Consider the following 115,343-nt stretch of genomic DNA (forward strand, 5'->3'; position numbering starts at 1 on the left):
GCATCCCCCAGCCGCTGGGCGCGGGTCCGCTCGTCCCCGGCGGGGCGGTCGGCCTGCACGTGGGACTCCAGCGCGGCCTGCACCTTCTCCCCGCCGACCGGGTCGAGCTCGCCGCGGATGGTGAGCGTTCCGTCGGCGTGCTTGACGATGGTCAGCCGCCGCCCCTCGGTGGGGTCGGGTTCGGGGCCGTCGGGATCGAGCCGGGCGAGGTAGCCGGCGACCACCTGCGCCAGCTCCTGGTGCGGCTGGTGTTCAGCCACGACCGCCATGGCGGCGTCGACCTCGGCCAGGTCGATGTCCTGCTCGGCGGCACGGGCGACGTTGTCCGGCTCGACGACCCTCGCGATCTCGCCGACCTGACCGGCGGTCACCGCGCCGGCAGCGAAGGCGGCCGCCACTGCGGGCAGCGACTCCAGCGCCCGCCCGATGCGCACCAGCCGCCCGGCCTCGGTCGGGGACAGGTGGCCGTGCCCACGCAGCCACGACGGCATGGACCTCAACCCGTCGTGCTCCGGGGCCTGGGCGAGTTCGCACTGCCGCGTGGTGCGGGCGAGCTCGGCGGTCAGCCGGTTGACCGCGGCCAGGAGGAACCTCTCGCGGTCGAGCAACTGCGGACCGAACGCCGGCGAGAGGTCCTCGGCGGCGAGGGCCTCCAGTGCGGCGAGCAGCTCGTCCACAACACCTCCCACCACTTCGATCACCTGTTCGAAGTCTAGCGAGGTAGAGTCCGCCCCGCGACCTGGATCCGCAGGTCAGCGGCGCGTCCACAGATCCGGAGTGCCTCTCGACAGCAACAGGGGCACGGGTCCGCGGCGACGATGCGACACCCGGCCCGTCGTGCGTCGCCGGTGGCGCGACGTGGGGCAGCCACGGGCTGGTGGATTGACGAACGGGACCGGACTCAACTCCCCGCTCCGCCGTCCGACACCTCCCACCGGTGCCTGTCCGACCCGGGTGCCCGGGGGGAGACGAGGGTGACCCGGTAGGGCGACACCGAGGGACGGCGACGGCCACGCCGGTGGGTGGTCCGCCTCCTGGCGGCCGCCGTCGTCGGCGCGGTCGGGCTGAGCGGCTCGGGGTCGGCGCCCCAGGGTGCCGACCTGCAGCCGGTGAGCTTCGCCGACCCCGTGCCACCCACCGGTGTGTCCGCGGTGGGCTCCGACCGCGCGCTCACCGTGTCCTGGACCGCATCCACCGAGAGCTTCGTGTCCGCCTACGACGTCCTCCTCGACGGCGTCCTCAAGGCCAGCCCCACGGGCACCAGCGCGGTCGTCAGCGGACTGGTCAACGGCCACACCTACCAGGTCACCGTCGGCACGAAGACCTCGTTCCTCGGGTCCTCCGGCGTCGGCACCACCTACAGCACTCCGGTGCCCGGCACCCCGCGCGACTCCGTCGCCCCGGCGGCGCCCACCGGCGTCGCGGTCACCGCCGGCAACCTGCGGGTGACGGTCACGTGGACGCCGAACAGCGCCGATGGCGACGCCGACGGCTACCGCGGGCTCCGCAACGGCACCCCCGTCTCCGGGCTGCTCCCCGGGCGGGTCACCGCCTCCTGGACCGACACCGCGGTGGTCGCCGACCAGACCTACGGCTACGCGGTGCAGACGCACGACACCTCGGGAAACTGGTCGGGGAGCTCCACGCCCGTGGCCTCCGCCCGGCCGGTCGACCAGACCCCACCGGGTGCGCCGACCGGGCTCGCCGCGGTCCGGGGCGACGGGCGCGTCGTCCTCACCTGGACGGCGGACCCCGAGCCGGACCTGGGCGTGTACGCCGTCCTCCGGGACGGGGTCGAGGTGGCGCGCGTGACGGGGACGACGTGGACCGACACGGGGGTCGTGAACGACACGACGTACGCCTACCGCCTCGTGGCGGTCGACACCCACGGCAACGCGTCCCCGGCCTCCGATCCGGCGGTGAGCGCGCGCCCGACGGACCTGACGCCGCCAGCCACCCCGCGGGGCCTGACCGCCACGGCCCGGGACGGCCGGGTGGAGCTGGCCTGGACGGCGAACACCGAGCCCGACCTGGCCGCCTACGTCGTCCACCGCGACGGCGTCGAGGCCGCCCGCGTCACCGGCACGACCTGGACCGACACGGGCGTGGTCAACGACACCACCTACGCCTACCGGCTCCTGGCCGTGGACACCCACGGCAACGCCTCACCTACCGGCGACCCCGTGCCGGCCACCCCGGCCCCCGACCGCCCGCCGGTGGCGCCGACCGCGCCGGCCGTGACCGCCGGGGACGGGCAGGCCGTGCTGCGGTGGACCGCCGTCCCCGAGCCCGACGTCACCGCGTACCGGGTCCTCGCCGAGGACGGCAGCGTGGTCGCCACGGTCACCGCACCGGCCACCCAGACGACGGTGACCGGCCTGGCCAACGGCACCGAGCGGCGCTTCCGCGTGGTCGCCGTCGACGCGGCCGGACAGGTCTCTCCGGCGTCCGCCGAGATCACCGTGACCCCGGTGGCGACGCGGGTGCCCGCCGAGGGCGCCGGGCAGAGCGGCGGGGTGGCCGCCAGCGCGGACGGCCGCTTCGTCGTCATCGGCACCTCCGCCCGGTGGGAGGCGGCCGACACGAACACCGCCTACGAGCTGTACCTGCTCGACCGGTCCGCCGGCACCGCGCGGCGCATCGCCCCGCTGCCGGCGTCGGCCACCGGCAGCAGCGACCCCACCAACGCCGCGGCGCCGGCGGTCAGCGACGACGGCCGCTACGTCGTGCTCGCCACCACGGCCGCGCTGCGCGCCGAGGACACCAACCGCCTCGCCGACGTCTACCGCCTCGACACCCGCGACGGCACCTGGCAGCTCGTCAGCGTGCCGGCAGCCGGCCGGGTGCACGCCTCGGTGCCGGGCACCGTCCTGCAGACCGGGTCGGCGGTGTACGCGACCAGCCCGACGGTCGTCGTCTCCGGCGACGGCGACCTGGTGCTCTTCTACTCGGCCCGCCCCGACCTCGTGCCCGGCGACACCAACGGCGCCGTCGACGTCTTCGCCAAGCGGCTGTCGACCGGCGCGGTCACCCGCGTCTCGACGTCGTCGGCCGGTGGCGAGCTCGGGCGCACGCCCACCGGCCCCGCCCTCGCCGTCACCCCCGACGGCCGCTTCGCGCTCTTCCCGGCCGCGGGCGGCACCGGCCCGGTCGTGCTCTACCGCAAGAGCCTGTCCGGTCCCGGTGCCGGGCAGGCCGTCGTGGTCTCGTCGGTGGTCGCCGCCGGGCGGACGACGGAGTTCGGCGTGTACCGCGACGCCGGGGACGTCGCGATCAGCGACGACGGCCGCCACGTCGCCCTGGTGACCGCCGCGAAGGTGACCACGTCGACGCCGACCGCCGGCGGGCCGACCGGCGTGGCCCACCGTGTCGACACCGCCACCGGCGCCGTCGTCGCGATGGGCAGTGGGCAGACGGCGGTGTGGGAGCACCAGGTCGAGCTCGACCCGACCGGCCGCTACGGCTTCTTCGCCACCGCGGCCGCGGCGCTGCCCGCCGACGGCAACGGCCACACCGACCACTACCGCCGCGACCTCGACGGCGGCGGGCTGACCTGGCCACCGCCGACGCCTCCGGCCGCGTGACGAGCGGCCCGACCGGGACGGTCACGAGCGCGGAGTACGGCCGGCTGGCGGCCGTGGACGGCGGCCGGGTGGTCGTGACGACGCAGGCCCTGGCGCCGACCGACACCAACCGGCTCCGCGACCTCTACGTCAAGGACCTCACCGACGGGACGGTGACGGTGCCCCGCGGCTGACGCCGGCCCGGTCCGCGCCGCCGTCGAGGACGGCGGCGACCTCGGCCACCACCCGGGCGGTGCGGGTGCCCGGCCCGCAGGCCTCGGCCACCGACAGCGCCCCGGGGAAGCGGTCGACGTCGGCGAGCTCGGGCAGGTCGAGCACGGTGACCCCGGCGTCGGTGAGGGCCGCGCGGGCGCGCTCGGCGGCGTCGGGCCCGGACATCGGCACCTCCGGCAGCACCTGGGCCGGGCAGGCCGAGTGCAGGCCCAGCGCCCACCAGCCGCCGTCCGGGGTGGTGCCGAGCACGGCCGTCCCCCGACCCGCCGACAGGAGCCGGACGAGACAGGCGGCCAGCAGCGCGGGTGTCACCTGCGGGGTGTCCGTGCCGATGAGCAGCGTGGGCAGGCCCACCCCGGCCGGCCCCATCGCGTCGGCGAAGGCGGCGGCCGGCCGGGTGCCGAGGTCGCCGTCGGCCTGCGGGAGGACCGTGCAGCCGGACAGGTCCAGGTCGCCGGCAGTGCCGTCGCCCACGGTGCCGTCGCCGGCAGCACCGTCGCCGGCAGCACCGTCGCCGGCAGCACCGTCGAGGGCGACCACCCGGCGCGCGACCGGCGTGGCCCGCACCGCGTCGAGGGTGTCGGCCACCGCGGCCGCGGTGACCGCCGCGGCCTGACCGGGCGCGCACGGCGGGGTCAGGTGGCTCCGGCCGCGCCCGGGTGGGGGCAGGACCAGCAGCTGGGCCGCCAGGGCGCCGCTCACCGGGCCGGCACGGCACGCGCCGCGCGCACGCCGGGCCGCGCGGGGGAGGTGGTCGGACCGGGCACCAGCGGACCCCGGCCCTCGTCGCAGGGAACCGCTCCCGGGTCCCGCGGGGACCATCCGTCCGGATGGCCGGCCGTCGAGCACGGAGGACCGTCGGAGCCCGCGGCTACGGTCGGGCCGTGGACCGCGTGCGCTGTGCGTGGGGCGACAGCGCCCCGGAGTACGTCCGTTACCACGACGAGGAGTGGGGCACCCCGCTGCACGGCGACGACGCCCTGTTCGAGCGGCTCTGCCTCGAGGCGTTCCAGTCGGGCCTGGCGTGGATCACCATCCTGCGCAAGCGGCCGGCCTTCCGCGCCGCGTTCGCCGGGTTCTCCATCGACGCCGTGGCGCGGTTCGGTCCGGACGACGAGGCGCGGCTGCTGGCCGGCGCCGGCATCGTCCGCAACCGCGCCAAGATCGCCGCCGCGGTCCGCAACGCCCGCGCCGCCCAGCAGGTCCCCGAGGGGCTCTCCGCGCTGCTGTGGTCGTTCGCGCCGCCGGGACCGCGCCCGCGGCCGGCCACGCTGGCCGACGTCCCCGCCACCAGCCCCGAGTCGGCGGCGATGGCGAAGGAGCTCAAGCGGCGGGGCTTCGTCTTCGTCGGACCGACCACCGCCTACGCGCTGATGCAGGCCACCGGCATGGTCGACGACCACGTGAGCACGTGCTTCAGGGCGGCCCCCGGAGCCACCCGCCAGGGGGCCCCGGTTGGTGCCCCGACCGGGATACGGGATCATTGGTCCCGGAGCTCACTGCACGAAGGACAGCCACACCGCAGCCGCACAGGGTCGCGGGTGGCCGGCGAAGGAGGCACGCATGGCGGCCATGAAGCCGCGCACGGGTGAAGGTCCCCTCGAGGTCACCAAGGAGGGGCGCGGCCTGGTCATGCGGGTGCCGCTCGAGGGCGGCGGTCGCCTGGTCGTGGAGCTGTCGCCCGACGAGGCCGCGGCGCTCTCCGAGGCCCTGAAGGGCGCGACCAGCTGAGCGCCGGAGCGCAGCTGCCCCCGGGCAGCCCCGCGCACGACGACGCGGCCCCGGCCGCCGGCAGCACGCCGGCGACCGGGGCCGCCCCGTTGCCGCGGGTCGACCTGCTGACCACCCTGCCCGCCCTCGGCGAGGACGACGTCCTGGCCGTCCCGGTCGGCGCCGACGGCGCGCTCCCCGCCTGGCTGAGCTCCCCGGCGCCCGGCACCCCCGCGCCCGTGCCGGCCGAACTGCTCGCCGGCGCCCTGCGCGACACCGGCAACACCGGCCGGGCCGGCACGATCACGAACCTGCCCGTTCCCGGCCGCCGCCCGCGCAGCGTCGTCGCCGTCGGCCTGGGCGACGGCACCCTGCCGCACCTGCGCGGCTACGTCTCCACCGCCGTCCGCCGCGCGCAGACGCTCGCCGAGTCCGGCGCCACCCGGCTGGTCCTGCCCGTCGACGGCGCAGCCGGACCGGCCGGCACCGACGAGGTGCGCGCCGCCGTCGAGGCCGCCCTGCTCGCCGGCTACCGCTTCCGCGAGACCTCCACCCCGCACCCGGCGCGCCTGGCCACGGTCGCCGTCGTCGCCGCCGACGGCGCCGACCCGGCCGTGGTCGCCGCCGCCCGGGCCGGGGAGGTCACCGGCTCCGCCGTGGCCTGGGCGCGCGACCTGGTCAACACCCCCAGCAACACCAAGGACCCGGCGTGGCTGGCCGAGCAGGCCGTCCGGCGGCTGTCCGGCCTGCCGCACGTGACGGTCACCGTGCTCGGACCCGAGGAGCTCGCCGACGGCGGCTTCGGCGGCGTGCTCGCCGTGGGCGGTGGCTCGGCGTCCCCACCGCGCGTCGTCGTGGCCGCCTACGAGCCGCCCGGCGCCGGCCCCGCCCGGCCGGTGCTGGTCGGCAAGGGCATCACCTTCGACACCGGCGGCATCTCGATCAAGCCCACGGCCGGCATGCGGGAGATGAAGACCGACATGGCCGGCGGGGCCGCGGTGCTCGCCGCGCTCGACGCCGCCGCCCGCCTCGGGCTGCCGGTCGCGGTCACCGCCGTCGTCCCGGCCGCGGAGAACGCGGTGTCGGGCTCGTCCTACCGGCCGGCCGACGTCGTCCGGCACGTCGGCGGGCGCACCACCGAGGTGCAGAACACCGACGCCGAGGGCCGCATGGTGCTCGCCGACGGCCTGGCGTGGGGGCGCCTGGAGCTGGGCGCCACGGTGCTGGTCGACGTCGCCACGCTGACCGGCGCGATGAAGGTCGCGCTCGGCACCCGGACGGCCGGCCTCTACGCCACCACCGACGGGCTGGCCACCGCGCTGTCCACCGCGGCGCTGCACGCCGGCGAGCGGGTGTGGCGGATGCCGCTGGCCGAGGAGTACGCCGACCTGCTCGACAGCGCCGTCGCCGACGCCAACAACGCCCCCGGCAACCCCGGCGGCACGACCGCGGCGCTGTTCCTGCGGCCCTTCGCCGGCGACCTGCCCTGGGCGCACCTGGACGTGGCCGGTCCCGCGCGGGCCGGCTCCGACGACGCCGAGGTGGTCAAGGGCGGCACCGGCTTCGGCGCTCGCACCCTGCTGCGCTGGCTGGAGGCCGGCGCCCCGCTCGACCCGCCGCCCACGGTGGCCGACTGATGGACGACGACACCGGCGTCGTCTTCCCCGTCGGCCCCGACGGGCGGCGCAGCACCGCGGCGGTCGGGCGTGCGGTGGTCGCCGACGCGCTGCGCCCGGTCGACGCGGTCGGGGCCCGCGCCGCCGAGCAGGAGACCAACTGGCGGGCCGGCTACCTCGTGCACTTCCGGCGGCTGGTCGAGGCCGGGCTGGCCTCCCCGGAGGCGGCGCTGACCATCGCCGGCGCCGGGCTCGACGCCGTCTCCCGCCGGCTGCGGGTGAGCGGCGAGGACGGCGAGCAGCCGCTGGACGCGCTGCGGACCGCGCCGGCCGGCCGGGTGCTCGCCACGCGCGAGGTGACCGGGCAGGCCGAGCCCGAGCGCGAGCTCACGCTGCCCTTCCACGGCCGGCGGCTGCGCGGCGCGGAGCTGCAGCGGCGGCTGGACACCTGGGTCGAGTACGGCGTGATGGAGCCGACGGCGGCCGAGGCGGTGCGCACCGTGGCCGCCCACCCGGAGTGGCTCGCGCTGCCCGGGCGCACCGTGGCCGTGCTCGGCGCCGGCGCGGAGATGGGGCCGCTGACCGCGCTGCTGCGCTGGGGCGCCACCGTGGCCGGCGTCGACCTGCCCCGGCCGGACCTGTGGCGGCGGGTGCTCGACACCGCCCGCCGCGGCGCCGGGAGGCTGCTGGTCGCCACCGGCGGCGACCTGCCCGCCGGCGCCGGGGCCGACCTGGTGCGTGAGGTGCCCGCCGTCGCCGACTGGCTGGCCGGGCTGCCCGGCGAGCCGGTCCTCGGCGACTACGTCTACGCCGACGGCGCGCTCAACGTGCGGGTCTCGGCGGCCGTCGACGCGCTCACCGTGCGCCTGCAGGACGCCCGGCCGGAGACGGCGCTGGCCTTCCTCGCCACCCCCACCGACGTCTTCGCCGTCCCCGGGGAGGCCGTGGCCCAGTCCGTACGCAACTACGCGGACCGCTCGCGGTTCGGCAAGCTCGTCGGCCGTCCGCTGCGGACCCTGTCCGCGGGCCGGCTGCTGCAGCGGGCCTACGTCCCCGGCGCCGACCCCGGCATCAGCGACGACCTGGTCGCCCAGCAGGGCCCGAACTACGCGCTGGCCAAGCGGCTGCAGCGGTGGCGGGCCACGGTCGCGCGGGCGGCCGGGACGACGGTGTCGATGAACGTCGCGCCGCCCACCCGCACCCGCTCGGTGGTCAAGAACCGTGCGCTGGCCGCGGCCTACGCCGGCGCCCACCGCTTCGGCGTCGAGGTGTTCGAGCCCGCGACGTCCAACGTGCTCATGGCCGCCCTGCTGGTGCACGACCTGCACACCGGCGGCGGCCCGCGGCACGAGCACCCGTGGCAGGACGAGGCGCACGCCGCCGTCCACGGCGGGCTGTGGCGGGCGGCCTACGCCCCGCGCAGCGTGCTGGGCCTGGCCGCCGTGCTGGGCCTGGGGGCGGCGCGCGGCTGAGGACGCCGCCGCGTCCCCGACCGGGCCGCCGCGCCGGGGCAGGATGCGCCCGTGCCGTCGTCCCGTGCCCGCCGTCTGGCTCCGCTGCTCGTGGCCCTCGCCGTGGTCGCCGTCGCCGGCCTGGTGCTGCTGGCCGCGCGCCTGCCGACCGCCTCGGACGCGGCCGGGATCGGCGTGCCTCCGGCGCCGGACCCGACCGCGGCCGCGCCGGTGCCGACGACGCCGTCCCCGGCACCCGCCCCGGTGCCGGCGCCGCCCACGACCGCGGCGCCCACCTGCTCGCCGCTGGGTCTGCTGGTGACCGCGGGCGGGGTCGACGCCGGTCTCGGCCACCGCGCGGTCGTCGTCACGGTCACCAACTGCGGCGACCGGCCGCGGGAGGTCACCGGCTACGCCGACGTCGCCGTCCTCGACGGGGCGGGCCGCCCGCTGCCGTTCACCGTGGCCCACGACTCGACCTACATGGTCCGCGACCCGGGACCGGCGCCGCTGGTGCTGCAGCCGGGGGAGAGCGCGGTCACCGGCGTCTCGTGGTCGGCCACGGTCACCGACGGCGGGCTCACCGAGGGGCAGGCGCTGCGCGTCGTCCCCGTGCCCGGCGACCCCGGCCAGGTGCTGCCGATGTGGGTCGACGCCGGCACCACCGGCGAGATCGGCGTCGCCGCCTGGGCGACCGAGCTCGCGCAGTAGGGCTCACTCGCCGACGACGCCGTCGACGGCCTCGCGCAGCAGGTCGGCGTGCCCGTTGTGCCGGGCGGTCTCCTCGAGCAGGTGCAGCAACACCCAGCGCAGGCTGAACCGATTCCCGGTGCGCAGCGGCACCGCCGACAGCGCGTCCAGGTCGCCGGTGGCCGCCACGACCTCGTCGGTGCGCCGGCACGCCTCCCGGTAGCGCTCGCGCAGCACCTCCGGCTCCAGGTCGACGGCGGCGTGCCACTCCCAGTCCCGGTCGGCCGACCAGTCGACACCGGCCCACGGCTCGGGCGCCGGCCGGCCGGCGAAGTCCTCCACCGACCACGACTCCTCGACGTAGGCCAGGTGGTACAGCAGCCCGGCCAGGGTCATCGACGACGGCGGGAGCGTCCGCGCCAACTGCTCCCGCGTCAGGCCCTCGGTCTTCAGCAGCAGCGTCTCGCGCTGGTAGGCGAGGAAGCCGGTGACCTGGACGGTCTCGGAGGCGTCCTCCGGCGGGTCGGTGCGCACCCGCCGACCCTCGCACGGGCCACCGACGGCGGTCCTCCCGCGCGGGGTCCCGGCCGGCGCTGACACCGGGCCCCGAGCCGTGCCAGCGCCGCGTGCGGGCCGTGCCAGCGCCCTCCTCCACCGTCGACGCCGACGACGAGAGGAGAGCTGCATGACCACCGTCATCGAGGCCGAGGGCCTCACCAAGCGCTTCGGCGACACCCAGGCACTGGCCGGCGTCGACCTGTCCGCCCGCCAGGGCACCGTGCTGGGGGTCCTCGGGCCCAACGGCGCGGGCAAGACCACCGCCGTCCGGTGCCTGGCCACCCTGGTCCGGCCCGATGCCGGCCGCGCGCGGATCGCCGGCCACGACGTCCTCGCCGACCCGGCCGCCGTCCGGTCGGTCGTCGGGCTCACCGGGCAGTACGCCTCGGTCGACGAGGACCTGACCGGCACCCAGAACCTGGTGCTCATCGGCCAGCTGCTCGGCCTGCGCATCCGCGACGCGAAGGCGCGGGCGGCCGAGCTGCTCGAGTGGTTCGACCTGTCCGAGGCCGCCGGCCGCACCGCCAGGACCTACAGCGGCGGCATGCGCCGGCGCCTCGACCTGGCCGCCAGCCTGGTCGGCCGGCCGTCGGTGGTCTTCCTCGACGAGCCGACGACGGGCCTGGACCCGGCCAAGCGGGAGGAGATGTGGGACGTCGTCCGCCGGGTCGTCGCCGACGGCGCCACCGTCCTGCTGACCACGCAGTACCTGGAGGAGGCCGACGCGCTGGCCGACGAGATCACCGTCATCGACCGCGGGCGGGTGATCGCCCACGACACCCCCGACGGGCTCAAGCGCCACGTCGGCGGTCAGCGGCTGCGGGTCCGGCCGGTCGACGCCGGCCGGCTGCCGGAGGTGCGTGCGCTGCTCGGCGAGCTGACCGGGGTCACCCCGGCGGCCACCGCCCGCGGCGGCGAGGTCGCCGAGGTGCAGGGCGAGCAGTCCCGCGGCGGCGTGCCCGACCGCGCCGATGTGCTCGGAGTGCGGCGCCGGCACCGACAGTCCCGCGAGGACGGCGGCGAGCGCCTCGTAGCCCGCGCGGACGCCGTCCAGGTCGCCGGCGGCCATCGCCACCGAGCCCGTGGTCGCGGCCACGAGCACCGAGCGCAGCACCTCGACCGCGCCGAGGGAGCGCGCGGCCCGCATCGTCGCGAGGTGCCGCCGGGCGCCCTCGACGTCCCCGGCGCGCAGCCGCAGGTCGGCCAGGCGCATGGTCACCAGCAGGTGGTCGCTGGTGCCGCCGAGTTCGCGGACCAGCTGCTGGGCCCGTTCGTAGTCCTCGGCCGCGCCGGTGAGGTCGCCGTCGAGCGTGCGCACCTGGCCGCGCCCCGACAGCAGCGCGCCGATGCCCCAGCGGTCGCCGAGCTCCTCCCACTCGGCCAGCCCGGTGGCCGCCTCGGCCCGCAGCGACGCCAGGTCGGCGTCGTTCTGGGCGAACGCCATCCGGATCAGGCGGGCGCTGGCGCGGACCCACGGGTCCTCGGCGGCGAGGGCCCGCTCGAGCAGCGGCGCGGCGTCCTCGGGTGCGCCGGCCATCATGAGCAGCAGCGGCCGCAGCACCGTGAGCGCCGGACGCAGTCCCTCGACCGGTGCCAGCCGGTCGCTGAGCAGGCGCAGCCGCGCTGGTTCCCGGCCGGGACGGCCGTCGGAGTCCGCGTACGACGTCATCATCCCCCGCATGGCGTCGGCGAACGGGGCCAGCGGGGAGTCGGCGGCGCCGGGCAGTGCCAGAACGGCGCCGATCCAGCGCACCGACTCCCGCTCGTTCTCGCGGAGGGTCCAGTACCAGGACAGGTCGACGACGAGCTCGAGCGCGGCTGCCGCGTCGCCGGTGTCGACCAGGTGCCGCAGCGCGAGCAGCACGTCCTCGTGCTCGGTGTCGAGCACCCGCAGCGCCTCCAGCTGGGCGGGGCCGCGCAGCAGCGGGTCGCACCGGGCGGCGAGCGCGGCGTACCAGCGGGCGTGCGCGTCGCGGGCGGCCGCGGCCCGGCCGTCCTCGGCCAGGCGCTCGGCGCCGTACTCGCGCAGCGTCTCGAGCATGCGGAAGCGGGTGCCGCCGGGGGTGTGCAGAGTGGTGAGCAGCGACTTGTCCACCAGCGCGGCCAGGACGTCGGCCAGCTCGTCGCGGGCGGCCCCCGCGCGCCAGGACGGGCAGACGGCGGCGACGGCGTCCTCGGTCGCGCCGGAGGCGAACACCGAGAAGTGCTCGGCCACCTCGCGCTCCCGGGCGCCGAGGAGCTCCCAGCTCCACTCGACCACCGCGCGCAGCGTCCGGTGCCGCGGGGTGGCGGTGCGCCGGCCGCCGGTGAGCAGCCGGAAGCGGTCGGCCAGCCGGCCGGCCAGCTCCGCCGGCGTCAGCACCCGCAGCCGCGCGGCGGCCAGCTCGATGGCCAGGGGCAGCCCGTCGAGCCGGCGGACCACCTCCACCACCGCGTCGTCCACGGTCACGTCGGCCGACACCGCCCGGGCACGGTCGAGCAGCAGCCGGACGGCGGGGCTGGCCGCGGCCTCCGCGGCGGTCGCGCCCTCGGTGGGGACGGCGAGCGGGCCGAGCGGGTGCAGCGTCTCGCCGTCGACGCCGAGCGGCTCCCGGCTGGTGGCCAGCACCCGGACCCCCGGGCAGCGGCCGAGCAGGTCGGCCACGAGGTCCGCGGCGGCGTCGACGACGTGCTCGCAGTTGTCGACGACGAGCAGGCAGCGCGCGTCCCGCAGGTGCGCCACCAGCCGCGCCTGGGCGTCGCCGCGGTGCCGGTCGGTGTGCTGGTCGGGGAGCGCGACCTCGCGGACGCCGAGCGCGTCGAGCACCGCCTGCGGTACCGCTGCCGGGTCGCCCACCGGGGCGAAGCTCGGTCAGCCACACGCCGTCGGGGACGGCCGGCCGGGCGGAGTCGGCCAGCACCTGCACGGCGACCTCACCGGCCAGCCGGGTCTTGCCCGCGCCGCCGGCGCCGACCACGGTCACCAGCCGGCCGGCGCCGAGCCGCTCGCGGACGGCGCGGACGTCGTCGTCGCGGCCGACGAAGCTGGTGACCGCCGCCCGCAGGTTGCTGCCCGGCCGCGGGGGCTCCTCGTCCAGCCGGAGCAGGGCCAGGTGCCGGTCGCGCACCTGCGCGGAGGGGTCGGTGCCGAGGCCGTCGGCCAGCGCGGCGCGCAGCCGCTCGTAGGCGGCCAGCCCGTCGGCGGGACGGCCCGCGGCGGCCAGCGCGTTGAGCAGGACCGCGGCGAGGTCCTCGCGCAGCGGGTGCTCGGCGGTGAGCTGCTCGAGGACCGGCAGCGCCTCGGCGGCCCGGCCCGCGGCGACCAGCCGGGCGGCGCGCTCGCGCCGGGCCCCGAGGTGCAGCTCCTCCAGCGCCGTCCGGGGGCCGGTCGCGTCGGGGGAGTCGTCCTCCTGCAGCGGCCGGCCGCGCCACAGCGCCAGCGCGGCGTCCAGCGCGGCGAGCGCGGCGGCGCCGTCGGGCTCGGTCCCGGCAGCGGTCACGAGGCGGGTGAAGCGGACGGCGTCGACGTCCTCGGGGTCGACTGCGAGCCGGTAGCCGGCCGGGGACTGCTGCACCAGCGCCGGGTCGCCGAGGGTGCGGCGCAGGCGTGAGACCAGCGACTGCAGCGCGTTGGCGGGGTCGGCCGTGCCGCCCTCGGGCCAGACGGCGGCGGTCAGCGCGTCGCCGGAGACCCACGCGCCGGCGTCGACGGCCAGGCGGAGCAGCAGCCGGCGCAGCCGCACGCCGGGCACGGCCACGGGGCGGCCGTCGGAGGTGACCTCCAGCGGCCCGAGGTAGCCGATCCGCACGGCGGGGAGTCTCCCACTCACGCGCCCGCCCCCGGACCGGCGCGGGGAGCGCATCGGGTGCCGTCCTCCCTCACCGCAGCGCGTCCTCCCTCACCGCGCACCGTGCGGGAGGACACGTCATGATCAGGTCACCTGATCATCGCCCCGGCCCCAGCGCCCTGGCCCCCCGGCGTCGGGTTCAGGCGGGGCCCACCAGGCCGGCGACGATCTCCGCCGACAGCGCGACCAGCGGCAGCCCGCCGCCGGGGTGCGACGACCCGCCGACCAGGTAGAGCCCGCGCACCGGCGCCGCGTTGCCCGGCCGCATGAAGGCCGCGCGGGCGCCGTTGCTCGACGTGCCGTAGATCGAGCCGCCGACGCTGCCGGTCTCGCGGGCCAGGTCGGCCGGGGTGCGGGGCACGCACCAGCGCAGCCGGTCGCGGACGTCGAGCCCGCGCGCGGCCATGACGTCCAGCACCCGCGCGGCGTACCGGTCGGCCAGGCCGGGGGCGTCCCAGTCGACGCCGCCGTCGGGGTCGTGCCGCGGGGCGTTGACCAGCACGAACCACGACTCGCTGTCGTCGTCGGGCCGGGTGGCGGGGTCGTCGGGCGCGCTGACGTAGACGGTCGGGTCGGGCACCGGGCAGGGGACGCCACGGTGACGGCCGGTGCCGAAGACGGCGTCGAACTCGGCGTCGTAGTCGTCGGGGAAGAGCACGGTGTGGTGCGCCAGTCCCGGCGTGCGGCCGCGCAGCGCCAGCAGCAGCACGAACCCCGACAGCGACGGCGTCGCCCGGGTCAGACCGCGACGGACGGCGCGGGTGCGCCGGTCGGGGGGCAGCAACCCGGCGTAGAGGGCGGTGGCGTCGGCACCGGAGACGACGACGTCGGCGGTCATCTCCCCGCCGTCGGCGAGCTCGACCCCGGCCACCCGCCCGCCGTTCCGCAGCACCCGCCGCACCGGGGTGCCGGTGCGGATCTGCGCGCCCCGGTCGCGCGCGCGGTCGGCCACCGCCTCGGCCAGCCGGTGCAGCCCACCGCGGACGTACCAGGAGCCGAACGCCTGCTCGACGTAGGGGACGGTGGCCAGCACCGCCGCGGCGCGGCGCGGGTCGGAGCCGGAGTAGGTGGCGTAGCGGTCGAGCAGCACCCGCAGCCGGGGATCGCGGAGGTAGCGGGCGCCCAGGCCGCGCAGCGTCTGCCAGGGCGCCACGGTGCCGACGTCGACCGGGTCGCGCGCCAGCCGGGCGAGGGTGGCCGCCCCGCGCAGCGGCGAGCGCAGGAACGGCTGCTCGGTGATCGCCCACATCGCCTCGGCGCGGTCCAGCAGCGCCCGCCACTGCGCGCCGGCGCCCTCCCCGAGCGCCCCGTCGAGCGCGGCGGGGACCTGCGCGAGGTGGCCCGGCACCGCCAGCCGGGTGCCGTCGGGGAAGAGGTAGGCGACGGCGGGGTCGAGGCGCTGGAGGTCGAGCGCGTCCTCCAGCGGGCCGCCGGTGGCGTCGAAGAGGTCGCGGTGCACCTGCGGCAGGGTGACCAGGCTCGGACCGGTGTCGAACGCGTGCCCGTCGCGGGCGTACCAGCCGAGCTTGCCGCCCACGCCGTCGGACTGCTCGAGGACGGTGACCCGGTGGCCCAGCGTCGCCAGCCGCGCGGCGGCGGCCAGACCGCCGAGCCCCGCGCCGACCACCACGACCCGCGCCACGCCCCCACGGTAGTGCCCCAGGTCAGGGCCACGACCGGGTGACGGCCGACTGGCGGAACCACTCCGTCCGGCTCACGATCACCTCAGCAGCGGGGCTGCGGGCGGGAGGAGGCGGCATGCGCGTCGGAGCGGCACCGGCCGTCCTCGCGGCCGGTGCCCTCCTGCTGCCCACCGGGTGCTCCGACGTCCACCTGCCCGAGGTCGAGGAGGTGGCCGGGGACTTCGCCGCCGGCGACCCCCTCGACCGCTGCGCGCTGCTCACCGAGGCCGCCGTCGAGAGCCTCGAGCACGAGGAGCCGGCCGGCTGCGCCACGGCGCTGCAGGACCTGCGGCTGGGGACCGGCGGGGTCGAGTCCGCCCAGGTGTGGGGCACGGAGGCCCAGGTGCGGCTCACCGACGACACGCTCTTCCTCACCGAGACGACCGACGGCTGGCGGGTCGCCGCAGCCGGCTGCACGCACTCGGACGAGGACCGCTACGACTGCCTGGTGGAGGGGTCGTGAGCTCCGTCCGTGCCGTCTTCCTGGCCTACCTGCTGACCGTGCTCGGCGGCGTCGCCTACTGCGTCGTGCTCGCGCTGCTGGGGCGGTGACACCGGTGCCGCGCCGCCTCCGGGACAACGGGCTGAGCCTCGCCTTCGGTGCGCTGTTCCTCGTCACGCTCGTCGGGCAGGCGGTGTCCGGGGCGGCGGAGGAGAGCGAGCAGCGGCTCGGCCAGGGCCTCGACCCGGTCTCGCTCGTCGACTACGTGACCTCGTCGTCGTTCGCCGTCGACGTCATGGAGAACTGGCAGTCGGAGTACCTGCAGTTCTTCCTCTACGTCTTCGCGACCGTGTGGCTGGTGCAGCGCGGCTCGGCGGAGTCGAAGGAGCTGGACCAGGTGGGCACGGAGTCCGACGAGGAGCAGCGGACGGGCCCCTCCGCCCGGAGCGACTCGCCCCCGTGGGTGCGTGCCGGTGGCTGGCGGGCGACGCTGTTCTCCCGCTCGCTGGGCCTGCTGATGGGTGCGCTGTTCCTGCTCACCTGGGGCGCGACGTCGGTGGCGGGGTGGACGGCGTACAACAGCGAGCAGCTGCAGTCGCACGCCGACCCGGTCAGCTGGGCCGGGTACCTCGGCCGCGCCGACTTCTGGAGCCGCACCCTCCAGAACTGGCAGTCGGAGATGCTCGCCGTCGGCTCGATGGCGGTGTTCGCCGTCTACCTGCGTCAGCGGGGGTCGCCGGAGTCCAAGCCGGTCGGCGCCCCGCACGGGGACACGGGCGAGACGGGGTGAGCGCCGAGCAGCCGGGCCAGCGCCTCGTCGGAGGCGGCCAGCGCGGCGCGGTCGAACGTGCTCCCGGCGGCCACCAGCTCCGTGGCGCCCGTCCGCTCGGCCAGCTCGGCCAGCCGCGCGGCCACCTGGTCGGCCGTGCCGGCCACCGCCGCGGCCGCGGTCCGCTCCAGGTGCCGCCGCTGGACCCCGCTCATCGGGGCGGCCCGGACCGCCGCGACCGGCTCCAGCGGCAGGAAGACGCCGGTGGTGCGCGCCTGCGCCATCGCCCACGCCTCGGGCAGCAGCAGGTCGGCGGCCTCGGCGGCGGTGTCGGCGACGAGCACGTCGAGGCTGATGGCGACCTCCGGCTCGGGCGCCTGCGCCGAGGGGCGGTAGGTGCGGCGGTAGCGGGCCAGCGCCTCCCGGCCCGGGCCGGGGTCGCCGCCCACCCCGAGCAGCGGACCGCCCACGACCACCGGCAGGCCCAGCTCCGCGGCGACCTCCAGGCCGCGGTCGGTGGCCAGGACCACCAGGCGCACGTCCCCGGCGGGGCGCGGGTGCAGGGTGATCTCCGCCGTCCCGGTCACGTAGGCGCGCAGCTCGGCGAGGTCGGCGGCGAAGTCGCGCTCGGTCTCGCGCAGCGCCCGGCGCACCGGCGGGGTGAAGCCGGGGGAGCGGCCCAGGCCGAGGTCGACCCGGCCCGGGGCGAACGCGGTCAGGGTGGCGAACTGCTCGGCGACGACGAGCGGCTGGTGGTGCGGCAGCATGACGCCCGCCGAGCCCAGCCGGATGCCCGTCGTCCGGCCGGCGACGGCGGCCAGCAGGACCGCCGGGGCGGCACCGGCGATGCCGGGCACCCGTGGTGCTCGGCCACCCAGAACCGCTCGTAGCCCAGCCGCTCGGCGGACACCGCCCGCTCGACGGTGCCGGTCAGCGCCGCGGCGTCGGGCTCCCCGGCGCGGGAGCGGGACCGGTCGAGCAGCGAGAGCCGCATCAGAACGCGTACCGGACGCGCAGCCACGGCGCGTGGTGCGCGATCAGCTCCTGCAGCCGCTCGACGCCGGCCCGCTTGACGTCGTTGCGGTAGCGCACGTTCCACTGGCCGTTCTGGCTGCGCTTGGGCTGCTGGATGTCCGGCCGCCACAGCAGGTCCTCGGCCTTGGGGTGCCAGCCGAGGTTGACCTCGTGCAGGTCGCGGTTGTGGGTCAGCAGGATCACTTCGGCGGCCGCCTGGGCCTTGGCCGCGGGGGAGAGGGTGTCGTCGAGCTGCCGCAGCAGCTGCGCCCAGTCGGCCTCCCACCCGTCGCGCAGCACCACCGGCGAGAGGTTGAGGTGCACCTCGTACCCGGCCTCGACGAAGTCGTCGACGGCGGCGACGCGCTCGGCGATGCGGCTGGTGCGGACGTCGATCAGCTTCGAGTCGGCGTCGGGCATGAGCGAGAACCGGATGCGGGTGCGGCCCTGCGGGTCGAGGTCGAGGAGCTGCCGGTTGACGTGCTTGGTGGCGAAGGACGCCTTGGCGGTGGGCAGCTCGCGGAAGGTGGCGACCAGGTCGGCGACGTTGTCGCTGACCAGCGCGTCGACCGAGCAGTCGCTGTTCTCGCCGATGTCGTAGACCCAGCTGACCGGGTCGCACTGGTCGGGCTCGGCCTTGACGCCCTGCCGGGCGACGTGCCGGCGCACGTACCCGGTGATCTGCTCGATGTTGGTGAACACGGTGATCGGGTTGGCGAAGCCCTTGCGGCGCGGGACGTAGCAGTACGCGCACGCCATCGCGCAGCCATTGGCCGTCGAGGGCGCGATCCAGTTCGACGAGCGGCTGTTGGGCCGGGCCGACAGCGACTTCTTGACGCCGAGCACCAGCGTCTCGGTCTTGACGCGCACCCAGCGCTCGACGTTGCCCTCGTTGCCGTTGAGCTCGGGGATCTGCCAGTGCGAGGGGACCTCGACGATCTCGGCCGCCGGGAAGCGGGCGAGCACGTCACGGCCGCGGGCGGAGTCGAGGGCGGCCGGCTCGGCGTACACGGTGCGCACGTCGAGCAGGCGGGTGGGGGAGGGGACGGGAGCAGTCGGGACGGCGGACGGCGAGGGTGCGGCTGCCACGTGGGTGGACAGCGCTCCTGCGGGGGGTCCAATTCCCGCGCTGACCTGCGGGAACCGTCACACGGGTGAGCGTCAGGGGCGCCGGTCGGGGACGACGTCGTCGAGGTCCAGCCGGCCGGCCTCGAGGTCCTCGGCGAGCTCCTCGACGGAGCACCCAGTGGCGTAGGCCGCACCGCGCAGGATCACCAGCGCGGTGGCCGCGTCGGTGTCGAGGGCCAGGCCCGCGCGGCCGGCCGCCCGCAGCACCGCCGCCCGGCGGACCGCCTCCGGCCCGTGCAGCCAGGCCGGGCCGCTCTCGGCCGGCCAGTCCGACCACACCGCCGCCTCGGTCAGGGCAGCGGTGACCATCTCGCCGACCGCCACGGCGGAGAACACGTCGAGCTCGGGGACCGACGTCTCGTCGGTGAAGTAGAGGTCCAGCGCCCCCGCGCCGGCGAGGTCCTCCCGCAGCGGGAGGGCGACCGCCGCGCGGAAGGGCGTCTGGACGACGAGCAGCTCCGCGTAGGGCGGCCACCGGCGGTGCAGGTCGGCGAGGACGGCGAAGACCGGCTGCCGCGTCTGCTGCGCCTCGATGCAGGGGCCGGTGCCCACGGTGAACTGCAGCCGCTCGGCGCAGGCCGCCTCGGGGCTGCTCGCCCCCAGCGGGATCCGTCGCCCGGCCACGTCCACGACCGACAGCCCGGCGGCGTCCACCCCGAGCGTGCGGGTGGCGGCCCGCGACAGTCTCACGGGCAGCAGTTCGGCGGCGGGGGATCCGCTCGCGGTCTCCTCGTCGAGCGCGGAGGCGAACCGCATGGCGATGGTCATGTCAGGTGCATACCCGCGCCCAACCGTCCGGCTGCAGGGAGGGACGGGGTCACGCCGCCTGGTCGGGCCGGTGGGTGTAGGCCGCCTCGCGGACCGCCTCGTCGGACTCCAGCCCGGCCCCCAGCGCGCCACCGACCGTGGCCAGCGAGCTGGTCAGCCAGGCCAGCTCCAGGTAGTCCCCGAGCGAGGCGGCGTGGCCCAGCCCCTCGGCGAACAGCCCCGACGGCACCAGCAGCAGCGCCCCGGCCAGGGCGAGGGCGAACAGCGTCGCGTACAGCGTGAGGACGCCGATCACCACGGTCGCGACCGTCGCGAGGTTGAACAGCGCCACCTGCTTGCGCACCCGCCGGGAGCCGGCCCGCTCCCACAGCTGCGCGCCGACGACCAGGGTGACGCAGATGGCCACCACCGAGCCCAGCCCCACGGCCGACAGCCGCAGCAGGCCGAACCGGTCGGCCAGCCGCCAGATGTCGGCGGTCACCAGCGCGAACACCCCGGCGGCGATCGCCGCGGTCAGGGCCCGCGACAGCCGGATCGTCAGCCGCCAGGGCCGGTTGGCGCGGACCATGCCGACCAGCAGCGTCAGGTTGCCCGACAGCACCCGCGCGGTGAAGCGCACGCCCTCGGCGGTGTCGGCGGGGTCGGTGGCCAGCTCGCGCACCCGCCGGCGCAGCGCCTCGGGGTCGCCGTCGCCCTCGTCGTCGCCGAGGAGGGCGTGCACCAGCCCGAGCGAGGTCTGCAGCGCCCGCCGGCGCCGCCCGACCGCCCCCAGGGCCGGGAGCGACAGCACGGCGACGCCGTGCACCGGACTGGCGTGGGCCACCACCGTGCGGCGGTCGACGGACAGCGGCAGGTCGGTGACGCAGACGGCGAGGTCCCACTCCTCGGCCAGCAGCCGTGCCCGGGCGGCCGCGACGATCTCGGTGTCGTCGGCCGGCGGGCGCACCAGCCCGTCCTCGACGACCCGCACGTCCCACACCACGTCGGGGTGGCGCTCGCGCAGCGCGCCGGCCAGGTCGCCGGCGAGGTCACCGGCCACCTCGGCCGCCGCGCCCGGGGCCGCGACCAGCCCGAGGACGACGTCGGGCGCGGCACCGGCGCCGACCTCCGGGCCCGGTGCGGGTGCCGCGGTCACAGCGTCAGTTCGATCTCGCCACCGGTGCGCCACTCGACCATGACGATGCTCGCGTCGTCCTGCAGCTGCCCGGCCTGGTGGGCCATGACGCTGCCCATGAGCCGGCGCATCGTCTCCGGCGGCGGGTCGCCGGCCAGCTCGGCGCGCACGACCAGGTCGGCCAGCCGCTCCTCGCCGAAGAAGGCGCCGTCGGGGGAGCGCGCCTCGACCACGCCGTCGGTGTAGAGCAGCACCCGGTCGCCGGGGCGCAGCTGCACCTGGCACAGCTCCGCCGCGGCGGCCTGCAGCCCCAGCGGGCGGGCCGGGCGGCAGGCCGGCGGTCGGATCAGGGCGCCCTCGCGCACGACCAGCGGGTCGGGGTGCCCGCAGTTGACCCAGCGCAGCAGCCCGGTGTCGAGGTCGAGGCGGGCGATGGCGGCGGTGGCGAACTGGCTGCCGGTGAACTGCCCGGCGATGACGGCGTCGATCGCGGCCGCCGTGCCGGGGAGGTCGAGGTGGTCGCGGCGGGCGTGCCGGTAGGCACCGACGGCGGCGGTCGACAGCAGCGCGGCGGGCAGGCCGTGGCCGACGGCGTCGAGGACCATGAGGTCGACCAGCGGGCCGTTGACGGCGTAGTCGAAGGTGTCACCGCCGATCCCGTAGGCGGGCTCCAGCGCGCCGGTGACCACCACGCGGTCGCTGGCGTAGGTGAGCGGCGGGAGGAGCTCCCACTGGATCTCCGCGGCCAGCGTCAGAGGCCGGCGCCGGCGCAGCCGGGCGAACACGTCGCTGTAGGCGTCGCGGGTGACGACGAGCTCGGCGACCACCGCGGCGAGGGACCGCACGTCGTCCTCGTGCTCCGGGGTGAGGTCGCCGGCGAGGACGTACTCCAGGACGCCGACCCGCTCGGCACCGTCGAGCAGCGGCACCCACAGCGTGGCGGGGCCGTCGTGACCCACGGCGTGCACCGGCTCCACCCGGCGGAAGGCACGGCCGGCCAGCGAGCCGTCGATGGTCAGCTCGTGGCGGGCGGGCACGTCCTCGCCGGGGACGGGGACGAGGACGTGCTGCGCGTAGTCGGCCACGTAGACGACCGCCTCCCGGGCGCCGAGCCGTTGCGCCTGCGCCGAGACGACCGTGCCGACGCGGTCGGCGGACAGCAGGTGCGACGCACGCAGCAGCGCCCGCAGGGGGTCCTCCGCGGAGGGAGTCGTCGGGGTGGCCACGAGGCAACAGGGTGTCATCCCGGTGCGCCGCGGGGGCTGCGGCTCGGTCAGGTCCGGGCGGCGAGGACCTCGGTGTAGACCTGCACGGTCTGCTGGGCGATCGCCGGCCAGCCGAACTCCGAGAGGACCCGCTCGCGGCCGGCGGCGCCCATGCGGGCGGCGCGGTCGGGGTCCTGGAGCAGCTCGGTGGTGCGCGCGGCCAGGCCCGCCTCGAACGCCGCGACGTCGTCGGGGTCGTAGGGGACCAGCAGCCCCGTCTCGCCGTCGGCGACCACCTCGGGGATGCCGCCGACGGCGCTGGCGACCACGGCGGTGCCGCAGGCGGCGGCCTCGAGGTTCACGATCCCGAGCGGCTCGTACACCGAGGGGACGACGAACACCGTCGCGCCGGTGATCAGCGGCACCAGCTGCTCGCGCGGCAGCATGGCCTCGATCCACACGACGCCCGGCCGGCGGGACTGCAGCTCGGCCACCGCGTCGGCGACCTGCTGCCGCTCGGCCGGGGTGTCCGCGGCGCCGGCGCACAGCACCAGCCCCGCGTCGGGCGGCAGCTGCTCGGCCGCCCGCAGCAGGTGGACGACGCCCTTCTGCCGCGTGATGCGCCCGACGAACAGCGCGTAGGGCCGGTCGGGGTCGACACCGAGCGAGCGGACGACGTCCGGTGCCGGCGTCGGCCGGTAGGCCTCGGCGTCCACCCCGTTGCCGACGACGTGCACCCGGGCCGGGTCGAGGTCGGGGTAGGCGTCGAGGACGTCGGCGCGCATGCCGTTGCTGACCGCGATCACGCCGTCGGCGGCGAGGTAGGCAGTGCGCTCGACCCAGGAGGACAGGCGGTAGCCGCCGCCGAGCTGGTCGGCCTTCCACGGCCGGCGCGGCTCCAGGGAGTGCGCGGTGACCACGTGCGGCACCCCGTGCACCAGCGCGGCGAGCAGCCCCGCGCCGTTGGCGTACCAGGTGTGGCTGTGCACCAGGTCCACGCCGGAGAGCGCGGCGGCGATCTCCACGTCGGTGCCCAGCGCCTGCAGTGCGCCGTTGGCGCCGCTCAGGCCGGCCGGCACCGCCCAGCCGGTGGCGTCGGCGCGCGGGGCGCCGAAGCAGTGGACGTCGATGTCGGGGCCCGCGGGCAGCGAGCGCAGCGCCGCCACCAGGTGCTCGACGTGCACGCCGGCACCGCCGTAGACGTCCGGTGGCCACTCGCGGGTGACGATGCCGATGCGCACGCCGGTCACCCTAGGAGGCCCCCTCGCTCCCCACACCTCGCGCGCTCGGCGCGGGCCCGCGCGAGAGGGCCGGGAGCCGGTCAGGTCACACGGGACGCCGACAGCGGCTACGTTCCCCTCATGCGTGGCGGTCCCCGGGTGCTCGGCATCGTCCTGGCTGGTGGAGAGGGCAAACGACTGGCCCCCCTGACCCAGGACAGGGCCAAACCGGCGGTGCCCTTCGGGGGCAACTACCGGCTCATCGACTTCGTGCTGTCCAACCTGGTGAACGCCGAGATCCGGCAGATCGCCGTCCTGACGCAGTACAAGAGCCACAGCCTCGACCGGCACATCACCACGACGTGGCGGATGTCGAACCTGCTCGGCAACTACGTCACCCCGGTGCCGGCCCAGCAGCGGCTCGGCCCGCGCTGGTACACCGGCAGCGCCGACGCGATCCTGCAGAGCCTCAACCTCATCTACGACGCGCGGCCCGACATCGTCGTCGTCTTCGGCGCCGACCACGTCTACCGGATGGACCCGGGCCAGATGATCGACCAGCACGTGCAGACCGGGGCGGGCGTGACCATCGCCGGCCTGCGCGTGCCGCGCCGCGAGGCGACCGAGTTCGGCGTCATCGACGCCGACGCCGAGGGCAAGGTGCGCGGCTTCCTCGAGAAGCCGGCCGACCCGCCGGGGCTGCCGGACTCCCCGGAGGAGTCCTTCGCCTCCATGGGCAACTACGTCTTCTCCACGGACGCGCTGCTGGAGGCCCTGCGCACCGACGCCGAGGACGCCGACTCCGCGCACGACATGGGCGGCTCGATCATGCCGATGCTGGCCGACGCCGGGGCGGCCTGGGTCTACGACTTCTCCACCAACATCGTCCCGGGCGCCAGCGAGCGCGACCACGGCTACTGGCGCGACGTGGGGACCATCGACTCCTACTTCGACGCCCACATGGACCTGGTGTCGGTCACCCCGGTGTTCAACCTCTACAACGACCGCTGGCCGATCCTCACCCTGCCGCCCCAGCAGCCGCCGGCGAAGTTCGTGCTCGGCGGCCGCGCCGAGGAGTCGATGGTCAGCGCCGGCGCGATCATCGGCGGCGGGTCGGTGCACAACTCGGTGGTCTCACCGGGCGTGCGGGTCGACCGGGGCGCGCGGGTCGAGGACAGCGTGCTCATGGACGGCGTGCTCGTCGGCGAGGGCGCCTACGTGCGCCGGGCGATCCTCGACAAGAACGTGGTCGTCCCGCCGTGGGCGCGCATCGGCGTCGACTCCGGCGCCGACAAGGAGCACTACCACGTCAGCGCCGGGGGAGTGACCGTGCTCGGCAAGGGCGTCCGCGCCCACGTCTGAAGGACCCCCGTGCCCCCCGACCCTCGCTCCGCTCGGGCCGGGCCCCTGCACGAGGGCCGTTCCAGCACGTCACCTCTCGTCGTCACCCTGCTGCTGGCCGGGGAGGCGCAGGCCCGGTTCGACCGGCTGCGCGCCGAGCACTTCCCGGCCGACCGCAACCACCTCTCTGCGCACGTCACCCTCTTCCACGCCCTGCCGGGGGAGCAGCGGCCCGCCGTCGACGCGGCGCTGGCCGCCGCCGCGGCGCGCCCGCCGTTCGACGTCGCCGTCACCGGCGTGCAGCTGCTCGGCCGCGGCGTGGCCTACCGGCTGGCCGCCCCGGAGCTGACCGCCCTGCACGCCGGCCTGGCCGCGGAGTTCGACCCGTGGCTGACCCGGCAGGACCGGCAGCGGCTCTCGGCGCACGTCACCGTGCAGAACAAGGTGGAGCCGGCGCGGGCCCGGGAGCTGCGCGACCGCCTCGAGGCGGGCTTCGTCCCGCACGCGGTGCCCGCCCGCGGGCTCGGGCTGTGGCGCTACCTCGGCGGCCCGTGGGAGCCGCTGGCCGAGCACCCCTTCCGCTGACCGGCCCCCGGGCGGCAGGGAGGTCCCCGCCTAGCTGCGGCGGGTGGCCACCAGCAGGCCGGCGCCGATCGGCAGCACGGCGGAGACGAGGTCCTCGTCCTCGCGGACGGTGCGGGCCAGCTCCCGCCAGGCCACCGTCTCGGGGTCGCGGGCCGCGCGGTCGCCCATCCGGTCGCCGGCCAGCAGCCCGTGGCAGGTGAGCGTCCCGCCGGGGCGGACCAGGCCGACCAGGGCGCCCGCGTGCGGGGCGTACTCGGCCGGCCGCCCGGCGCAGGCCACCAGGTCGTAGGCGCCGGGGGACAGCCGCGGCAGCACCTCGGCGGACGTGCCGAAGATCAGGCGGGTGCGGCCCGGGGGGACCCCGGCGTCGGCGAGGGCCTGCCGGGTGGCGCGCAGCTGTGCCGGGTCGGTGTCGAGGACGGTGAGGACGCCGTCGGGCCGCATGCCGCGCAGCAGCCACAGCCCGGCCACCCCGCCGCCGCTGCCGATCGAGACGACCGCGCGGGCGCGGCTGCCGGCGGCGAGGACGGCGAGGGTGGCCCCGACGGCCGGCTCCACGGGCAGCGGGCCGCCCAGGGCGGTGGCCCGGGCGCGCGCGGCGACCAGGACGGGATCCTCGGCGGCGTAGCGGTCGGCCCACGCGGCGCCGCCGGTGCCGCCGGTCCGCGGTCCCTCGGCGATCGTCACCGGGTGAGGTTACCGACCGTGACCGGACGCAGCCGGGAACCGAGCCTGTGCGGAGCCTGGGAACGGGAACACCGGGGTGCCCGCCGTCCGTTGGACCGCACGTGACACCCCAGCGTGCCGCCGTCCCCCCTGCCACCGGTCCGGGGGAGGTCGGCGGTGTGCGGGTCCGGGATACTGGAGGCGTGCCCGAGGCCACCGCCCCCCTGCCCGCCGACGACCAGCCCGCCGTCGGCGCCGGTGAGGTGTGGGTGGCGCCGACCTGGGAGCAGGTCGTGCGGGACCACTCCGCCCGCGTCTACCGGCTGGCCTACCGCCTCTCCGGCAACGCCCAGGACGCCGAGGACCTCACCCAGGAGACCTTCGTCCGGGTGTTCCGCTCGCTGGCCGACTTCTCGCCGGGCACGTTCGAGGGCTGGCTGCACCGGATCACCACCAACCTGTTCCTCGACATGGTCCGCCGCCGCCAGCGGATCCGCTTCGACGCACTGCCCGAGGACACCGAGCGGCTGCCGGGCACCGCGCCCAGCCCCGAGCAGGTCTACGCCGACACCCACCTCGACCCGCAGGTGCAGGCCGCCCTCGACGCCCTGCCGCCGGAGTTCCGCGTCGCCGTCGTCCTGTGCGACATCGAGGGGCTGACCTACGAGGAGATCGCGACGACCCTCGGCATCAAGCTCGGCACCGTGCGCAGCCGCATCCACCGCGGCCGCGTGCAGCTGCGCGCCGCCCTGGCCCACCTCGCCCCGCGCGGGGTGGCGGCACCGGGAGCGAGCGCATGAGCCTGCCGGAGAGCCACCTGGCGCAGGAGGCGATCGCCGCGCTGGTCGACGGCGAGCTGGCCAGCGGCCCGGCCGCCCGGGCCGCCCGCCACCTGGCCGGCTGCCTGGAGTGCCGCATGGCCGTCCAGGCCCAGCGGGAGGCGAAGGCCGCGCTGCACGCCGCTGCCGACGTCGCCGTCCCCGGTGACCTGCTCTCCCGGCTGTGCGCCATCCCGTTCACCGCCGACGTGCCCGGTGGCGGCGGGCTGGGCTCGATCGCCGTGGGCCCGGGCCAGCTGACCGTCTCCGACACCTCCGGCCGCTGGACCGTCTCGCTCGACGACCCGCCGCAGACCCCGGCCGCTCCGCACCAGGCGCGGTGGCTGCGCCGCGGCGTGGCCGGCACGCTGGCCGGCCTGGGCATCGGCGTCGCCGTCCTGGCGGTCAACCTGCCCGACGCCGACAGCCGGACCCCGGGCGTGCCGCCCGCGTCGGTGGCCGGGCCGTCGGCACCCGACGAGCGCACCGAGGTCGTGCCCCCCGTCGTGCGGACGTCCACCCAGGGCCCCGGCTCCGCCGCCGCCGCGCCGGGCGGGACGCCCTGACCGGCGGGTCGGGTCGTACCCGCCCCGCACGCCGCCCCCGCCCGTCGGGTCCGTGGGGGACGCTGTACCCGTGACGTCCCCCGACCCCCGGGAGCCCGGGGCCGTCGACGGCGGACCCGCCGTCGACGCCGACCGCGCGCAGTTCGCCCGGCCCGCCGGCGCCACCGGCCCGTTCGACCCGCCCGAGCGCACCCGCCCCGCCGTCGTCCCCCCGCCGCCCGCCGACCCGGCGCACCGGGCCGCGTTCGGCCGTCCCGCCACCGTCCCCGGCGGCTTCGCCGGCGACCGGCCGACCCCGCCGCCGCGGCCGGCGCTCCCCCTGCCGCCCGAGGCCGTGCTGCGCGCCTTCCGCGCACCGGCCGGGCAGTCCGGCCTGCAGGAGCCGCCCGGCGGGCGGCTCGGGCGCCGCCGCACCTCGGCCGGTCCGTGGTGGAAGCCCGACGCGCGCAGCGACCCGTGGCGCGACCCGCACGCCCCGGCCGGTCTCACCGGCCCGGCGGTCTACGCGGAGGAGGAGTCCGAGCAGCCCGGCCCGGTCGTCGTCGACCGCCGGGGCCGTCGCAGGCTGCGGCTGCGCGACCTGTCGGTCCGGGTGGCCGCCCTCGTGGTCCTCGCCGTCCTGCTGGCCGGCGTCCTCGGGGGCGGGGTGGGTTACCTGCTCACCCGCGAGGCCGCGGAGACCCCGCTGCTCGCCCCGGGGACGACGCTGTCGCGGACCGACGACGGCGTCACCCGCGAGCCCGGGTCGGTGTCCGACATCGCCGGCGCGGTCGCCCCGGCAGTCGTGTCGATCGAGGTGCGCGTCGGTGAGGTGGGCGCCACCGGGTCCGGCGTGGTCGTCGACGGCGAGAACGGCTACATCGTCACCAACAACCACGTCGTCTCCGGCGCCGACGGGGTCGAGGGCGCGCAGATCCGCGCGGTCTTCAGCGACGGCGCCGGCTCCGAGGCGCGCATCGTCGGCCGCGACCCGGCCAGCGACGTCGCCGTCGTGAAGGTGGACCGGCCCGGGCTGGTCACCGCCTCGCTGGGCAGCGCCGACGACCTCGTGGTCGGCGACCCGGTCGTGGCCATCGGCTCACCGCTGGGGCTGGCCGGCACGGTGACCAGCGGCATCGTCAGCGCGCTGGACCGGCCGGTGCGGCTGGCGGGCGAGGGCAGCGACACCAACGCGGTGATCAGCGCCGTGCAGACCGACGCCCCCATCAACCCCGGCAACTCCGGCGGGGCGCTGGTCGACGCCACCGGCGCGGTCATCGGCATCAACACCGCGATCGCCTCGCTCGGGGGCGGCAGCGTCGGGCTCGGCTTCGCCATCCCGATCGACACCGCCCGCGACGTCGCCGAGCAGCTCATCGCCACCGGCAGCGCGGTGCACGCGTCGCTCGGCGTCAGCACCCGGTCGGTCACCGACGGCACCCGCGACGGCGCGCTGGTCCTCAACGTCGAGCCGGGCAGCGCCGCGGCGGACGCCGGCGTCCAGGAGCAGGACGTCGTCATCGCCGTCGACGACCGGCCCGTGGGCAGCTCCGAGGAGCTCGTCGTCGCCGTCGACGCCCACGAGCCGGGCGACGTGGTCACCCTCGAGCTGATCCGCGACGGGGCGTCCACCACGGTCCAGGCGACGCTCGACCAGGCCTGAGCAAGGACCCCGTCCTCCCCACCCTTCGCAGGCTCAGGATGGGACCCGGGACGGGGCCGCGCCGAACTACTCTGGAAGGGCGGCCGTCGCAGGCGGCAGGAGGGCGGGAGCGGCGGGTGTTCGACTCGATCGGCTGGGGCGAGATCGTCGTCCTCGCGCTCGCCGCGCTGTTCATCTTCGGGCCCGAGCGGCTGCCGCACCTGGCCAAGGACGCCGCAGCCGGGCTCAAGCGGGTCCGCGAGGCGCTCACCGGTGTGCGGGCCCAGGTCGACGAGTCCCTCGGCGAGGAGCTGGCCGGGCTGCGCGACCTCGACCTGCGCCGGTACCACCCGAAGACGTTCATCCGCGAGCAGCTGCTCGCCGACGAGGACGCCCCGCCGGTGCGCCGCGGCAGCGCCACCGGCACGGCGGGCCTGGCCGCCGGGGGTGCCGCGAGCGGTGCCACCGCCGCCGGCCTGGTCACACCGGGCCGCGACGTCGCCCGTCCCCGCGACCGCGCCACCCCGCCGCCGTTCGACGTCGACGCGACGTGATCTGCCGGCCCACCGCCGACCCCACGGCCACGTCCCCCTGCCGCTGAGCCTGCCCGACAGCCGAGAGGCCCGGCCCCCGTGCGGGGGGCCGGGCCTCTCGGCTGTCGGTGACTCAGCGGCGGACGGGGGTGAGCCCCAGCGACATCCCGGACAGCCCGCGCTGGCGGACGGCGAGGGAGTCGGCGATCGCGGCCAGCGCCTTCGCCGAGGCCGACTCGGGGTCGGCGAGCACGATCGGCGCACCGGCGTCGCCGGCCTCGCGCAGCCGGGTGTCGAGCGGGATCTGGCCCAGCAGCGGCACCCGCGCACCCAGCGTGCGGGTCAGCGCGTCGGACACCGTCTGGCCGCCACCGGAGCCGAAGACCTCCATGCGGCTGCCGTCGGGCAGCTCCATCCACGACATGTTCTCGATGACGCCGACCACCTGCTGGTGGGTCTGCGTGGCGATCGCGCCGGCGCGCTCGGCCACCTCGGCGGCGGCGAGCTGCGGCGTGGTCACCACGAGGATCTCGGCGTTGGGCAGCAGCTGGGCGATGGAGATCGCCACGTCGCCGGTGCCGGGCGGGAGGTCCAGCAGCAGGACGTCGAGGTCGCCCCACCACACGTCGGCGAGGAACTGCTGCAGCGCGCGGTGCAGCATCGGGCCGCGCCACACGACCGGGGTGTTGCCCGGGGTGAACATGCCGATCGAGATGACCTTCACGCCCATCGACTGCGGCGGCATGATCATGTTGTCGACCTGGGTCGGCTTGTCCTCGACGCCGAGCATGCGCGGCACCGAGTGGCCGTAGATGTCGGCGTCCACGACGCCGACCGACAGGCCCTTCTTCGCCAGCGCGGCGGCCAGGTTGACCGTGACGCTGGACTTGCCGACGCCACCCTTGCCGGAGGCGACCGCGTAGACGCGGGTGAGCGAGCCGGGCTGGGCGAACGGGATGACCGGCTCGGCCGCGTCGGTGCCACGGACGGTCCTGCGCAGCTCGGCGCGCTGCTCGTCGCTCATGACGTCCAGGCCGACCTGCACGGAGGTCACGCCGGGGACGGCAGAGACGGCCTGGGTGACGCGGTTGGTGATCGTCTCGCGCATCGGGCAGCCGGCCACCGTGAGGTAGACCTCGACGCGCACGGCGCCCGGGTCGCCCTCGACGCCGATCTGCACGTCCTTGACCATGCCGAGGTCGGTCAGCGGACGGTTGATCTCCGGGTCCTGGACGGTGGCCAGAGCGGCATTGACGGCGTCGAGCGCCGGGGAGCCGGTCAGCGTGTCGGACATGGGTGCGTGTGTCTCCTTCGACGGGGGGACCCGGCCTGCGACCCGCCGCGCGCGGCGGCGGCCTGCGACCCGGGCCACCTGCCACTGTACGGCGATCGGCACCGGGTGCCGCCCGGCGCGGGGGTGATGTGCTGCGCACTGCACCGGGCGCTGCGGTGCTGGTCGGCGCGGGGGTGCCCGGGTGGCCTCCCGGGGCCGACGGCGCCTCCCGGAGCGGTCGGTAGCGTCGGGTGCCGTGTCCTCCGCCCGCACCGCCGTCCTGCGCGACGCGATCGGGCTGGGGGTGGCCGTGGGCCTCTACGGCGTCGCCTTCGGCGCGGCCGCCGACGCCGCGGGCCTGGACGCCTGGCAGGCGCTGGCGACGTCGCTGCTGATGTTCACCGGCGCCTCCCAGTTCGCGCTGGTCGGCGTCCTCGGGGCCGGCGGCAGCGGGGCGGCCGCCGTCGGCAGCGCGCTGCTGCTGGGCACCCGCAACACCGTCTACGGCGTCCGGCTCGCGCCGCTGCTGGCCCCGCGCGGGCGGCTGCGCCGGCTGGGGACGGCGCAGTGGGTCATCGACGAGACGACGGCGCTGGCCGTCGCCGCCCCCGACCGCGGGCTGGCCCGGCTCGGCTTCCTCGCCGGCGGGGCCACGATCTACGTGCTGTGGAACGCCACCACGCTGGTCGGTGCGCTCGGCGCCGCGGCGCTGGGGGAGACCGCGCAGGCCGCCCTGGACGCCGTCGTCCCCGCCGCCTTCCTCGCGCTGCTGTGGCCGCGGCTGCGGGCCGGGGCCGAGGAGCCCGGCGTCGCCCGCCGGGTGGCGCTCGGCGGCGCGGCGGTGGCGCTGGCGCTCACGCCGTTCGTGCCGCCGGGGGTGCAGGTGGTGGCCGCCGTCGTCGCGGTGGCGCTGGCCGGCCGGCCCCGCCCCGGCCGGCCGGAGGTGGCGTCGTGAGCACCGGGACGCTGTGGGCGGTCGTGCTCGTCGGCTCGCTGGGCTGCTACCTGCTCAAGCTCGCCGGGCTGTCCGTGCCGGCGGCGTGGGTCGAGCGGCCGTGGGTGACCCGCGTGGTCACGTTCGTCCCCGCCGCGCTGCTGGCGGCGCTGGTCGCCGTCCAGGCGCTGACCTCGGGGCAGGACCTCGTGGTCGACGGCCGGTTGGCCGGGCTCGCGGTGGCGGCGGTGGCGCTGGCGCTGCGCGCGCCGTTCATCGTGGTCCTCGTCCTGGCCGGTGCCACCGGGGCGCTGGTGCACGTCCTGGGCGGGTGACCGTGCCGGAGTCCGAGACCCCGGCCGACGCGCGGGCCGCGATCGCCCGGCTCGACGGCGAGGTCGCCGCGCTGCTGGCCCGCCGCGAGCAGCTGGTGCGGGCGGCCGGCCGGCTCGGGACCGACGGCGTCGTCGTCCGCCCGGCGGCTCAGCCGACCGACTCGCGCCGTTCGCGCTCCGCGCGCTCGGCCTGCTTACGCGCCTTGCGCTCCCGCTTCTCCGCCTCCTCGCTGGTGTCCGAGACCAGCCGGGTGAGCTCGCCGCGGATGAAGTCGCGGGTGGCCAGCTCGCCGATCGCCACGCGCAGCGAGGCCAGCTCCCGGGCCAGGTACTCGGTGTCGGCGCGGGTGGAGGCGGCCCGGGCGCGGTCCTCCTCGGCCTGCACCCGGTCGCGGTCGGCCTGCCGGTTCTGCGCCAGCAGGATCAGCGGCGCGGCGTAGGCGGCCTGGGTGGAGAAGGCCAGGTTGAGCAGGATGAAGGGATAGGGGTCCCAGCGCAGCCGGACGGCGAAGACGTTGAGCGCGATCCAGACCACCACGATGAGCGTCTGGACGGCGAGGAAGCGCCCCGTCCCGAGGAAGCGCGCGATGCCCTCGGCGAACCGGCCGACCGCGTCGGGGTCCAGCCGCAGGTAGCTGCCCAGGCCGCGGGGCGAGCCGCGGGGGACGTCGAGGCGGCGGCCGTCAGCCACGGCGCGCCCGCTCCCGCCAGTCCTCGGGCAGCAGGTGGTCCAGGACGTCGTCGACGCTCACCGCGCCCACCAACCGGCCCTGCTCGTCGACGACGGGCGCGGCCACCAGGTTGTACGTGGCGAAGTAGCGGGTGACCTCGGTCAGCGGCGCCTCCGGCCGCAGCGGCTCGAGGTCGTCGAGCACCCCGCTGACCAGGGTGGACGGCGGCTCGCGCAGCAGCCGCTGGATGTGCGCCAGCCCCAGGTAGCGCCCGGTGGGCGTGGCCGAGGGCGGCCGGCACACGTACACCTGGCTGGCCAGCGCCGGGGTGATCTCCGGCTGGCGCACCCGGGCGAGCGCCTCGGCGATGGTCGCGTCGGGCGCCAGGATCACCGGCTCGCTGGTCATGATCCCGCCGGCGGTGTCCTCCGAGTACTGCAGCAGCTGGCGCACCGGCTCGGCCTCGTCGGGCTCCATGAGCTCCAGCAGCCGGTTGCGGTCGACGTTGGAGAGCTCGGCGAGCAGGTCGGCGGCGTCGTCGGGGTCCATCTCCTCGAGGACGTCGGCGGCCCGCGCCTCCTCGAGGGTGCCGAGGATGGTGATCTGCTCGGCCTCCGGCAGCTCGCCGAGGACGTCGGCCAGCCGCTGGTCGTCCAGGGCCTCGGCCACCTCGTGCCGCCGCTTGATCGGCAGGTCCTGCAGCGCGTGCGCGAGGTCGGCGGCGTTGAGCTCGCGGTAGGTGGCGATCAGTGTCTCGGCGCCCTGCCCGTGCTCGGACAGCGCCAGCCCGGAGACCTCGTCCCACGCCAGCTGGTGCAGCTGGCCGCGCCGGCCGATCCGGCCGGGCTCCTGGACGGCGAGGCGGGTGATCAGCCACTCGCCGGTGCGGGTCTGCTCCATGCCGGCGTCGACGACGGTGCCCCGCCGCCCGGACTCGCGGATGGTGACCGTGCGGTCCAGCAGCTCGCCGAGGACGAGGGTCTCGCCGCGCCGCTGCTCGAAGCGCTTGAGGTTGAGCGTCCCCGAGCCGAGCACCACCGCGCCGGGGTCGACGGCGGTGACCCGGCCCATCGGCACGAAGATGCGCCGGCGGGCCACGACCTCGACGACCAGGCCGAGCACGCGGGGGGAGGCCGTGCCCACCCGCAGCGCCACGACGGCGTCGCGCACCCGGCCCACGCGGTCGCCGTTGGGGTCGAAGACGGGCAGTCCGGCGAGCCGGGAGACGTACGCCCTGGTCACCGTGGTCACGGTGGCTGAGGCTACCGTCGGTGCGTGGCCACCCCTGCCTCCGTGGCGTACGAGGTCGTCGACGTCTTCGCGCCGCGGGCCTTCGCGGGCAACCCGCTGGCCGTGGTGCTCGACGCCGACGACCTGAGCACCGAGCAGTGCCAGGCGCTGGCCAACGAGTTCGCGCTGTCGGAGACGTCGTTCCTCAGCGCGCCCACCGAGCCGGGCGCGAGCTACCGGGTCCGCATCTTCACGCCCTACGCCGAGCTGCCCTTCGCCGGTCACCCGAGCGTCGGGGCGGCGCACACGCTGGTCCGCACCGGGCGGCTGCCCGCGGGCACGCTGCGGCAGGAGTGCGGCGCCGGCGTGCTGCCGATCGAGGTCACCGGCGAGGGCGCCACGCTCACCGGCGGCCGGCCGACCCTCGAGGACGGCCCCGACCCGGCGGTCCTGGCCGCGGCCGTGGGCCTCGCCCCGGCCGACGTCGTGGGGGTGCCGGCGCACGTCGCCGGCTGCGGCCTGCCGTTCGCCTTCCTCGCGGTGCACCCCGGCGTCGTCGACCGCGCCGTTCCCGACCCCGCCGCGCTCGCCCCGCTCGGCGTGGGGGAGGGCATCTCGGTGCTGGCCTGGGACGCCGCGACGTCGACCGCCCGCGCCCGCGTCTTCGCCCGCGACCTGCGGTGGGGCGAGGACCCGGCCACCGGCTCGGCCGCGCTGGGCACGGGGGTCTGGCTGGTCGCCGCCGGGCTGGTCGCGCCGGACGGCACGTCGGCCTACACGGTCGGCCAGGGCGAGGCCATGGGCCGGCCCTCGGTGCTGTCCTGCACGGTCTCCGCCGAGGCCGGCCGGACGACGGCGGCCACGGTGTCCGGCGCGGTGGTGCCCGTCGCCACCGGCCGCATCCGGGTGCCGGGGTGAGCCTCGGGGAGGCCACCACCGCTCCCTCACCGTGGGCGGTGCACCGCCCGGGCACCCGCGACGTCGTCCTCATGGGGATCGCCGTCGTCGGCGTCTCGTTCTCCGGGCCGCTCACCGCGCTGGTGACGACGTCGGTCCTGGCCATCGCCTTCTGGCGCAACGCCGCCGGCGCCGCGCTGCTCGTGCCGGTGCTGCTCGGCCGCGAGCGGGCCACCCTGGCCGGCCTGCGGCCGCGGCACCTGGGCACGTCGGTGCTGGCCGGGCTGTTCCTGGCCGCCCACTTCGCCGCGTGGCTGCCGAGCCTGTCGATGACGACGGTCGCCGCCTCCACGGCGCTGGTCACCACGACCCCGATCTGGACGGCGCTGGCCGCCCGCGTCTCCGGCGTCCGGTTGCCCGGGCCGGTGTGGTGGGGGCTGGCGCTCGCCGTGGTCGGGGCCGCGCTGATCGCCGGGGTCGACGTCGCGGTGAGCCTCGAGGCGCTCGCCGGCGACGGGCTGGCGCTGCTGGGGGCGCTGTGCGCCGGCGGCTACATGCTGGCCGGCGCGCGGGCGCGCACCCGGCTGGCGACGTCGGCCTACTCGGTCGTCTGCTACTCCACCTGTGCCGCCGCGCTGGCCGTCGCCGCGCTCGTCGCCGGGGTGCCGCTGGCCGGGTTCAGCGCCCGCGACTGGTGGCTGATCGCCGCGATCACCGTCTGCGCGCAGCTGCTCGGGCACACGCTGCTCAACCTGGTGCTCTCCAGCGTCGGGCCGACCGTCGTCGGGCTGGCGATCCTGCTCGAGGTGCCCGGTGCGCTGCTGGTCGCGCTGGTCCTGCTGGGGCAGACGCCGCCGCTGCTGGCGCTGCCCGGGATGGTCGCCGTGGTCGCCGGGGTGGCCCTCGTGGTGCGCGCCGGCCGGCCGGCGACGCCGGTCGAGCCGGTCACCTGAGGCAGGACCCGGTCGCACCCCGCCAACCGCGGGTTCCCGGCGGGGCCCTGCGACGGGGCCGGTGCGCGTCGTTACCCTCCGGTGGCCGATCCCCCCTACCAGCGGAGGCACCGTGGCCGAGCTCCGATCCCGCCGTTCCAACCTCGCCGTCCCGGGCAGCAACCCCCGGTTCCTGGAGAAGGCGAAGGGGCTGGGCGCCGACCAGGTGTTCCTGGACCTCGAGGACGCCTGCGCGCCGCTGGCCAAGCCCGGCGCCCGGAAGAACATCGTCGCGGCGCTGAACGAGGGCGGCTGGGGCGAGAAGATCCGTACCGTCCGGGTCAACGACTGGACGACGGAGTGGACCTTCACCGACGTCATCGAGGTCGTCGGCGGGGCGGGCGCGAACCTCGACTGCATCATGCTGCCGAAGGTCGCCGACGCCGGTCAGGTGCAGGCGCTGGACATGCTGCTGACCCAGGTCGAGAAGGCCAACGGCCTGGAGGTCGGCCGGATCGGCATCGAGGCGCAGATCGAGACCGCGCAGGGCCTGATCAACGTCAACTCCATCGCGTTCGCCAGCCCGCGGATCGAGACGATCATCTTCGGCCCGGCCGACTTCATGGCCAGCATCAACATGAAGTCGCTCGTGGTCGGTGCCCTGCACCCGGACTACGCCGGTGACCCGTTCCACTACATCCTCATGCAGATCCTCATGGCCGCCCGCGCCCGCGGCGTGCAGGCCATCGACGGGCCCTTCCTGCAGGTGCGCGACGTCGAGGCGTTCCGCGAGGTGGCCAAGCGCTCGGCGGTGCTGGGCTTCGACGGCAAGTGGGTGCTGCACCCCGGCCAGGTCGACGCGGCCAACGAGATCTACTCGCCGTCCCAGGCCGACTACGACCACGCCGAGCTGATCCTCGACGCCTACGACTGGGCGACCTCGGAGGCCGGCGGCAAGAAGGGCTCGGCGATGCTCGGCGACGAGATGATCGACGAGGCCAGCCGCAAGATGGCGCTGGTCATCGCCGGCAAGGGCCGCGCCGCGGGCATGAGCCGCACGTCGTCGTTCACCCCGCCGGAGTCCTGAGCTTCCCCGCAGGCGGAGGAGGCGATCCCCACGTCCGCGGCCCCGCCGACGTGGGGATCGCCTCTGCCTCGTCCTCGGGTGCCTCGTCCTCAGGTGCCTCGTCCTCAGGGGGCGAAGGAGGACCCGACCGTGGCGACGGCGATGATCGCGATGACGATGCCGAGGACGGCGAGGCCGGTGGCGATGCCCCCGACGACGATCCCGGCCAGCGCCAGACCGTCGCCCTCCTCGCCGGTCTCCCGGATCTGGCGGCGCGCGAGGATGCCGAGCACGAGGCCGACCGGGGCCGCGACGAACGCGAACACCAGCGCGAGGATCGCCAGGGTGTTGGTGGGCCGCCGGTAGGGCGGCCAGCCCGGCGGCGGGCCGTACCCGGGAGGCCCGTAGGCCGGCGGCGGACCGTACTGCGGCGGGCCGTACGCCGGGGGCGGCTGGCCGGGCGGGGTGCTCCGGGGATCGGGGCTGCTGCTCATCGCGTCCTCCTCGCTGGCACCGCGGACCGTAGACGCCACGGGCCCGGCGCGGGGGGACCGTGACCGGGCCGGGTGACCGGGCCGGGTGACCGGGCCGGGTGACCGGGCCGGGTGACCGGGCCGCGTGACCGGGCCGCGTGACCGGGGACACGACGACCGCCCCGGGGCGGTGGGCCATACTCGCCGGTAACACGGACACCGGAGTCCCGGAGGAGCAGACGTGGCCCGACTGGCGCAGACCGCCGACCTGACCGACGTCCAGAAGGAGATCCTGACGACGGTCAGGAGCTTCGTGGACAAGGAGATCATCCCGCACGCGCAGGAGCTCGAGCACGCCGACGCCTACCCGACCGAGATCGTCGAGGGGCTCAAGGAGCTGGGCATCTTCGGGCTGATGATCCCCGAGGAGTACGGCGGCCTGGGGGAGTCGCTGCTGACCTACGCGCTGGTGGTCGAGGAGATCGCCCGCGGCTGGATGAGCGTCAGCGGTGTCATCAACACCCACTTCATCGTCGCCTACATGATCCGCCAGCACGGCACCCAGGCGCAGAAGGAGCACCTCCTGCCGCGCATGGCCACCGGTGAGGTGCGCGGCGCGTTCTCGATGTCCGAGCCGGGCCTGGGCTCCGACGTCGCCGGCATCCGCACCAAGGCCGTGCAGCAGGCCGACGGCGACTACGTCATCGACGGCCAGAAGATGTGGCTGACCAACGGCGGCTCCTCCACGCTGGTCGCCGCGCTGGTCCGCACCGACCTCGGTGCGGACAAGGCCCACCAGAACCTGACGACGTTCCTGGTGGAGAAGCCCGCCGGCTTCGGCACCGTGGCCCCCGGGCTGACCATCCCGGGCAAGATCGACAAGATGGGCTACAAGGGCGTGGACACCACCGAGCTGGTGTTCGACGGCTACCGCACCGGCGCGGACACGATCCTCGGCGGGGAGCCCGGGCGCGGCTTCGCGCAGATGATGGACGGCGTCGAGGTCGGCCGGGTGAACGTCGCCGCCCGCGCCTGCGGCATCTCCATCCGCGCCTTCGAGCTGGCGGTCGAGTACGCCCAGCAGCGGGAGACCTTCGGCAAGCCGATCGTGCAGCACCAGGCAATCGCCTTCCAGCTCGCCGAGATGGCCACCAAGGTCGAGGCCGCGCACCTGATGATGGTCAACGCCGCGCGGCTCAAGGACGCCGGCAAGCGCAACGACGTCGAGGCCGGCATGGCCAAGCTGCTGGCCAGCGAGTACTGCGCGGAGGTGACCACGCAGGCCTTCCGCATCCACGGCGGGTACGGCTACTCGAAGGAGTACGAGATCGAGCGGCTCATGCGCGAGGCGCCGTTCCTGCTCATCGGCGAGGGCACCAGCGAGATCCAGAAGACGATCATCAGCCGCGGCCTGCTCAAGGAGTACGGCCTCCGGCGCTGAGCGACCGCACACCGACCCCGTCCCGCACCGCGGGACGGGGCCGGTGTGCACCCGCAGCCCGCTCGTGCTCTGCCTGCACCTGTGGGCAGAGCACGAGTGGGCGGGACTCACCCCGCCGGCCGGCTCAGGTCGTAGACCGTGACGCCGTCGACGATGGAGGCGGTGTAGTGCTCGGCCACCCAGTCGGCGATCTGGGCCGACGCGGAGCTGCCGCCGTCGCTGTCCATCCCCATCCCGCCGCCGGCGATGAACCAGTGCACCTCGCCGTCGGCGACGTACTGCTGGAACTGCGCGAGCGTGGGGGAGGGGTCGCTGCCGTTGAACCCGCCGATCGCCATCACCGGCAGCCCGGTGGCGAGCTGGTAGCCCGCCGCGGTGTTGGAGCCGACCGCCGCGGCCGCCCAGGTGTAGGCCGAGGCGTCCTCGCTGAGCGCGGCGGCCATCTCCTGGCTGACCTGGCCGGCGTCGAGCAGCCCACCCGTCACGCCGCCGGGGCCGGTGGTGACGGTGCCGCCGGGAGCCGTGCCTCCTGGCGCCGCAGCTGCGCCGGCCCCGCCGCCGGGCACCCCACCGCCCGGCGCACCACCGCCCGGCACACCACCGGCCGGCGGGCCGCCGGCGAAGGTGCGTCCGGCCCCGCCGCCGGGTCCGGACGAGGCGCCGGCCACGGTCGGCCCCGCGCTCGGGATGGAGCCGGTGTGCGCGGTGACCGCCGTCTGCACGGCGTAGGCCCCTGGCCCGCCCAGGCCGGCGAGCACGCCGGCGGCCAGCACCGCGGCGACCACGGCCCGGCCGAGCCGGTGGACGGCGAGCAGCGCGGCCGCCGTCGCCAGACCGGCGACGAGCACCACCCAGCGCAGCCACGGCAGGAAGTCCGCCGAGCGGCCCAGCAGCACCCAGGCCCACACCACCGTGCCGGCCAGCGCGACGGCCAGCACCACCCGCGCCCAGGCCCGGACCCGCCGCCGCCACAGCAGCGCGCCGCCGATCGCGACCAGCGCGGCGATCGCCGGGGCCAGGGCCACGGTGTAGTAGGCGTGGAAGATGCCGGCCATCAGGCTGAAGGTCAGCCCGGTGACGGCCAGCCAGGTGCCCCAGGTGAGCAGCGCGGCCCGCCGCGGGTCGGTGCGCGGGGCCCGGCCCACGGCGACCAGCCCGGCGGCCAGCAGGACCAGCGCGGCCGGCAGCAGCCAGGCGACCTGGCCACCGATCTCGGCGGTGAACAGCCGGCCGAGCCCGGTCTCGCCCCAGCCGCCGCCCGGCGCGCCGCCGACGCTGCCGGTCTCCTCGCCGGTCAGCCGGCCCAGGCCGTTGTAGCCCCAGATCAGCTCCCACACCGAGTTGGTCTGCGAGCCGCCGACGTAGGGCCGCATCGAGGCGGGCACCAGCTCGACGACGGCGACCCACCAGCCACCGGCGACCACCATCGCCGCCCCGGCGCCGAGCAGCTGCAGGACCCGGCGGCGCAGCGTCGTGGGCGTGCAGACCAGCCAGACCAGCGCGAACCCGGGGACGACCAGCACCGCCTGCAGCGTCTTGGTGAGGAAGGCGAACCCGATCAGGACGCCGACGCCGACCAGGCCGCGGGTGGAGGCCCGCTCCAGCGACCGGGTGAGCACGTACGCGGCCGCGGTCAGCAGCAGCACCAGCAGCGCGTCGGGGTTGTCGAAGCGGAACATCAGCGCCGCCACCGGGGTCAGCGCGAGCGCCGCGCCGGCCAGCAGCCCGGGGCCGGGGCCGGCCACCCGGCGCACGGCCAGGTACAGCAGCCCGACGGTGGCCACGCCCATCAGCGCCTGCGGCACCAGCAGCGACCACGAGCCGAGCCCGAACAGCCGCACCGACAGCGCCATCACCCACAGCGAGGCCGGCGGCTTGTCCACGGTGATCGAGTTGGCCGCGTCGGAGGCGCCGTAGAAGAACGCCTCCCAGCTCTGCGACCCGGCCTGCGCGGCCGCCGCGTAGAAGGCGTTGGCCCAGCCCGACGCCGCCAGGTCCCACAGGTAGAGGACGCCGGCGGCGCCCAGCAGGGCGAGCAGGGCCGACCGGACCCAGCGCGGATCGGCGGCCGGCCCGCGCAGCAGTCGGCCGGTGCGTCCGGGACGGGACGGGGCGGCCGACGGAACCGGGCGAGCGGCGGGGGCCGCGGGTGGCGGCACGGTGGCGGTCATCGGGCGGTCTCCATCTCGGGAGCGGGCACGACGGCGTCCGGGCCGGTCGCCGGGCCGGGGGCGCGGGAGCTGCGGGATGTGCTGGAGGTGCGGAACACCCAGCCGCGCAGCAGGACGAAGCGCAGCAGCGTGGCGGCGGCGTTGGCGCCGACGAGCACGGTGAGCTCGACGGCGCGCGACGGGACGGCGACCAGCGCGTGCAACATCCCGAGCGAGCCGCTGGTGAGCGCGAGCGCCAGGGCGAGGACGACCAGGCCCTGCGACTGGTGGCGGCCGGCGCCGACGCCGCCGCGGATGCCGAAGGTGACCCGGCGGTTGGCCGCGGTGTTGGCCACCGCCGTCACCAGCAGCGCGACCAGGTTGGCCGCCTGGGCCGGGACGACGCCGCGCAGCAGGACGAACAGCGCCAGGTAGGCCGCGGTCGAGAGGACGCCGACGGCGGCGAAGCGCACCAGCTGGGCGGCCAGCGAGCCGGGGACGCCGGGCAGCGGGTCGGGCAGCGGCCCGCGGCCGATGGTGGCCCGCAGCCGGTCCAGCGGCAGCCGCCCGGTGGACAGCGCGCGCAGCATCCGCACGATCCCGGCGACGTCGGCGCGCGCCGTCCGCACGATGTCGACCCGGCTGTCGGGGTCGTCGACCCAGTCGACGGGCACCTCGTGGACGCGCAGCCCCGCCCGCTCGGCGAGCACGAGCAGCTCGGTGTCGAAGAACCAGCCGGTGTCCTCGACCAGCGGCAGCAGCTCGGCGGCGACGTCGGCGCGGATGGCCTTGAAGCCGCACTGCGCGTCCGACAGCGACGTGGCCAGCGTGCGCCGCAGCAGCAGGTTGTAGCCACGGGAGACGACCTCCCGCTTGAGCCCGCGCACGACCCGCGAGGAGCGCGACAGCCGGGTGCCGACGGCCAGGTCGGAGTGCCCGCTGACCAGCGGCGCGACCAGGGGCAGCAGGGCGGCGAGGTCGGTGGACAGGTCGACGTCTGTGTAGACGAGCACCGGCGCGTCCGAGCGCAGCCAGGCGGTGCGCAGCGCGCGCCCGCGTCCGGCCTCGGGCAGGGCGAGCACCTCGACGCCGGGCAGCTCCGCGGCCACCCGGTGGGCGACCTGCAGGGTGGCGTCGGTGCTGGCGTTCTCCGCCACGGTGATCCGGAACGGGTAGGGCAGGGACTCGGTCAGGTGGGCGTGCAGGCGGCGCAGGCACGGCTCGAGGTCGGTCTCCTCGTCGTGCACCGGGACGACGACGTCGAGGACCGGACGCCCGCGGCCGTGGTCAGCGGCGCGGTCGTGCGCGCCCAGCAGGAGCGGTGGCATGGGCGCCACGGTCGGCCCCGCGGCTGGGGTGCCCTGGTGGGAGCGCTGCGCGTCGGCTGTGAGTGGCAGCTCATTACTGTCGGGCGGGTGCGTGCCGTGGGAGTGACCGAGTTCGGTGGGCCCGAGGCCCTGTCCGTCGTCGACGTGCCCGACGAGCCGCTGGACCCGGGCCGGGTGCGGGTCCGAGTGCGGGCCGCGGCGGTCAACCCGACCGACACCCACCTGCGCCAGGGCGACTACGCCGACCGCGACCCCGTGAAGACCCCGCCCTGGGTGCCGGGGATGGACGCCGCCGGCGAGGTGGTGGAGGTCGGCGAGGGCGTGGACCGGGTGGCCGTGGGCGACGCGGTCATGGGCGTCGTCGTCCCCACCGGGGCGCACGGCGGCTACCGCGAGGACCTCGTGCTGCCGGCCGCCTCGGTGTCGCTGGTGCCGGCCGGGGCCGACGCCGTCGCCGCGTCGACCCTGCCGATGAACGGCCTCACCGCGCGGCTGGCGCTCGACCTGATGGCGCTGCCGCCCGGTTCGGTGCTCGCGGTGACCGGCGCGGCGGGAGCCTTCGGCGGCTACGTCGTCCAGGTGGCGAAGACCGACGGGCTGACCGTGGTCGCCGACGCGTCGGAGGCCGACGAGCAGCTGGTGCGCGACCTCGGCGCCGACGTCGTCGTCCGGCGCGGCGACGACGTGGCCGAGCGGATCCGCGCGGAGTTCCCCGACGGCGTCGACGGGCTGGCCGACGGCTCCGTGCAGGACGCGCTCGTGCTGCCCGCGGTCCGCGACGGCGGGAAGGTGACGACCGTGCGCGGCTACCGCGGCGACGGCTCCGGCCGGGTCGAGGTGCTGCCCACCCTGGTGCGCCGGTACGCCGAGAACGCGGCGGCGCTGGACCGGTTGCGCGAACAGGTCGAGTCCGGCGCCCTGACGCTGCGCGTGGCGCGGACCTTCGCGCCGGAGGAGGCGCCGGAGGCCCACCGGGTGCTGGCCGCCGGCGGCGTGCGCGGCCGGCTGGTGATCACCTTCTGAGGTCGCGGGGGCGGCGGCGCCCCTGACAGGGTGGGGGAGGTCCCGGGCAGCGGTGCCCGGGCACGAGCGCGGAGGTGCGGCGGAATGGTGCACAGGCTGGTGGTCAGCTACGGGCAGCCGGAGGACCCGGCGGCGTTCGACGCCCACTACCGCGACACGCACACCCCGCTCGCGGTGCGGATGCCCGGCCTGGTCCGGCTGACCACCGGGCGGCCGCAGTCGATGGACCCCTCCCACCCCGCGCCCTACCTCGTCGCCGAGCTCGACTTCGACTCCGAGCAGGCGATGGGCGCGGCGTTCGCCTCCGACGAGGGCAAGGAGACCGCGCGGGACGTGCCGAGGTTCGCCAGCGGCGGCGCGGTGATGACCCACTACGAGGTGAACGAGGTGCACGTCTCCCGGTGAACGGCGCCCAGGCCCTCATCCGCACGCTCGTCGACGCCGGGGTCGACGTCTGCTTCGCCAACCCCGGCACGTCGGAGATGCACTTCGTCGCCGCGCTCGACGACGTCCCGGAGATGCGCGGCGTGCTCACCCTCTTCGAGGGCGTCGCCACCGGCGCCGCCGACGGCTGGGCCCGCATGACCGGCCGCCCCGCCGCGACCCTGCTGCACCTCGGGCCGGGGATGGGCAACGGGCTGGCCAACCTGCACAACGCCCGCCGCGGGCGCACACCGATGGTCAACGTGGTCGGCGACCACACCCGCTCGCACAAGCGGCTCGACGCGCCGCTGGAGAGCGACATCGACGCGGTGGCCGGCACGGTGTCGGGCTGGGTGCGCCGGTCCCTGACGCCGGCCGACGTCGCCGCCGACGCCGCGGACGCCGTCGCCGCGGCCGCGCGCGGCCAGATCGCCACGCTGGTGCTGCCGGCCGACGTCTCGTGGTCCGACGGCGCGGCGGTCGCCGGACCCCCGCCGCTGCGCCCCCGCCCGCTCGTGCCCTCCGCGGTGGTGTCCGCGGTGGCCTCGGCGGTCGGGTCGGGCGAGCCGACGGTGCTGCTGCTCGGCGGCGACGTGGTCGCGTCGGAGGCCGGGCTGCTCGCCGCCGGACGGGTGGCCGCCGGCACCGGCGCGCGGCTGGTGGCCGAGACGTTCCCGGCGCGGATGGTGCGCGGCGCGGGGCTGCCCGACGTCGGCAAGCTGCCCTACCCCCCGGAGGTGGCGATCAAGGCGCTGGCCGGCACCCGGCACCTGGTGCTGGCCGGGGCGGTCTCCCCGGTGCACTTCTTCGGCTACCCGGACCTGCCGGGGACGCCGGTGCCCGAGGACTGCGAGGTGCACGTGCTGTCCCGGCCGGGCGAGGACGGCGTCGCGGCGCTCGAGGAGCTGGCCGGGCAGGTGGCCGTCGGTGCCGAGCCCGAGCTGCTGGAGGCCGCCCGCCCGGAGCTGCCGACCGGGCGCCTGACGCCGCGCGCGGTGTCGGCCGTGGTCGGCGCGCTGCTGCCGGAGCGGGCGGTCGTGGTGGACGAGGCGATCACCTCCGGGGTCGGGATCACCGAGCTGACCGCGGGTGCGCCACGGCACGACTGGCTGGCCCTCACCGGCGGGGCGATCGGCGACGGCCTGCCCATGGCGGTCGGCGCGGCGGTGGCCTGTCCCGACCGGCCCGTGCTCGTCCTGCAGGCCGACGGGAGCGCGATGTACACCGTCCAGGCGCTGTGGACGATGGCGCGCGAGCAGCTCGACGTGACCGTCGTCCTCTACGACAACGCGTCCTACGCGATCCTGCAGGGGGAGCTCTCCCGCGTCGGCGCCGCCGGCGGCGGGGAGCGGGCCGGGCAGCTGCTCGACCTCGGCGGACCGCAGCTGGACTTCGTCGCGCTGGCCACCGGGATGGGCGTGGCCGCCACCCGCGCCGAGACCGCCGAGCAGCTCGCCGACCAGCTCCGCACGGCGCTGGCCGAGCCCGGCCCGCACCTGGTGCAGGCGGTGCTGCGCCCCGCCGGCTGAGCTGCCGCCGGGCCGCGGGCCGGGCGCCTCACCCGGCGGGGGGACCGCCGACCGGTTGGGATCCAGACCCGGACGTCCGGTGCCGATGTCGTCTGCGTGCTCCCGACGACGACAGCAGACGGTCCCCGCGCGCCCGTGGGGGAGTCGTTCGCCGGCGGCCGCCGCGCGGCGGTCCTGACCCTGCTCGTGCTCGGCGCGGTCGTGGCGCAGGCCGCCTTCCAGGGCACGGTCACCGGCAGGGCGCTGTACTTCGGCATCGGCGCGGCCTCGCTGCTCGCCGCCTGGGCTGGTGCGCTGCGCGCGTGGTCGGGCCGGGCGCCGGTCCTGCTCGCCCTCGGCGCGACCCTGGCCGGGCTGGGCGACCTCCTCCGCCAGGTCCTCGAGCACCTGACCGGGGAGTCCGGGCACGTGCTCGCCGTCGACGCCGTCTACCTCGCCGGGTACGCCGCCCTGGGCGCCGGCGTGTGGCTCCTGGCCGCCGGTCGGGTGCGCTCGCGCCGGCAGCGGCTGGCCGGCTGGATCGACGCCCTCTGCGTGTTCGTCGCGGCGCTGCTGGTCGTGTGGCAGGTCTCGGTCACGGCGGCCGTCGGGGACTCCTCGCTGCCGGCGTCGGCCCGGGTGGTCCTGGTCCTGTACCCGGCCCTCGACGCCGCGCTCATCGGGCTGGCCTGGCGCCTGGTGACCACCTGCCGGCGCGGCGAGTGGACCGGCACGGCCGTGGTCGCCGCGTGCGCCTGCTGGCTCGTCGCCGACGTGGGCCACCTGCTCGACGTCGACGTCGACGGCTTCACCTCGTGGCTGGCCTCCGGCTGGCTGCTCGGCAACCTCCTGCTGGCCGCGGCCACCTGGCAGCGGCTCACCGCACCGCTCGGCGCGGGGCACACGGGGGAGGCCGCCTCCGGGCTGGGCCGCCTCGTGGTCTGCCTGGCCGCCCTCATGGTGCCGCCGACCGTGGAGCTGGTCATCGACGCCACCAGCCACCAGGACGCGATCGGGGCGGTCTTCGTCAGCATGCTGGTCCTCACGGCGCTGGTGTCGTGGCGGGCGTCGCTGCTGCTGCGCGGCGAGGCCGCGGCGCGGGCGCTGGTGCGCTCGCGCGAGCGGCGCGCGACCAAGCTGGCCTCCTGGTCCGCCGACGCCGTGGTGGTGGTCGACCGGGAACACCGCCTGCTCAGCGACCCGGCGCCGCTGGCGGCGCTGCTCGGCACCAGGCCGGAGGAGCTGACCAGCACCCAGGACGCCGTCCGCGCGGCCGGGGTCGCCCCCGACGTCGCGGTGCAGGTCTTCGAGCAGGGGCTGGCCGCCGGTGGGCAGGTCGTCGACGTCGAGGTGCCCGCCCGGCGTCAGGGCGAGGACCGCTGGCTCGGCATCCGGCTGGTCGACCTCACCGAGGACCCCGACGTCGGGGGCGTCGTCGTCGTCCTCACCGACGTGACCGGCCGGCGCAGCGCCGACCGGGCGCTGGCCCACACCGCCCTGCACGACGGGCTGACCGGCCTGGCCAACCGCACGCTGTTCACCGACCGCGTCGGCCAGGCGCTGCTGCGCACGGTGCGTGGCGGCGGCTCGGCCGCGGTGGTCTCGGTGGACCTCGACGGCTTCAAGGCGGTCAATGACACCCTCGGCCACGACGCCGGCGACGCGCTGCTGTTCGAGGTCGCCGGCCGGCTGCGGGCCGCCGTCCGCGCCGACGACACCGTGGCCCGGCTGGGCGGTGACGAGTTCGCCGTGCTGGTCGAGCAGATCGGCGGGGACGACGACCAGGCCGTGGTGACCGCCACCCGCCTGCTCGAGGTGCTGGCCCAACCGGTCGAGCTCGACGAGGGGACGGTGACCGTGACCGCCGCCGTCGGCGTCGCCGTCGGCCGCGGCGACGTGACCAGCGGGTCGCTGATCGCCGACGCCGACCTGGCGCTGCAGGCGGCCCGGACGGGCGGCCGCAACCGGGTGGAGCTGTTCGACCCCGGCATGCGTGCGGCGGCCCAGGCCGCCCGCGAGCTGGAGCAGGAGCTGCGCGGCGCGCTGGCCGCCGGCGAGTTCCGGCTGGTCTACCAGCCGGTGATCGACCTGGCCGACCGGCGGGTGACCGGCTTCGAGGCGCTGCTGCGCTGGAACTCGCCGCGGCTGGGCGCGGTGGGCCCCGACCGGTTCGTGCCGGCGGCGGAGTCCGCGGGCCTCATCGACGAGATCGGCGCGTGGGTGCTGCGCGAGGCCTGCGCGACGGCGGCCGCCTGGCGGTCCGCGCACCCCGGCGCGGGCGCGATGACGATGGCGGTCAACGTGTCGGCCGGGCAGCTGACCTCACCGGACCTGGTCGGCTCCATCGCCGCCGCGCTCGCCGAGAGCGGCCTGCCCGCCGGCGCGCTGGTGGTCGAGGTGACCGAGACCGCGCTCGTCGGCGACCCGGAGCACGCGGCGGCCTGCCTGGCCGCGCTGCGGGCGCTGGGCGTGCGGCTGGCGCTCGACGACTTCGGCACCGGCTACTCCTCGCTGGCGCACCTGCGGCAGTTCACCGTGGACGTGCTCAAGATCGACCGATCGTTCGTGAGCACGATGGCCGAGGGCGAGCCGATGCCGGCGATCGTGCGCGGCACCATCGACCTGGGCCGCACCCTCGGCCTGGAGGTGCTGGCCGAGGGCGTGGAGCACGAGCACCAGGCGCGGCTGCTGGTCGAGGGCAACTGCGACTCGGCGCAGGGCTACCTGTTCGCCAGGCCGCTGGAGCGCACCGACGCCGAGGCGCTGCTGCTCGAGCAGGCCGCCTCCGGCCGGGCCGCCGGCGTGCAGGTGCCCCTGCCGTAGGTCCCGACCGGCCCGAGCGTCTGCGCCGGCGCCGCACCCTCCTGGCCGGGGCGCGGCGCCGGCGCACGTCGTCGTGCGCCGGCACGGACACGCCCCGCGCCGGGCGCGGGCCGCGACCGGGGTGGCATCGTGGTCGGGGCGTCGAGACGGGGCGCACCGCGACCCGGGGACCACCATGCCGCCGACGCCTCCCGACGCTCCCGGGCCGGGTGGGCGAGCGCCGTCGCCGGCAGCCGCCCCGAGCCCGGTCCCGCCGCCCGACGGGCACCGCCCGGGAGCCGGGTTCCGGGCCGACGTCGAGGGGGTGCGCGCGGTCGCCGTCCTGGCCGTCGTGCTCTTCCACGCCGGCGTGCCGGGCCTGGGCGGCGGCTACGTGGGCGTCGACGTGTTCCTCGTCGTGTCCGGCTTCCTCATCACCGGCGTGCTGTGGCGGGAGCTCGCCGCCACCGGCACGGTGCGCCTCGCCCGCTTCACCGGCGCCCGTGCCCGCCGCCTGCTGCCGGCCGGCGTCACCGTGCTGCTGACCACCGCCGCCGCGGCGGCGTGGCTGCTCCCGCCGCTGCAGGCCCGCATCGCCCTCGGCGACACCATCGCCGCCGCGGTGTACGGGCTCAACAACCGGCTGGCGGTCCGGGGGACCGACTACCTCGCGGCCGACACACCGCCCTCGCCGTTCCAGCACTACTGGTCACTGGGCGTCGAGGAGCAGTTCTACCTGCTCTGGCCGGCCCTGCTGGTCGGTACCGGCCGGCTGGCCTGGCGCGGGACCCGGGGCCGGCCGGCCGGCACGCGGACGGCGACGCCGCTGGTCGTCGTGCTGGGCCTGCTCACCGTGGCGTCCTCCGCCGTCTCCCTGCTGTGGACGCGGTCCGCGCCGCCGTGGGCCTACTTCTCCCTGCCGTCGCGGGCGTGGGAGCTCGGCCTGGGCGGGCTGGTCGCCCTGACCCTGCCGGTGTGGCGGCGGGCGCCGGTCGCGCTCGCCGTGCCGGCGGGGTGGGCCGGCCTGGCCCTGGTCGTCGGCAGTGCCGTGACGCTGGACGAGAGCACGCCGTTCCCCGGGACGGCGGCGCTGCTGCCCGTCGCCGGGACGGCGCTGGTGCTCGGCGCCGGCGTCCGGGCGCCGCGGTGGGGCGTCGGGGGACTGCTGTCGGCCGGGCTGCTGCGGGGCCTGGGCCGCTGGTCCTACTCGTGGTACCTGTGGCACTGGCCGGTGCTCGTCCTGGCGCCGTACCTGGTGGGGGACCTGGGCCTCGGCGGCCGGCTGGCCGCGGCGGGGGTGGCCCTGCTGCTCGCGGGCCTGACGCTGCACCTGGTGGAGGACCGCGTCCGCTTCGCCCGGCCGCTGCGGGACTCGCCCGGCCGCAGCCTGCTGCTCGGCGGCGGGCTGACGGCGGCGGGGGTGGCGGGCGCGCTGGCGCTCACCGCCGTCGTCCCGGCGCCGGTGGGGCGCGGTGCCGCGGTGGCGGCGGCGACGCTCGACGTGCCGGGGGAGTCCGCCGCCCCGGCTCCCGACCCGGCCGCCGCGACGCCGGTGGTGGACCCGCAGGAGGCGCGCGTCGCCGACCTGACCGCTCAGGTGCAGGCCGCCGTCGCCGCGTCCGCCGGGCTGCACGCCGTGCCGTCCAACCTGACCCCGCCGCTGGCCGAGGCCCGGGCCGACGTCCCGGAGGTGTTCACCGACGGGTGCGTCCTCAGCTGGCGGACCGCCGAGCAGCACACCTGCGAGTTCGGCGACGCGGCCTCGCCGGTGTTGGTGGCGCTGGTGGGGGACTCGCACGCCGCCCAGTGGGTGCCGGCGCTGCAACCCGTGGCCGAGCAGCGGGGCTGGCGGCTGCAGGTGGCCAGCAAGGTGACCTGCCCCCTGCTGGACCTGCCGATCACCAGCCCCTACCTGGGCCGCCCCTACACCGAGTGCGTGCAGTGGCGCGAGCAGGTGGTCGCCGGGCTGCGAGCCGCGCCCCCGTCCCTGGTGGTGCTCGCCGCGACCCGTCGCTACGGCGCGGACTTCGGGTTCACCGCCTACGACGAGGCGTGGCTGGACGCGCTGGGCCGGATGGTGGCCGAGCTGCGCTCGACCGGCGCGCGGGTGCTCGTGCTGGGCCCGGTCCCCGACCCGCACACGGTGGTGCCGACCTGCCTGTCGGCGCACCTGGACGACGCCGCCGCCTGCACGCCCGACCGGGCGACGGCGAACGACGCGGCGGGGATCGCGGCGGAGACGCAGGTGGTGCAGGCCGCCGGCGGGCGGTATGCCGACCTCACCGACCTGTTCTGCACGGCGGCCGAGTGCCCGCTGGTGGTGGGCGACCAGCTCGTCTTCCGCGACGACAACCACCTGACCACCGGCTACGCCGCCTTCCTCGGCCCGGTCGTGGGCGCGCTGTGCGACCGGGAGCTGCCCACGTGAGGACCGGGTCCCGCGCGACGACTCAGCGCGTCACCCCGGTGTGGCCCAGCGAGTAGCGCCCCGGCTGCGGCCACACGCAGAGCCCGTGCGGGCTGTCGGCGACCGGGATGCGGGCCAGCAGGTGCCCGTCGGCGGTGGACAGGACGTACACCTCCGCGTCGTACCGCCCGGAGAGCCACAGCTGGCTGCCGTCGGCGGTCACCCCGCCCATGTCGGGGCTGGACGGGCCGGGGATCGTCCACTTGGTGACGGGGGCGCCGGTGTTCGCGTCGAGCACCGAGACGCTGTCGTCCTGCCGGTTGGTCACGTAGAGCCGGGTGGCGTCCCGGCTCGGGTAGAGGCCGTGCGCCCCGGGCCCGGTCGGGATCTCGTCGATGACCCGGGTGGCCGCGCCGTCGAGCACCCACAGCCCGCCCTGGTCGGAGTCGGCGACGTAGAACCGGCTGCCGTCGGGGGAGAGCTTCACGTCCTGCGGGCCCATGTGGTGGTTCATCGTCGGCATGTCGACGAGCCGGAGGACGGTGCGGGAGGGGACGTCGACGACGGCGACGCGGCCGGCGAACTCGCAGCTGAACACCGCCGTCCGCCCGTCGGGGGTGAAGTCGGCGTGGTCGATCCCGGCGCAGTCGGGGATCTCCAGCCGGCCCTGCTCCACCCAGGTGTGCGGGTCGTAGAACACCAGCAACCGGCGCGCCTCGGCCACGGAGATCGCCGCGGCGCCGTCGGGCGTGAAGTACATGTTGTACGGGTCGTCGACCGGGATGCGGGGACCGTTCTGACCGGTGACCGGGTCGATCGGGGTGATCGTGTTCCCGACGTCGTCGGTGGCGTACAGCGTCTGCATGTCCCACGACGGGACGACGTGCTGCACCTCCAGGCCCGCCGGGAACGTCCTGACGACCTCGAGGGTGGCCGGGTCGATCTCCCACACCTCCCCGCTGTTGTGCGGCACGTAGACCATCGGCCGGGCGGCCTGCGCGGCCGGGGCGAGCATCCCGGCGGCGGTCTCGGAGTAGACGTTCGCGGCGTCCACGACCGGGGGCATGCCCGGCAGCTGGTCGGCCACCACCGGCGTCGGCTCGGCGGTCGTCGGGGGAGCCGACGCGGAGGACGACGCCGAGGACGACGCGGAGGACGACGCGGAGGACGACCCGGCCGCGGTGTGGCCTGCGGGATGGCCCGCGGTGTCGTCCGCGGTCCCCGACGAGCAGCCGCTGACGAGCAGCAGCAGTGCGACGCCCAGCGTCGCTCCGGCGTTCCGCACGGTCACGAGTCCTCCTGCTCCCCCTGGCGACCGGACCGGCCGCCCCTCCCCGCCCGGCGACGGTAGCCTCGCCCGTCGTGGCTGTCCCACGGACCCTCGGGCGATCCCGGTGAGCGGAGGCCTCGACCGCCGGCGGCTGCTGGGTGCCGGGGGCGCGCTGACCCTCGCCGCGCTGCTGGACGCGTGCACCGGCTCCGGCGCCGCGGCCCCGGGTGCCACGTCGAGCGGCTCGCCGTCGTCCGCGCCGCCCGCGACGACACCACCCGCGACGACACCGCCCCCGCCCCCGGCGCCGTCGGCCGTCGACCTGCTCAGCGACGAGGCGGCCTGCGTCCTGACGCCCGACACCATCGCCGGGCCCACGTGGTTCGACGCGCACGCCGTCCGCAGCGACGTCCGCGACGGCCGGCCGGGGGTGCCGCTGGACCTGGCGTTCCGGGTGGTCCGGCTGCCCGGGTGCGCGCCGGTGCCCGGGGCGGTCGTCGACCTGTGGCAGTGCGACGCGCTCGGCGTGTACTCCGGCTTCGCCGGCGCCGAGCCGGGGCAGGGCGGGTCCCCCGGCGGCACGGACGAGTACGGCGACGCGCAGGCGGCCGCCACGGAGGGCACCGCGTTCCTCCGCGGCACCCAGGTCACCGGCCCGGACGGCGTCGTCACCCTCGCCACCGTCTACCCCGGCTGGTACCCGACCCGCACCGTGCACCTGCACCTCAAGGTCCACCTCGACCGGAGCACGGTGCTCACCACCCAGCTGTTCTTCGACGACGCGGTCACCGACGCCGTGCACGGCAGCGCCGACCCCTACCGCCGGCACCCCGGCCGGGACACGCGGAACGACACCGACGCCTTCTACGCCGACGCGGCCCTGCTGCGGACGGCGCCGGACGGGGACCGGTGGCTGGCCGCGCTCACCCTCGGCGTCGTCTGACCGCCTCCGAGGACCCCTCCACCACCGGCCTCCGACCCTGGTGGCCGCTGCCCGGCCGCGCCACGGTGACCCGGGGAGGCGGTCGCGCGGGCCAGGGCTGCCGACCGCGGTGTATCAACCCGGCCCCGCCCGCCTCCTCGAGGAGTGGCCCGGTCGCGGGTCACGGCTCGCCGAACCCGGGGGGAGACGCTGGTGGGACACCAGGAGTACGAGCGCTACGACGGCGGCAGCGAGCAGGCCGAGCTCCTCGTCTTCGAGGGGCTCGCCCGGGAGCTCATGCTGGTGCAGGAGAGGAACCGCAGGGCCAGAGGCGCGGCCACCGTGGACCGCGCCTTCCACGCCAAGACCCTGCTGGCCGTGGAGAACGCCTGCCTGCGGGTCCGGCAGGACCTGCCGCAGGACCTGCGGCAGGGCTGCTTCCGGCCCGGCGCCGAGCTCCCCGTCACCGTCCGGTTCTCCAACGCGAACGGGGCGCCGCAGCCCGACACGGCCGAGGACATGCGCGGTGTCGCCCTGCGGGTGCACGCCGGCGGGGACACGGTGCACGACCTGCTGATGACCAACTGGCCGGTGTCCCCGGCCGCCGACGCCCGAGAGTTCGTCGCGATGGCCGCGGCCGTGGCGGGACGGACGTCGAAGGCGTCGAAGCTGCTGTCCCTGGTGCTGCGGCTGCCCCGCCGGGTCGGCCTCCGGGCGACCGTCCGGATCATCCGGAACCTCGCCGCCTCCGCGCGCCCGGCCGACAGCCTGGTCCACGAGGACTACCACAGCCGCGGCGCGATCCTCTGGGGGGACGCCGGCCCGGTCCGCTACCGCCTGCACCCGGCGGGCGCCCCGGCCGTCCCGGCGAGCACCGGTCCCGACCGGCTGCGCACCGACGTCGTGCGCCGGCTCGCGGCCGGCGACGTGCAGTTCGACCTGCAGGTGCAGCGCTACGTCTCCGAGGAGCGGACGCCGGTCGAGGACACGTCCCGGGAGTGGACCGGGGAGTTCGTGTCCGTGGCCCGCCTGGTCCTGCCCCGCCAGGACCTCGACACCGCACGGGCCCGCCTCGTCGAGCACCGGGTCGACCGGCTGGCCTTCAACCCTTGGAACACCACCGAGGAGTTCCGGCTGCTCGGCAACCTCAACCGGGCGCGGCGGGCGGCCTACGAGGCCAGCAGCGCCCACCGCCTGCACCGCCGGTTCGTGACCGAGGAACCGCGCCGGGCGGTGCTGCTCAACGGGCTGGCCGGCCGGCTGTTCGCCCTCGTCGACCGGGTGCGCCCCTGGCACCGGCTGCCGTCGCCGCTGGCCCTGCTGGACCTGGCGGTTATGCGCCGCCGGCTGCGCCGCGACAACCTCATCGACACGGAGCTGCCGGCCCGGGTCGAGGTGCGCTCCCCAGGAGCGGAGCCCCCCGCCGACGCGGTCGCGCACCGCACCGCCGACGGCAGCTGGAACGACCTGTCCTCCCCCCGCATGGGTGCCACCGGCGCCTGGTTCGGCCGCAACATGCCGGTCGACGTCCGCCAGGCCGACCTCCCCGACCCCGTCCGGGTCGCCGACGAGCTCCTGGCCCGCGAGCGGTTCATCCCCGCCCGGTCGCTGAACGTGCTCGCCGCGGCGTGGATCCAGTTCCAGGTGCACGACTGGGTCCAGCACCGCCGCGTCCCGGTGGGGGAGCGCAGCATCGACCTCCCCCTCCCCGACGGGCGCGAGTGGCGCAACACCCCGGGCGGCCCCGTCGAGCGGGTCATGCGGATCGCCGACGACGACGGCCCCGGCAACCGCGTCTCGCACTGGTGGGACGGCTCCGAGGTCTACGGCAGCGACGACGCGACGGCGCGCCGCCTCCGGGAGGACGGCGGGAGGGGCGCGCGGCTGCGCCTGGTGGAGGGCCATCTGCCCACCGACGACGGCGGGACGGCGGCGGCCGGGTTCGCGGAGAGCTGGTGGCTGGGCCTGAGCGCGCTGCAGACCCTCTTCGCCCGCGAGCACAACGCGGTGTGCGACGCCCTCCAGCGGGAGTACCCGGACCTCGACGACGAGCGGACGTACCAGACCGCGCGGCTGGTCGTCTCCGCGCTGATCGCGAAGATCCACACCGTCGAGTGGACGCCGGCGATCCTCGGCACGCAGACCCTGGACACGGCGATGTCGATCAACTGGCGGGGCGCGCCGGACCAGTGGCTCACCCGGCTCGGCATCCGGTTGCTGGACCCGCACGCCGTCGACGGCATCCCGCGTACCCGGCCCGACCACTCCGGCGTCCCGTTCTCCCTCACCGAGGAGTTCGTGACGGTGTACCGGATGCACCCGCTCATCCCCGACGACTACGTCTTCGTCGACCCCGTCACCGGGGAGGCCGAGGAGGCCCGCTTCACCGACATCTCGGGGGAGCGGACGGAGGAGCGGTTCCGCGCCATCGGTCTGGCGAAGGCCCTCTACTCGCTGGGCACCGCCCACCCGGGCGCGGTCACGCTGCACAACTTCCCGGAGGCGCTGCGGCACGTCGAGCGGGACGGCGAGGTCGTCGACCTCGCGGTCGTCGACGTCGTGCGCACCCGTCGGCGCGGGGTGCCGCGCTACAACGACTTCCGGGCCGGGCTGCACGTGCCGCGGGTCCGCCGCTTCGAGGACCTCACGACCGACCCGGGGACCCTCGCCGCGCTGCGGCGGCTGTACCGGTCGGTCGACGAGGTCGACACCGTGGTCGGCCTCCTCGCCGAGGAGCCGCCGGCGGGGTTCGGGTTCAGCGACACGGCGTTCCGCGTGTTCCTGCTCATGGCCTCGCGCCGGCTGCAGAGCGACCGGTTCCTCACCGTGGACTTCCGGCCGGAGGTGTACACCCCGCTCGGGATGGACTGGGTCGAGCGCGGGAGCCTGGCCGACGTGGTGCGGCGCCACTGCCCGGAGCTGGCGGGGCTCGTCGGGACCGGCAAGGCGGCCTTCGCCCCGTGGGGCTGACCCGCCGGCCCCGGGACCCTCACGCCGCGCACGGCCGGCGGACGCCGCGCCGCCGGCCCGACCCCAGGTAGCGGCGCAGCGACGGCGTCGCCTCCAGGCGGGCCAGGGTGCGGGCCCGGGTCGGGCCGATGCTGCCGACCGGCATCCCCAGCCGGGCGCTGATCTCCCGGTAGCTGAGGGGAGGGTCGGCGGCGAGGAGCAGCAGCAGGTCCCGCTGCGCCGCCGGCAGGTCGGCCAGACCCTCCCGCACCGCCTCGACCTGCTCGGCCTGCAGCAGGTCGGCGTCGACGTCGGGGTCCTGCCCGGGGAAGGCCTGCGCCGCGTCGTCCAGCGGGTCGACCGGCAGCGTCCGCTCGCGGCCGCGGGCCAGGCGGAGGCTCTCGTGGCGTGCCGTCGTCGCGATCCAGCCGGGCAGCGCGAGCGGCTCGCGCAGCTCGTGGAGGTGCTCCACCAGGCGCAGCCAGATCACCTGGGCGACGTCCTCGGCGTCGTGCTCGCCGAGCCGGTACCTGCTGGTGATCGCGCGCACGAGCGGGCCGAACCGCTGCACGAGCCCCTGCCAGGCGCTGGGCTCGCCGCGCCGGGCGGCCTCGACGAGCGTCGACAGGTCGGGCTGCCCGTACCCGTCCGGGCAGAGCGTGTCGGGGCGGTCGTGGAGTGCGGACATGTCGGTCCTCCGTGGCGGCCGTTCGCTGGTGGGACGACTGTCGAGCGGGCCGGCACGGCAGGTCCAAGCCCATCAGGGGCGGCGGGCGCACACGGGGACACCGGGCCGGGCGCGCACTCCCCGGGGCGCGACCGCGACACCTCCAGCGCTGGAGGTCCTAGGCTGGAGGTCCAGCTCCTGTGGCACCCGGGGGAAGCCGATGCCCGAGGACGACCTGTCGGCGGTGTTGACGAACGTGGCGGCCGATGCCCGCCCGGTCACGCGCGCGAAGATCGCGAACAGCCCGGAGACGCGCGCCTTCCTCGACGTCGGGCTGCTGCTGCTCTGCGACGACCTGCTCGACCACCGGGGCCCCGACCTGATGGACGACCACGACGCCGGCACCCGCCTGTTCGCCGGGTTGTCCCAGGCCCGGCTGATCGAGCGCGCGGAGCACGAGGACGCCCACCGGGAGCACCCCAGGATGCTGACCGTCGGGATGTTCCGGGACCGCTGGCGGTACAAGAGCCGCTACACCGAGGACCTCATCGCCTACCTGATGCGCCCGGCCCTGGTCGAGCACTCCATCCACGACCTGTCCCTGGCCGCGCAGGGACTCCCCGCGGACCTGCCCTTCGCCGAGCTCGTCCGCCGGCTGGTCGAGCGGGTGATGGTCGTGACCCTGGGCGACCAGCTCTGGAGCCTCCGGACGGTCGTCTGGGTGGCCCTCCCCAACCACCCGCTGGTGCAGACCTTCCTCAAGGCCCAGCACGAGCAGTGGATCGCCTACTGGGCGGCCACCTACGAGCGGCTCGCCTGCCGCTTCGGTCTGCAGCTGCGCCCGGAGTACACCTGGCACGACGTCGCGGAGGTCTTCCACGCCGCCGCGGAGGGCGCCCGGCTGCGCGCCCGGGTGACGGGGTCGGCCGCGGCGCTGTCCTCGGGGGACAACGTGCTCGTCGGGGCCATCCACATGCTGCTGCCCGGTCTGTTCCTCAACCCCGAGGCCACGACCCGCCGGCCCTGACCGGCGGGCCTGCCGTCAGCGCCGGCGCCCGTCGAGCCGAGCCGTTCGTGCCCTCGGGCCGACCGCGGGCGTGCTCTCCGAGGGACGGGGCGTACCGCCCCCGAGCAGTCCGCGCGGACGGCGCCCGACAGGTCCTGCACGGCCGGTCGTGCTCTGCCCACACCTGTGGGCAGAGCACGACGGCGCACCGACCCCGACCCGCCGGCCCCCCGTCCGGGGCCGGCCGGCATCAGTCCTCGAGCAGCTCCCGGAGCACGGCGTCGATGAACTGCTGGTCCTCCGGGTTGAACGGGGCCAGGTGTCCCCAGATCGTCGGGATCGGGCGGGACTCCGCCCCGGGGATGTGGCGTGCCTCGTACTCGCTGTCCACCGGAGGGAAGTACGAGTCGGTCTCGGCGTTGAGGATGATCGTCCGCGCGCGGATGGCACCCAGCGCGGCCTCGAAGTCGCCGCCGGAGGTCGGGTGGTCCCCGAGGTCGTTGTGCCACCACGTCCACATCTGCGCGAGGAGGTCGTTGGCGTCGCACGTGACGAAGAAGGCGTCCCAGAAGTAGTCGATGAACTCCTCCACCGTGCCGGCGCCGAACGAGCGGAACACCTCCTGGCGGTAGAACGCCTCGGAGAAGCCCCACCCGGCGTGGAGAGCGGCCATGGCCTTGACGCCCCGGATGGGCAGCTTGTCGCCGTAGAAGCCGTCGTTCCAGTCCGGGTCCGACGTGATCGCGCGGATGTTGCCGGCGAGGAAGACCTTGTTGAAGTTGGCCGTCCGCGCCGACCCGGAGATGGGGGCGATGGCGGTGACCATCGCCGGGTGCAGGGCGCCCCAGGCGTAGGTCTGGCAGGCCCCCATGGACCAGCTGCTCACCAGGCGGACGCGCTCCACCCCGAACCGCTCGGTCAGCAGGCGGTGCTGGGCCACGATGTTGTCGTACGTGGTGACGTGCGGGAACCGCCCCCTGTCGAAGGGCGGCGGGGTGTTGCTGGGTGAGGACGACACCGCGGCGCCGAAGTGGTTGGGCACGACGATGAAGTACCGCTCCGGGTCCAGCGCCCGGTCCGGTCCGGTCAGCCAGCGGCCGTGTCGGAGGGCGTGGCGGTGAACCACGTCGGGCAGACGACGACGTTGTCGCGGGCCTCGTTCAGCCGGCCCAGCGTCGTGTAGCCCAGCTTCGCGTCGGGAAGGACAGAACCCTTCTGCAGGGCGAACTCGCCCAGGTCGAACACCTCGTGCTCCACGGCCGTTCTCCTTCGCTCGCTCAGGGGGTGGGCGGCCGACGGTCGCGTCGGCCGTCGCTCATCCCAGTGCGGCCCGCAGGTCCTCCACCCGCCGACGGCGGTCGGCGCGCGCCTCCAGCGCCTCGGCGAGCGACACCGGACGGAACCGGGTCCGCGTCCCGGGAGAGGACTGGGCCACCGTGTCGAGGTCGGCGCTGACCACCGTGCCGACCATCGCGTAACCGCCGCCCGAGACGGCGTCGCGGTGCAGGATGATCGGCTCCACGCCGCCCGGTACCTGGATGGACCCCAGCGGGTACCCGGCGTCCACGATGTTCGACGGGTCCGACCCGGCCCCGAAGGGCTGCTCCCGCGGTCGCCACTCCAGCTCGCCGCCGCTGTAGCGGAAGCCGATGCGGTCGGCCACCGGCGTCAGCGTCCAGGTGGTCTCCAGGAGCGTGGCCAGGCCGCGGTCGGTCAGCCGGTGGTCGTAGAGGCCCAGCACCGTGCGCAGCTCCTGGTCCCGGGCCAGCGTGGGGCGCAGGTGCTCGGGCACCCGCCGACCGGCGCGGCCGGACCCCGCCCCCACCTCCAGCACGTCCCCCGCCTGCACCGCGCGTCCGGCGAAGCCGCCGAAGCCGCCGAGCGCGTAGGTCGACCGGCTGCCGAGGACCACGGGCACGTCGACGCCACCGGCCACGGCGATGTAGACCCGCGCCCCCTGCTGCAGGATCCCGAATTCCAGGAGGTCACCGGCCGCGACGTCGACGGACTCCCACTGGGGCACCGGCTGCCCGCCGACCGTGACCGGCATGGTGGCGCCGGTGACGGCGACGACGGCCGGGGCCGTGAAGCGCAGCTGCGGTCCCATGTACGCCGCCTCGAGGACGCCGGCCCCCTCGTCGTTGCCCACCAGGAGGTTGGCGGCGAGCGCGGAGAACAGGTCGAGGGCCCCGGACGGCGGGATCCCGACGTCGTAGTGGCCGAGTCGGCCCTGGTCCTGCACGGTGCAGCCCAGGCCGGGCGCGACGACCTCAACCGCCATCGAGGACCTCCAGGACCGTGCGGTTGTACGCGTCGGGGTCGGCGTGGAACTCGTCGAGGCTGAAGCGGAAGGGCTGCTGCCGGAACCGGAAGCGGCCGGCCGACACCTCCTCGCGGATCCGGTGGTACTCGTCCTCGTCGACCGGCCGGAACTTCACGATGTCGCCGGGACGGAAGAACACCATGAAGTCGGCGAAGTCCGGCAGCGTCTGGGCGGGGTCGAAGATGGGCGCCGGCGTGACACCGAACATCTGGTAGCCCCCGGCGCCGCGGACGGAGTAGATGCAGGCGAAGCACCCGCCGTGCCCCACGGTGAGCGGTGGGGTGTCGGTTCGGGGCCGCAGGTACTTGGGCACCTGCAGCTGCCGGTCCCGCGACACCATCTGGAACAGGAACGGCAGGCCGGCGACGAACCCGACCATCGAGGTGATCCACGGGGCGCCCGAGTGCCGGTCGATGAACTCCTGCACCGAGGACAGCCCGTTCTCCGCCGCGGCGAACTCCAGGTCGGTGCCCTCGGGCCGCTGGTGCCGGTCGCGGAACCGCCCACCGGTCTCGGTGGTCCAGGGGTCGGCGTACCAGACCGGCACCTCCACGACCCGCGTCTCCAGCGTCAGGGACGGGGCGTGCGCCACCTCCGCCTCCGCCCCGCGGACCGCGGCCTCGAGGTCGGCCGGAGCCAGGACGTCGGGGTCGAACCGGATGAGGAAGGAGGCGTTCGCCGGGCAGACGTCGACGACCCCGTCGAGCCGGCGCTGCCGCAGGAGGTCGGTCACCGCCACCACGGTGGAGTTGGCCTCGAGGCTCATCTCCTCCGACACCTGCACGACGAGGTGCTCGTCGCCGCCCCACGAATAGCGGCTGCCCGTCGGGGCGCCGGGCGCGTCGGTCGAGGTGCTCATGCCGTCTCCCGGGTCGGGGCGCCGTCGGCCATCCAGGCCTCCAGGAAGGTGGAGTGGTAGCGGCCCTCGACCACCTCCGGGAGGTCGAGGACCCGGCGCAGGAACGGTGCGGTCGTCTGCACCCCGACGACGTGCACCTCGTCGAGCGCCCGGCGGGCGCGCGCGAGCGCCCGCGGACGGTCCTCGTCCCAGACGACGACCTTGGCCAGCAGCGAGTCGTAGTAGGGGCTGACCGCGGTGCCCTGTTCGTAGCCGGAGTCGACGCGCACGAAGGGGCCCGCCGGCATCCGCATCACCTCGAGCGCTCCCGGACTCGGCAGGAACTGCAGCGCGGGGTCCTCGGCGTTCAGGCGCATCTCGATGGAGTGCCCGCGGAACTCCACGTCCTCCTGGGTGAACGACAGCGGGTCCCCGGCCGCGACGCTCAGCTGCTCGCGCACCAGGTCGCGGCCGGTGACCATCTCGGTGATGGGGTGCTCGACCTGGATCCGGGTGTTCATCTCGATGAAGAAGAAGTCGGAGTGGTCGGGGTCGTAGAGGAACTCGACGGTGCCGGCGCCGCGGTAGGAGACCTCGGCGGCGAGCCGGACCGCCGCGGCGGTCATCGCCTCCCGCACCGCCTCGGAGATGCTCGGGGAGGGGGCCTCCTCGAGCATCTTCTGCCTGCGGCGCTGCAGCGAGCACTCGCGCTCACCCAGGTGCAGGAACCGGGAGCCGTCGCCGAAGACCTGCACCTCCACGTGGTGCGCGTGCTCGACGAACCGCTCGAGGTAGACCTCGCCGTGCCCGAAGGCCGCGGTGGCCTCGGCCTGGGCCGCCGGGACCGCCGTCCGGAGCTCCTCCGGCGTCCCCACGATCCGGATCCCCCGGCCGCCGCCACCGGCGGCGGCCTTGACCGCGACCGGGTAGCCGATCCCGGCCGCGACGTCGAGGGCCTCCGCCACGTCCGCGACCGCGCCGTCGGAGCCGGGCACGGTCGGGACCCCGGCGGAGGCGGCCGTGGAGCGGGCCAGCGCCTTGTCCCCCATGAGGCGGATCGCCTCGGTCGACGGCCCGACGAAGGTGATCCCGGCCTGCTCGAGGCGCTCGGCGAACTCGGCCCGCTCGGAGAGGAAGCCGTAGCCCGGGTGGACGGCGTCCGCGCCCACCTCCGCCGCGGCGCCCAGGACGGCGTCGACGTCCAGGTAGCTGCGCGCCGCCGCGGCCGGTCCGATCACCACCCGCTCGTCGGCGGCGCGGGCGTGCAGCGCCTCCACGTCGGGCTCGCTGCAGACCGCGACGGTGGGGATGCCCAGCTCCCGCGCGGCCCGGATGACCCGGATGGCGATCTCGCCGCGGTTGGCGACGAGGAGCTTGCGCACCGGTCAGCCCGCGTCGATGGTCGCGATCGGGTCCCCGGGGCCGACCGTCGCCTGGTTCTCCACGGTGAAGCCGGTGAGGCTCCCGTCCACCCCGGCCTTGACCTCGGCGAACTGCTTCATGATCTCGACCAGTCCGATCGTCTGGTCGGCGGTGACCGCGGACCCGATCTCCACGAACGGCGGCTCGGCGGGTGACGGGCTGCGGTAGAAGACCCCTGGCAGGGGGGACAGGACCGTGTGCTCGGCCATCATCGGGTCCTCTCGCTGGGGGTGGGGCCGGTGGTCGTGCCGGTGGTGGTGTCGTCGAGGACCTGGCGCACGGCGGTGGCCACGTCCACGGCGTTCGGGGTGTCGGAGTGCACGCAGATGCTCTGCACGCGGACGGGGACGCGCTCGCCGGTGTCGGCCTCGGCGACCCCCTCCGACAGGGCCAGGCGGGCCCGCGCGGCGGCGACCTCCGGCGGGGTCGCCGACGGCCGGCGCGCGATGATCAGGGACCCGTCGGCGCGGTACCCCAGGTCCACGTAGAACTCGGAGACGAAGTCCACGCCGCGGCGCTCGGCGACCGTCTCGTGGGCGGTCCCGGCCATGCCGTAGACCGGGACGCCGTACTGGACCGCGACGTCGCACACGGCGTCCATGAGCTGCTCGTCGCGGGCCACCATGCCGTAGAGCGAGCCGTGCGGCTTGACGTGGTCCAGGACGAGCCCCTCGGCGGCGAGGAAGCCCGACAGCGCCCCCACCTGGTACAGGACGATGTCCCGGACCTCCTCCGGGAGCAGCTTCATCTCCCGGCGGCCGAACCCGACCGGGTCGGGCAGCCCGGGGTGCGCCCCCACGGAGACCCCGGCCGCTCCCGCTCGCGCGACGACCTCGTGGATGCCGACCGGGTCGCCGGCGTGGAAGCCGCAGGCCACGTTGGCGGTGTCGATCAGCGGCAGCAGTCGCTCGTCGTTCCCGAAGGAGTGGATCCCGAACGACTCGCCGATGTCGGAGTTGATGCTGGGGATCATCGTCTCCTCATCTCGGGGAGGGCCCGACGGGGAGGAACGGGCCGTCGTCGCGAGGCCGGCAACCCGTAACGAGGTAGTGGCCGCGTCGTCGCCCCGTTACGGGGTTGTCATGAAAGCAGGCTCCCGTTCCAGCCACCACTCGGCGGGACGTCCCGGTCGCCCGCGACCTGCGGCTCGTCCCGGACCGGGCCCCGTCGGGAGCCGGTCGGCTCCGTGGTCGCCGGCCGCGGCGGCCACCGGGCGGTGACCACGCCCGCCATTCCTCCCCGTTCCAGGACTGTGACGCAGGGTCATTTCTCCTTTCCGTGTTGCGCACGAAAGTGCGACCGCCCAACCTGCACGTGCACACCTTCTGCAAATGCATTGTGCGGCATTCGTCCGCCGAAGGGTCTTTCCCCACAGGGGGCGGACCGCTCGACGGGGAGGAGGCGGACGTGGCGCACGTCCAACTGCTCGGCACGGGCGGGACCATCGCGTCGCGCGGCAGTGGGGACGCCGGGTCCGTGGCCACCGACGCGGCGGCCGACCTGGCCTCCGGCGCGTACGGGCAGCTGCGGGTCTCGGCCCGGGACGTCCTCCGGACGAACAGCTACCGGCTCGGCCTCGGCGACCTGCGGCTGATCGCCGAGGCGGCGCAGGAGGCGCTGCAGGACCCGGACGTCGACGGCGTGGTGGTCACCCACGGCACCGACACCCTGGAGGAGACGGCGTTCCTGTTGGACCTGGTGCACAGCTCGCCGAAGACCGTGGTGTTCACCGGGGCCCAGCAGCCGGCCGACAGCCCGGCGCCCGACGGTCCCCGCAACGTCGAGGAGGCGGTGCTGGCCGCGGCGTCGCCGGACCTGCGCGACAGCGGCGTGCTGATCTCCTTCAACGGGACGGTGCGCTCCGCCCGCGGCGCCCGCAAGGCGCACACCACCGCCGCCAACCCGTTCCAGGGAGGTGCGGAGGTCGCCCACGTGGTGGGCAGCCGGCTCGTCGTCACCGCGACCCCCCGGCGCCACCCGCCGCTGCCCCCGCCGATGGCCGCGTTCGACACCACCCGGGTGGAGGTCGTCACCGTGTACCCGGGCGCCACACCGGACCTCCTGCAGTTCGCTGTGCGGTCCGGCGCCCAGGCGGTCGTGCTGGCCGGCACCGGTGTGGGCAACGCCGGCCCCGGCTTCGCCGAGGCCGTCGCGCAGGCCGTCGGGAGCGGGTGCGCGGTGGTCCTCGGCACCCGGACGCCCTGGGGGCCCGTCGTCCCGCGCTACGGCAACGGCGGCGGCACCGACCTGGTCGCGGCCGGGGCCGTCCCGTCCGGGGACCTCAACCCCTTCCAGGCGCGCATCCTCGCCGCCCTCCTGCTCTCCCACGGCACCCCGGCCGCCGAGCTGCCCGCGGCGTTCCTGGCCCACGCCGACGGCGTCCGTCCCACCCACCCATGAAGGAGGCACCGTGCCCAAGAGGATCTACGTGTCCGTCGGGATCGACGTCGACGCCGTCGGCGGCTGGCTGGGCTCCTACGGCGGGGAGGACTCGCCGGGGGACATCTCCCGCGGCCTGTTCGCCGGCGAGATCGGTGTGCCCCGCCTGCTCCAGCTCGCCCAGCGGCGGGACATGCCGGTCACCTGGTTCTGGCCCGGCCACTCGGTGGAGACGTTCCCGCAGCAGTTCGACGAGGTCGTCGCCGCCGGCCACGAGATCGGGGTGCACGGCTACAGCCACGAGAACCCGATCGCGATGACCCGCCAGCAGGAGACCGAGATCCTCGACTACTGCACCGACCTCATCGAGCGGCGCTCGGGCAAGCGACCGGTCGGCTACGTGGCGCCGTGGTGGGAGTTCTCGGCGGTCACGAACGAGATCCTCCTGGAGCGCGGGTTCCTCTACGACCACTCGCTGATGCACGACGACCACACGCCCTACTACGTGCGGGTCGGCGACACCTGGACGAAGATCGACTACGAGGCGGCGTCCGCCCGGGACTGGATGAAACCGCTCGTGCGCGGCGAGGAGACCGACCTCATCGAGATCCCGGCGTCGTGGTACCTCGACGACCTGCCGCCGATGATGTTCATCAAGTCCAGCCCCAACAGCCACGGCTTCGTCAGCCCGCGGGACATCGAGCAGCTGTGGAAGGACCAGTTCGACTGGGTCCACCGGGAGATGGACTACGCAGTCTTCCCCATCACCATCCACCCCGACGTCTCCGGGCACCCGCAGAACCTGCTCATGCTCGAGCGCCTCCTCGACCACATCCAGGGCCACGACGGTGTCGAGTTCGCCTCCATGGAGGACGTCGCCCGCGACTTCGCCGCCCGCAGTCCGCGCAAGGCCGGTTGACCTGCCGCTGCAGAGGAGCACAGCCATGTCCGCTTCGCGCCCCACCGCGACGTCCCCCCGGGTCGAGCCCTGGAACGTCCAGATCACCGCCCGGACGATCCGGCAGGTGTCGGTCGTCTGCTTCATCGCCTGGGTGGCGTCGGTCTACGACTTCACCCTCTTCGGCACCCTCCTGCCCGTGATCGCCGAGGAGTTCGGCTGGTCGGTCGCCGAGTCCGCCGCGATCAACACCTACGCCACGATCGGCGTCTTCATCATCGCCCTCGCCGTGGGCACGATCATCGACAAGATGGGCCGCAAGCGGGCCCTGATCGTGCTCATGCTCGGCGGTGCGGTGGCGTCCGGGTTCACCGGTGCCGCGGTCGGGGCCGTGAGCCTGGTCATCATCCGGTCCTTCTCCGGCTTCTCCATGTCGGAGGAGGTCGTCAACGCCGTCTACCTCAACGAGATCTACAAGGAAGCCAAGAGCAAGGGCCTCATGTACTCGCTCGTCCAGGGCGGCTGGCCGGTCGGCGCGCTGGTCTCCGCCGGCCTGTCGGCGCTGACCCTGCCGCTCATCGGCTGGCGCTGGTCCTTCGTCGTCGCCGCGGTCCTGTCGATCGTCGTCGTGCTCCTCGCGACCCGCCTGCCCGAGTCGCCGACCTTCGCCGCCATGCAGGAGGTCCGGCGGCGCCGCGCCACCGGTGACACCGCCGGCGCCCACGCCCTCGCTGCCGAGCACGACCTGGAGGAGGCCGCCCACCACGCCACCGGCGTCAAGGACGTCTTCACACCGGAGCTGCGCCGGCACACGACCTGCCTGTCCCTGGCGTGGTTCTTCAACTGGTTCTCGATCCAGGTCTTCTCGGTCCTGGGCACCACGATCCTGGTCGAGGCCAAGGACGTGTCCTTCGACAACGCCCTCATCATCCTGGTGCTCTCCAACGCGGTGGGCTTCGTGGGGTACGTCTTCCACGGGTGGCTGGGCGACAGGATGGGCCGCAAGTGGACCGTGGTCCTCGGCTGGATCGCCGGGGGCCTGGTCAGCCTGGTGATGCTGCTGGGTCCCGGCAACGCGGCGTTCATCATCCCGCTGTACGCGATGACGCTGTTCTTCCTCACCGGCCCCTACGCGGCGCTGCTGTTCTACATGGGCGAGTCCTTCCCGCCCCAGGTGCGCGGCATGGGCGCGAACGTGGCCCACGTGATGGCACCGCTGGGCGGCATCGCCGGCTCGGGCCTGCTCACCATCCTGCTCACCGCGGGCGTGGACACCGGCGTGGCCGCCATCATCACCGGCACCGGCGGCCTGCTCGTCTCGGCGCTGTGCATGGCAGGGACGCGCACGATCCACGACGCCCACCAGAAGTCGACGGTGTTCGCGTGAACCGCGACGACGGGCTCGAGGGGAAGGTCGCCGTCGTCTCCGGCGGCGGCAGCGGGATCGGCCGGGCCCTGGCGGTCGCCTACGCCCGGGCCGGTGCGCACAGCGTGATCGGCTACCTGCCGGCGGACCCCCACGACGCGACCGACACCGTCCGCGCCGTGGAGGCCGTCGGCGGGCGCTGCACGGCCGTGCCCATGGACGTGCGCAGCTTCGCCGACACCGAGGCGCTCGCGCAGACCGCGCTCGACGAGCACGGCCGGCTCGACATCGCGGTGGCCGCGGCCGGCATCCTGCGCCGGGCGCCCCTGGCGGACATGACCGACGAGGCGTGGGACGACATGATGGCCGTCGACCTCTCGGGGGTCCTGCGCGTCTTCCGCTCCTGCAGCACGCGGATGACCCAGGGCGGGGCGATGGTCGCGACCTCCTCGATCGCCGGCGGCGTCTACGGCTGGGAGGAGCACTCCCACTACGCGGCGGCGAAGGCCGGCCTGCTCGGCCTGTGCCGGTCGCTGGCCGTGGAGCTCGCACCCCGGAGGATCCGGGTCAACACCGTCATCCCGGGACTGATCGAGAGCCCGCAGTCCCTGGACGCGGTCAACTCGCTGGGCCGGGAGGGCCTCGACGCCGCCGGCTCCCTCATCCCGTGGGGCCGCGTGGGCGACGTCGACGAGGCCGCCCGCGCCATCCGGTTCCTGACCAGCGACGACTCGGCCTACGTCACGGGGCAGCAGCTCATCGTCGACGGCGGCCTGACCGTCCGCTGGCCCAGCTGAGCGCGGCAGCGACCCGGGGAGAGGACGACATGGACGGGCAACTCACGGGCAAGGCCGCCGTCGTCATCGGCGGCGGCGGCGGGATCGGCGCGGCCATCGCCGTCCTCTTCGCCGAGGAGGGCGCCGACGTGGCCGTGCTGGACCGGGACGAACCGAAGGCGACGGCCGTCGCCGAGCAGTGCCGGAGCTCCGGTCGCCGGGCCACGGCGCTGGCCGTGGACGTCACCGACGGCGCGGCCGTCCGGGCGGCGATGGACCGGATCGTGGACGAGCTCGGCGGGATCGACGTCCTCGTCAACTCCGCCGGCATCCTCGACGAGACACCGCTGCTGGAGATGACCGAGGAGACGTTCGACCGGGTCCTCGCGGTCGACCTCAAGGCCGTGTTCCTGGCCGTCCGCTGGGCGGCGCCGCACATGGTGCAGCGCGGCGGCGGGCGGATCATCAACATCGCCTCGCAGCTCGGCATCAAGGGCGGCACCGGCCTGACGCACTACGTCGCAGCCAAGGCCGGGGTGATCGGCATGACCAAGGCCCTGGCCCTGGAGCTGGCCGAGCACGGCATCCTCGTCAACGCCATTGCCCCGGGCCCCATCGTCACGCCCCTGATCGAGGGACTGTCCGAGGAGTGGAAGGCCGCCAAGCAGGCCGAGCTGCCCATCGGCCGCTTCGGCCAGGCCTCCGAGGTCGCGCCCACGGCGCTGCTGCTGGCCTCCTCACCCGGCGGCGACCTCTACACCGGGCAGACGCTGGGCCCCAACAGCGGCGACGTGATGCCGTAGGCCCGCCCGGGGGGAGGAGCGCCCGTGTGCGCCGGCTGTCCCGGTGGCCGCGCGGTCTCGCCGACCACCGCGCACCTCAACCTGCACGGGGGGAGGTCCGCCGTCCTGAAGGAACTCCGGCACCGCGCCGGGCCCCGGGCTGGACTCTCCGTGTTCGGGGACCGGTGGGTGCTGGCCTCCCGCACCGGCCGGCGGGAGGTGTTCGACGACGTCGAGACGCTGGTCGCCGCCCTGGTGGCACGGGAGCTCGTCGACGACCGGGCAGAGCCCGCCGGTGCGCCGCTCGAGCAGCTGCTCGGGCCACCGGGCGACCCCGCTGCCCCCCGCCCGGGTGCGGACGAGCTGGTGGCGGCGCTGATCGCCCACGTGCACCGCTGACCTCTGGCCCTACCGGCCGGCACGGCCGGGTGGTCGACGCACCGTCGCGCGGCGTCTGCGGCTCGGCGGACGGGTGCGCCCGGTCGCGGGACGGGCGGCAGGTCGTGAGCATGGAGGTCCCGAGAGGACCAGGAGGCCGGGATGGACGCCGCTCAGCTGCGCGAGCTGCAGGCCCCGCTCAAGCAGCGCTACCGCGACGAGCCGGCATCGGCCCGTGCGCAGATGTCCGCGGAGGCGGACTTCTCCGACCCGGGCATCACCGCCACCGTGCAGACGTGGTCCGGGCCGGTTCGTGCGGGGCTGCACCCCTCCACCGACGCCGACGACGCCACCCTGGCCCGGCTGGGGGAGCTCACCGAGCGGTACTGCGTGGTGGCGCAGACGCTGGCCCGGTCACCGCACCTCACCGTCCGCCGCGCCGGGTGACCTGGCGCGGCGGTGGGCCCGTCGCGGGGACGGAGGGCGGTCTCCCCTCCGCGCAGTCGTGCTCTGCCCACACCTGTGGGCAGAGCACGACCGAGCCCGGACCCCACCCCGTCGGGGCGGCCGGTCGTCGTCGGCGGAGTGCGCTCCGACCGTCCACGGCTCGGCGCCCGGAGGACGACCCGGTCGCCGAGCACGGTCCCTGTCGCGGGAGGTCGGCGACGCCGACACCACCGGGCGGTCGCCGGGACGGATCCGATCGCCGGCCGGCGTCGTCGCCCGCGCTGCCACGGTCACCTGCCCGCGAGGGCCTCCTCGGTGCTGAGGACCTCGCAGCGTGGACCGTCGGCGCGACGCAGCCGCTCGTCCGCGGTGACCAGGGGGACACCGAGCGACTCGGCCAGCGCGACGTAGCACGCGTCGTACACGGTCACGTTCTCGCGCAGCTCCCACACGCGCGCGAGGAACGGCTCGAACGGATGGCGCCGCGCGCGCAGCCGTGATGCGCGCACCGCGGCCACGCGGGCGTCACCGGCGCTCAGCGCGCCGCGGAGCGCCATGCTCCGCAGCGCCGAGGTGATCTCCGCACCGGCCACCGCCGGCAGGTGCAGCCACGGCTCCTCGGCGACGAGCTGCCGCGCGCGATCGCCGGCGGGCCCGGCGACGGCCATGGCATCGATGACCACGGAGGCGTCGAGGACCCTCACCGACTGTCGCGGTCGGCGCGGACGACGTCGGCCGAGGACGAGGTGCTGAACCCCCCACCGGCGCTGCGCTCCAGCTGTGCCCGGACCTCCGCGACCACCTCGGCCGGGGTCTGCGCCCGGGCGCCCTCGACGAGCTCGGTCAGGAGGAACTCCTGCAGGCTCTTGCCTGCCTCGGCGGCGCGCCGGCGGTAGGTCCGGTGGACGTCGTCCGGGACGTCCCGGATCTGGATCGTCGCCATGCATGCAGACTAGCGCTGACAGCGCCAGGGTGGATGCACCACACGGTCTTCGCTCCGGGCGTCTCCTCCGCCGTCCGCGGACGAGTACGCAGGTCGGTGCGGTGGCTGCGATGCCCGCCCCGGTGGTCACCCGCTCGGGTGGAGACGGCGTGGGGTCGGGCACGCGCTGTCCACAGATCGGCTGACGGTGGTCCCGAGGGACGGCGCCGTCCTCCTACAGTCCCGTCGTCCCGAACGGGGTCGGGCGGTGAGACGGGGGTGCGGTGCCGACTGGAACGAGCGCTCTCGACGTCGTCGACGGCGAGGTGCGCGAGCTCATCCGGCGCCGCGGGCTCGATCCGTTCACCGACCCCGCGCCGGTGCGGGTGCTGGTCCGCGACGTGGTCGCCGACTACTCCGAGCGGTCGCTGACCTCGGCGCTGCCGCCGATCGGCGACCCCGACGCCGTCGTGCGCGACGTGCTCGACCGGGTGGCTGGCTTCGGCCCGCTGCAGCGCCACCTCGACGACCCCGAGGTCGAGGAGGTCTGGGTCAACGAGCCCGGCCGGGTGTTCGTGGCCCGCCGCGGCCGCAGCGAGCTGACCACGACCATCCTCAGCGCCGGGCAGCTGGCCGACCTGGTGGAGCGGATGCTGCGCACCTCCGGACGGCGGATCGACATGTCCACGCCGTTCGTCGACGCGATGCTGCCCGACGGGTCGCGGCTGCACGTGGTCATCCCCGACATGATTGGCGGGTGCGCCGCTGACCTGCGCGGACGACCCGAGTCAGCGCTCTGACCTGCGTTTATGGGTGCGGAAGGCGGTTGGCTCCCGATGATGGGATACGGGCATCTTGCGGACTTTCTGCGGACTGTAAGGCCGGCGCTCGGTGCCCGGCCGCCTGGGTCGTTGCCTGGGGACTGGTGGGCTTGCCGACTCCGCTAAGGGCCGCACATCTCCGCCGCCCCCGCCCTCTAACAACGCCGCCTGGCCAGGAGGCGCAGAGCAGCGGCACCGCCATCCCTCGCGCGAGCCCGGCGGTGGTGTCCCCCAGCGGCAGGGATGTTGGATGGCGACGTTCTCCCGCCCGGCCTGACTCCAATAGCGGCTGGCGCGAACCTGTTGCCTTGAGTGGGATCCGTCGGCCGGGCGGGGAACGCCTTGGCCCGGCCGCTGGTGGAAGTGACCTAGTAGGAGCCTGCTGCAACAGGCCCGTCCCTGTCCTGTCCGACCGTCAGCTCGCGCCGTGCCCGCCCCACTCGATGCGAGCGAGAAGGACGGACCTTGACCACTCTGACAGCGAACGACGTCATCGTCACCGGCGGCGTTGACACCCACCAGGACCTGCACGTCGCGGCCGCGCTGGATCAGCTGGGTCGGGTGTTGGGCACGCACGCGTTTCCCACGACTGTGGCCGGCTACCGGCAGCTGCTCGCGTGGTTACGTCAGCACGGCCGCCTCGACAAGGTCGGCGTCGAGGGCACCGGCAGTTACGGGGCCGCACTCGCCCGGCACCTGACCGGCGCTGGGGTCGAGGTGATGGAGGTGGCGCGGCCGAACCGGCAGGTCCGCCGCCGCTACGGCAAGACCGACGTCGTCGACGCGATCGCCGCGGCCCGCGCCGTCCTGTCCGGTGAGGTCACCGGCACGCCCAAAAGTCACGACGGGCCGGTCGAGGCGCTGCGGACCCTGACGGCCGTGCAGCGCAGCGGGAACAAGGCCCGCACGCAGGCGCTCAACCAGATCCACCAGCTGCTGGTCACCGCACCGGAGGAGCTGCGCGCCCGGCTGCGGCCGCTCACGCGTAAGGACCTGCTAGCGACCTGCGCAGGCTTCCGGATCGCCGCTGACGACGACAGCCTCAAGGCCATGACCAGACTCGCTCTGCGCGAGTTGGCCCAGCGCGTCCTGCATCTGGACGAGCAGCTCGCTGTCGTCACGAAGCGACTGCACCGCATCACCGCCGACGTCGCACCGAAGCTGGTCGCCACCACCGGCGTCGGTCCGGCCGTCGCCTCGGCATTGCTGATGACCGCCGGCGACAACCCGCACCGGATGGCCTCCGAGGCGGCGTTCGCGGCACTGTGCGGCAGCAATCCGATCCCGGCCAGCAGCGGCAAGACCAACCGGCACCGCCTCAACCGGGGCGGAGATCGCAACGCCAACGCCGCCCTCTGGCGCATCGTGATCGTCCGCCTCGCCTGCGACGAACGCACCAGGCAGTACCTCGCCCGACGTCAAGCCGAGGGCAAGACCAAGACCGAAGCGATCCGCTGTCTCAAGCGCTACGTGGCACGCGAAATCTTCAACGCGATGCCTTCGCCAGTCGCGATTTGACAGTAGGAGCATCCCACTAAGAGACACGCGTAGGCAATGGGTCGATCTGCCTCTTCGGACAGCGCAGGCTTGCGACAAGCCCAGCCGGGGTGATCGAGCCTGGTCAAGGAGAGTCACGAACGCACGCCAGAGTCGCTCGGATGGGTATGGCTCCTTTACTGTTGCCGTCGCATACCGTATGACTCGGTAGTGCGTGTCCTCAAGACTGTTCTTCTAATCATCACTGCCGCCCTTTCGGTGGCAGGGTGCTCGTCAGCAGAATCAGAGCTGATCGACAGTGCTCACGAGCATGATATCTGGCTCTCTGACTCGGATATCGTGAAGATGGCCGACATAGTGTGCGGCATGTTGGCCAGCGGCAGGTCTCAGATGGACGCGGTCCGTTCCATGCAGGACTCGGGTTTGCCCTTCGACACGGCCTATGATTTTGTCGGCCATGCCGTGCTGGCGCGTTGCCCCAGCCATGAGTGACCTTGAGCGCAGGAAGTCCGACGCGTCGAGGGTTGGCAAGATCATGATCTCGCTATCAATTGCGGTGCTCGGTGGCTGCGCCTCGACTAACACCTTCTCAGATCGGGACCGAATCTTCCTAGATGCCTTGAGGGGGGAGAGTTTGATTGAGCCCGATGCCACCTCTCAGCGTCAAGATGCGGCGATCTCCGCCGCCAAGGACGTGTGCAGAATGATGGAGGACGGCCAAGACCCCGTTGACGCGATTCTTTACATCGCGGACCTTGGCGTGCAGCAAGATCGGGCGACAAGTTTTGTTGCCGTATCAGCCTTGGCCTACTGCCCCGAGTACGCCTGAGGCCGACCGAAATCCACACGCCGACCGCTCCGGTCAAGTACGCGCCTGGACGCCTCCGTGTCCCTGAGGCCGCCTTTAGGGCGAACCTCCGTCTCGATCAGAGCCGGGACGTCCGCGGCTCGAGGACCCAGAACTGACCCGGGGTGTTCGGCTGCATGCGATGATCGATGAAAGATGCGCTTAAGCTGCGGATATGCCGTTGAGCCTCATGGGCTGGCGACGGTCAATGTCGGGTGAGTTGCGGACTTTTTGTGGACTCTGCGGACTGGGACAGCGCGATCCCTGGCCCATGTGAACCGTCCTCGGGTGGCGGCGAGCCGCTCCACAGCCGGCCGAGGGTGCCGGCTACAGCGGGTCGCCGGAAGGTTGCTGCGCGTCCCTGCGGGATGGGCCTGCGGCCCACCCTTCCCCGGTCCGCTGCAGCCGGGTAAAAGCCGGTTATGGGGAGCGGCCAGGAGTGCGCGGGCGTCGGGGCATCGACGGCAATTCAGCCGTCAGCCGCTTGACCAGCTTCCCCGGTCACTACCGCTAGGGCTGCACCCGCCTGAGACTCCCGCATCCCCGTCTCCTGGTCGGCAGGGCGGGCTGTCCGCGGCGCTGCCTGCCCGCTCAAGGAGTGCCGACTCCTACAGGCCTTCTAAGCGGCGGGGACGTGACGGCCGATCCGCTCTGTCAGATTTCACGTGACGCCGGCAGCGAGACGACACGCCCGAGTGCAGGGCATGCTCGACTTTCTTATGTCCCCAGGGTCCGTCGGGAAACCCGCAGGTGACAACGCAGGCTGTGGACTTGACGGGCCTCAATGTCCCCCTATTCCGCACAGGGCGGCACAGGTTTTCCACCAACTTGTCCACAGGTTGTGCAGAACGCACCCCACAGCGGTGTTGGACCACCTGACATGGGCCGCCATACGCTCCCAGCGGCGGTGAGATACACCGCTGTAAGAACAGGCGTTCGACGGGTCATGGGTCCCGCTGCAGACAGCAGAACGGGTCCCCGGCTGCCACCGGAGACCCGTCCTTCGTCTCGACTACCGGGTGGGTAAGGAGACGTCGCTCATGAAACACCGACGCCCAAGCTTGGGCAACGACCGCTGCGCCAGAAATGACTCAGCTGACTCACAAACGCCCAGGTGGGACCGGCCGTTCAGGTTCAGCGTGGGGGCCGCCGTCGTCGTGTCGGTCACGCTTACGACCGGCTCGGTCGCGGACGGGATCCTGGCGGTCACCGCGGTCGCGGCCGCTGCACACGGACTCCCTCAGCTGAGCACCTTGGTGTGACCCTCCCCTGGTCAGGGCGCTAATGGCGCTCTGACCAGGGGTTTCCTGCTACAGCACCAGTGAGGTTCTCTCATCAGCTTTGACGGCTTGATTGATGTTGTCGCTGGTCGCGGCCGGGGTCGCAGAACAGGGCGCGGGCTCTCGAGGTGAAGATCGTCTCGCCAAAGGCCGATCGCCACTTCCCGGGAGCCCGCTGTATCTCATCGTGCCAGCCTCGACGTGTCCGCGACGGCGTTGAAGGCGGTGACCGGCTGGATCGCCCGCCGCCGGCGTCGACCGGGGTCGCGTCCGGCGCAGCGCGCCGGGACGGTGCACACCCAGGTCGTGCTGGTTCTGCGCTCGCTACGCCACCGCCTCGACGTGCGCACCATGGCCGGCAAGGCGGGGCTGAGCATCGCCACCGCCTACCGCTATCTGCACGAGGCACTCGACGTGATCGCCGGGCACGCGCCCGACCTGGCCGACGTGCTGACCCGCGCCCGCCGCAGCGAGCTGCCCTTCTTGTGCCTGGACGGCACACTCGTCCCGACCGACCGGGTCGCCGCCCGCGCCGAGCGCGGCCATCACCTGTGGTACTCCGGCAAGCACCACGCCTTCGGCGGCAGCGTGCAGGTGCTGTGCGACCCCGGCGGCTTCCCGCTGTGGGTCTCCGACGTCCGCCCCGGCTCGACACATGACCTCACCGCGGCTCGCGAACTCGTCCTGCCTGCGCTCTATCCCCACGCTGCCCGGGGGTTGCCGGTGCTGGCCGACAAGGGCTACACCGGCGCGGGCCTCGGCGTGCACACCCCGGTCCGCCACCACCCCGACGGGCCGCTGCACATCGACAACCGCTGCTACAACTCCCCGATCACCGCACTGCGCGCACCCGCCGAACGCGGTCACGCCCTGCTCGGCCGCTGGCGGGCCCTCGACCGGGTTACCGTCAGCCCGCAGCGCATCGGCGCAATTGCCGCCGCCGCATTGGTGCTGACCTCACTCGACCGCGGAAACAGGTGAGAAGACCTCACTCTAACTGTAGCAATTTAGCGGGGAAAACCCAAACGAAGCCGCAGCGACTCGCCGTCTAGTAGACTGCCCGCCACGGTTACGCCAGGGGGAGATGCATGGCCAGCAATAGCGATCCAAATGGGCGGGTGCAGAGGAAATACCAAATAGCGGCACTAGTGGCGGCCGCCGGATCGGCGACTGTCCTCACTTTAGCATGGCCGCTTTACGCGCCGGATGACATTTCGCCAACTGAAAGGGAAGTGTGCTTAAGGCACAACGCCGAACTGTACACCGAACCGGGCGAGAGCGTGATCCTGGATGCATCGCTCAACTTGGGTGCGTGTGACACGAAGGCGGCAAGCGCTGAGATGGAGCGCCTGCAGAAAGAGGGAACTGAGTTGCTGTCGGCCCTTGCGCGGGCGCAAGAAAGCGGGGATGGCCAAGAGTTCGCCCGGCTGTCCACCGAGTACAGCGCCTGGCTGGAGGAGATGCGTCAGCGGCCGGGGCAGGCGACCCTGGAAGCTGTAGTGGGGGGCGAGGCGCAGCTCCGACTGGCAGCGCGGCTCTTCCCTGGCGAGGTCGCCCCCATATCCGATGTAAACCAGGTCATTGAGGAAAAGGATAGCGCCAGCTGGGCGTGGGAGCTCCGCCCCAACAAGCCTGGCGACTACAAGATCTCCCTCGTCCTGAGCATCCTCGATGCCTCCAACGAGGAACTGCTAGAGCAGAACGAGCGCGTGGAAGTCACCGTCCACGTCGAAGGCACCTTCAGCTACTGGGCTGGAAGGGCATGGGCGAACACGTTGGCGTTTCTGACGTCGCTGCAGGGTGCAGCCACCAGTCTCGTAGCAATCCTGGGCGCCTTCGGCGTCACAGCTTTCTTCCAGAAGCGGAAGAAGGACAGGCGAGGGGCGGAGCCGGCTGGAACCGAACCAAGCACTGCCGATCAGGAGGCCAGCGAATCGCAGGCATCACAGGCTGCGGAGCCATAAAAAGACCGGGAGATGTCTCCCGGTCTCTAGGTGGGTGTCCCTGACTACTAGGCCGGGTTGATCTTCACGATTGGCATTAACATGTGCCTATAGAATAGCAGGAGGCGCCGGTTTCGGTGTAACGTCGGCGTCGTCCTGTAGCATGCGCTTATGGCGCCGACGAATGGCAGACCGGCAAGTCGCCCGTCGTCCCAACGACCGGTAGCGGGACAGGCGCGGCCGCGACGGCCCTCCCCACCTGACCCAGAAAAGGCGCAGGACCGCAGCGTCACATGGCGGTCGAGCATGCTCAATGCCCTTGCAGGACTTATGGCGGGTATAATTGGTGCTGCGTCGGTACTCTTCGTGACTCTGCTAACGACCAGCAGTGACGACAAGCGCTCGCGTGATGAGTTCACTCGGACGTCCCGTGGGACCGCCTATGCGGAGTACCTAGACACCGCACAGTCGGCCTTTAATGCCTTAAGGCCTTACGTCCCAGGGTCCTACTACCTCAACGGGCAAGAGCTTCCATCGGACGACCCGGTGTACTTGGATCCCAAGCCGCTTCCGCCTGCACCGGTACTGTCGGAGTCAGAGATCACCGCGCTATCGACGCACATAACAGAAGTAGCTACTACGCACCGCAAGGTCGGGCTGCTCGCGAGTGCCGATGTGGTGGTGGCAGCACAGAACATCACCAACTCGTTGAGCTTGGCATTCGAGTATTTGCGGCATGCCTACTGCACCGCAAGCACTACAGAGCGTGCGGCAGTATGCCTGAATCCTCCCCAGTCAAACAGTTATGTCGTAGAGTCTCGGGACGACGAGACGATAGTCCTCCAGCGGGAGAGTCTTAGGTTCAACGACACTGATTATGTGGCGGGCGAACTGCGCGATTTCGACGACCGGATGGCAAGCTTCATGCAGGAGGCTCGCACCGAGCTTGATGCGGATTGAAGGTTGCGCAGGTGGGCGGTTACGGTATGTGCCCCCTTCCCTAATCGATGGAACCGTGAGAGTTCTCCGCTAAGGTGTTATTAAGGTTTTATCACCTCATTCCGCGGTCGAGTGAGGTCAGGACGAGCGCGGCGGCAGCTGTTGCACTGATGCGCTGAGGGCACAGGGTGACGCGGTCGAGGGCTCGCCAGCGGCCGAGCAGGGCGTTGCTGCGTTCGGTGGGTGCCCGCAGCGCGGTGATCAACTGGTTGTAGCAGCGGTTGTCGACGTGCAGCGGCCCCTCGGGCTGATGGTGGACCGGGACGTGCACGCCGAGGCCCGCGCCGGTGTAGCCCTTGTCGGCCAGCACGGGCAGTCCGCGGGCGGCATGCGGATAGAGCGCGGGGAGCGCCAGCTCCCGGGCGGCGGTCAGGTCGTGGACCGAGCCGGGCCGCACCGCCGAGACCCACAGCGGGAAGCCGCCGGGGTCGGCGAGCACCTGGACCGTGCCGCCGTGGCGGGGGTGCTTGCCGGAGTACCACAGGTCGTGGCCGGCCTCGGCGCGCGCAGCGACGCGGTCGGTGGGCACCAGCGTGTCGTCCAGGCAGAGGAAGGGCACGCCGGTCCCGTGTGCCTTTTCAATGACCTCATGCAGGTCGGGGGCGTGGGCGGCGATCTCCTCGAGACTTTCATGCAGATAGCGGTAGGCGGTGGCGTCGCTGATGCCGGCCTCGCGGGCGAGGGTGTGCAGGTCCACGCGGTGACGCAGCCAGCGCAGCACGAGCACCACCTGGGCGTGCACCGAAGCGGCCCGCTGCCACGGCCGAGCACCGGGACGGCGACGAATCCGCGCAATCCATCCGGTCACCGCCTTCCAGACCGGTACGGGCACGTCCAAGCGGGCACGATGAGACACGGCGAGCTCCCGGGGAAGAGGAGTGGGGTCTTTGGCGAGACCACCCTGACCCCGGGAGTTCGCTTCCTCCACCCGCAGTTCGCTGGCCAGCACCGACATCTGCTACCAGCAATTACGCCGTCAAACCCGGTGAGAAAACCTCAGTGAACCTTGGAGGGAACACGCAGAACATCCACGCGGTGGCCCCTCGCACGCCAGCTCTTCGCCGACGAGCTCAGGACCTCCGACCAGCTACACCACTTCTGGGGACGTCACCCGGGACAGGGCACATGCCCCCCGGCTGCCGTCCCATAAGACCCACCCGCTGAACCTTCCCGCAGGGGGAGGGCAAGCGGGACACCCGCCTTGCCGACAAGACTGCGTCGTCCGCCAGCCGCTCGACACCCACTCCAGCGTGTCGCAGGGTGCTGCTGCATGACGCGAACCGGTGCATCGCGGAGCTGGTCGTCAGCAGCAGTCACCAGGCAGAAGCCATCCTGCATGCAATCAACAATCGCCATAAACGACCAACGGCATAACTGCTAAGACGACTTCGTGACCACAAATCTTAGCCCTTCGCCGCATGCCCAAGTCTTCACTAGAGAACGGCACGCATGCTACCAATAGCGGTAGTCCGGGCCCCGCTTCGCGGGGCCCATCGCCGTTTCTGGGGGTGGCGTGTTGGTCATTGTTGGGTGGCGTTGATAAATGCGCGGCGGAATGAAGATCTACGCCGGTGCGCCAGCAGCGGCCCGCCGTTACGTGGAGGCCGGCCGGGGTCGAGCCGATGACTACTACCTGATCGAAGGCACCGGGCTCGCCCGTCGCTACACCGCCGGCGACGGCCGGGTGGCCGAGCTGGCGTCGCTGGCCGGGGACGGCTACCAGGCGTGGGTCGCCGGCACCGACCCCGACACCGGAACCGCGCGCGGTCGGCTGCGCACCGACGACCGCGCGGTGCGGTTCATCGAGGTGATCGTCAACGGGCCGAAGTCCTGGTCGCTGGCCGCCGCCCTGCACCCGGACATCGCCGCCGCCTACGACGCCGCCCAGGACCGTGCCGCCGCCCAGATCATCGGCTGGCTCTCGCAGCACGCCACCACCCGCGTCGGCCCGCGCGGCGGGCAGGTGCAAGTGCCGGTCGAGCGCCTGGAGGCGGTGACGGTGCGGCACTACACCTCCCGGGCCGGCGATCCGCACCGGCATCTGCACCTGCAGATCAACGCCCGGGTGTTCGCCGCCGGCCGGTGGCGGGGGCTGCACACCGTCGGGGTGCGCGATTTCCTCTCTGCGATCAACGGCATCGGGCACGCAGCGGTGGCCACCGATCCGCAGTTTCGGGCCGCGCTGGCAAGCCACGGCTACACCGTGGACGCGACTGGAGATGTACCGGAGCTGGCCGCCTACGCTGCGGCGTTCAGCGCCCGCGCAGCGCAGATCGGCCGCAACGCCGACCGCTACGAGCGGGAGTGGACGGCCGCGCATCCCAGCGAGGTCCCAGGGCCGGGGCTGCGGCGGACCTGGGACGCCCGGGCGTGGGCCGAGGGCCGCCCGGACAAGGTCACCCCACGACCGGGCACCGATCTGACCGCCCGGTGGATGGGCGAGTTGGCGGCTCTGGGCTACCGCGACCCAGGGCGACCGGTCGCCCTGGCCCCGACGCCCGTGGGCGGGGTGGACCGCGACGGTGCGGCCGAGCGGGTGCTGGCCCGGCTGGCGGCCGCCCGGTCGGCGTGGAATGCCGCCGACGTCCGCGGGCAGGTGGAGGAGCTGATCGCCGCCGCCGGGGTCGTCGTCGATGCCGGCGTGCGTATCGAGCTGGCCGAGGACCTCACCGCCCGGGCCATGGGCCGGTGCGTGCCACTGCTGGACCGGGACGGAGCCGGCGTCCCGGAGCACATCCGGGCCTGGACCTCCCAGCCGGTGCTCGACGTCGAGGCCGACCTGACCGCCCGGTTGGCCGCCCGCAGCACCCCGGCCCACGCCGACAAGCGGCGAGACCCTGAGCCGGAGCTGCCGGACGCGGTGCGCGGACGGCTGGATGCCGGGCAGGCGGCGGCGGTCGCAGCACTGGCCGGGGACCGGCCGCTGGTGGTGCTCGAGGGTGCGGCCGGGGCGGGCAAGACCACCACCCTGGCCGCCACCCGCGCCCTACTTGAGGTGCGGGGACGCCGGCTGGTGGTCGTCACCCCCACCCTCAAGGCGGCCAAGGTCGCCTTCCTCGAGGTCGGCACCCTCACAGGGTCTGCCGCGGGGCTGGCCTATCAGCACGGCTGGCGCTGGAGCGACCACGGCGCCTGGACCCGACTGTCCCTCGGCGAGGTCGATCCGGTCACCGGCGTGCCCTACGCCGGCCCGCGGGAGGCGGCGCGCCTGGGCGCAGGTGACCTGCTGGTGGTGGACGAGGCCGGGATGCTCGACCAGGACACCGCCCGCGCGCTGCTGACCGTCGCCGACGAGGCCGGCGCCCGGCTGGCGCTGCTCGGCGACCGGCACCAGCTGGCCGCGGTCGGCCGCGGAGGCGTGCTGGACCTGGCCGTGCGCCAGGTCGACCCGGCCAGCCACCTGACCCTGGATGCGGTGCACCGGTTCACTCGCACCGACGCCGGCCGCACGACCCCGGACACCGAGTACGCCGACCTGACCCTGACCATGCGCACCGGCGAGGAGCCGAGCGCGGTGTTCGACGCCTTGGCCGCCCGCGGCCAGATCCGCGTGCACGCCGACCCGGCGGCGCTGCAGGCGGCACTGGCCACAGCCGCCGCCGCCCATCACCGCGACGGTGAGCGAGTGGCCGTGGTGGTCGACACCCGCGAGCAGGCCACCGAACTGGGCGACGCCATCCGCGAGCGGCTGGTCGCCGACGGCCGCGTCGACGACACCCGGGTCGCGGTCACCGGGGCAGGGCAGCGGATCGGGGTCGGGGACCGGATCGCCACCCGCCGCAACGACCGCGACCTCGGCGTGGCCAACCGCGACACCTGGACCGTCGTCGCCGTCGGCTGCGACGGGGATCTGGCCGTCGTCCCGACCGAGGTCACCCCAAGAGGCGCTGTCGCTGCCCGTGTCACCCCGACCGGCACCGCTCCTGGCCATGTCACCCCACCGGAGGCAGGGCAGCGGGTGCTGCCCGCCGGCTACGTCACCTCACACGTCGAGCTGGCCTACGCCTCCACCGCACATGGCACGCAGGGTGACACCGTGTCGACCGGACACCTAATGGTCGGCGAGCACACCGGCGCGGCGGCCGCCTATGTCGGGATGACCCGCGGCCGCACCGCCAACACCGCCCACCTGGTCGCCCCCGACCTGACCGAGGCGCGGGACCAGTGGATCGCCGTGTTCGCCCGGGACCGCGCCGACCTCGGACCCGCCCACGCCGCCGACCTGGCTGCCGCCGAGGCCGCCCGATACGCCACTCCCCGCCCACTGGAACAGGTGCTGGCCGACCTGCAGCAGGTCTGGACGGTCGAGCAGCGCAGCCTGGACCGGCTGGCCGTCCTGCAGCCCTGGTGCGAGGACCTGCGCCAGGCCGTGGCGCTACAGGCCACGCAGGGTGGCGAGCTGGCACGACTGGAGGCTGAGCACCGGCAGGCGGCTATGGCCGCCCAGCAAGCGATCCAGGATGCCGAGGCCGCCGATGCCGTCCTCGCCGAGCAGGCCAGCCAGGTTCGCGACGGCCTGCTCGCTGCCTGGGACGTTGAGCGCGGCGCCGCCCGCGCCGCCGCCCGGGTGGTGCTCGATGGGCCCGGCTGGCTGGGGCTCAAGCGCGCACCCGTTGCCCGGGCCGGGGAGCAGTTGGCCGGCTGGGCCGACCGGTGGCGCCTCCACCTGCCCGACCTGCCCACGGATCCCGAGCAGCTGGCGCGGGTGGCCGACCGGTTCGACGACCGGCCGGCGCTGTGGCGGGCATTCGACGCCACCGCCCACCGCGCCGCCGAACGAGACCACCCCGACCGCGCCGGGCTGCGCGCCACCGCCCAGGCCGCCGTCCTGGCCGGCGAACAGGCCCAGGCCGCCCTGACCGACGCCCACCGTCGGTACACCGAGCGGCTGGCCCCGCTCGGGCCGCTGGCCTTCACATCCGACCCGGCCGGGTCGCTGGCCCGCTTCGAGGGCTTTGCCGCCACCGCCCGGGGCGAGCTGGCCGATGCACAGGCGCGCATCGCCGACCTGCGGGTCAAGCTGGCTCTCCTCGGTCAGTCGCTCGACCGGCTCGCCGCAGCCCGCGACGCCTGGCGCGCCCGCTACGCCGCCGAGCAGCAGCAGCGCCCGGCTGTCACGCCTGGGCCGGCTGGCTACCCGGCGGGTGTCCCGCGGCCCGAGGTCGAGCGCTACGGGCCACGGAGCGCGCGGGATGTCACCCCATGCGTGGGGCGGTGAGCCGGGCTGGTCGCCACCGGACCGCGACCGGCCGGGTGAGCGGGCACTGCAGGAGAACTGAAGGACCACTGCAGGACCCGCCGACCACGGGCGGGCCACCGCCGAAGCCAGCCACCCGGACGCCATGACCCGGCGCCGGTCCCGGCGCCGGGTGATGGCTTCGAGCGCTTCCACTTCCGGCCCCGGCGGCACCCTGGGGGCGCAACAGGAGGAGAACAGGAGCTCAACTGAAGAAGTTGGCTGTGGGCTGTCAGCAACGGCCACGAAACGGCGCCTTCTAGGGCTGGGCAGCCGCCCAGGCCCGTCGAGCCTCCGGAGACAAGTCATGACCGACCACACCCCCGACTCCGATCACCCCGCCGAGCTGCTCACCATCGCCGAAGCCGCCCAGCTGCTGCGCGCCCCGATCGCCACCCTGCGGTACTGGCGGCACCTGGGCACCGGCCCGCACAGCTTCCGGCTCGGCCGCCGCGTCGTCTACCGCCGCGAGGACCTGCACGCCTGGATCGACCGCCAGCACGCGGACGGCGGCTGACCACCGGTGACCGAGGGGTGAAGCCGGCTGACAGTCGACCGGAGGTCTGGCCGGCTCCACCGGAGATGGCGCGGAAGCCGGACACCACTGTGGGCGCGCGAGGTGACAGCGTTCAGGTCAGTACCAGAGCCCACACTGCGACGGCCGGGGATCCGGCTCACGGGAGGCGGAGGAGGACAGCGGTGGCGTCGATCGCGAAGAGGCCAGACGGCACCTACCGGCCCCGGTACCGCGACGAGAACGGCAAAGAGCACGCCCGGCACTTCAAGCGAAAGGTCGACGCCCAGCGGTGGCTCGATGAGCAGACCGCGGCGCTGGTGCGCGGTGACTGGGTCGACCCAAAGAGAGGCCGGAGCACCTTCCGTTCCTATGTCGAGGCGTGGCTCCCGGCGCAGCCGCTGCGGGACTCCTCACGCCGGGCCTACGACTCCTACCTCCGCAATCACCTGCTGCCCGCCTTCGGCGACAAGCGACTGTCGGCGGTCACCCGAACCCAGGTGCTCGCCTTCCGGCGCGGGATCGAGGCGAAGCTGTCGCCGACGACCAGTCGCCAGATGATGGCGCTGCTGGCTGGAATCTTCGCCGACGCGGTCGAGGACGGGTTCCTCGCCAAGTCCCCGTGCCGTGACACCGTGCCTGCACGACCGCACCGGGAGAAGGTCGTGCCGCTGACGGTCGAACAGGTCGAGGCACTCGTTGGGGCGGCACCGGACCGGTATCGAGCCCTTGTCGTCCTGGGAGCCGGCTGTGGGTTGCGGCTCGGGGAGGCGTTGGGGCTCAAGGTCAACCGGGTGCGGTTCCTTGAGCGGGAGTTGGACGTTGTCGAGCAGCTCACCCTCGTTCCCGGTGCACCGCCAAAGCTTGCACCGCCTAAGACGCGGGGGAGTCTCCGGACGATTCCGCTGGCCGACATTGTTGCCGCAGCTCTCGCCGAGCACCTAGCAGCGTTCCCAGCCGCTTCAGACGACCTGATCTTTCGCTCACGCACCGGCGGACCGGTGTGGCCGAACACCTTTAATAACTCCGTCTGGCAGCCGCTGCGCAAACGGGCCGGCCTGCCAGCAGCCCGATTCCACGACCTTCGGCACTTCACTGCGTCGGCGCTCATCCGGTACGGGGAGTCGGTCAAGACGGTGGCGCAGGTGCTGGGTCACGCCGACGTGACCGAGACGCTGCGGACCTACAGTCACCTGTGGCCGGACGCGGACACTCGAACCCGCGCGGCGGTCGACACGGCATTCAACGCCTCTTCGGCGAGCGCCTCCGGGTCCAAATCAACCCGCTTGCCGTCTGCGAATCGACCTTGACAGAGTGAAAGCGGTGACTGACGGCCGACTACGCCCCCTCCACTTAGAAGACGTTGCAGAAATAGGTAGTCCGGCTCTGTTCCGTTCGGACGGCTCGGCGCAGCTTGTCGAGCATGTCTTCGCCGGCGTCTTCCCCGCCGCCCCGGCTGATCAGCGATGAGCTGTGGGAGCTGTTCGAGCCGTTGATCCCGCCGCAGAGGCCAGCGGTGCACGGGCGCACCGGCCGCCCGCGGGTCTCCGACCGGAACGTGCTCAAGGCATCGCCTTCGTCCTGGCCACCGGCATCGGCTGGACCAAGCTGCCCACCGAGCTGGGCTACGGGTCGGGCTGGACCTGCTGGCGCCGGCTGCACGAGTGGGCCGAGGCCGGCGTCTTCGACCGCGTCCACCAGACCGTGCTCGACCGCCTCGGGGAGCAGGGCAAGCTGGACTGGTCGAGGGCCAGCCTGGACTCGGTCAGCGTCCGGGCGAAAAAGGGGGTGCGCTGACCGGCCCGAACCCGACCGACCGCGGCAAGGCCGGCAGCAAGTACCACCTGCTCGTCGACGCCACCGGGCTGCCGCTCAACGTGTTGGTCTCGGCGGCCAACCGGCACGACAGCCTGTTCGTCGCACCGATCCTGGACTCGATGCCGGCCATCCGGATCGGTGGCCGCGGCCATCCCCGTCGGCGACCGGTCAAGCTGCACGGGGACAAGGGCTATGACATCCCGCGGGTCCGCCGTTACCTGCGCCGCCGCGGGATCACCGCCCGGATTGCCCGGATCGGAAGGGACTCCAGCCAGCGCCTGGGCCGGCATCGCTGGGTGGTCGAGCGCACCTTGGGCTGGCTGTTGTCCTACAAACGCCTGGCGCTGCGCTACGACCGCACCACCGTCACCATCACCGCGCTGGCCCGGCTGGCCGTCATTCTCATCTGCGCTCGCCGGCTCCCGAGCGACTAATGCAATGACTTCTTAGCCCACCGAGCGGGCGGACTCACGGCATCGGCTGGGGCGGTCATGGCCCAGACCTCGGAGCGGTGCCCCACGGTCCGCAGCAGACCCCGGGTATCGGCAGATAGCTGCATCCCTGCAGTGCCCACCCCAGCGAGACGACGGCGTGCCAGCGGTTCGACGGCGCCGCGGCGGACCGGAGGTGGGCGTCACGAGATCACTCGACGGAGCGACCGTGGCCCGCCTACTGGCGGATGTTCAAGCCGTGTCTGTACAGTTGCATCTGTACCGCTGATACGGTTGTACAGATGCAGGGCCCGGGATGGACCAGGCGCCAACCAACGCCACCCCGGGGCCTCCACACGAGAGGAACTATCCCATGAGCGACACGAACGTGGCGGCCGCGATGCCGTCGCCCGCCGTTCAGATCACGGTGGACGTCACGGAGTGGCCCGAGCACTTCCGTCAGCGGCTGCTGGTCATGGCCCGCGAACTGCAAGCCGAGGTGGCCCAGCCGCTGCCGGCGGAGGTGGAGTCCACCGGCTGGACGAAGGAGCTCGTCGACGAGGCACTCACCGCGTTGAGCGCGAGCGGTGCTGGCGTCCAGGTCAGGGCCATCCGGCGCGCCGCTGAGAACGGTGGCTTCGTTAGCCGCAGCGAGGTCTACGAGCTCGGCAGCTACCCCGCCGGACGGAGCCTGCGGGGCTTCAGCCGGCCAAGCAACAGGGTCGTGCAGTCCATGCGGGACAGCGGCAAGCTGCCCGAGGATGCCGCCGAGCTGCTCGAGACGCAGTACGACCCCAACGGCAAGGGGTACCGGCCTACCACGGGCTTCTCCGTACCGCCGGAGATTGTGAAGCGCCTGCTCGGCTGACGGCCGCGGTCCTACAGAGGAGCGCCCCGGGTGCGGTCTTGCCGCGCCCGGGGGCGCTCCCTCTGGCACCAGGTCCCTCTCGCATGGGGTGGGCACGCCCGGTGCAGGGACATCCGATTGCCGGCCTCACCTTGACCCGCACCTCCTCCGCCGTCCAGCAACCGACGGCCCAAGGCGCCGACCATGGACACCCCCTCCACCGACCCTCTCGCTCTCGCGACGGAGACCGCGGCACGTCACCGACTGCGGCTGTCGGTCGCGGCTGACGCAGGGCGCCCCAGGGCGGGCCTGCCGACAGGATTGCGTTGGTCACCTGCCGGTGACCCCGCCACCGTCCGCCACGGACATCGGTTGCCGACAGCAGCGCCTCGATTCGCTCCCACGCCGCGTGGTCATCTCACCGCGACAGCAGCACCCTCGCCGACCAGCCAGGTGATCCGCAGGACACGCCATAGCGAGGCGATCGGTCGGAGCCGTATCGCGCAAGTGTCCGGCCGACACGAGACTTGGTGCGGATCGCACAGCATCACCAACCATGAGCAACACCCACGCGGCAACCACTGGCCTGTCGTTTGACCTTAGGAGGACGATGGGCCATCGTGCGGTCAACGCGCGCTCAGTGGGGGGACGGCAGGACATGACCTTCAACCAGCAGGGCTGGCAGGTGCGCGGGGACGTCTACAACGTCGCTGGAAACCTCATTCTTTCCAAGGATGGCTCCAAGGGCGATTTCTTGCGTGCCCTAGAAGAAGTTAAGCGGGAACTTGCCGACCTGCCCGACGTGGATGAAACAACCCGCCAGGGGCTCACAAAGGAACTTCAGCAAGCCGCAGAGGAGGCCAATAGTCCCGCGCCCAGCCGGGAGAACGTAGTGACCCGACTTGAAAGGGTTCGAGCAAGGCTCGAGTCTCTCGGAGGGGCTGCTGCCGCTGCCATGGGACTGGCCAGCACCATCGGTTCGATAGCCGCTTGGGCCGGCGGATTCTTTTAAGGGGTTCACACCACTCGGATACTAGACCCACGCTCCCTGCTCACTGCATTGGGCGAATGCCCCACTGATCGCGAGCGGTCAATCGGATCGCGGATCAAACGCTGAGGGCTTCGGCGTCTGAATCAACGTTTCACAGCGGCATGGAACAAGCCAGATTGGAGTCCGCAGGTCGTTACCAGCGCGAAGCGGTTTCTTAGCCCTACCAAGCCTAGTCAGAAACCGTACGCCCTTGCGGGAAGCCCTCAGCGTAGGGCGCAAACGTGCCCACTCGGCGGCCCCCCACTGCTAACCTTGGATAGCGACACGCCACCGACCTACCTCGTCGGATGCGAGAACCAGGTGACGATTAGGGCAGACGACCATACTAGGTGCCAGGGTCGGCAACTATAGGGAACGCAAGGCCGAGCGATGGGGCAGGAATCAAGAAAAATGGTCTTCGCCCTCCGGCAATGGCGCACCACGACAGTCGCATCACACATCGTAAGCCGAGCGCCGAACCGGACTGAGGGCGCAGTCGTTACGCTGTGACTGCGTCTGCTAGCCGATTGTCCTCAAGTATCGCCATTTACGGGACGGCCTTCGCTCTCAAGCCTCTTCAAAAGATCGGCAATTTGTGGCCCTCGGGACGGGTCGGAAGTGACGCCCAGACGGCGGGAGTCGCTCGCCTCTTGGGTAAGGGACTGGCGTAGATCGCGTCGCGCCGAAGCATCGAGCAGAGGCAGGACGCGGTCTGCTGCTAAGAGAGCCTGATACTGCTCGAAGGCGCTGCGCGAGCTCGAGATTCCCTCGACCAAGAGTCCGACTGCGGAGGGGTCCGGTTGGATTTGCAGCAAGGCTAGGGCCATTACCCTCATCCCGTCAGACCCGTCTAGCAATTCATGTATGGAGAGGTCGAAACTCGAAAGGTGGCTCGCGATGGCGCTGAATTCGCGCACTACGGCCGCCATCTCGGCCGTACGAGCCCTACTTGGGCCGGTCTGTCGTCGTACCGTCTCGTAGGCGTCGGCGAACGCTTTCGCCAGAGTCACGACGAGATGTCGGCCTAGGTCGCGGACGGCCCAATCCACCTCACTGTCGGGGCCGGTCCCTGCCAGAACCGGATGGCTTGCAAGGTCTGCACCGCCGACCTGGATAAGCCTCTTCAGCTCGTCGCGTACTGCAGGAGAGCGCAGACCTTGTGCGAGCAAACGTAGGCCGTGGTTGAAGTCGGCAACCACGCTATTGAGTCCTAGCCGCTCAACCCGCGATACGAGGTACGTCGAGTCCGTAAGCATCCCGACAAGGATGTCCACGACATGGTCCGGGTCGTCGAGGTGATCCTGATCGTCCAACGCAAGGAGCGCGTGCGTTACAGCCTCGGATAGCGCGTAGTCCTCGGCCGTGCCCCACCGACCCTGGTTTTCCCGAGCGAAGTACTCCGCGAGCATAGCGTGCGCCATCGCAACGGGAATTCGCAACGAGGGCGTGCTGAGGACGACAGTCCTTAAGAAAGAGTGGAAGAATCTATACGTGCCGCCGGGGTCCTCTTTCTGCAACAACGCCGACCAGCGGTTGAGAATGCGATCCACCTGCGGAGATTTCCAATGCGTTATCGCCCGGAGCTGACGGCGGGTCATGGGCGTACCGCTGACGGCCAAGAGTCCTAAGAGTAGTCGGTCCTGATCACGCTCTTCCTTGGATGTGTCGCGCAATCTTTCCGTAAGCAGTTCGATGCCGACGTCTCGGAACGAAGTCTGGATTGCATCGTTGAGGGGAGTGGAAGAGACCTCGTACTGATCGAGCGCTAGCCGCGCGAATAGGAAGTTCCCTTCGCTAGCTTCCGACAGGGCGGAGGCCTGTTCCGCCACCTCGTTCGTTGGCAGACTTCTACTGAGGAGGCGCTCCCGCGCGTATGCGTAGACGTCCGCACGGCTTTCCACCCGCTCTGTGATGTCCAGCCTCGCGCCGGGCAACTCCCTCACGGCTAGCGTGGGTCTTGATGTAACTAGCCATCTCAGCGGTGTAGGCGAGCCCGGCGACGTCACATGCGCCACGAAGTTGGTCAGTGTCCCTGGCCCTTTGCTCGGGTCGTCGACGTCTAGGCCGTCGATCACGACGACGCCCAATTGGCCCGAGGAGCGTAGGTTCAGCAGCGGGCGGCGGACGACCTCGTCGTACGCCACGCGCGCGTCGATTTCAGGGGGAATGACGAGCTCAAGTTCCCCGGTGGTCAAGTTCGGCGCGGTGGCGCTGATCGCTTGACGCAGTCTTACGCTTACGCTGTGAATCCGACTCCCAAGGACTGAGGACGCATAGCCGGGTACTGATTGCACCAAGGCCGCCGCGAGATGCTCGACAAGACGAGCTGGGTCGAGGGTAGTGGGGTCGTGCAGATGGCACTCGTGCAAGTAAAGGATTCGTCCTCGGACGTCCCCGTCGCCCGTCCGGCCCACCGCCACCGCGGTCACCCCACTGGTGTGACCGGTCAGTTGCGCGCCGACCCCTTGGCCGGTAATGGCATCCCAGATTTGCACCGTGTTGTCCGAGTTGCCGGAGACGATGACGTCCCGCTCGGCGACCCGGCCAATCGCCACTACGTTCACCTTACGGTTGTGGTCGCTCAGCGGCTGGCCGGCCAGTTGACCGGTAGCGGCGTCCCAGACCCGAACGGTCCCGTCCCAGCTGCCGGAGACGATGACGCCCCGGCCGGCGACCTGGCCGATCGCCACGGCAGTCACCCCGTCGGCGTGGCCGGTCAGCGGCGAGCCCAGCGGCAGCCCCGTCGCGGCATCCCACATCCGCACGGTCTGGTCCGAGCTGCCGGAGACGATGACGTCCCGGTCGGCGACCCGGCCGATCGCCACGGCAGTCACCCCGCCGGCGTGGCCGGTCAGCGGCGAGCCCAGCGGCAGCCCCGTCGCGGCATCCCACATCCGCACGGTCTGGTCCGAGCTGCCGGAGACGATGACGTCTCGGTCGGCGACCCGGCCGATCGCCACGGCAGTCACCCCGCCGGCGTGCCCACTCACCGGCTCGCCGACCGGCTGACGGGTGACTGGGTCCCAGACCCGAACGGTCCCGTCCCAGCTGCCGGAGACGATGACGCCCCGGCCGGCGACCCGGCCGATCGCCACGGCAGTCACCCCGCCGGCGTGCCCACTCACCGGCTCGCCGACCGGCTGACGGGTGACTGGGTCCCAGACCCGAACGGTCCCGTCCCAGCTGCCGGAGACGATGACGCCCCGGCCGGCGACCTGGCCGATCGCCACGGCAGTCACCGGGCCGGCGTGGCCGGTCAGCGGCGAGCCCAGCGGCAGCCCCGTCGCGGCATCCCACATCCGCACGGTCTGGTCCTCGCCCGCGCTGACGATCAGATCTCGGCCGTCGGCCGTCCCGTCGTCCGACAACGAAGGTGTTCTCGTCAACCACCGAACAAACGCCGTCTTGCCGCAGCCTGGTTCTCCCGTCAGAAGCAGCGCAGAGCTCCGCTCGCTCGCAAACCAACGATTAACCTCATCAAGCAGCCAGGGCCTAGGTGAAAACAATTCCCCGGCCACTGCCTGGGCGGGGGGTTCCGGCCGCGCGCCATGGTAGGTGAGGTACAGGACCTCTTGCGGTGCGGCCAGGTCGACCAGTGCGGCCGTGAGCCGACCGTAGGCGGCGATGAGATCAGCAGCCACTGGTTGGTCCGGCTCAAGAACGGCCAGGGACTCGGTGAACGAGTACCTTGGAACGTAGGGCAGCTTGAGGTCAATAAACAACGAGTTCTCGAACGACAGCTCGCTTGGCGCGTATCGGGCCAGGTTACGCTCGAAGTCGTGGGCGAAGGACTCGACGGATGGGCTCTCCGTCTGATCGATCCTGCTAGGAACAGGCAGCACGCGTAGGTGCCTTCCGGCGCGGGCCAGACGTACTAGATCGGGTGACTCCAGGCTCTGCGCGACGAGATTGCAGCCCTCGAGATTCTGGCGATTGGGTGCCACAAGCATGACGACAACGTCGGCGAGCTGAAACGTGCAGACGCCGCTCATCTCCGTCAAGCCGGTCCGGGAGTCGACGAGGACGACGTCGGCGAGCGTCTGGCACTCGTCCCGGAACCAGTCGAAGAACGCCTGGCCGCTCCAGTGCAAATAAAAGTCCTGCCAATCGAAAGCCCGGACGTGCTTGGCGTACTCCTCGTAGTCGTCCCCGGCGCGCCGTCCGGCAGGGATTAAATCGATCCGGCCGGAGCTTTCGGCGTCAATCGCGAGCGGAACGAGGAAGTTGGAAACGGGCTCCGTCGGGTAGGGAAACCCCTTGTCGTCGTCTGTCTCGGATACCGACCCAAGCCGGCTGCTCAGCGTGCGCAGCCGGCGATAGGAAAGCAAGAGGTCGATCACTCCGCGCCGGCTCTTGACCTCCTCAACCAGCGTGACTGAATCCGGCCGGTCGAAGAAGCGCTCAAGCCCCGGTGCTTCCAAGTCGAAGTCCACCATCAGGACGTGCAACCCGCGGTGGGCGAGAATCTGTGCGACGTTCGCGAGAGCCATCGATCGGCCCACGCCGCCTTTGAACGAGTAAAAGGTGTAAATCACGGGCTGCCGCCGGAGGAACCGAACAGCGCTCTGTTCAAAGGCGACGACTGCTGGCTGGTTCTGTCGGCTAGCGCCACCACCCGCTGGGCGATCCACTTCTCTAAGGGCAGCAAATCCGTTGTCTCCGTAAACCACTCATCGAAAATGTCTCTGAGCCGTTGCCCAAACTCTAGGTCGGACAGTGGGAGCTCAAGCATGACGTTGACCGCTTTGGCAGGTTCCAGCGCCTGGTGTGCTGGAGCTATGGCGACGACGGCGCTCCGGGGGTAGGCGTCCAACATGGCCAGCTGAAAGCCACGCTGCACCGCCGGGTGGCACATTGAGAGGAGGTCCACCACGACAAGGCATCCCCGCTCTCGTACGTCCTGCAGTTGCTGGCGGTCCGCTACGAGCCGACGGACGTCGAAGAAGCTAGGGCTTAATGGGGGCGTGTAGCCCCATCGCTGGTTCGCCGCCCCGATGGTTCTACTTACGAGCTGTGCCACAGAGTCCGTCCCGAGACCGAACGGCCGCCAGTCCTCGGCCGCCTGGCCGTAACGCTCGGTCCAGTCCGAGACCTCTAGGTCCTCGAGCAGGCCCCGTAGGCGCTCGTAGTCGCTTCGTAGCGTAGCAAGACGGTCGTCGAAGACGGACCCTTGAATTAGGGCCTCGACGTCTGTTGCGGTCATCACGGCTAGAACGATTGGCATGCGAAGGGCCTGGACCTCGGGCTCCTTTCTTGCCTCCCCGAGAGCCACGTTGAGAATGGTCTTGGCATTCTGGACAGTGTTCGCGGACCAGCCCTGTTGATAATACTGGGGACTTCCTGTCTCGACGTCCTCCTTGATGTCGCCGAGTGAAACCCCCCGCTCAATCTGTGTCGATATGGAGCGGAGTGCCGCTTCGAGGAGGTCAAAGGCTTCCAGGGGGGTGACCTTAGGCTCCGCCCCAGCCGCCGCAAGAACCACGTCGACGGACGATCGCAGACTGGGATGGACCGCTTTACGCAAGGCAGTGAGCCTCGTGCTCAAATGGGACCACGCTGCAGCCGAGGGTGCCGGTGTTGGTGTCGACGGATTCGTCATCGAGGAACGGGGAGCTTGTGCGTCATAGGTGATTGCCGGTCTATGTAATAAGCTGCGACACGGTCCTCGCCCAGGCCGACTATGGCACCCGTCGTCCCTCCCGGCGAAGTCAGCCGGGCTTGGACACGGTCGAGCCATCGGACCACCTCGTCCTGCGGGGCGTTCGGCTTCTGCGCCTCCAAGGCTGCCCTTTTGAAGTCCTCCGAGACTTCGACCCGGGTGGTGTCATCCAGCACGACCTGGCCAAGTAGGTCCTCGCGCAAGGTACGCCGGGCATGGGCAGATTCTTTCCGGCTGCCGTTCTTCGTCAACAGCAGGTTTCTGGCAACGTCGTAGGCGTCGCGTCGAAGCCGCCGATTCTGCCGGTGAAACGTCACTTTGCTTCCCCCATGCAGTCGTGCAGGAACAGTAGAACGACGGCCCGAGGTATCCCGAGGCTTGATGTCTTCATCCCGGATGCCACCCTCTCGTGCGCCCTCAAGGTCGCGCCGAAGTTGCAACCGGCAGGCGGCGCTAGTCGTACTGCAACGTCGGTTTGGGGGTCACTGCCCTCCGCGCCGACGATGGGCAGTTCGCTGTCAAACGCGGACGATGTCTACCCCCTAACGGCGGGCGGATCCCACGGCTTGTCGCAACATCCAGGGTAGGCGAGAGGCGGGCGAGTTGGACGGCGGACATCTCCGGGGATGCGGTGGACACCTCTCGGGCGCTGATGCGCCTGCAGACGGCAGTCACCTCCGACCGCGTCGACGTCACCGCCGGGCACCGGGGGATGCCGGCCGCTACTCACTTGTTCGGCGGCCCTCAAGCCCGGGCCTAGACGAGTAAGTCCGAAGTGGATCAGTGGTCGTAGGCGATCAGGGATCGGGTGATCGGCTGGCCGGTGGCCCGGTTGTGCCAGATGGCCGCGGTGAGCGCCAGGAGCCGTTGGGCGATGCGGGTGGTGACCCCGGCCAGGGTGCGCCCGCCGTGCAGTTCCAGGTCCAACTGGCCTTTGAGGGTGTCATGGACCGACTCGATCAGCTGCCGGATCGGGGCCAGCAGCGCCTGACCGGGGCGGGGCGTGCGGTTGCGGTAGGAGGGGCGCAGCAGCTCGGCGCCGCGGGCGTGCAGATACTCGTCCAGCTCGGCGGAGACGTAGCCCTTGTCGGCGATCAGCAGCAGGCCCAGGCGCTCGGCGAGCAGGTCGGCGTCGGCTTCGAGCACGTACATGAGCACCTGACGTTCGTCGAGCTTGGGATCGGCCAGCGCCCAGGTGATCGGCAGCCCGGCCGGCGTGCAGACCGGGTGCAGCCCGCAGCCCCCACAACCAGCGCGAGTGCGACGGGCAGTAGCTGTAGCCGGCGTTGCCGGCCAGGTCCGAGCGGCGCACGGTGGGCCGGGAGCGGGCGCACTCCACGGGGGTGGAGTCGACCAGCCAGACCGGATCGGCCCACAGGTCGGTGTCGGCGGCCAGCACCCGGATCAGCCGCTTGAGCAGCGGCGCCGCCGCGCGCAGCCGCTTGTTGTAGCCGGACTGGCCGGGCAGGTAGGGAAAGGCGCCGGGCAGTGCCTGGGGTACCAGGCGCAGCCAGCGCGCCTCGGACCGCACGCCGAGCAGGACCTGGGCCACGGCCAGGGTGAGCAGCTCGGCGTCGGTCAGCCGTGGTGGGCGTCCGGCGCGCACGCGGCGGGCCAGATAGTCGTCGATGCGGACGTAGAGTGCGGTCAGGAGGGTGTTGAGGTCGGTCGTCACAACCCGAGCCTGAACACCCTCCGCCCGCGTCTACAGCGCGCCCTTCGACCCTCCCCGCCGTTAGGACTTACTCGTCTAGGTCGCGGAACTGCGGACTCCGTGCGGACTGACGGTGGGGACCGGCCATCTGAGCTGCTGAAACAGAGCCTGGCGTGGTCATCCCCGACATCACCCGCCGGCACATGGCGGTCAACATCCGCAAGTTCGTGCTGCAGGCGCACAGCCTCGACGAGCTGGTGACCACCGGGACGCTGACCGTGCAGGCCGCGCGGTTCCTCGAGGCCGCCGTCGCCTCCGGCCTCAACGTGCTCGTCTCCGGCGGCACCCAGGCCGGGAAGACGACGCTCGTGGTCTGTTCGCTGTGACATACTATCTCAGTGTCGAGCCGAGCGGCCATTTACTGCCGGATCTCTAGCGACCCTCGGGACACCGGCCTGGGAGTTGACCGTCAGCGACAGGAGTGCCGCGACCTAGCGGCGGCTCGCGGTTGGGACATCGTCCGTGTCCACGTCGACAACGACGTGTCTGCCTTCTCAGGAAAGCGCCGGCCCGGATATGAGCAGTTGCTAGCGGACGTGAGCGCTGGGGCCGTGGACGTCGTCCTGGCCTGGCACCCTGACCGACTGCACCGGTCCCCGTTGGAGCTGGAGGAGTTCATCGTCGCGGTAGAGAAGGGCGGGGTCGGGGTCCAGACCGTCACGGCTGGCCAGTGGGATCTGAGCACCGCGACCGGGCGGTTCTTCGCCCGCCAGTTGGGCGGCGTCGCCCGATACGAGAGCGAGCACCGAGGCGAGAGGCTGCGTGCGAAGTTGGAGCAGAACGCGACCCGTGGTGTGACCCACGGCCGAGCGACGTACGGCTGGCGCGCTGAGTACGCCCCTGACAAGACCCGCTGCGACGTCGTTCACAAGGAGGAGGCTGACGTTGTCCGGGGCATCGCCGGCCAACTCCTCGCGGGGGAGTCTCTTCGGTCCATCACCGCGAACCTCAATGCCCGCGGCGTGCCGTCCCCGCGTGGCGGCCCCTGGCACAAGGGCATGGTCCGACACCTGGTCCTACGCGAGCGGAACGCGGGCCTCCGCGTCCACCGCGGCCAGGTCGTCGGGCAAGGCACTTGGGAGCCGATTCTCGACCCGGGGACCTACGAGCAGGTGCGCGCCGTCCTGGGGGACCCGGCTCGCAAGACGAGCACCGGGACCGCGGCCCAGCATCTCCTCTCGGGGATTGCTCGATGCGGCGTCTGCGGTACCCCCGTCCGGGTCGCATGGAATCGCACCGTCCACTCCTACCGCTGCGCAGGCCGAAGCTGCGTCAGCCGACGGAAGGCCGACGTGGACGAGCTGGTGAGCCGGGTGGTCGTCGCTCGGCTGGCCCGACCGGACGCCGTCGATCTCTTTGCCCCCGACACCTCAGACGTTCGTCGAGCGGCGGCCGATGAGGTGCAGGTGCTCCGTGCCCGCCTGGACAACGCCGCGGATAACTACGCGGACGGGAAGATCGACGCTCGACAGCTAGAGCGCATCACCGCTCGGCTTCGTCCTGCGGTGGCGACCGCGGAGGCGCGCGCCCGAGCGGTTGACGACGCGCCTCTACTGTCCGACCTTCTCGGCGTGGCCGACGTAGAGGCGGCGTGGCGCTCCCTGAGCCTGAGCCGACGGCGAGCCGTCGTTGAGGTGCTCATGGTCGTGACCATCCTGCCGACACGCCAGGGGGTGCGGACCTTCGATCCCTCCACGGTGCGGATCGAATGGAAGGCGTGACTTGCGACGACAGGAGCAGACGGCTTCCCTGTGCCCCGACCGAGGGCAGGCTGCCAATAACCCCCGGTCTACATCGACGGCGATGCCGGTGGGGGCGTGAGCTGATCAAACGCGGGTCCGCGGAGCAGCAGAGCTAGCTCGTCGCGCTGTTCGCTGGTCAGAGGCGGCGCCGCGTCGACAACTCGGCGGATGTGGCCCTCAAGATGCTCCGCCAGGCGAACTTCGGCCAGGGAGCGGCAGGCAGCTTGGAGTCCGAGTGAGCCGCTGGTCACCACGCCCGGAGCTGACTGCGCCTCGCCCACGTCGTCTCCCTCTACGGCCACCGCTTGGGCAGGTCGAGGTTGGAGCTGGACGCGCGGCCCCTGCGCGCTCCGTCCCGACTGTCGGCGATGACGATGGGGGAGTTAGCTCCTGTTTTCCTGCTGTTCCGTCGCAGAAGGCTGCTGACGCCGTTCTGGCTTCTCCGGCTGACGCTCCCCGGAACATCAAGGGTTGACCTACTGGAGGTTGGCAGGAGGAAAACAGGAGGACAACCGAAGCTTGTCGCCCGCAGCCCGCTCCCAGAGCTGGCCGTAGCGGCCGCCCTTCGCCCAGAGCCGACCCGGCTTCGGTGAGGTCACCGCAGGTTCAGAGCGTGTTCTCCGCGACTCCTGTCCCGGACGTACCGGCGTCTGTCGTAGGCGTCGAGAACGCTGCGCAGCGCCGGGGCGAGGGCAGGTAGGTCGCGGTCGTAGACGCGACCATCATCCAGTTGGCGGGCGAGCTCGCCGAGCAGGGTGGCCCAGGCCCTGCGGGTCGGCGTTGCGGGGACACGGACCTCCACCTGACGCTCGATGACGTGTACGGCCGAGCGGCCGGACGCCGCGGCGCGCGCCTGTTCCCAGGCTCGCTGCCGGCACGATGCTGAGCACCACTTGGGGATTCGCCCGCGGGCCTTTATGTAGACCGGTCCTTCACACCAGGCGCAGGTGGTCGCGGACGCACGGCGGTCAGCGGCCTCAGGCAACCCCGAGGTCGGTGAGACAGCGCCATCGCTGGCTTCACTCGGCTGGGTTGCCGCAGATGGCTGCGGCTCCTGAGCGCGCTTTCGGGCCCGCTGACGATTAGTCGGCTGTCTCGCCACGCCTTGACAGTATTCATCACGACGGAATGTCGCACCCTGAGTGCATGAGGTGTGTCGGCTCGTGATCTTGTCCTCTCCGGTATGTGGGGGCGCGCCTCGACTTGTGGCCCGGCGGCCGCGGACATGGCCCTGCGTGCAGCCAACGACAAGCAGGTCAGCTCGCTGAAGACGACGCTGAGGCTGGGCGGCTCGGTCTGGGACGTGGCGGACGATGGAAAGTCGCTCGTCCCGTCGAGTGAGCGACGAAGAACAGGCGGCATACGAGCAGGGCGTGGCGCCGGCCGACGAGGTCGCCGACGAGCTGCGGACGGCTTGGGCAGCCACCTACGGACGCCACCCGAACCCCTCGGATGCGTAAGATCACGCCGTCAAGGCAGTCGAAGCGGCGCTGTGGCCGATCGTCACGCCGAACAACCACAAGGCGAACCTCGGAACCATCGCCAGCCACCTAGGCAAGCAGGCAGAGCAGTTCACCCTTCGACTGGTCACGTACAGCGACAGAGCTTCGAACGTCGAGACGCTGGCGCAGATGCTGCGCCTGATGTGGCCGAACCCGGATCGCCATGCCACTGGGAGCCGGCGCACGCCCACTCAGGAGGAAGCACAGAACGTCGTCCACCTGGCCGTGCTGATCGTGAACTGGGTCAGGTCCGACGCCCTGGTGACGGCCTCGCGAGCCACCGCTGGTCAATCGTGACCGCTGGCTAGGGTGCGGTGGTGAGCACGGGGGAGTGGGTGCAGGCTGCCGAGCCGCCCGCGGTGCCCGACCCCGGCGACGTGGTGCTGCCGTGGTGGCTCGTCGTCCTCTTTGCTGTCCTGGCGGCCGTGGAGCCGTTCATCGGCGCGTACCTGGGCCACCGGGCTGCGATGAAGCAGGTGGAGGCGACCAACAAGGCCACCGAGGCCACTGCCGAGGCAGCTGCTCGCACGGCAGCCATCGAGCAGAAGAAGTCCGACCGCGAGCTGATCCTGCGCGCGATGGAGCTGGCCCGTAGTAGCGACATGACTACGAAGCGCCAGGGCTACGCGATGCTGCAGGGACTCAGCAAGATGCCTGGCTTGTCACTCGATGACGCGATCTTGCTCCAGGGGCTGTCGCGCATGCTTAACGAGCGCACACTGTCTATGGGTAGACAAGCTGAGGAGCTGGAAGGCGAAGAGGTCGAGTACTACGTCGAGTTCTTCGGCGACGAGGGAGAGGAGGACGACGATGACGAAGCGGATCAGGGTCACCGATGAGCAGGTCCTAGCCGCGCGTATCGAAGTCCAGGCCCTTGAGTCAGCGGGCCTCCGCCCCGACCCCATGGTGCGCAAGCTCGCGAACGCGGAGAGCATCTTCCATGACGACCCGGACGAGGACGACGTGCCGGGCAAGCAGGCGGCACTCCGGCGCGCAGTCCGCCGTCATCACACTCGCAACGACGCCGTCGTGCAGACGGTCGAGGAATACAACCGCGAGCAGGTGACCAAGCACCGCGCAAGGCAACAAGAGTCCGGCGCGACGCCCCCTCCACCGCCGTCGCCCGCGGTGGTAAGGGACACGGCCCCCGAGGTTCTTTACACGCGGAAGGTCCTGCGGGAGCAGGCTGAGGAGAACGACGCGCGGGCTGAGTACCTGCGGGAGCAGGCTGAGATCGAAGAGTCCCAGCGCCCTCGTTGACTGACACGACCCTGCGAAGAGTGAGTGGCGCAGCAGCAAGCACAAGAGCGGGCGAGGTGGATGCGCTGAGGCGGCATCACTGCTGATCGCCGTCGCGGCCCGGCATCGACCGCCGCAGAAGGCCAAGCACCTTGAGCCCGCTCTGCCTTCGGTATGACTTCTTGCTGAGTGTGGCCACCAAGGCCACGAAAGTCACGGTTCCCCGATGCAGTACGACTGCGGCCAGGACCCAGGGGCCGGCAGTGTCGACCAGGGGGAGCAGTTCATCCACCGAAGCGGTTCCCGTCAGTCTCGCGTCTCCGCGCTGACGGGGCGGCTTACCGCAGAGTGAAGCAGCGGGCTCGAGAATCATCTTCGACCCGCTACCCGCACCGGGGGCCGAAGCCTGGTGCCCTCCCTCTGCGTGCCCCATTGCGGTCGCGAACCGCTGCCGAGCTGAACTCGGAGTAGGGCTGATGTCACTGTACGCCATGAGGCTACGGTGCCGATGTGCGGGGGGAGTGGGCGGTCTGGGCTGGCGAAGCTGCACCGGCCGTCGGTATCCCCGTCTGGCTGTCGATCGTCCTGGCCGTCGGCGGTGCCGCCAACCTTGCCGTGCTCGGCTGGCTCGGCTGGCTGGTGTCACACAGGAGCCACAAGCTTGCCGTCCGGAAGAACCACCAAGACCAGATCTTGAAGGCCGCGGAACTGATCAACAACCCCGGGCCCAACACCCATGAGCAGGGCATGGTCATGCTCGAAGGCATCGCGCGGATGAAGGACCTGTCGCCCGAGGATGTTCGCCTGGTCAAGCTGCTGACACGCCAGGGTCTGGAGCGCAGACTGGAGGACGCACGGCAGGAGCAGCAGCGGGGCCGCCAGCCGCGGTTCTGGCGACGGGCTTGACTGAGGGGAGGCAGCAGCGATGACGTGGATTGAAGTGACGCGCGACGAGCAGCGGCTAGCCCGCATCGAGGCCCTGGCCTGCCGCTCCGCCGGTCTACCGATTGACCCCCTCGTTCTGGCCATCGCGAAGGCCGAGGTCTATGACGACCCTTGGAGGGCTGCACCGCAGGACGAGGAAGAGCCGACCACCGACATCAGCACGGCAATGAACCGCGGGCTGATCGGGGTGCTTGAGGACCGGCCGGAACCAGGGGCCGAGTGGCGGAGAGAACTACAGCCAGCCGGCAGGCGCAGCTGGCTGTCGAAGCTGTTCGGTCGCTGACAACTTCGCGCTTGGGAAGTTGCTACGACCGGCCGAGGTAGTAGCCCTTGATCTCCGCGGCCATGCGCTGCGCGTAGTAGTTGTGACCCGCCGGTGAAGGGTGGGCGCAGTCGTTGTGGACGTAAAGGTTTGCGTTGCCCTGCCCTGTCGTCGCTCCGACCTTACCTTCCCCCTTGATCCAGGGGTTGGTCGAGTCCGTCATGTTGATGTACTTCTTCACATTGGGCGCAGCAGTGGCCGCAGCAGCGATCGCGGCCGAACGGTTCAGGGGTTCTGTGAAGGGCGTTGTCGACGCCTGAGACGAGGTCACGAACAGATCGACCTTGGGCAGTGCGGTTGCAATAGCACTGAAGAGTGCTGCTGCTGTACCAACTGCGGCAGGCGTGTACGAGGCGTTGGAAAAGGTGTTGTCATTGAACCCGCCCATGATGACCAGGACATCGGAGTTGTGCGGGGTGATCGAGGAGAGTCGATCGATGAACTTCGTGCGTCCACCTGAGGCGGGGTTCAAGTCCAGTGCCGCCTTCGCCGTTAACCCAGCCATCATCCCAGCCCAACAGAGCCGCACACTGAGGCGCCCAGCCTTCGCTGGTGTGGTCCGCGCCGGCCCCGACGGTATACGAATCGCCAACGAACATCGCTCGCGTCGTGGGGGCCGGCGAAGGGAAGGTGGTGTCCAGTGGCTCTGTGATGAGGCCACCGAAAGCCAGCTGGTCCAGCACTAAGGTGTAGCGACGGATCGTCCGTGTCGAGTTCTGGACTCTCACCAGATAGCGAGCACCGTCGCCAGGGCTGCTCTGGTAGGAGTTGGCCCACATGCCATCGACCATCAATCGCCATCCCGCAGCGCCGCCGTTGATCATGCGGATAAGGATCTCGAAGCCGGTTGAGTCGGTCATCCACTCGATGCGCCATGGAGGTAGAACGCTCGACGCTTGGAGGAGCATGCCGTTACGGACGTAGAGGGAATCATCGTTGTAAGCGGGTCGGTCTCAAGCCGACCTCATGGCTCAACTTTTGACCCTCCCTCCCTCTTCTCGATCTCGACATAGACGACCTCGAGGGCGGCCGAAAGGAATGAGGCTACCGAGGACAGAGCTTCATGGAAGCCGAGCAGATCAACAGGCCCTTCGCCTTGTAGGGCAGGGCTTCCATTCGTACGCTTGAAATAGCGGAAGTTCTGGCCATCTGGATCCAAGGAGTAGAGCTGGCCGATCACTCTGTCGGCGTCCCGCAGTGCGGCCCCTTCCTCAATACCCTTGACGGTCTCCAGTCTGCGCCTGGTTTCCTCCCACAACTTCTTGAGGTCGTGCCCTCGTACCGGCGTCGCGGGCTTGCCGTTGCACCGTTGCAGGACATCCAACAGCAGCTTGAGGCTTAGCTCAAAGTGGTGGCGCCAGCTATTGGCGAAGGGGTAGATGAGGAAATCGCGGTCCCCTCGCTGCCGAATCATGTGACGCACGAGGACTTCGGCTGCCAGGCGGTAGCCCTCAACACGTCCGACCTCGCTACCCCACGCGGCGTCAAAGTGGGCCGCGGGCCGCGGAAAAGTCGGCGCTTGGCGAAGATCACTCCCCGCGGACGGCCAGATACTCCGCTCGGTCAAGTCTTCTAGACCCAAGCCATGGCGTAGCCGCCCCTCGGCCCCATAGTCAATGTCCTTGCCCGCTGCGCTGTCCTGGCCCTCGGTGCCCATGGGACACATGGTGCTCCACTGGCGCGCGAGGCGCTCCGAGCGTCAGTCCCTGCGTACAGTGCTTCGACGCCACACGGGGGGAGCGGTAGGGCCATGGCTGACCTTGCCTGGATCGGCTGGGTGCTTGCCTTCCTCGGCTTGGTAGCGGGGTACATCTACTACCGGCTGAACCGGAAGGTGAAGCGCATCGAGTGGACGATCCTCTCTGATCAGTCGCTGCTGGCCCTGCCCGCAAACGAGATGCCGGATCGAGTCACCGTCAACGTCGGCGACGACACCCTGGAAAGACCGAGGGCCGTGCTCATTCGGCTGAAGAACACAGGCAACGTCGGCCTAAGCACCAAGACGATGTACAGACCCTTTGAGTTGGTTGTGTCGGCCGACAACCAGCTGCGCACTCTCTCAGTCGTTCGCATGCGAGCGGGGGAGGACGACTCCGAACGGCTCCCTGCCAGCGTCCCGCCAGAGGGTTCTGTCATTCCCTTACCCGAAACGCTGCTTAATCCGGGGGATGAAGTGAGCTGTCTTCTGCTGGTCGACGGTTCCCACGGCAGCGTATCCGTGAGAGGCGAGGCCGAGGATTTCACGATCACCGGGCGCCGCTGGGCGTCACAAGAAACGATGAAACAGAAGTTAAGGTTCTTGACTCTATCTGCTCTGCTGGCGGCGCTCCTAGCAGTTTTGACCTTGGCGCTCGGCTTTGTGCTCCTCAATTTCGAAGGATGAAACTGATGAAGTAGGCCTGGTCAGACGCCTACGGTCGCACCTCACTCCTCCTTGTCACGGAGAATAGGTGGCTCGATCCGCGACCTTCATTCGCTCATCGCAGTTGTCGCACTCGAATGCAATGCCCTCATAGCCATGGTGACCCAGCAGGATGGCGTTCATGTGAGTACCGCAGTATGCCGTCCAGCTGTAGCCACAGCGGCAGCGGAACAGGGCATCGACTAGCGCTTGGTTGTCGCAGGCGTCGCAGCCCCGTGGTGGGTCGGGCCGTCTGAAGAAGTAGCGATCGTCGTCCAGCAGTTCGAAGGTGGGGTCCTCAGCAGCACCCTCGGTCGGGGTCCTTGCTCCCTCTGCAATAGCGACAGCCTGCACAGGGTGAGGTTCCTGGCACTCACCACAGAAGCGGGCTGTGTCGGTGAGGACGCCGCCTGTGTCATCGAGGTACTGGTTCCAGCGCGGCTCGCACTGTCCGTACCAGAGCAGCCGGCCCTTGCATTCACGGCCAGGGTTGCTACCGGGTAGCCCCCGCAGCCGTACTCGCAGGAGGCGTACTCGGGGGCTACGAAGTCCATGGCGCTGCAGTGTGGCCTGGCGACACGAACGCGCTCAAGGCGGTGGAGGCGGTAATGACGCTGGTAGAGAACACCGAGCAGCAAGGGGATTTGGGGAACCCGGCACTCCTTGGGGCCGAAGCGTTCGACCGGATACGCGCATACGCGCACGAGCTCGAGCACTTAGAGCGGTTGACCCGCGAGCTGGTCGTGCAGGACCCGCAGGAGGTCCGGCGACGGTGGTGGCAGCGGGTCCGCCTGCCACTGCCGGGCAGGCACAGCGGGCCGGAGGCTTGAACAGGCGAAGTGACAGAGGTGCCCTGGCTACTGGACGGCTCTCTCGACCGTGGCCGAGTCAAGGACGCGCGCCAGGATGCTGAGGGCAGCCAGCGCCTCCAGCGCCCGCTGCTCCCCCCACTCCTCCATCACATTGTGGGTCGCCGGATTCCGCAGCAGCGAGAAGACGCCACGGGCGTAGGCCACCACGCCCGGCTGTAGCGCCTCCTCAAACCGCCGCCCTGCTGTGGCCGGGACACGGAGACGCGGCTTGCCGGGCAGCGGTGGCTTCTCGCTCAGCGCCTCCGTCATCAAGGCGTCGGCCGCCACGTCCCAGCGATCTAGCTTGCTTTGAACCTTGAGGCTGAGGTGGCCCGCTGCGGCCGCCACCGCCTGTCTACGGTGCCCACTCGCCCACAACGGAGCAGCGATCTCCCACACCCAGGGGTGCAGGTCACGCGCGGCCAGTGCGGGCACTTCGGTCCGCAGCGCTCGGGATAGCGCCTCCAGATCCCGAACCTTGCCCAGCGCGCGCAGGACGGCCGGACGATGCTCATCACGGGTGGCCTCATCAGCCCCATGGCGCGTCACGGGCTCACCGCAGGCAGCCAGAAGAGTCATGGCCGTGGGCTGCTCCCGAATCACTAGGTCGTCCACCCCTGGCATGTTGACCTTGGTGCTCAGCGCTATCGAGAGCGGGTTGCGGTACAGGTTCAGCAGCTTCAGATAAGCGAGCAAGCGCTCGTGAGCGAACGCAACGTCCATCCTGCGAGCCTACGAAGGCTGCATGCATCTCACAGCGGTTCTCATGTGGCTTGTCGGATGGGGTAGTCGGCGTGGGCGAACCAGCCGGCGGCATCGGTGGCGGTGACCGCGGCCAGCGCGACGGCGATGGCGGCGTCCAGCGCCGCCCGGGTGCGCGCGGCGGCCGCCCGGATGAGGGTCTTGAGCTTGCTGAACGCCTCCTCGACCGGGGACAGGTCGGGTGAGTAGGCGGGCAGGAACACCAGCCGGCAGCCGGCCGCCTCGACCAGCGCGCGGATCCGGTCGGGCTTGTGCGCGCCGACGTTGTCCACCACCACGATCCGGCCCGGGCGCAGCGACGGCAGCAGAAAGTGTTCGAGATAGGTGGCGAACACCGCGGTGTCGGTGCCGCCCTCCACGGTCATCGCCGGGGCCATGCCGGTCAGGCTCAGCCCGGCGAGCAGGGTGGTCACCGGACCGCGGTTGCGCGGCACCGCCCCCCGGGCCCGCTGCCCGCGGGGAGCGCGGGCGCGACGGCGGGTCATCGAGGTGTGCGTGCCGCACTCATCGACGAACACCAGCTCGGCCGGGTCGGTGGCGGCCAGCTCGGTGCGCCACCGGGCGCGCGCGGTCTCGTCGCGCTCGGTGGCGCTCAGACTTTTGACTTCAGCGGCCGGCCCGGCCGCCGCCGACGCCCCGCCGGGGTCAACGCCTCGGCGGGGTCATCGGCCGGCAGCGTGGTGATCGCTCGGGACATCGTCGCCAGCGACACCACCAGGCCCTCTTCGGCGGTGAAGGCCGCGGCGTGCTCGGCCAAGGTGGCGTCCGCCGCCTCGGCCAGCCGGGCCGGCAGCCAGGCCTGCAGCCGGGTCTTCTTCGCCGGCGCCGGTCCGTGCCGCTGCCCGGTCGGCGCCAGGCTGCCGGTGGCCCGTCGGCGTTGCAGATACCGCTCCACGGTCCGCACCGACATCCTGAACACCGTCGCAGCCTGTTCAGACGTCATGCCGCCATCGACGGCGGCCACCACGCGCTCGCGCAGATCCGTCGAGTACGCCCGCATACCGATTGGGCTACTCCGTTGCCCGCGCACCGTCAAGCAACCAGCACACCGCTGTCAGACACGCGGCGTAGCACACGCTGCCTGGCACAAATCACCCTCCTAGTGCTCCGTCGCGGTGGTCCTTGATGTGATCTCACGGCCAGGGTGACCATTTCTTATGGCCGCGCACGTGCGGGTGGTACAGGTACCGGAGGGCGATCGGCGGGAGCTCACGCGGCGGGTTCGGGACAAGGGCGCACCGGCGCGGGAGGTCGAACGCGCCCGGATCGTGCTGCTGGCCGCGGATGAGGTGCCGGGCAAGGAGATTGCCGCGATGGTCGGCTGCGCCGAGGGAACGGTGGTGACCTGGCGCGGGCGCTATGCCGAACACGGCCTGGCCGGGCTGGAGGATCTGCCGCGCCCCGGTAAGCCCTCCCCGCTGCCGGAGGCGCTCCGGGACCGGGTGCTGGAGCTGACCCTCACCGCACCGCCGATCCAGTACGGCGCCACCCACTGGTCCTCGCGGCTGCTGGCCGCGGCGCTGGCCGGCGAGGGCACGCCGATCTCGCACGCCACGGTGGCGAGGATCTGGCACCGCTTCGGCGTGCAGCCCTGGCGGGCGCAGACCTTCAAGTTCTCCACCGACCCGCAGCTGGAGGGCAAGATCCGTGACGTCGTCGGGCTCTACCTGCATCCGCCGGAGCAGGCGGTGGTGCTCTGCGTGGACGAAAAGCCGCAGCTGCAGGCGCTGGAGCGGACCGCGCCGGTGCTGCCGGTTCGGCCCGGGCACCCGGAGGCGGTCAGCTTCGACTACCTCCGGCACGGCACCACCACGCTGTTCGCCGCACTGGAGGTGGCCACCGGGCGGGTCACCGAGGCCTGCACCGAGCGGCACCGGCACCAGGAGTTCCTAGCATTTCTCAAGCAGGTCGCCGCCGCCTATCCGCGCCGCGAGTTGCACGTGGTGGTCGACAACTACGCCACCCACAAGCACCCCGCCGTTCGGGCCTGGCTCGCCCGGCACCCGCGGGTGCAGCTGCACTTCACCCCGACCTCGGGCTCCTGGCTCAACCTGGTCGAGGCGTTCTTCTCGATCATCAGCCGCCAGGCCCTGCGCCGCGGCAGCTTCCTCACCGTGGCCGACCTCATCGCTGCCATCGAGCGTTTCATCGACGCCTGGAACGACCGCTGCGCACCCTTCACCTGGACCAAGGACCCCGACACGGTCATCGCCAAGGCCACCGACCCGCGCCACCGCAAGACACCAACGACGTCAGTTACGGAGCACTAGCTGACTTTTGTGGTACGGCGAGGGCTGCTTCGCGACCGCATTGGCCTCGCTCGGCGAGTCGTCCCTCGGTGCCTCATCCCACGAGGGCCGGTTCGCACGGGCTCGTGGCGTGAAACCGGCTACGCCAATCCTGTAGCCGCCGGTTGGCGCGGTTGGCCCGCGAGGGACGGCACGGAGATGCCGGATCACGCATGTCGGTTCGTCCAAACGACGCTCTCGACCTGCCTCGGCGGCACAGGGTCCGACATGTGCATTAGGTATCCGCAGGCGTGGGGTCTGACCTGCGAGAATGGGTGCTGTGGTCGCGGTGTGGCCGCAGCGTCCGGGATCCCAAGGGCTCGGACGATGGGCGCTGCTCGAACGGTCCGGTGTGATACATGAGGCTTAGTCGCGCGGGCGGTACCGATACTCGAAGAACTCGTCGGCGCCCTCGTCCACCTCGACCACAGTTCCATTGGTTGAGCTCACAATCAGACCGACTACCGAGTCGTTGGGCTGGCGGCCGACGGGGACTCTTGCGGTATCAGCTACACGCGCCCATGCAACAAGTGGAACCTCGACTTCGTCGAAGCCGTCCGCTCGACCGGGGACGGTGCTGGGCTTGCGGATCACGGCGTACCAGTCACTGGCGAGGATGATCTGCTCGAACTTGGTCACTCCACTCACCCTGCCGCACGCGGTGTCGGACGGTCGGCTGTGGCATGCGCCCGGTGACGAGTAGGTCAGCACGTGTGGCTGTGAGCCGACCAGCAGCACTAAGACCTGTGGCTGGGGATGCTCACGCTGACGCGCGTCCGGCTCGTCCAGATCGACCGTGGGACTCCTCGGCTCCCGAGGGTGTGATGCGCTGCCTGCGGGCCACCCGAGCGTGTGCATGTGCAGATGCTCTGGCAACCGTAGGCACTTGGCCCGTTACGGACTGGCGTCGAAGTGCCCTGTTCGGCTCAACGCCTCAGGTCAGCAGCCGAAAGCGTCCGCACGGTGCCGTAGCTTGGGAAGCTACAGAGCCGAGAGAGGGGGCGCGCTCATGTTGGTCGTCGAGACCGCTGTTGGGCAGGCTGTCCTCGCGAGTGCGCGGCGGCTTGGTGTGCCCCTTGAGTCGCTGGCCGAGGAGCTCGCCGTTTCTGCCGAGGTGCTCGACGACCTCCTTCGCGGCCGCGCCGCGCTGAACGCCCAACTTGCCGCCAGGCTCGCCACAGTCCTCGGCGGGACGCCCGCCGAGTGGTATGCGCTTGAGAGCGACGAGGACGACGAGAGTCAACTGGTCGCGGCGTGGGCTGCGGCCATGGAGGACTTCCACGCGGACACGCTAAGGGCGCTGCGGACGCGCGGTGTGGTGACTGCGACGCGTGCTCAGCCCGAGCGTCTTGCTGCCGAGCTGGCCGCCTTCTTCGGCTGCCGCCCCGAGCAGGTCGCGGGGCTCGTCAACGCCTCGTTCCGTCAGTCATCGGCCCATGAGGTGCACCGGGACGCGGTCAGCACCTGGTTGCAGCTCGCTGACCGCCAGGCCACCCGCTTGGCGGAGCAGCAGGACACGCCGCCGCTCAGTGCCGAAGGCCTGCGGCAGCTGCTGCCGAGCCTCGCCCAAGTCGGGTCGCGTGAGCCGATGGACTACCTGCCGGAGGTCCAGCAGCAGCTCGCCGAAGTCGGCGTCGTCTTGGTCTTCCAGGCCGACGTCAAGGGCTCCCGGCTCTCCGGAGCGTCCTGGCCCTCACCGTCTGGGTACGGCGTCGTCGCGCTCACCCTGCGGTATGCACTCGACGACTACTTCTGGTGGACGGTCTTCCACGAGTGCGCGCACTTGGTCCTCGGTCACGGCCGTGTCCTTGACAGCATGGACGCCGATGCCAGTGAGACTGAGGCCGCAGCTGATCGACTCGCTCAGGAGCTCTTGCTGCCTCGATCCTGGCAGTCGTCCCTGGCGAAGCCGAGCAAGCAGAAGGTTTGGACGCTGAGCCTGCAGCTCGGCGTCCCGGAGGGCCTGCTGGTCGGTCAGCTGCAGCATGCCGGCCGCGTCGCGCGTAAGGACATGAACGCGCTGAAGAAGCGCATGCCGAACCCCGAGGACCTTGAGGTAAGGGGACGTCGCCGTCCCTCAGGCACCGAATGGGACCGCTCGATGCAGACCCTCATGGAAGCGGCCACTCGAGCATCTTGATCGACGGCATCCGCGTCGAGGTCGGCAACAAGCGTCACCGCGCCGTCCTCGAGGGCTTTACCTGCTGTGCTCCACACGTACCGGTCGCTGGGCTGCGGGGTCTGCGCTGTCAGGAGCCCTGGGCGCATGGCCTGCAGACCGACATCCGTCGCGACCTCCTTCCCCGGGCAGGTGCACACCGACTCAGCCACGACTACAGGCTCTTGCTGCTCTTCGATGGGGACGCCCTCGTGGCCGTCGCCGGCCACGAGCAGCTCAGTCCGGCGCAGATGACAACGCGCTACATCGATCTCGTCGCCGTCCACACTGACCTCCGCGGCCAGCGGCTCTCCAACGGCAAGCGCTGCTCTGAGACGGCCCTGCAGATGGTGCTCGACGACATCATTGCGCGGACGCCACTGGTGAAGGTGATCCAGTCCGATGTCGACCACCGCAACATCGCATCTATCCGGTACTTGACCCGCACGGGCGCCTTGATCGGCACCGAAGTCGTGAACGGGCTGCGTCCGGTAGTCCGGTTGCCCTGGTAGCCCGCCCCACTGCAGCGGTGGTGGTTGTCGGTCGTCCTCCCCGCACAGACCGCACGCGTAGTCCGCACGGCCCACTGCTGAGCCATGCGGACCAGGGCGCATTGACGAGGAAGCAGCCCGATCCAGACGTCCGGCTGTTCAACCGCCTCAACGTGGTCCCGCGGGCTCCCGACAGGCTGCTGTCCGCAGCTGGCCGCACCTGCCCTTCGACGACCCAGAGTTTCGCGGCTGCCCTCCAGGCCACAGGTTCGGGAGTTCGAGAGTCGCCCACGCGCACAAGCCGGTCGCCCGCCCCCAGCACCACGCCACGACCGGAGCAGACCGAGCAAGCGAATACGAGATCGACACGCCTCTTCGCTCAACGACGTCGCCCCGGGCGGTCTGCGACGCGCAGCGGACCGATGAGTTCCTCCATAGCCGAGCGTCCGTCTGCTCTATCTGGAGCCAACTGACGCCTACTGCGCCGGGTCAAACCAGGTCTCTGAGCAGAGGAACCGGCGCATCTCGTGCAGCACCGTGTCGCTCATCAATAGCCGGAGCGGGACTTCAACGCCGTCGGCCGTCAGCTCGGTGAGCAGGACGGTGATGGCGTCCGTGCCGTCGGGAGCGAGCACGAATGCGTGCTCTTCGGTGCCGCGGATGCCGACCACGGTATGAGCTGCCGCGTCGAGGTCAGCGCCCATCAGCAGCGACCCGGTCGCCGCGCCAGCCGGATTGGGCTCCCAGCGGTGGCGGACGCCGGCCTGCATCTGCCGGTGGTGCTCGCCACAGATGGCGACTTGGGCCACCATCCCGTCGGGCTCGCCTAGCTCGACCAATTGCTCTGCCGTCCGCTGACAGCGGAGCACTTCGCAGATCGCCATGATGTCGCCCGTCCTACAGCGGGTCGGGTAGCGGGCCGCCGAGGGACCGCCAGTGCTCAACAAGATCCTGCTGCACGGGCGCGGCCAGCAGCTCGGCCTCTTCCTCCCATGCTTTGGCGATCGCCCGTTCGGTGGCCTCGTCGACTCGGGCGTTGACTTGCCGTCCGTGCCTCAGTGTATCCGCGGTGAACACCCGCTCGGCGGCCTGGCAGTCCAGTCTTGCGAGGTCCGCGCAGGGATCTCACGGGCAGGGTCGAGGTGGCACTGACTCAGCAGTTCCTCCCACAGGAGTCGGCCGGTGGGGCGTGGCCTGGCAGCAGGTCTGCGTCGGCAAGCAGCACGCCGGCGGCACTGACGCTGCTTCATCGAGCCACCGGGCCGTGCGGCCTTCCCGGTGACGCGGCCCGGTGGGAGCATCGGGCACCGCGTTACCACACGCTCTCGCGGAGGTCGCCGCCATGGTGGATCCACTGTCCGCGACTGCCATCGGAGCAGTCGTCCTGGCCGAAGGCATCAAGTTTCTCTACAACCAGGCCGGCGAGCTGCTCAAGCGCTACCGGGAGCGCAAGGACAGCGCCGGTAAGGAAGCGCCGGACGGCCCCGAGCCGCTGCTCCAGGTGCCGTCCGACATCGTGGCGGGCACGACGCAGGCGGTGCCGCCCGACTACGCCGTCGTTGAGAAGCTCGCACCGTCCCTCTTGGACATGCGACGGCCCCTCGCCGACTACGCCCAGGGGCTAGCCACCCCACGGCCCGAGGACCCGCTGCTCATGGAGCAGGTCAACGCCCTGCGGGAGCTCCTCGAGATGGTCTACGGCCAGCGGATCACGTTCAAGGGAGAGGCGCGGGAGCCGTCCGGACCGCTCGTGCGGGCCCGCGGGGACGTCGACCGGGTCCAGGGCTACGCCGCGGTGGTGCACGCCAAGTCGATGACCGGCGGGCAGGTCGACGCGACGGGGACGGCGAAGACGGTCGAGCGCGGCGGCACCTTCGCCGTCGTGGACATCGACCGCATTGGCTGAGGGAGCCGTCGTGGCGCCCACGGCTGGGGTGGACGTCGACCGCGGCGCTCCGCTGATCGGCAGGGACGCCGAGCTGGCCACAATCGAAGAGGCCCTGAGCAGGCACCAGGCCGGATTTCTGCTGATAACCGGCGCACCCCGCATGGGCAAGGCCCGGATGCTGGCGGAGGTCCGGCGGCGCGCCGCCGAGCGGGGTTATCCCGTATTCCCCGAGCGCGCGGACCTGAGCGAGGGGCTGGAGGGGGCGCTGGTCGACAGCCGGACCACAGTGGAGCAGTTCATTCAGAGCATCTCCGGGTCACGGGACCGGCAGTCGGCCGAGGAGCCGGCCGGGACGCTCGGGCTCGGCGTCGTCCTCGTGCAGGGCTACCACCCCACCGAGTGGGTGGACCGCTGGTTCACCGACGAGTTCCTGGCCTTCCTCACCACGACCCCCATGCCACGGCTGGTCGTGCTCGCCGGTTATGCCGGCGACACCACCCACCTCGAGCGGTTCGCGGACTACCGGATCAATCTCGGACCGCTGCCCCCCGACGCCGTCACTGCGTGGCTTGCCTCCGTGAACGCCGGACTCCTGGAGCCGCTCGCCGACCGTGAGCTCGAGGTCTACGCCGAAGCGATCTGCCGAGACCCGGGCATCCTGCTTGGCCTGCATCACCTGCTTTCCCTGGAGACGGCTCCCCGCGCCGAGGCCACGGCAGTGGCCGCTCCGCGCCAGGAGCCCCGATGACCGACGACCGGCACGACGGATTCGGCACCTGCCCCTGCGGATCGTCCTACGACCGGCGCTACGTCGAGGTCACGATGCGCTCCCGCGGCGACCCCCTCGTGCTCACCGACATCCCGCAGGGGGTCTGCCCGTCTTGTGGCTCCCGCGTGTACAAGGCGGAGGTCCTGAAGGCGATCGAGTCGGCGTACAGCGACGGACGGTAGTGGTCAGTCGGCCGAGAGGCGGGCAACCGGCTGGACGTTCATCCGTGGCGGGAGGTCGTCGTAGTCCAGGACCCGCACCCGCGGGAATTGCGGCCGGATCGCGGCTCGGACGAAGGGTCGAACCGACCGCCGCGTGAGGATCGCGGGGGGCAGGAGTCCGGCGGGTACCGCGGTCAGCTCACGGCGCAGGGCGTCGGAGAGCCGTCGCCCCCCGCCGTTGTCGACGCCTGCGGCCACGGCGTCCTCGAGCTCGGGGTCCAGGAGGTACACGACCACCGTGGACGTACCCCGAGCCGCGCGGTGGGCGATCTCCTCGCGGAGCGCGGTGCGCACCAGGTCGACTGCCGGCTCACCGCCGGGCGGAAGTCGGCCGTCGAGCTCGGCGTCGGTGAGCACCTCCAGGATGCGCCGCAGGTTGCGGATGGACAGGCCGTCCCGGAGGAGGTCGCGCAGCACCACGGCGAGGCGACTCAGCGGCACGCACGCGCGGGCCACCCGCTCGGCCTCCGGGAACACCAGGGAGAACGTGTCCAGCAACGCATCCGCGGCCGTTGGGTCCATCCATCGGTAGCCGCTCTCGCGGACGACGCCGGCCACGCTGAGCACGAGGAAGCCAAGCGCGTCCCACGTCGTCAGCCCGGCCGCCTCCAGCATCGCGGTCGCGTCCTGCGCGACGATGCTCCCGGGCTGGGACAACCCGGGGATCAGGCAGCTCGTCCCGTCGACCCCCATGAGCCGCAGGCGCTCCGGAGTGTCGTTGACCAGCACCGTGCCGTGTGTCAGGCCGATCCGGGGCAACCCCGGCAGGTCGTCGAGGTCGACGGCGAAACCGCCAGCGGCCAGCGCGGGATCGGCGACGAGATGCAGGGCGGGCAGCCGGAGCCCGAGCTCGTCGAAGAGGCTCTCGCGGAGGAAGGAGAAGGACGGGGCGCCGTCGGCCCGGTGGTCGCAGGTCAGCTGACGCAGGGACGCGGGGTCCATGCGGATGTCGAGACGCGGGCTGCGGAGCGCCCCGGCGAGGGTCTCGGTCACCTCGTCTGTGTCGGCGGCCCCCGTCGCCCGCAGGACATTCCGGACGGTGTCGCCGTCGGCGATCGAGCGCCCGAGGCCGACGACCTGCTGGAGGACGGCGTGGACCCGGTGCTGTGCGTCTGGATCCTCGGCGTCGATGTCGTGCGCCAGGCAGTAAACTTCGACCTGGTCCCTCGTCAGCAGGAGATGCGCCGACTGCGCGGCCGCCTCGCGGCACACCAGCGCCATCCAGTCGGCGACGGCCTCCGCCGGCACCTCGTCGGGCAGGGACGCCGGCACGTCGGCGGTACCGACCGCGTACGCGAACGCCTGCACCACGACGTCCTCCGAGAACCGGCAGGGGCGACCGCCGATCCCCAGCCGTAGCGGAACCGGTTTACCGGTGCTGTCGGACGCCGGGACGACGCCCAGCTCGACCCGGACGGCTCCCGGGATGCCTAGCCGGCGGACCAGCGCGGTGACCTCCGCGGTGACGCGATCCGTCACCGCCTGCGGCGGCGCCTCGGCGACGACACCCGGACCGACCCCGACGGCCACCGTCAGGGTGGCCTCCGCTGCGTGCGTGGCGGTCACGGGACCCCGCCCGGAACAAAATCCACCTGCTGGGCCTCTGCCGGATCCACCAGCTCCTCGGCCGCGAGGACCGGGACCAGAAACTCCGCCGACCGGGTCAGGTGCTCGGCGGCCCGCCGCGCCTCCTCGGTGCCGGTCACGACCGCGAGCCGCCCAGGGGTCTGCGCCCGCATATCGGCCAGCCAGTCCTTGTACCTGCGGGCGGCCGTGGCGGTCCCCGCCTCGAGGGGCCGGCTCATCGCCGCGACCAGCGGGCCCTCGACGTCCTTGGGCACCCCTATGCGCACCGTGCCGGCCTCGTTCCCGGGGAGCAGGTCGTAGCACCGGCGGCGGACGGCGCGCACGAGGTCGGTCACGGCGGCGCCCGTGCCCCCCGCCTCCTGTACTGACTCGAGGACGCGCCGCCAGTCCGTGAGGGGCACTGAGTCCTCGACCAGGGCACGCAGCAGCCGCAGGAGCCGGAACCGCGCGGCGTCGTCGGGAGCGACGGAGGCGAGGAGCTCACCGGCGCCGTCGGACTCCCACGCGGCGAGCAGCGACGCCCCCTCCTCGTAACCGAAGAACGTCCAGAGCGCCGAACGCACCGCCGCCTCGATGCGGTACGCCAGGAACAGGGGCGCCGGTACCGGGCCGTCCTCGGCGGACCGCCCGGAGTCCGCCGGCGGGGTCGGTGACCAGGTCCCCGGCCCGCCGGTGAGCGGGTGTACGTCGACGCGTGGGGCCGGGGGTCCCTCGGGCGGCTGTGGGACGACGGCGAAGAACCCGCCCGGATCCAGGGAGCCGCTGAGCACCGGCACCTCGAAGATCTGGATGACGTACCCGTCGGGGGCCAGCGCCGGATTCCCCCGCATGCGGACCCCGGGGACCGTCACACCGGTATCGGCCAGGATGCGGGCGCGCAGGTCGGGAATCAGCTCGTACAGGAAGTGTCCGTGGTCCCGACGGGAGTCGACGATCGGGACAAGCGCGTCGCCGACCTCGCCGGCGATAGGTGTCACGACGGGGTACACGTCGTCGACCCCGGCGGGGGAGCTGCCGAGGCCGAACGTCTCCTCGAGGTGGGCCCACATCGCCGCCCGCGCCTCGGCGAGCGCCACCCGCCAGGCAGGTGGCGCACCCGCGCGCTCCTCGAGGCGGTCGATCAGGTCGATGACCGCCCAGCAGTCCGCGCTGTCCCGAACCAGTGAGCGGAGTGTCTCGATCGCGGTTGGGGTCCACGCGGGCCAGTCCGGGATCCCGGCCACGAGCGGCTCGGCCCGCGGATCGTGGACCGCCTCCCCGGCGTCCCACCCGCCGGCGCCCGCCCGGATCGCGGACTCGGCGAGCCAGAGGACGAGGACGTCACCGCCAGCCAGGTGGCCGGCGACCTGCTCCATGACATCGTGCAGCAGCCCCTCGGCAGCCTCGCTCTCGTGCCGATGGTGCAGCAGCTGGGCCTGCCGCAGCGCATAGGTCTGCAGGCGGTCAAACAGCACCGCCGTGCGCATCGGTTCCGGGGCGGCGGCGAGGGCCTGGCCCAGGGCATCCAGGGCACCCCGCCAGTCCTCCTGCTCAGCGAGCACGTACGAGAGGTTGAGTTGCGGCCAGACGTTGCCCGGTGACTTCAGCGCGGCCGAGCGCAGCAGCTCCCGAGCCTGGTCGAGCAGGGCGTCGCGGTTGACCGTCGTGACGCAGCAGCGCATCGCCTCGGCGTTGAGGTCGAGGGCTTCCCGATCCGTGGCCGACAGCGAGAAAGCGTCGATCGCGGCCAGGCGGCCGCTCTCCCGCGTGGCCCGTTCGGCGAAGGCCGTGACGGCGGACCAGTCCGCCGCGCCGCCCGCCGCTCTCATCAACCCCAGGAGCAACCTCGTCGCCGCGGTCAGGGCGCGCAGCCGGTCGTGGATGTGGAGCGACTCCTCATAGCGGTCCCGCGCCTCCTGCCAGAGCCCACGCTGCTCGTACAGTTCGGCGCGGGATCGCTGGAGGTCCGCGCGGGCGAAGTGCGGGCCCGGTGGCAGTTCGGCGTCGACCTGGTCCAGTGCTTCGGCGGCCGCGTTCAAGTGCCCCTGTCCGCGCAGGGAGTCGGCGAGCTCGATGCGGACCGACGCGGTGACCGCGTCGAGGCCGAATCGGGTCCACTCCTCGATGGCGTACTGCAGGTCCACATCGGCGGCGTCGTACCGACCCAGGATGCGCAGGGCGATGCCGCGGTTCGACCGCGCCG

At 72.8% G+C, this 115,343-nt stretch carries 105 protein-coding genes and 2 pseudogenes (2 of these 107 cut by a window edge); 64 read left to right on the forward strand and 43 right to left on the reverse strand.

The genetic code is table 11. The annotated features are described in order from the left end of the window. A protein-coding gene (locus ACWIZO_RS12180) for a DUF222 domain-containing protein (RefSeq protein WP_448642698.1) crosses the window boundary here: on the reverse strand, positions 1-701 show its 5' portion. 538 nt of this gene lie to the left of the window's left edge; 701 of the gene's 1,239 nt are visible here — the first part of the coding sequence; it begins with the start codon at positions 699-701; its stop codon lies beyond the left edge, outside the window. A gap of 321 nt (positions 702-1,022) precedes the next feature. On the opposite strand from ACWIZO_RS12180, the gene ACWIZO_RS12185 reads away from it, so the two are divergent. Together ACWIZO_RS12185 and ACWIZO_RS12190 are read left to right on the forward strand one after the other, a co-directional pair. After that, positions 1,023-3,584: a fibronectin type III domain-containing protein gene (locus ACWIZO_RS12185; protein WP_448642699.1), complete on the forward strand. Its 2,562-nt coding sequence runs from the start codon at positions 1,023-1,025 to the stop codon at positions 3,582-3,584. Beyond that, positions 3,581-3,757, forward strand: a complete 177-nt coding sequence (locus ACWIZO_RS12190; RefSeq protein ID WP_448642700.1) for a hypothetical protein — start codon at positions 3,581-3,583, stop codon at positions 3,755-3,757. The genes ACWIZO_RS12185 and ACWIZO_RS12190 overlap by 4 nt, the downstream gene beginning before the upstream one ends. On the opposite strand, the gene ACWIZO_RS12195 is transcribed toward ACWIZO_RS12190, so the two are convergent. Then, a complete protein-coding gene (locus ACWIZO_RS12195; protein WP_448642701.1) occupies positions 3,723-4,499 on the reverse strand; it encodes a TIGR04282 family arsenosugar biosynthesis glycosyltransferase in 777 nt (258 codons plus the stop codon). The genes ACWIZO_RS12190 and ACWIZO_RS12195 overlap by 35 nt on opposite strands. 182 nt (positions 4,500-4,681) lie before the next feature. On the opposite strand from ACWIZO_RS12195, the gene ACWIZO_RS12200 reads away from it, so the two are divergent. The 5 genes from ACWIZO_RS12200 to ACWIZO_RS12220 all read left to right on the forward strand — a co-directional run bounded on the left by ACWIZO_RS12200 (position 4,682) and on the right by ACWIZO_RS12220 (position 9,285). Continuing rightward, positions 4,682-5,389 (forward strand): DNA-3-methyladenine glycosylase I, encoded by a 708-nt coding sequence (locus ACWIZO_RS12200; protein ID WP_448642702.1) that lies wholly within the window; start codon positions 4,682-4,684, stop codon positions 5,387-5,389. Continuing rightward, positions 5,361-5,528, forward strand: a complete 168-nt coding sequence (locus tag ACWIZO_RS12205) for a DUF3117 domain-containing protein (protein WP_012947303.1) — start codon at positions 5,361-5,363, stop codon at positions 5,526-5,528. The genes ACWIZO_RS12200 and ACWIZO_RS12205 overlap by 29 nt, the downstream gene beginning before the upstream one ends. Before the next feature lie 89 nt (positions 5,529-5,617). Then, positions 5,618-7,144 (forward strand): leucyl aminopeptidase family protein, encoded by a 1,527-nt coding sequence (locus ACWIZO_RS12210; RefSeq protein ID WP_448642703.1) that lies wholly within the window; start codon positions 5,618-5,620, stop codon positions 7,142-7,144. Next, on the forward strand, positions 7,144-8,595 hold the full coding sequence (locus tag ACWIZO_RS12215) for a hypothetical protein (RefSeq protein WP_448642704.1): 1,452 nt from the start codon (positions 7,144-7,146) through the stop codon (positions 8,593-8,595). Before ACWIZO_RS12210 ends, ACWIZO_RS12215 begins: the two co-directional genes overlap by 1 nt. A 51-nt stretch (positions 8,596-8,646) precedes the next feature. Further along, positions 8,647-9,285 carry a DUF4232 domain-containing protein gene (locus ACWIZO_RS12220; RefSeq protein WP_448642705.1) on the forward strand — a complete coding sequence of 213 codons (639 nt, stop codon included), beginning with the start codon at positions 8,647-8,649 and terminating at the stop codon, positions 9,283-9,285. 3 nt (positions 9,286-9,288) lie between these two features. Here the strand turns inward: ACWIZO_RS12220 and ACWIZO_RS12225 are convergent, their stop codons facing one another. Continuing rightward, positions 9,289-9,798: a DinB family protein gene (locus ACWIZO_RS12225; RefSeq protein WP_448642706.1), complete on the reverse strand. Its 510-nt coding sequence runs from the start codon at positions 9,796-9,798 to the stop codon at positions 9,289-9,291. A 151-nt stretch (positions 9,799-9,949) separates the two neighbouring features. On the opposite strand from ACWIZO_RS12225, the gene ACWIZO_RS12230 reads away from it, so the two are divergent. Continuing rightward, a complete protein-coding gene (locus ACWIZO_RS12230) occupies positions 9,950-12,853 on the forward strand; it encodes an ATP-binding cassette domain-containing protein (RefSeq protein WP_448642707.1) in 2,904 nt (967 codons plus the stop codon). 109 nt (positions 12,854-12,962) lie between these two features. Here ACWIZO_RS12230 and ACWIZO_RS12235 read toward each other — a convergent pair. Both ACWIZO_RS12235 and ACWIZO_RS12240 read right to left on the reverse strand, forming a co-directional pair. After that, positions 12,963-13,664: pseudogene (locus ACWIZO_RS12235) on the reverse strand (AfsR/SARP family transcriptional regulator); the annotation flags it as partial. Positions 13,665-13,788: 124 nt separating this feature from the next. Beyond that, a complete protein-coding gene (locus tag ACWIZO_RS12240) occupies positions 13,789-15,291 on the reverse strand; it encodes a phytoene desaturase family protein (RefSeq protein WP_448642708.1) in 1,503 nt (500 codons plus the stop codon). Between the two features lie 116 nt (positions 15,292-15,407). Between ACWIZO_RS12240 and ACWIZO_RS12245 the strand changes: the two genes are divergently transcribed. Both ACWIZO_RS12245 and ACWIZO_RS12250 read left to right on the forward strand, forming a co-directional pair. After that, entirely contained in the window at positions 15,408-15,794 is a 387-nt protein-coding gene (locus ACWIZO_RS12245; RefSeq protein ID WP_448642709.1) for a hypothetical protein, read from the forward strand. Between the two features lie 94 nt (positions 15,795-15,888). Beyond that, positions 15,889-16,563, forward strand: coding sequence for a DUF6766 family protein (locus ACWIZO_RS12250; protein WP_448642710.1), 675 nt, complete (start codon positions 15,889-15,891; stop codon positions 16,561-16,563). On the opposite strand, the gene ACWIZO_RS12255 is transcribed toward ACWIZO_RS12250, so the two are convergent. From ACWIZO_RS12255 to glgA, 6 genes are all read right to left on the reverse strand, one after another. After that, positions 16,497-17,399 (reverse strand): MsnO8 family LLM class oxidoreductase, encoded by a 903-nt coding sequence (locus ACWIZO_RS12255; RefSeq protein ID WP_448642711.1) that lies wholly within the window; start codon positions 17,397-17,399, stop codon positions 16,497-16,499. The two genes, ACWIZO_RS12250 and ACWIZO_RS12255, sit on opposite strands and share 67 nt — an antisense overlap. A 136-nt stretch (positions 17,400-17,535) precedes the next feature. Continuing rightward, the gene (locus ACWIZO_RS12260; RefSeq protein ID WP_448642712.1) at positions 17,536-18,645 is read right to left on the reverse strand and encodes a spore photoproduct lyase family protein; all 1,110 of its coding nucleotides are present in this window, start codon (positions 18,643-18,645) and stop codon (positions 17,536-17,538) included. 72 nt (positions 18,646-18,717) lie between these two features. Continuing rightward, a complete protein-coding gene (locus ACWIZO_RS12265) occupies positions 18,718-19,452 on the reverse strand; it encodes a GAF domain-containing protein (protein WP_448642713.1) in 735 nt (244 codons plus the stop codon). 49 nt (positions 19,453-19,501) lie between these two features. Further along, entirely contained in the window at positions 19,502-20,587 is a 1,086-nt protein-coding gene (locus ACWIZO_RS12270) for a hypothetical protein (RefSeq protein ID WP_448642714.1), read from the reverse strand. Then, positions 20,584-21,792: a PP2C family protein-serine/threonine phosphatase gene (locus tag ACWIZO_RS12275; protein WP_448642715.1), complete on the reverse strand. Its 1,209-nt coding sequence runs from the start codon at positions 21,790-21,792 to the stop codon at positions 20,584-20,586. The genes ACWIZO_RS12270 and ACWIZO_RS12275 overlap by 4 nt, the downstream gene beginning before the upstream one ends. Positions 21,793-21,839: 47 nt before the next feature. Next, complete coding sequence (gene glgA, locus ACWIZO_RS12280) at positions 21,840-23,012, reverse strand: glycogen synthase (RefSeq protein ID WP_448642716.1); 1,173 nt, start codon at positions 23,010-23,012, stop codon at positions 21,840-21,842. 120 nt (positions 23,013-23,132) lie between these two features. Between glgA and glgC the strand changes: the two genes are divergently transcribed. Both glgC and ACWIZO_RS12290 read left to right on the forward strand, forming a co-directional pair. Then, entirely contained in the window at positions 23,133-24,353 is a 1,221-nt protein-coding gene (glgC, locus tag ACWIZO_RS12285; protein WP_448642717.1) for a glucose-1-phosphate adenylyltransferase, read from the forward strand. Between the two features lie 9 nt (positions 24,354-24,362). Then, complete coding sequence (locus tag ACWIZO_RS12290; protein WP_448642718.1) at positions 24,363-24,917, forward strand: 2'-5' RNA ligase family protein; 555 nt, start codon at positions 24,363-24,365, stop codon at positions 24,915-24,917. A gap of 30 nt (positions 24,918-24,947) precedes the next feature. Here ACWIZO_RS12290 and ACWIZO_RS12295 read toward each other — a convergent pair whose 3' ends face one another. Continuing rightward, positions 24,948-25,604 (reverse strand): O-methyltransferase, encoded by a 657-nt coding sequence (locus tag ACWIZO_RS12295; protein ID WP_448642719.1) that lies wholly within the window; start codon positions 25,602-25,604, stop codon positions 24,948-24,950. A 182-nt stretch (positions 25,605-25,786) separates the two neighbouring features. On the opposite strand from ACWIZO_RS12295, the gene sigE reads away from it, so the two are divergent. The 4 genes from sigE to ACWIZO_RS12315 all read left to right on the forward strand — a co-directional run bounded on the left by sigE (position 25,787) and on the right by ACWIZO_RS12315 (position 29,142). Beyond that, positions 25,787-26,383, forward strand: coding sequence for an RNA polymerase sigma factor SigE (gene sigE, locus ACWIZO_RS12300; RefSeq protein WP_448642720.1), 597 nt, complete (start codon positions 25,787-25,789; stop codon positions 26,381-26,383). Continuing rightward, positions 26,380-26,967 carry a zf-HC2 domain-containing protein gene (locus tag ACWIZO_RS12305; RefSeq protein WP_448642721.1) on the forward strand — a complete coding sequence of 196 codons (588 nt, stop codon included), beginning with the start codon at positions 26,380-26,382 and terminating at the stop codon, positions 26,965-26,967. The genes sigE and ACWIZO_RS12305 overlap by 4 nt, the downstream gene beginning before the upstream one ends. 70 nt (positions 26,968-27,037) lie before the next feature. Further along, positions 27,038-28,609 carry a S1C family serine protease gene (locus tag ACWIZO_RS12310; RefSeq protein ID WP_448642722.1) on the forward strand — a complete coding sequence of 524 codons (1,572 nt, stop codon included), beginning with the start codon at positions 27,038-27,040 and terminating at the stop codon, positions 28,607-28,609. Between the two features lie 116 nt (positions 28,610-28,725). Then, positions 28,726-29,142 carry a twin-arginine translocase TatA/TatE family subunit gene (locus ACWIZO_RS12315; RefSeq protein ID WP_448642723.1) on the forward strand — a complete coding sequence of 139 codons (417 nt, stop codon included), beginning with the start codon at positions 28,726-28,728 and terminating at the stop codon, positions 29,140-29,142. Positions 29,143-29,254: 112 nt separating this feature from the next. On the opposite strand, the gene ACWIZO_RS12320 is transcribed toward ACWIZO_RS12315, so the two are convergent. Continuing rightward, positions 29,255-30,415 (reverse strand): Mrp/NBP35 family ATP-binding protein, encoded by a 1,161-nt coding sequence (locus tag ACWIZO_RS12320; protein ID WP_446758972.1) that lies wholly within the window; start codon positions 30,413-30,415, stop codon positions 29,255-29,257. Between the two features lie 235 nt (positions 30,416-30,650). Between ACWIZO_RS12320 and ACWIZO_RS12325 the strand changes: the two genes are divergently transcribed. Beyond that, positions 30,651-31,349 (forward strand): AzlC family ABC transporter permease, encoded by a 699-nt coding sequence (locus ACWIZO_RS12325; protein ID WP_448642724.1) that lies wholly within the window; start codon positions 30,651-30,653, stop codon positions 31,347-31,349. Continuing rightward, positions 31,346-31,663: an AzlD domain-containing protein gene (locus tag ACWIZO_RS12330; protein ID WP_448642725.1), complete on the forward strand. Its 318-nt coding sequence runs from the start codon at positions 31,346-31,348 to the stop codon at positions 31,661-31,663. Before ACWIZO_RS12325 ends, ACWIZO_RS12330 begins: the two co-directional genes overlap by 4 nt. A gap of 148 nt (positions 31,664-31,811) precedes the next feature. Here ACWIZO_RS12330 and ACWIZO_RS12335 read toward each other — a convergent pair whose 3' ends face one another. Then, on the reverse strand, positions 31,812-32,354 hold the full coding sequence (locus ACWIZO_RS12335) for a DUF1003 domain-containing protein (RefSeq protein ID WP_448642726.1): 543 nt from the start codon (positions 32,352-32,354) through the stop codon (positions 31,812-31,814). Further along, positions 32,347-33,585, reverse strand: coding sequence for a magnesium transporter MgtE N-terminal domain-containing protein (locus tag ACWIZO_RS12340; RefSeq protein ID WP_448642727.1), 1,239 nt, complete (start codon positions 33,583-33,585; stop codon positions 32,347-32,349). Before ACWIZO_RS12340 ends, ACWIZO_RS12335 begins: the two co-directional genes overlap by 8 nt. 24 nt (positions 33,586-33,609) lie before the next feature. Between ACWIZO_RS12340 and ACWIZO_RS12345 the strand changes: the two genes are divergently transcribed. From ACWIZO_RS12345 to ACWIZO_RS12355, 3 genes are all read left to right on the forward strand, one after another. After that, positions 33,610-34,482 carry a PhzF family phenazine biosynthesis protein gene (locus ACWIZO_RS12345; RefSeq protein ID WP_448642728.1) on the forward strand — a complete coding sequence of 291 codons (873 nt, stop codon included), beginning with the start codon at positions 33,610-33,612 and terminating at the stop codon, positions 34,480-34,482. After that, positions 34,479-35,414 (forward strand): DMT family transporter, encoded by a 936-nt coding sequence (locus ACWIZO_RS12350; protein WP_448642729.1) that lies wholly within the window; start codon positions 34,479-34,481, stop codon positions 35,412-35,414. The genes ACWIZO_RS12345 and ACWIZO_RS12350 overlap by 4 nt, the downstream gene beginning before the upstream one ends. 112 nt (positions 35,415-35,526) lie before the next feature. After that, on the forward strand, positions 35,527-36,480 hold the full coding sequence (locus ACWIZO_RS12355) for an HpcH/HpaI aldolase/citrate lyase family protein (RefSeq protein ID WP_448642730.1): 954 nt from the start codon (positions 35,527-35,529) through the stop codon (positions 36,478-36,480). Positions 36,481-36,584: 104 nt separating this feature from the next. Here ACWIZO_RS12355 and ACWIZO_RS12360 read toward each other — a convergent pair whose 3' ends face one another. Continuing rightward, positions 36,585-36,953, reverse strand: coding sequence for a DUF4190 domain-containing protein (locus tag ACWIZO_RS12360; protein ID WP_448642731.1), 369 nt, complete (start codon positions 36,951-36,953; stop codon positions 36,585-36,587). Positions 36,954-37,173: 220 nt separating this feature from the next. On the opposite strand from ACWIZO_RS12360, the gene ACWIZO_RS12365 reads away from it, so the two are divergent. Next, positions 37,174-38,373: an acyl-CoA dehydrogenase family protein gene (locus ACWIZO_RS12365; protein ID WP_448642732.1), complete on the forward strand. Its 1,200-nt coding sequence runs from the start codon at positions 37,174-37,176 to the stop codon at positions 38,371-38,373. A 107-nt stretch (positions 38,374-38,480) separates the two neighbouring features. Here ACWIZO_RS12365 and ACWIZO_RS12370 read toward each other — a convergent pair whose 3' ends face one another. Continuing rightward, complete coding sequence (locus ACWIZO_RS12370; protein WP_448642733.1) at positions 38,481-40,544, reverse strand: ArnT family glycosyltransferase; 2,064 nt, start codon at positions 40,542-40,544, stop codon at positions 38,481-38,483. Continuing rightward, on the reverse strand, positions 40,541-41,851 hold the full coding sequence (locus ACWIZO_RS12375) for a glycosyltransferase (protein WP_448642734.1): 1,311 nt from the start codon (positions 41,849-41,851) through the stop codon (positions 40,541-40,543). Before ACWIZO_RS12375 ends, ACWIZO_RS12370 begins: the two co-directional genes overlap by 4 nt. A gap of 87 nt (positions 41,852-41,938) precedes the next feature. On the opposite strand from ACWIZO_RS12375, the gene ACWIZO_RS12380 reads away from it, so the two are divergent. From ACWIZO_RS12380 to ACWIZO_RS12400, 5 genes are all read left to right on the forward strand, one after another. Then, complete coding sequence (locus tag ACWIZO_RS12380; RefSeq protein ID WP_448642735.1) at positions 41,939-42,874, forward strand: NADP-dependent oxidoreductase; 936 nt, start codon at positions 41,939-41,941, stop codon at positions 42,872-42,874. A gap of 84 nt (positions 42,875-42,958) precedes the next feature. After that, entirely contained in the window at positions 42,959-43,279 is a 321-nt protein-coding gene (locus ACWIZO_RS12385; protein ID WP_448642736.1) for an EthD family reductase, read from the forward strand. Then, positions 43,276-44,826 (forward strand): acetolactate synthase large subunit, encoded by a 1,551-nt coding sequence (locus tag ACWIZO_RS12390; protein ID WP_448642737.1) that lies wholly within the window; start codon positions 43,276-43,278, stop codon positions 44,824-44,826. The genes ACWIZO_RS12385 and ACWIZO_RS12390 overlap by 4 nt, the downstream gene beginning before the upstream one ends. Before the next feature lie 135 nt (positions 44,827-44,961). Beyond that, complete coding sequence (locus ACWIZO_RS12395) at positions 44,962-47,628, forward strand: putative bifunctional diguanylate cyclase/phosphodiesterase (RefSeq protein ID WP_448642738.1); 2,667 nt, start codon at positions 44,962-44,964, stop codon at positions 47,626-47,628. 304 nt (positions 47,629-47,932) lie between these two features. Continuing rightward, entirely contained in the window at positions 47,933-50,035 is a 2,103-nt protein-coding gene (locus ACWIZO_RS12400; protein ID WP_448642739.1) for an acyltransferase family protein, read from the forward strand. Between the two features lie 22 nt (positions 50,036-50,057). Here the strand turns inward: ACWIZO_RS12400 and ACWIZO_RS12405 are convergent, their stop codons facing one another. Beyond that, a complete protein-coding gene (locus ACWIZO_RS12405; protein ID WP_448642740.1) occupies positions 50,058-51,305 on the reverse strand; it encodes a YncE family protein in 1,248 nt (415 codons plus the stop codon). 103 nt (positions 51,306-51,408) lie between these two features. Between ACWIZO_RS12405 and ACWIZO_RS12410 the strand changes: the two genes are divergently transcribed. Continuing rightward, positions 51,409-52,227 carry a dioxygenase family protein gene (locus tag ACWIZO_RS12410; RefSeq protein ID WP_448642741.1) on the forward strand — a complete coding sequence of 273 codons (819 nt, stop codon included), beginning with the start codon at positions 51,409-51,411 and terminating at the stop codon, positions 52,225-52,227. Positions 52,228-52,419: 192 nt separating this feature from the next. Continuing rightward, entirely contained in the window at positions 52,420-55,176 is a 2,757-nt protein-coding gene (locus ACWIZO_RS12415) for a peroxidase family protein (RefSeq protein WP_448642742.1), read from the forward strand. Between the two features lie 19 nt (positions 55,177-55,195). On the opposite strand, the gene ACWIZO_RS12420 is transcribed toward ACWIZO_RS12415, so the two are convergent. After that, the gene (locus ACWIZO_RS12420) at positions 55,196-55,843 is read right to left on the reverse strand and encodes an RNA polymerase sigma factor (RefSeq protein ID WP_448642743.1); all 648 of its coding nucleotides are present in this window, start codon (positions 55,841-55,843) and stop codon (positions 55,196-55,198) included. Between the two features lie 199 nt (positions 55,844-56,042). On the opposite strand from ACWIZO_RS12420, the gene ACWIZO_RS12425 reads away from it, so the two are divergent. Next, a complete protein-coding gene (locus tag ACWIZO_RS12425; RefSeq protein ID WP_448642744.1) occupies positions 56,043-56,849 on the forward strand; it encodes a hypothetical protein in 807 nt (268 codons plus the stop codon). A 229-nt stretch (positions 56,850-57,078) separates the two neighbouring features. Here the strand turns inward: ACWIZO_RS12425 and ACWIZO_RS12430 are convergent, their stop codons facing one another. The 7 genes from ACWIZO_RS12430 to pxpA are packed head-to-tail and all read right to left on the reverse strand — an operon-like array spanning position 57,079 to position 62,384. Then, positions 57,079-57,954, reverse strand: coding sequence for an alpha/beta fold hydrolase (locus ACWIZO_RS12430; protein WP_448642745.1), 876 nt, complete (start codon positions 57,952-57,954; stop codon positions 57,079-57,081). Continuing rightward, entirely contained in the window at positions 57,915-58,085 is a 171-nt protein-coding gene (locus ACWIZO_RS12435; protein ID WP_448642746.1) for a hypothetical protein, read from the reverse strand. Before ACWIZO_RS12435 ends, ACWIZO_RS12430 begins: the two co-directional genes overlap by 40 nt. A gap of 58 nt (positions 58,086-58,143) precedes the next feature. Next, complete coding sequence (locus tag ACWIZO_RS12440; RefSeq protein WP_448642747.1) at positions 58,144-59,109, reverse strand: 5-oxoprolinase subunit C family protein; 966 nt, start codon at positions 59,107-59,109, stop codon at positions 58,144-58,146. Continuing rightward, entirely contained in the window at positions 59,099-60,010 is a 912-nt protein-coding gene (locus tag ACWIZO_RS12445; RefSeq protein WP_448642748.1) for a 5-oxoprolinase subunit B family protein, read from the reverse strand. The genes ACWIZO_RS12440 and ACWIZO_RS12445 overlap by 11 nt, the downstream gene beginning before the upstream one ends. Further along, positions 60,007-61,371 (reverse strand): acetyl-CoA carboxylase biotin carboxylase subunit, encoded by a 1,365-nt coding sequence (locus tag ACWIZO_RS12450; protein ID WP_448642749.1) that lies wholly within the window; start codon positions 61,369-61,371, stop codon positions 60,007-60,009. Before ACWIZO_RS12450 ends, ACWIZO_RS12445 begins: the two co-directional genes overlap by 4 nt. Before the next feature lie 3 nt (positions 61,372-61,374). Next, complete coding sequence (locus tag ACWIZO_RS12455; RefSeq protein WP_446758998.1) at positions 61,375-61,620, reverse strand: acetyl-CoA carboxylase; 246 nt, start codon at positions 61,618-61,620, stop codon at positions 61,375-61,377. After that, positions 61,620-62,384 (reverse strand): 5-oxoprolinase subunit PxpA, encoded by a 765-nt coding sequence (gene pxpA, locus ACWIZO_RS12460; RefSeq protein ID WP_448642750.1) that lies wholly within the window; start codon positions 62,382-62,384, stop codon positions 61,620-61,622. Before pxpA ends, ACWIZO_RS12455 begins: the two co-directional genes overlap by 1 nt. 434 nt (positions 62,385-62,818) lie before the next feature. On the opposite strand from pxpA, the gene ACWIZO_RS12465 reads away from it, so the two are divergent. From ACWIZO_RS12465 to ACWIZO_RS12495, 7 genes are all read left to right on the forward strand, one after another. Then, positions 62,819-63,811, forward strand: coding sequence for an asparaginase (locus ACWIZO_RS12465; RefSeq protein WP_448642751.1), 993 nt, complete (start codon positions 62,819-62,821; stop codon positions 63,809-63,811). Positions 63,812-63,821: 10 nt separating this feature from the next. Next, entirely contained in the window at positions 63,822-64,709 is an 888-nt protein-coding gene (locus ACWIZO_RS12470) for a polysaccharide deacetylase family protein (RefSeq protein ID WP_448642752.1), read from the forward strand. Between the two features lie 25 nt (positions 64,710-64,734). After that, the gene (locus ACWIZO_RS12475) at positions 64,735-66,075 is read left to right on the forward strand and encodes an MFS transporter (RefSeq protein WP_448642753.1); all 1,341 of its coding nucleotides are present in this window, start codon (positions 64,735-64,737) and stop codon (positions 66,073-66,075) included. Further along, positions 66,072-66,851 (forward strand): SDR family NAD(P)-dependent oxidoreductase, encoded by a 780-nt coding sequence (locus ACWIZO_RS12480; protein WP_448642754.1) that lies wholly within the window; start codon positions 66,072-66,074, stop codon positions 66,849-66,851. Before ACWIZO_RS12475 ends, ACWIZO_RS12480 begins: the two co-directional genes overlap by 4 nt. 29 nt (positions 66,852-66,880) lie before the next feature. Beyond that, the gene (locus ACWIZO_RS12485; protein ID WP_448642755.1) at positions 66,881-67,633 is read left to right on the forward strand and encodes an SDR family NAD(P)-dependent oxidoreductase; all 753 of its coding nucleotides are present in this window, start codon (positions 66,881-66,883) and stop codon (positions 67,631-67,633) included. Between the two features lie 150 nt (positions 67,634-67,783). Continuing rightward, a complete protein-coding gene (locus tag ACWIZO_RS12490; RefSeq protein ID WP_448642756.1) occupies positions 67,784-68,011 on the forward strand; it encodes a hypothetical protein in 228 nt (75 codons plus the stop codon). A gap of 141 nt (positions 68,012-68,152) precedes the next feature. Further along, positions 68,153-68,437 (forward strand): OsmC family protein, encoded by a 285-nt coding sequence (locus ACWIZO_RS12495; RefSeq protein ID WP_448642757.1) that lies wholly within the window; start codon positions 68,153-68,155, stop codon positions 68,435-68,437. Positions 68,438-68,727: 290 nt separating this feature from the next. On the opposite strand, the gene ACWIZO_RS12500 is transcribed toward ACWIZO_RS12495, so the two are convergent. Together ACWIZO_RS12500 and ACWIZO_RS12505 are read right to left on the reverse strand one after the other, a co-directional pair. Further along, positions 68,728-69,141 carry a type II toxin-antitoxin system VapC family toxin gene (locus ACWIZO_RS12500; protein ID WP_448642758.1) on the reverse strand — a complete coding sequence of 138 codons (414 nt, stop codon included), beginning with the start codon at positions 69,139-69,141 and terminating at the stop codon, positions 68,728-68,730. Beyond that, on the reverse strand, positions 69,138-69,380 hold the full coding sequence (locus tag ACWIZO_RS12505) for a FitA-like ribbon-helix-helix domain-containing protein (protein WP_448642759.1): 243 nt from the start codon (positions 69,378-69,380) through the stop codon (positions 69,138-69,140). Before ACWIZO_RS12505 ends, ACWIZO_RS12500 begins: the two co-directional genes overlap by 4 nt. A 263-nt stretch (positions 69,381-69,643) precedes the next feature. On the opposite strand from ACWIZO_RS12505, the gene ACWIZO_RS12510 reads away from it, so the two are divergent. From ACWIZO_RS12510 to ACWIZO_RS12540, 7 genes are all read left to right on the forward strand, one after another. Then, a complete protein-coding gene (locus ACWIZO_RS12510; RefSeq protein WP_448642760.1) occupies positions 69,644-70,159 on the forward strand; it encodes a hypothetical protein in 516 nt (171 codons plus the stop codon). A gap of 495 nt (positions 70,160-70,654) precedes the next feature. After that, positions 70,655-71,698 carry an IS110 family transposase gene (locus ACWIZO_RS12515; protein ID WP_448642943.1) on the forward strand — a complete coding sequence of 348 codons (1,044 nt, stop codon included), beginning with the start codon at positions 70,655-70,657 and terminating at the stop codon, positions 71,696-71,698. Between the two features lie 189 nt (positions 71,699-71,887). Further along, on the forward strand, positions 71,888-72,169 hold the full coding sequence (locus ACWIZO_RS12520) for a DUF732 domain-containing protein (protein WP_448642761.1): 282 nt from the start codon (positions 71,888-71,890) through the stop codon (positions 72,167-72,169). After that, entirely contained in the window at positions 72,162-72,506 is a 345-nt protein-coding gene (locus tag ACWIZO_RS12525; RefSeq protein WP_448642762.1) for a DUF732 domain-containing protein, read from the forward strand. Before ACWIZO_RS12520 ends, ACWIZO_RS12525 begins: the two co-directional genes overlap by 8 nt. A gap of 1,451 nt (positions 72,507-73,957) precedes the next feature. Further along, a complete protein-coding gene (locus tag ACWIZO_RS12530) occupies positions 73,958-74,785 on the forward strand; it encodes a transposase family protein (protein WP_448642944.1) in 828 nt (275 codons plus the stop codon). A gap of 107 nt (positions 74,786-74,892) precedes the next feature. Beyond that, a complete protein-coding gene (locus tag ACWIZO_RS12535; RefSeq protein ID WP_448642763.1) occupies positions 74,893-75,768 on the forward strand; it encodes a hypothetical protein in 876 nt (291 codons plus the stop codon). A 285-nt stretch (positions 75,769-76,053) separates the two neighbouring features. Further along, positions 76,054-76,707 carry a hypothetical protein gene (locus ACWIZO_RS12540; protein WP_448642764.1) on the forward strand — a complete coding sequence of 218 codons (654 nt, stop codon included), beginning with the start codon at positions 76,054-76,056 and terminating at the stop codon, positions 76,705-76,707. A 91-nt stretch (positions 76,708-76,798) separates the two neighbouring features. Here ACWIZO_RS12540 and ACWIZO_RS12545 read toward each other — a convergent pair whose 3' ends face one another. Continuing rightward, positions 76,799-77,602 (reverse strand): transposase family protein, encoded by an 804-nt coding sequence (locus ACWIZO_RS12545; RefSeq protein ID WP_448642945.1) that lies wholly within the window; start codon positions 77,600-77,602, stop codon positions 76,799-76,801. 699 nt (positions 77,603-78,301) lie between these two features. Between ACWIZO_RS12545 and mobF the strand changes: the two genes are divergently transcribed. The 6 genes and pseudogenes from mobF to ACWIZO_RS12575 all read left to right on the forward strand — a co-directional run bounded on the left by mobF (position 78,302) and on the right by ACWIZO_RS12575 (position 86,604). Next, positions 78,302-81,964, forward strand: a complete 3,663-nt coding sequence (gene mobF / locus ACWIZO_RS12550) for a MobF family relaxase (protein ID WP_448642946.1) — start codon at positions 78,302-78,304, stop codon at positions 81,962-81,964. A gap of 325 nt (positions 81,965-82,289) precedes the next feature. After that, positions 82,290-82,499 carry a helix-turn-helix transcriptional regulator gene (locus tag ACWIZO_RS12555; RefSeq protein WP_448642765.1) on the forward strand — a complete coding sequence of 70 codons (210 nt, stop codon included), beginning with the start codon at positions 82,290-82,292 and terminating at the stop codon, positions 82,497-82,499. 182 nt (positions 82,500-82,681) lie between these two features. Then, a complete protein-coding gene (locus ACWIZO_RS12560) occupies positions 82,682-83,806 on the forward strand; it encodes a tyrosine-type recombinase/integrase (protein WP_448642766.1) in 1,125 nt (374 codons plus the stop codon). Positions 83,807-83,919: 113 nt separating this feature from the next. Continuing rightward, positions 83,920-84,748: pseudogene (locus ACWIZO_RS12565) on the forward strand (IS5 family transposase). A 370-nt stretch (positions 84,749-85,118) separates the two neighbouring features. Then, positions 85,119-85,613, forward strand: coding sequence for a hypothetical protein (locus ACWIZO_RS12570; protein WP_448642767.1), 495 nt, complete (start codon positions 85,119-85,121; stop codon positions 85,611-85,613). 535 nt (positions 85,614-86,148) lie between these two features. Then, positions 86,149-86,604 (forward strand): hypothetical protein, encoded by a 456-nt coding sequence (locus ACWIZO_RS12575; RefSeq protein WP_448642768.1) that lies wholly within the window; start codon positions 86,149-86,151, stop codon positions 86,602-86,604. A 551-nt stretch (positions 86,605-87,155) separates the two neighbouring features. Here the strand turns inward: ACWIZO_RS12575 and ACWIZO_RS12580 are convergent. The 4 genes from ACWIZO_RS12580 to ACWIZO_RS12595 all read right to left on the reverse strand — a co-directional run bounded on the left by ACWIZO_RS12580 (position 87,156) and on the right by ACWIZO_RS12595 (position 93,649). After that, the gene (locus ACWIZO_RS12580) at positions 87,156-91,157 is read right to left on the reverse strand and encodes a KGGVGR-motif variant AAA ATPase (RefSeq protein ID WP_448642769.1); all 4,002 of its coding nucleotides are present in this window, start codon (positions 91,155-91,157) and stop codon (positions 87,156-87,158) included. Continuing rightward, complete coding sequence (locus ACWIZO_RS12585; protein ID WP_448642770.1) at positions 91,154-92,104, reverse strand: hypothetical protein; 951 nt, start codon at positions 92,102-92,104, stop codon at positions 91,154-91,156. Before ACWIZO_RS12585 ends, ACWIZO_RS12580 begins: the two co-directional genes overlap by 4 nt. Before the next feature lie 113 nt (positions 92,105-92,217). Beyond that, the gene (locus tag ACWIZO_RS12590; protein WP_448642771.1) at positions 92,218-92,598 is read right to left on the reverse strand and encodes a hypothetical protein; all 381 of its coding nucleotides are present in this window, start codon (positions 92,596-92,598) and stop codon (positions 92,218-92,220) included. A 463-nt stretch (positions 92,599-93,061) separates the two neighbouring features. Beyond that, positions 93,062-93,649: a transposase gene (locus ACWIZO_RS12595; protein ID WP_448642947.1), complete on the reverse strand. Its 588-nt coding sequence runs from the start codon at positions 93,647-93,649 to the stop codon at positions 93,062-93,064. A gap of 459 nt (positions 93,650-94,108) precedes the next feature. On the opposite strand from ACWIZO_RS12595, the gene ACWIZO_RS12600 reads away from it, so the two are divergent. The 7 genes from ACWIZO_RS12600 to ACWIZO_RS12630 all read left to right on the forward strand — a co-directional run bounded on the left by ACWIZO_RS12600 (position 94,109) and on the right by ACWIZO_RS12630 (position 99,706). Beyond that, a complete protein-coding gene (locus tag ACWIZO_RS12600; protein ID WP_448642772.1) occupies positions 94,109-94,321 on the forward strand; it encodes a hypothetical protein in 213 nt (70 codons plus the stop codon). 12 nt (positions 94,322-94,333) lie between these two features. Continuing rightward, entirely contained in the window at positions 94,334-95,716 is a 1,383-nt protein-coding gene (locus ACWIZO_RS12605) for a recombinase family protein (protein WP_448642773.1), read from the forward strand. Positions 95,717-97,368: 1,652 nt separating this feature from the next. Beyond that, complete coding sequence (locus ACWIZO_RS12610; protein WP_448642774.1) at positions 97,369-97,536, forward strand: hypothetical protein; 168 nt, start codon at positions 97,369-97,371, stop codon at positions 97,534-97,536. Between the two features lie 20 nt (positions 97,537-97,556). After that, a complete protein-coding gene (locus tag ACWIZO_RS12615) occupies positions 97,557-98,078 on the forward strand; it encodes a hypothetical protein (protein WP_448642775.1) in 522 nt (173 codons plus the stop codon). Continuing rightward, the gene (locus tag ACWIZO_RS12620) at positions 98,050-98,499 is read left to right on the forward strand and encodes a hypothetical protein (protein WP_448642776.1); all 450 of its coding nucleotides are present in this window, start codon (positions 98,050-98,052) and stop codon (positions 98,497-98,499) included. The genes ACWIZO_RS12615 and ACWIZO_RS12620 overlap by 29 nt, the downstream gene beginning before the upstream one ends. A 489-nt stretch (positions 98,500-98,988) precedes the next feature. Next, complete coding sequence (locus ACWIZO_RS12625; RefSeq protein ID WP_448642777.1) at positions 98,989-99,384, forward strand: hypothetical protein; 396 nt, start codon at positions 98,989-98,991, stop codon at positions 99,382-99,384. Between the two features lie 19 nt (positions 99,385-99,403). Beyond that, the gene (locus ACWIZO_RS12630) at positions 99,404-99,706 is read left to right on the forward strand and encodes a hypothetical protein (protein WP_448642778.1); all 303 of its coding nucleotides are present in this window, start codon (positions 99,404-99,406) and stop codon (positions 99,704-99,706) included. Positions 99,707-99,728: 22 nt separating this feature from the next. Here the strand turns inward: ACWIZO_RS12630 and ACWIZO_RS12635 are convergent, their stop codons facing one another. After that, on the reverse strand, positions 99,729-100,250 hold the full coding sequence (locus tag ACWIZO_RS12635) for a hypothetical protein (protein ID WP_448642779.1): 522 nt from the start codon (positions 100,248-100,250) through the stop codon (positions 99,729-99,731). Positions 100,251-100,709: 459 nt separating this feature from the next. Continuing rightward, positions 100,710-101,402 carry a hypothetical protein gene (locus tag ACWIZO_RS12640; RefSeq protein ID WP_448642780.1) on the reverse strand — a complete coding sequence of 231 codons (693 nt, stop codon included), beginning with the start codon at positions 101,400-101,402 and terminating at the stop codon, positions 100,710-100,712. Between the two features lie 93 nt (positions 101,403-101,495). Between ACWIZO_RS12640 and ACWIZO_RS12645 the strand changes: the two genes are divergently transcribed. Then, positions 101,496-102,128, forward strand: coding sequence for a hypothetical protein (locus ACWIZO_RS12645; RefSeq protein WP_448642781.1), 633 nt, complete (start codon positions 101,496-101,498; stop codon positions 102,126-102,128). Positions 102,129-103,003: 875 nt separating this feature from the next. Here ACWIZO_RS12645 and ACWIZO_RS12650 read toward each other — a convergent pair. Genes ACWIZO_RS12650 through ACWIZO_RS12660 form a run of 3 tightly spaced genes read right to left on the reverse strand, consistent with a single transcriptional unit; the run spans position 103,004 to position 104,759 of the window. Further along, a complete protein-coding gene (locus ACWIZO_RS12650; protein WP_448642782.1) occupies positions 103,004-103,720 on the reverse strand; it encodes a TIGR02391 family protein in 717 nt (238 codons plus the stop codon). A gap of 41 nt (positions 103,721-103,761) precedes the next feature. Then, positions 103,762-104,355, reverse strand: coding sequence for an IS630 family transposase (locus ACWIZO_RS12655; protein ID WP_448642948.1), 594 nt, complete (start codon positions 104,353-104,355; stop codon positions 103,762-103,764). Next, positions 104,352-104,759 carry an IS630 transposase-related protein gene (locus tag ACWIZO_RS12660; RefSeq protein ID WP_448642783.1) on the reverse strand — a complete coding sequence of 136 codons (408 nt, stop codon included), beginning with the start codon at positions 104,757-104,759 and terminating at the stop codon, positions 104,352-104,354. The genes ACWIZO_RS12655 and ACWIZO_RS12660 overlap by 4 nt, the downstream gene beginning before the upstream one ends. Positions 104,760-104,916: 157 nt before the next feature. On the opposite strand from ACWIZO_RS12660, the gene ACWIZO_RS12665 reads away from it, so the two are divergent. Further along, positions 104,917-106,029, forward strand: a complete 1,113-nt coding sequence (locus ACWIZO_RS12665; protein WP_448640277.1) for an IS630 family transposase — start codon at positions 104,917-104,919, stop codon at positions 106,027-106,029. 384 nt (positions 106,030-106,413) lie between these two features. On the opposite strand, the gene ACWIZO_RS12670 is transcribed toward ACWIZO_RS12665, so the two are convergent. Then, on the reverse strand, positions 106,414-106,686 hold the full coding sequence (locus ACWIZO_RS12670) for a hypothetical protein (RefSeq protein WP_448642784.1): 273 nt from the start codon (positions 106,684-106,686) through the stop codon (positions 106,414-106,416). A gap of 370 nt (positions 106,687-107,056) precedes the next feature. Between ACWIZO_RS12670 and ACWIZO_RS12675 the strand changes: the two genes are divergently transcribed. Both ACWIZO_RS12675 and ACWIZO_RS12680 read left to right on the forward strand, forming a co-directional pair. Beyond that, the gene (locus tag ACWIZO_RS12675; protein WP_448642785.1) at positions 107,057-108,187 is read left to right on the forward strand and encodes an ImmA/IrrE family metallo-endopeptidase; all 1,131 of its coding nucleotides are present in this window, start codon (positions 107,057-107,059) and stop codon (positions 108,185-108,187) included. Beyond that, the gene (locus ACWIZO_RS12680; protein ID WP_448642786.1) at positions 108,184-108,717 is read left to right on the forward strand and encodes a hypothetical protein; all 534 of its coding nucleotides are present in this window, start codon (positions 108,184-108,186) and stop codon (positions 108,715-108,717) included. Before ACWIZO_RS12675 ends, ACWIZO_RS12680 begins: the two co-directional genes overlap by 4 nt. Before the next feature lie 455 nt (positions 108,718-109,172). Here ACWIZO_RS12680 and ACWIZO_RS12685 read toward each other — a convergent pair whose 3' ends face one another. After that, complete coding sequence (locus ACWIZO_RS12685) at positions 109,173-109,580, reverse strand: hypothetical protein (RefSeq protein ID WP_448642787.1); 408 nt, start codon at positions 109,578-109,580, stop codon at positions 109,173-109,175. Positions 109,581-110,038: 458 nt separating this feature from the next. Between ACWIZO_RS12685 and ACWIZO_RS12690 the strand changes: the two genes are divergently transcribed. From ACWIZO_RS12690 to ACWIZO_RS12700, 3 genes are read left to right on the forward strand one after another with little or no spacing between them, the layout of a single operon-like run. Beyond that, complete coding sequence (locus ACWIZO_RS12690) at positions 110,039-110,602, forward strand: hypothetical protein (RefSeq protein ID WP_448642788.1); 564 nt, start codon at positions 110,039-110,041, stop codon at positions 110,600-110,602. A gap of 28 nt (positions 110,603-110,630) precedes the next feature. After that, a complete protein-coding gene (locus ACWIZO_RS12695) occupies positions 110,631-111,332 on the forward strand; it encodes an ATP-binding protein (RefSeq protein WP_448642789.1) in 702 nt (233 codons plus the stop codon). After that, positions 111,329-111,535 (forward strand): YgiT-type zinc finger protein, encoded by a 207-nt coding sequence (locus ACWIZO_RS12700; RefSeq protein WP_448642790.1) that lies wholly within the window; start codon positions 111,329-111,331, stop codon positions 111,533-111,535. The genes ACWIZO_RS12695 and ACWIZO_RS12700 overlap by 4 nt, the downstream gene beginning before the upstream one ends. A 3-nt stretch (positions 111,536-111,538) precedes the next feature. On the opposite strand, the gene ACWIZO_RS12705 is transcribed toward ACWIZO_RS12700, so the two are convergent. Next, entirely contained in the window at positions 111,539-113,140 is a 1,602-nt protein-coding gene (locus tag ACWIZO_RS12705) for an FHIPEP family type III secretion protein (protein WP_448642791.1), read from the reverse strand. Further along, positions 113,137-115,343 carry the 3' portion of an FHIPEP family type III secretion protein gene (locus ACWIZO_RS12710; RefSeq protein ID WP_448642792.1) on the reverse strand. Its footprint extends 1,525 nt past the window's final position, so only the last 2,207 of its 3,732 coding nucleotides appear in the window; the start codon falls outside the window, past its right edge — the gene reads right to left on this strand; its stop codon occupies positions 113,137-113,139. The genes ACWIZO_RS12705 and ACWIZO_RS12710 overlap by 4 nt, the downstream gene beginning before the upstream one ends.

It is taken from the genome of Geodermatophilus sp. URMC 63 (genome assembly GCF_053502565.1).

Coding starts and splice junctions, on each gene's coding strand:
- ACWIZO_RS12205 (WP_012947303.1), top strand. CDS start 5,361: ATGGCGGCCATGAAGCCGCGCACGGGTGAAGGTCCCCTCGAGGTCACC.
- ACWIZO_RS12610 (WP_448642774.1), top strand. CDS start 97,369: ATGCTGCGCCTGATGTGGCCGAACCCGGATCGCCATGCCACTGGGAGC.
- ACWIZO_RS12630 (WP_448642778.1), top strand. CDS start 99,404: ATGACGTGGATTGAAGTGACGCGCGACGAGCAGCGGCTAGCCCGCATC.
- glgC (WP_448642717.1), top strand. CDS start 23,133: ATGCGTGGCGGTCCCCGGGTGCTCGGCATCGTCCTGGCTGGTGGAGAG.
- ACWIZO_RS12660 (WP_448642783.1), bottom strand. CDS start 104,759: ATGCGGGCGTACTCGACGGATCTGCGCGAGCGCGTGGTGGCCGCCGTC.
- ACWIZO_RS12375 (WP_448642734.1), bottom strand. CDS start 41,851: ATGCCACCGCTCCTGCTGGGCGCGCACGACCGCGCCGCTGACCACGGC.
- ACWIZO_RS12505 (WP_448642759.1), bottom strand. CDS start 69,380: ATGGCGACGATCCAGATCCGGGACGTCCCGGACGACGTCCACCGGACC.
- ACWIZO_RS12535 (WP_448642763.1), top strand. CDS start 74,893: ATGGCCAGCAATAGCGATCCAAATGGGCGGGTGCAGAGGAAATACCAA.
- ACWIZO_RS12700 (WP_448642790.1), top strand. CDS start 111,329: ATGACCGACGACCGGCACGACGGATTCGGCACCTGCCCCTGCGGATCG.
- ACWIZO_RS12620 (WP_448642776.1), top strand. CDS start 98,050: ATGACGAAGCGGATCAGGGTCACCGATGAGCAGGTCCTAGCCGCGCGT.
- ACWIZO_RS12305 (WP_448642721.1), top strand. CDS start 26,380: ATGAGCCTGCCGGAGAGCCACCTGGCGCAGGAGGCGATCGCCGCGCTG.
- ACWIZO_RS12360 (WP_448642731.1), bottom strand. CDS start 36,953: ATGAGCAGCAGCCCCGATCCCCGGAGCACCCCGCCCGGCCAGCCGCCC.
- ACWIZO_RS12540 (WP_448642764.1), top strand. CDS start 76,054: ATGCTCAATGCCCTTGCAGGACTTATGGCGGGTATAATTGGTGCTGCG.
- ACWIZO_RS12555 (WP_448642765.1), top strand. CDS start 82,290: ATGACCGACCACACCCCCGACTCCGATCACCCCGCCGAGCTGCTCACC.
- ACWIZO_RS12320 (WP_446758972.1), bottom strand. CDS start 30,415: ATGTCCGACACGCTGACCGGCTCCCCGGCGCTCGACGCCGTCAATGCC.
- ACWIZO_RS12475 (WP_448642753.1), top strand. CDS start 64,735: ATGTCCGCTTCGCGCCCCACCGCGACGTCCCCCCGGGTCGAGCCCTGG.
- ACWIZO_RS12370 (WP_448642733.1), bottom strand. CDS start 40,544: ATGACCGCCACCGTGCCGCCACCCGCGGCCCCCGCCGCTCGCCCGGTT.
- ACWIZO_RS12525 (WP_448642762.1), top strand. CDS start 72,162: ATGAGTGACCTTGAGCGCAGGAAGTCCGACGCGTCGAGGGTTGGCAAG.
- ACWIZO_RS12265 (WP_448642713.1), bottom strand. CDS start 19,452: ATGACCATCGCCATGCGGTTCGCCTCCGCGCTCGACGAGGAGACCGCG.
- ACWIZO_RS12635 (WP_448642779.1), bottom strand. CDS start 100,250: ATGGCTGGGTTAACGGCGAAGGCGGCACTGGACTTGAACCCCGCCTCA.
- ACWIZO_RS12485 (WP_448642755.1), top strand. CDS start 66,881: ATGGACGGGCAACTCACGGGCAAGGCCGCCGTCGTCATCGGCGGCGGC.
- ACWIZO_RS12445 (WP_448642748.1), bottom strand. CDS start 60,010: ATGAGCACCTCGACCGACGCGCCCGGCGCCCCGACGGGCAGCCGCTAT.
- ACWIZO_RS12570 (WP_448642767.1), top strand. CDS start 85,119: ATGAGCGACACGAACGTGGCGGCCGCGATGCCGTCGCCCGCCGTTCAG.
- ACWIZO_RS12385 (WP_448642736.1), top strand. CDS start 42,959: ATGGTGCACAGGCTGGTGGTCAGCTACGGGCAGCCGGAGGACCCGGCG.
- ACWIZO_RS12455 (WP_446758998.1), bottom strand. CDS start 61,620: ATGGCCGAGCACACGGTCCTGTCCCCCCTGCCAGGGGTCTTCTACCGC.
- mobF (WP_448642946.1), top strand. CDS start 78,302: ATGAAGATCTACGCCGGTGCGCCAGCAGCGGCCCGCCGTTACGTGGAG.
- ACWIZO_RS12425 (WP_448642744.1), top strand. CDS start 56,043: ATGCCCGAGGACGACCTGTCGGCGGTGTTGACGAACGTGGCGGCCGAT.
- ACWIZO_RS12420 (WP_448642743.1), bottom strand. CDS start 55,843: ATGTCCGCACTCCACGACCGCCCCGACACGCTCTGCCCGGACGGGTAC.
- ACWIZO_RS12215 (WP_448642704.1), top strand. CDS start 7,144: ATGGACGACGACACCGGCGTCGTCTTCCCCGTCGGCCCCGACGGGCGG.
- pxpA (WP_448642750.1), bottom strand. CDS start 62,384: ATGATCCCCAGCATCAACTCCGACATCGGCGAGTCGTTCGGGATCCAC.
- ACWIZO_RS12650 (WP_448642782.1), bottom strand. CDS start 103,720: ATGGACGTTGCGTTCGCTCACGAGCGCTTGCTCGCTTATCTGAAGCTG.
- ACWIZO_RS12495 (WP_448642757.1), top strand. CDS start 68,153: ATGGACGCCGCTCAGCTGCGCGAGCTGCAGGCCCCGCTCAAGCAGCGC.
- ACWIZO_RS12230 (WP_448642707.1), top strand. CDS start 9,950: ATGACCACCGTCATCGAGGCCGAGGGCCTCACCAAGCGCTTCGGCGAC.
- ACWIZO_RS12440 (WP_448642747.1), bottom strand. CDS start 59,109: ATGGCGGTTGAGGTCGTCGCGCCCGGCCTGGGCTGCACCGTGCAGGAC.
- ACWIZO_RS12675 (WP_448642785.1), top strand. CDS start 107,057: ATGTTGGTCGTCGAGACCGCTGTTGGGCAGGCTGTCCTCGCGAGTGCG.
- ACWIZO_RS12665 (WP_448640277.1), top strand. CDS start 104,917: ATGGCCGCGCACGTGCGGGTGGTACAGGTACCGGAGGGCGATCGGCGG.
- ACWIZO_RS12685 (WP_448642787.1), bottom strand. CDS start 109,580: ATGGCGATCTGCGAAGTGCTCCGCTGTCAGCGGACGGCAGAGCAATTG.
- ACWIZO_RS12645 (WP_448642781.1), top strand. CDS start 101,496: ATGGCTGACCTTGCCTGGATCGGCTGGGTGCTTGCCTTCCTCGGCTTG.
- ACWIZO_RS12245 (WP_448642709.1), top strand. CDS start 15,408: ATGCGCGTCGGAGCGGCACCGGCCGTCCTCGCGGCCGGTGCCCTCCTG.
- ACWIZO_RS12640 (WP_448642780.1), bottom strand. CDS start 101,402: ATGGGCACCGAGGGCCAGGACAGCGCAGCGGGCAAGGACATTGACTAT.
- ACWIZO_RS12575 (WP_448642768.1), top strand. CDS start 86,149: ATGAGCAACACCCACGCGGCAACCACTGGCCTGTCGTTTGACCTTAGG.
- ACWIZO_RS12690 (WP_448642788.1), top strand. CDS start 110,039: ATGGTGGATCCACTGTCCGCGACTGCCATCGGAGCAGTCGTCCTGGCC.